General features: G+C 67.2%; 111 protein-coding genes and 1 tRNA gene (1 of these 112 cut by a window edge). 66 read left to right on the forward strand and 46 right to left on the reverse strand.

Annotated features, from left to right (window positions below):
• Window positions 1-167: 167 nt before the first annotated feature.
• The 3 genes from nusB to hisG all read right to left on the reverse strand — a co-directional run bounded on the left by nusB (window position 168) and on the right by hisG (window position 2931).
• Window positions 168-623 carry a transcription antitermination factor NusB gene (gene nusB / locus EV283_RS17830; protein WP_056419319.1) on the reverse strand — a complete coding sequence of 152 codons (456 nt, stop codon included), beginning with the start codon at window positions 621-623 and terminating at the stop codon, window positions 168-170.
• A 213-nt stretch (window positions 624-836) separates the two neighbouring features.
• On the reverse strand, window positions 837-2132 hold the full coding sequence (gene hisD / locus EV283_RS17835) for a histidinol dehydrogenase (RefSeq protein ID WP_130327753.1): 1296 nt from the start codon (window positions 2130-2132) through the stop codon (window positions 837-839).
• A 130-nt stretch (window positions 2133-2262) separates the two neighbouring features.
• Complete coding sequence (hisG, locus tag EV283_RS17840) at window positions 2263-2931, reverse strand: ATP phosphoribosyltransferase (RefSeq protein ID WP_207223200.1); 669 nt, start codon at window positions 2929-2931, stop codon at window positions 2263-2265.
• Between the two features lie 46 nt (window positions 2932-2977).
• Here hisG and EV283_RS17845 point away from each other — a divergent pair, with 46 nt between their 5' ends.
• Complete coding sequence (locus EV283_RS17845; RefSeq protein WP_130327755.1) at window positions 2978-4078, forward strand: DUF2332 domain-containing protein; 1101 nt, start codon at window positions 2978-2980, stop codon at window positions 4076-4078.
• A gap of 36 nt (window positions 4079-4114) precedes the next feature.
• Here the strand turns inward: EV283_RS17845 and EV283_RS17850 are convergent, their stop codons facing one another.
• The 6 genes from EV283_RS17850 to EV283_RS17875 all read right to left on the reverse strand — a co-directional run bounded on the left by EV283_RS17850 (window position 4115) and on the right by EV283_RS17875 (window position 8439).
• Entirely contained in the window at window positions 4115-4594 is a 480-nt protein-coding gene (locus EV283_RS17850) for an RcnB family protein (protein ID WP_130327757.1), read from the reverse strand.
• Between the two features lie 293 nt (window positions 4595-4887).
• Complete coding sequence (locus EV283_RS17855; protein WP_130327957.1) at window positions 4888-5763, reverse strand: alpha/beta hydrolase; 876 nt, start codon at window positions 5761-5763, stop codon at window positions 4888-4890.
• Window positions 5764-5941: 178 nt separating this feature from the next.
• Complete coding sequence (locus tag EV283_RS17860) at window positions 5942-6841, reverse strand: pirin family protein (protein ID WP_130327759.1); 900 nt, start codon at window positions 6839-6841, stop codon at window positions 5942-5944.
• 5 nt (window positions 6842-6846) lie between these two features.
• A complete protein-coding gene (locus EV283_RS17865; protein ID WP_130327959.1) occupies window positions 6847-7296 on the reverse strand; it encodes an NUDIX domain-containing protein in 450 nt (149 codons plus the stop codon).
• A gap of 148 nt (window positions 7297-7444) precedes the next feature.
• Window positions 7445-8152 carry a glutathione S-transferase gene (locus tag EV283_RS17870; protein ID WP_130327761.1) on the reverse strand — a complete coding sequence of 236 codons (708 nt, stop codon included), beginning with the start codon at window positions 8150-8152 and terminating at the stop codon, window positions 7445-7447.
• Window positions 8152-8439 carry a BolA family protein gene (locus EV283_RS17875; protein ID WP_130327763.1) on the reverse strand — a complete coding sequence of 96 codons (288 nt, stop codon included), beginning with the start codon at window positions 8437-8439 and terminating at the stop codon, window positions 8152-8154. Before EV283_RS17875 ends, EV283_RS17870 begins: the two co-directional genes overlap by 1 nt.
• 122 nt (window positions 8440-8561) lie before the next feature.
• On the opposite strand from EV283_RS17875, the gene EV283_RS17880 reads away from it, so the two are divergent.
• The 8 genes from EV283_RS17880 (at window position 8562) to EV283_RS17915 (ending at window position 17615) form a co-directional block, all read left to right on the forward strand.
• Window positions 8562-9086: a J domain-containing protein gene (locus EV283_RS17880; RefSeq protein WP_082445396.1), complete on the forward strand. Its 525-nt coding sequence runs from the start codon at window positions 8562-8564 to the stop codon at window positions 9084-9086.
• Window positions 9087-9351: 265 nt separating this feature from the next.
• A complete protein-coding gene (gene cobS, locus EV283_RS17885) occupies window positions 9352-10356 on the forward strand; it encodes a cobaltochelatase subunit CobS (protein ID WP_055874633.1) in 1005 nt (334 codons plus the stop codon).
• Window positions 10357-10360: 4 nt separating this feature from the next.
• Complete coding sequence (gene cobT, locus EV283_RS17890) at window positions 10361-12184, forward strand: cobaltochelatase subunit CobT (protein WP_130327765.1); 1824 nt, start codon at window positions 10361-10363, stop codon at window positions 12182-12184.
• A gap of 7 nt (window positions 12185-12191) precedes the next feature.
• Window positions 12192-12434, forward strand: coding sequence for a ribbon-helix-helix domain-containing protein (locus tag EV283_RS17895; RefSeq protein WP_130327767.1), 243 nt, complete (start codon window positions 12192-12194; stop codon window positions 12432-12434).
• A gap of 73 nt (window positions 12435-12507) precedes the next feature.
• Window positions 12508-14994 (forward strand): TonB-dependent receptor, encoded by a 2487-nt coding sequence (locus EV283_RS17900; protein WP_130327769.1) that lies wholly within the window; start codon window positions 12508-12510, stop codon window positions 14992-14994.
• 5 nt (window positions 14995-14999) lie between these two features.
• Window positions 15000-15746, forward strand: a complete 747-nt coding sequence (locus EV283_RS17905) for a tetratricopeptide repeat protein (protein WP_130327771.1) — start codon at window positions 15000-15002, stop codon at window positions 15744-15746.
• A complete protein-coding gene (locus EV283_RS17910; RefSeq protein WP_130327773.1) occupies window positions 15740-16423 on the forward strand; it encodes a Fe2+-dependent dioxygenase in 684 nt (227 codons plus the stop codon). The genes EV283_RS17905 and EV283_RS17910 overlap by 7 nt, the downstream gene beginning before the upstream one ends.
• 73 nt (window positions 16424-16496) lie before the next feature.
• Window positions 16497-17615: a PepSY-associated TM helix domain-containing protein gene (locus EV283_RS17915; protein WP_130327775.1), complete on the forward strand. Its 1119-nt coding sequence runs from the start codon at window positions 16497-16499 to the stop codon at window positions 17613-17615.
• Window positions 17616-17762: 147 nt separating this feature from the next.
• Here the strand turns inward: EV283_RS17915 and EV283_RS17920 are convergent, their stop codons facing one another.
• On the reverse strand, window positions 17763-22379 hold the full coding sequence (locus EV283_RS17920) for an NAD-glutamate dehydrogenase domain-containing protein (RefSeq protein WP_130327777.1): 4617 nt from the start codon (window positions 22377-22379) through the stop codon (window positions 17763-17765).
• Window positions 22380-22455: 76 nt separating this feature from the next.
• The gene (locus tag EV283_RS17925) at window positions 22456-23622 is read right to left on the reverse strand and encodes a hypothetical protein (RefSeq protein WP_130327779.1); all 1167 of its coding nucleotides are present in this window, start codon (window positions 23620-23622) and stop codon (window positions 22456-22458) included.
• 134 nt (window positions 23623-23756) lie between these two features.
• On the opposite strand from EV283_RS17925, the gene EV283_RS17930 reads away from it, so the two are divergent.
• The 6 genes from EV283_RS17930 to EV283_RS17955 all read left to right on the forward strand — a co-directional run bounded on the left by EV283_RS17930 (window position 23757) and on the right by EV283_RS17955 (window position 28529).
• Window positions 23757-23832: transfer RNA gene (locus tag EV283_RS17930), tRNA-Thr, on the forward strand.
• Window positions 23833-23929: 97 nt separating this feature from the next.
• Complete coding sequence (locus tag EV283_RS17935) at window positions 23930-24325, forward strand: hypothetical protein (protein WP_130327781.1); 396 nt, start codon at window positions 23930-23932, stop codon at window positions 24323-24325.
• A 418-nt stretch (window positions 24326-24743) separates the two neighbouring features.
• Window positions 24744-25124 carry a GFA family protein gene (locus EV283_RS17940; RefSeq protein ID WP_242616070.1) on the forward strand — a complete coding sequence of 127 codons (381 nt, stop codon included), beginning with the start codon at window positions 24744-24746 and terminating at the stop codon, window positions 25122-25124.
• 207 nt (window positions 25125-25331) lie between these two features.
• On the forward strand, window positions 25332-26228 hold the full coding sequence (locus tag EV283_RS17945; RefSeq protein WP_130327785.1) for a DMT family transporter: 897 nt from the start codon (window positions 25332-25334) through the stop codon (window positions 26226-26228).
• A 275-nt stretch (window positions 26229-26503) separates the two neighbouring features.
• Window positions 26504-27427 (forward strand): glutaminase A, encoded by a 924-nt coding sequence (gene glsA, locus EV283_RS17950; RefSeq protein WP_130327787.1) that lies wholly within the window; start codon window positions 26504-26506, stop codon window positions 27425-27427.
• Between the two features lie 70 nt (window positions 27428-27497).
• A complete protein-coding gene (locus EV283_RS17955) occupies window positions 27498-28529 on the forward strand; it encodes a hypothetical protein (RefSeq protein ID WP_242616062.1) in 1032 nt (343 codons plus the stop codon).
• Between the two features lie 26 nt (window positions 28530-28555).
• Here the strand turns inward: EV283_RS17955 and EV283_RS17960 are convergent, their stop codons facing one another.
• The 3 genes from EV283_RS17960 to EV283_RS17970 all read right to left on the reverse strand — a co-directional run bounded on the left by EV283_RS17960 (window position 28556) and on the right by EV283_RS17970 (window position 30031).
• Window positions 28556-29257: an HAD family hydrolase gene (locus EV283_RS17960; protein WP_130327789.1), complete on the reverse strand. Its 702-nt coding sequence runs from the start codon at window positions 29255-29257 to the stop codon at window positions 28556-28558.
• Window positions 29258-29483: 226 nt separating this feature from the next.
• Window positions 29484-29732 (reverse strand): hypothetical protein, encoded by a 249-nt coding sequence (locus tag EV283_RS17965; protein ID WP_130327791.1) that lies wholly within the window; start codon window positions 29730-29732, stop codon window positions 29484-29486.
• The gene (locus EV283_RS17970) at window positions 29729-30031 is read right to left on the reverse strand and encodes a hypothetical protein (RefSeq protein WP_130327793.1); all 303 of its coding nucleotides are present in this window, start codon (window positions 30029-30031) and stop codon (window positions 29729-29731) included. The genes EV283_RS17965 and EV283_RS17970 overlap by 4 nt, the downstream gene beginning before the upstream one ends.
• 179 nt (window positions 30032-30210) lie before the next feature.
• On the opposite strand from EV283_RS17970, the gene EV283_RS19275 reads away from it, so the two are divergent.
• Complete coding sequence (locus EV283_RS19275; RefSeq protein ID WP_156359738.1) at window positions 30211-30354, forward strand: hypothetical protein; 144 nt, start codon at window positions 30211-30213, stop codon at window positions 30352-30354.
• A 10-nt stretch (window positions 30355-30364) separates the two neighbouring features.
• On the opposite strand, the gene EV283_RS17975 is transcribed toward EV283_RS19275, so the two are convergent.
• Window positions 30365-31186 carry a Crp/Fnr family transcriptional regulator gene (locus EV283_RS17975; protein WP_165391838.1) on the reverse strand — a complete coding sequence of 274 codons (822 nt, stop codon included), beginning with the start codon at window positions 31184-31186 and terminating at the stop codon, window positions 30365-30367.
• Window positions 31187-31451: 265 nt separating this feature from the next.
• Here EV283_RS17975 and EV283_RS17980 point away from each other — a divergent pair, with 265 nt between their 5' ends.
• The 5 genes from EV283_RS17980 (at window position 31452) to EV283_RS18000 (ending at window position 36276) form a co-directional block, all read left to right on the forward strand.
• Window positions 31452-32552, forward strand: a complete 1101-nt coding sequence (locus tag EV283_RS17980) for a catalase family protein (RefSeq protein ID WP_130327797.1) — start codon at window positions 31452-31454, stop codon at window positions 32550-32552.
• The gene (locus tag EV283_RS17985; RefSeq protein WP_130327799.1) at window positions 32552-33151 is read left to right on the forward strand and encodes a 4-carboxymuconolactone decarboxylase; all 600 of its coding nucleotides are present in this window, start codon (window positions 32552-32554) and stop codon (window positions 33149-33151) included. The genes EV283_RS17980 and EV283_RS17985 overlap by 1 nt, the downstream gene beginning before the upstream one ends.
• The gene (locus EV283_RS17990; RefSeq protein ID WP_130327801.1) at window positions 33148-33609 is read left to right on the forward strand and encodes a hypothetical protein; all 462 of its coding nucleotides are present in this window, start codon (window positions 33148-33150) and stop codon (window positions 33607-33609) included. Before EV283_RS17985 ends, EV283_RS17990 begins: the two co-directional genes overlap by 4 nt.
• A gap of 87 nt (window positions 33610-33696) precedes the next feature.
• On the forward strand, window positions 33697-35748 hold the full coding sequence (locus EV283_RS17995) for an L-dopachrome tautomerase-related protein (protein ID WP_130327803.1): 2052 nt from the start codon (window positions 33697-33699) through the stop codon (window positions 35746-35748).
• A gap of 126 nt (window positions 35749-35874) precedes the next feature.
• Window positions 35875-36276, forward strand: coding sequence for a thioesterase family protein (locus tag EV283_RS18000; RefSeq protein WP_107956985.1), 402 nt, complete (start codon window positions 35875-35877; stop codon window positions 36274-36276).
• A 130-nt stretch (window positions 36277-36406) separates the two neighbouring features.
• Here EV283_RS18000 and EV283_RS18005 read toward each other — a convergent pair whose 3' ends face one another.
• Window positions 36407-37801: an XRE family transcriptional regulator gene (locus EV283_RS18005; RefSeq protein WP_130327805.1), complete on the reverse strand. Its 1395-nt coding sequence runs from the start codon at window positions 37799-37801 to the stop codon at window positions 36407-36409.
• 101 nt (window positions 37802-37902) lie between these two features.
• Between EV283_RS18005 and EV283_RS18010 the strand changes: the two genes are divergently transcribed.
• From EV283_RS18010 to EV283_RS18060, 11 genes are all read left to right on the forward strand, one after another.
• Window positions 37903-39429 (forward strand): acyl-CoA carboxylase subunit beta, encoded by a 1527-nt coding sequence (locus EV283_RS18010; RefSeq protein ID WP_130327807.1) that lies wholly within the window; start codon window positions 37903-37905, stop codon window positions 39427-39429.
• Window positions 39430-39564: 135 nt separating this feature from the next.
• A complete protein-coding gene (locus EV283_RS18015; RefSeq protein WP_130327809.1) occupies window positions 39565-40074 on the forward strand; it encodes a hypothetical protein in 510 nt (169 codons plus the stop codon).
• Window positions 40075-40128: 54 nt separating this feature from the next.
• The gene (locus EV283_RS18020; protein ID WP_130327811.1) at window positions 40129-40437 is read left to right on the forward strand and encodes a hypothetical protein; all 309 of its coding nucleotides are present in this window, start codon (window positions 40129-40131) and stop codon (window positions 40435-40437) included.
• Window positions 40434-40655, forward strand: a complete 222-nt coding sequence (locus EV283_RS18025; RefSeq protein ID WP_055882014.1) for a hypothetical protein — start codon at window positions 40434-40436, stop codon at window positions 40653-40655. The genes EV283_RS18020 and EV283_RS18025 overlap by 4 nt, the downstream gene beginning before the upstream one ends.
• On the forward strand, window positions 40652-41077 hold the full coding sequence (gene mce / locus EV283_RS18030; protein WP_130327813.1) for a methylmalonyl-CoA epimerase: 426 nt from the start codon (window positions 40652-40654) through the stop codon (window positions 41075-41077). Before EV283_RS18025 ends, mce begins: the two co-directional genes overlap by 4 nt.
• Window positions 41077-41856, forward strand: coding sequence for an enoyl-CoA hydratase-related protein (locus EV283_RS18035; RefSeq protein ID WP_207223201.1), 780 nt, complete (start codon window positions 41077-41079; stop codon window positions 41854-41856). Before mce ends, EV283_RS18035 begins: the two co-directional genes overlap by 1 nt.
• Window positions 41857-41986: 130 nt before the next feature.
• Window positions 41987-44257 carry a methylmalonyl-CoA mutase gene (gene scpA, locus EV283_RS18040; RefSeq protein ID WP_130327817.1) on the forward strand — a complete coding sequence of 757 codons (2271 nt, stop codon included), beginning with the start codon at window positions 41987-41989 and terminating at the stop codon, window positions 44255-44257.
• Window positions 44254-45381 (forward strand): biotin synthase BioB, encoded by a 1128-nt coding sequence (gene bioB, locus EV283_RS18045; protein WP_130327819.1) that lies wholly within the window; start codon window positions 44254-44256, stop codon window positions 45379-45381. The genes scpA and bioB overlap by 4 nt, the downstream gene beginning before the upstream one ends.
• On the forward strand, window positions 45372-45734 hold the full coding sequence (locus tag EV283_RS18050) for a lysozyme inhibitor LprI family protein (RefSeq protein WP_130327821.1): 363 nt from the start codon (window positions 45372-45374) through the stop codon (window positions 45732-45734). Before bioB ends, EV283_RS18050 begins: the two co-directional genes overlap by 10 nt.
• 55 nt (window positions 45735-45789) lie before the next feature.
• Complete coding sequence (locus EV283_RS18055; protein ID WP_130327823.1) at window positions 45790-47895, forward strand: acetyl/propionyl/methylcrotonyl-CoA carboxylase subunit alpha; 2106 nt, start codon at window positions 45790-45792, stop codon at window positions 47893-47895.
• 308 nt (window positions 47896-48203) lie between these two features.
• Window positions 48204-50597 (forward strand): DUF3772 domain-containing protein, encoded by a 2394-nt coding sequence (locus tag EV283_RS18060; protein WP_130327825.1) that lies wholly within the window; start codon window positions 48204-48206, stop codon window positions 50595-50597.
• On the opposite strand, the gene EV283_RS18065 is transcribed toward EV283_RS18060, so the two are convergent.
• Window positions 50594-51625: a protein CsuE gene (locus EV283_RS18065; protein ID WP_130327827.1), complete on the reverse strand. Its 1032-nt coding sequence runs from the start codon at window positions 51623-51625 to the stop codon at window positions 50594-50596. The genes EV283_RS18060 and EV283_RS18065 overlap by 4 nt on opposite strands.
• Before the next feature lie 176 nt (window positions 51626-51801).
• Here EV283_RS18065 and EV283_RS18070 point away from each other — a divergent pair, with 176 nt between their 5' ends.
• Both EV283_RS18070 and EV283_RS18075 read left to right on the forward strand, forming a co-directional pair.
• On the forward strand, window positions 51802-53124 hold the full coding sequence (locus EV283_RS18070) for a sugar porter family MFS transporter (RefSeq protein ID WP_130327829.1): 1323 nt from the start codon (window positions 51802-51804) through the stop codon (window positions 53122-53124).
• A 74-nt stretch (window positions 53125-53198) separates the two neighbouring features.
• Window positions 53199-55847, forward strand: a complete 2649-nt coding sequence (locus EV283_RS18075; RefSeq protein ID WP_130327831.1) for a TonB-dependent receptor — start codon at window positions 53199-53201, stop codon at window positions 55845-55847.
• A 3-nt stretch (window positions 55848-55850) separates the two neighbouring features.
• Here EV283_RS18075 and EV283_RS18080 read toward each other — a convergent pair whose 3' ends face one another.
• Together EV283_RS18080 and EV283_RS18085 are read right to left on the reverse strand one after the other, a co-directional pair.
• A complete protein-coding gene (locus EV283_RS18080; protein ID WP_130327833.1) occupies window positions 55851-57389 on the reverse strand; it encodes an ABC transporter permease/substrate-binding protein in 1539 nt (512 codons plus the stop codon).
• Entirely contained in the window at window positions 57386-58147 is a 762-nt protein-coding gene (locus EV283_RS18085; protein WP_130327835.1) for an ATP-binding cassette domain-containing protein, read from the reverse strand. The genes EV283_RS18080 and EV283_RS18085 overlap by 4 nt, the downstream gene beginning before the upstream one ends.
• 52 nt (window positions 58148-58199) lie before the next feature.
• Between EV283_RS18085 and EV283_RS18090 the strand changes: the two genes are divergently transcribed.
• Window positions 58200-58994, forward strand: coding sequence for an SDR family oxidoreductase (locus tag EV283_RS18090; protein ID WP_130327837.1), 795 nt, complete (start codon window positions 58200-58202; stop codon window positions 58992-58994).
• A 32-nt stretch (window positions 58995-59026) separates the two neighbouring features.
• Here the strand turns inward: EV283_RS18090 and EV283_RS18095 are convergent, their stop codons facing one another.
• Entirely contained in the window at window positions 59027-59323 is a 297-nt protein-coding gene (locus tag EV283_RS18095; RefSeq protein WP_056419483.1) for a 4a-hydroxytetrahydrobiopterin dehydratase, read from the reverse strand.
• Between the two features lie 36 nt (window positions 59324-59359).
• On the opposite strand from EV283_RS18095, the gene EV283_RS18100 reads away from it, so the two are divergent.
• The 3 genes from EV283_RS18100 to EV283_RS18110 are packed head-to-tail and all read left to right on the forward strand — an operon-like array spanning window position 59360 to window position 61013.
• Window positions 59360-59806 (forward strand): metallopeptidase family protein, encoded by a 447-nt coding sequence (locus tag EV283_RS18100; protein WP_056419486.1) that lies wholly within the window; start codon window positions 59360-59362, stop codon window positions 59804-59806.
• The gene (gene ccmA, locus EV283_RS18105; protein WP_130327839.1) at window positions 59803-60375 is read left to right on the forward strand and encodes a heme ABC exporter ATP-binding protein CcmA; all 573 of its coding nucleotides are present in this window, start codon (window positions 59803-59805) and stop codon (window positions 60373-60375) included. Before EV283_RS18100 ends, ccmA begins: the two co-directional genes overlap by 4 nt.
• The gene (locus EV283_RS18110) at window positions 60372-61013 is read left to right on the forward strand and encodes a heme exporter protein CcmB (RefSeq protein WP_130327841.1); all 642 of its coding nucleotides are present in this window, start codon (window positions 60372-60374) and stop codon (window positions 61011-61013) included. The genes ccmA and EV283_RS18110 overlap by 4 nt, the downstream gene beginning before the upstream one ends.
• Before the next feature lie 99 nt (window positions 61014-61112).
• Here the strand turns inward: EV283_RS18110 and EV283_RS19595 are convergent, their stop codons facing one another.
• Together EV283_RS19595 and EV283_RS18115 are read right to left on the reverse strand one after the other, a co-directional pair.
• Window positions 61113-61238 carry a hypothetical protein gene (locus EV283_RS19595; RefSeq protein WP_259466878.1) on the reverse strand — a complete coding sequence of 42 codons (126 nt, stop codon included), beginning with the start codon at window positions 61236-61238 and terminating at the stop codon, window positions 61113-61115.
• A gap of 66 nt (window positions 61239-61304) precedes the next feature.
• Complete coding sequence (locus EV283_RS18115; RefSeq protein ID WP_130327843.1) at window positions 61305-61718, reverse strand: DUF1810 domain-containing protein; 414 nt, start codon at window positions 61716-61718, stop codon at window positions 61305-61307.
• A gap of 80 nt (window positions 61719-61798) precedes the next feature.
• Between EV283_RS18115 and EV283_RS18120 the strand changes: the two genes are divergently transcribed.
• From EV283_RS18120 to EV283_RS19280, 3 genes are read left to right on the forward strand one after another with little or no spacing between them, the layout of a single operon-like run.
• Entirely contained in the window at window positions 61799-62308 is a 510-nt protein-coding gene (locus EV283_RS18120; protein WP_130327845.1) for a hypothetical protein, read from the forward strand.
• A 3-nt stretch (window positions 62309-62311) separates the two neighbouring features.
• On the forward strand, window positions 62312-62944 hold the full coding sequence (locus tag EV283_RS18125) for a YbhB/YbcL family Raf kinase inhibitor-like protein (RefSeq protein ID WP_130327847.1): 633 nt from the start codon (window positions 62312-62314) through the stop codon (window positions 62942-62944).
• Between the two features lie 36 nt (window positions 62945-62980).
• Complete coding sequence (locus EV283_RS19280; RefSeq protein WP_165391839.1) at window positions 62981-63328, forward strand: hypothetical protein; 348 nt, start codon at window positions 62981-62983, stop codon at window positions 63326-63328.
• A gap of 25 nt (window positions 63329-63353) precedes the next feature.
• On the opposite strand, the gene EV283_RS18130 is transcribed toward EV283_RS19280, so the two are convergent.
• Together EV283_RS18130 and EV283_RS18135 are read right to left on the reverse strand one after the other, a co-directional pair.
• Complete coding sequence (locus EV283_RS18130; protein WP_107956298.1) at window positions 63354-64409, reverse strand: GGDEF domain-containing protein; 1056 nt, start codon at window positions 64407-64409, stop codon at window positions 63354-63356.
• Between the two features lie 153 nt (window positions 64410-64562).
• A complete protein-coding gene (locus EV283_RS18135) occupies window positions 64563-65099 on the reverse strand; it encodes a peroxiredoxin (RefSeq protein ID WP_130327849.1) in 537 nt (178 codons plus the stop codon).
• A gap of 102 nt (window positions 65100-65201) precedes the next feature.
• Here EV283_RS18135 and EV283_RS18140 point away from each other — a divergent pair, with 102 nt between their 5' ends.
• Window positions 65202-66056, forward strand: coding sequence for an inositol monophosphatase family protein (locus EV283_RS18140; protein WP_130327851.1), 855 nt, complete (start codon window positions 65202-65204; stop codon window positions 66054-66056).
• Between the two features lie 182 nt (window positions 66057-66238).
• Here EV283_RS18140 and EV283_RS18145 read toward each other — a convergent pair whose 3' ends face one another.
• The gene (locus EV283_RS18145) at window positions 66239-68374 is read right to left on the reverse strand and encodes an AsmA family protein (protein ID WP_130327853.1); all 2136 of its coding nucleotides are present in this window, start codon (window positions 68372-68374) and stop codon (window positions 66239-66241) included.
• A gap of 171 nt (window positions 68375-68545) precedes the next feature.
• On the opposite strand from EV283_RS18145, the gene rpmI reads away from it, so the two are divergent.
• From rpmI to EV283_RS18180, 7 genes are all read left to right on the forward strand, one after another.
• On the forward strand, window positions 68546-68749 hold the full coding sequence (rpmI, locus tag EV283_RS18150; RefSeq protein ID WP_031395289.1) for a 50S ribosomal protein L35: 204 nt from the start codon (window positions 68546-68548) through the stop codon (window positions 68747-68749).
• Between the two features lie 19 nt (window positions 68750-68768).
• Window positions 68769-69134: a 50S ribosomal protein L20 gene (rplT, locus tag EV283_RS18155; RefSeq protein WP_031395288.1), complete on the forward strand. Its 366-nt coding sequence runs from the start codon at window positions 68769-68771 to the stop codon at window positions 69132-69134.
• 200 nt (window positions 69135-69334) lie between these two features.
• Window positions 69335-69655 carry a GIY-YIG nuclease family protein gene (locus tag EV283_RS18160; protein WP_130327855.1) on the forward strand — a complete coding sequence of 107 codons (321 nt, stop codon included), beginning with the start codon at window positions 69335-69337 and terminating at the stop codon, window positions 69653-69655.
• A 120-nt stretch (window positions 69656-69775) separates the two neighbouring features.
• A complete protein-coding gene (pheS, locus tag EV283_RS18165; protein WP_207223204.1) occupies window positions 69776-70870 on the forward strand; it encodes a phenylalanine--tRNA ligase subunit alpha in 1095 nt (364 codons plus the stop codon).
• A gap of 127 nt (window positions 70871-70997) precedes the next feature.
• A complete protein-coding gene (gene pheT / locus EV283_RS18170; RefSeq protein WP_130327859.1) occupies window positions 70998-73412 on the forward strand; it encodes a phenylalanine--tRNA ligase subunit beta in 2415 nt (804 codons plus the stop codon).
• Window positions 73413-73687: 275 nt separating this feature from the next.
• Entirely contained in the window at window positions 73688-74572 is an 885-nt protein-coding gene (locus EV283_RS18175; RefSeq protein WP_130327861.1) for an aldose 1-epimerase family protein, read from the forward strand.
• Window positions 74573-74828: 256 nt separating this feature from the next.
• Complete coding sequence (locus EV283_RS18180) at window positions 74829-76397, forward strand: peptide chain release factor 3 (RefSeq protein WP_130327863.1); 1569 nt, start codon at window positions 74829-74831, stop codon at window positions 76395-76397.
• Between the two features lie 61 nt (window positions 76398-76458).
• Here EV283_RS18180 and EV283_RS18185 read toward each other — a convergent pair whose 3' ends face one another.
• From EV283_RS18185 to rpmF, 5 genes are all read right to left on the reverse strand, one after another.
• Window positions 76459-76836, reverse strand: a complete 378-nt coding sequence (locus EV283_RS18185) for a MerR family transcriptional regulator (protein WP_130327865.1) — start codon at window positions 76834-76836, stop codon at window positions 76459-76461.
• A gap of 19 nt (window positions 76837-76855) precedes the next feature.
• Window positions 76856-77167, reverse strand: a complete 312-nt coding sequence (locus EV283_RS18190; protein WP_056419521.1) for an integration host factor subunit alpha — start codon at window positions 77165-77167, stop codon at window positions 76856-76858.
• 94 nt (window positions 77168-77261) lie between these two features.
• Window positions 77262-78230, reverse strand: a complete 969-nt coding sequence (locus EV283_RS18195; protein WP_130327867.1) for a beta-ketoacyl-ACP synthase III — start codon at window positions 78228-78230, stop codon at window positions 77262-77264.
• On the reverse strand, window positions 78227-79255 hold the full coding sequence (gene plsX / locus EV283_RS18200) for a phosphate acyltransferase PlsX (RefSeq protein ID WP_130327869.1): 1029 nt from the start codon (window positions 79253-79255) through the stop codon (window positions 78227-78229). Before plsX ends, EV283_RS18195 begins: the two co-directional genes overlap by 4 nt.
• 41 nt (window positions 79256-79296) lie before the next feature.
• Entirely contained in the window at window positions 79297-79476 is a 180-nt protein-coding gene (rpmF, locus tag EV283_RS18205; protein ID WP_056054400.1) for a 50S ribosomal protein L32, read from the reverse strand.
• 226 nt (window positions 79477-79702) lie between these two features.
• On the opposite strand from rpmF, the gene EV283_RS18210 reads away from it, so the two are divergent.
• Window positions 79703-80146 (forward strand): MAPEG family protein, encoded by a 444-nt coding sequence (locus EV283_RS18210; protein ID WP_130327871.1) that lies wholly within the window; start codon window positions 79703-79705, stop codon window positions 80144-80146.
• Window positions 80143-81768 (forward strand): M28 family metallopeptidase, encoded by a 1626-nt coding sequence (locus EV283_RS18215; protein WP_130327873.1) that lies wholly within the window; start codon window positions 80143-80145, stop codon window positions 81766-81768. Before EV283_RS18210 ends, EV283_RS18215 begins: the two co-directional genes overlap by 4 nt.
• 258 nt (window positions 81769-82026) lie before the next feature.
• Here the strand turns inward: EV283_RS18215 and EV283_RS18225 are convergent, their stop codons facing one another.
• The gene (locus tag EV283_RS18225; RefSeq protein ID WP_130327875.1) at window positions 82027-82686 is read right to left on the reverse strand and encodes an MBL fold metallo-hydrolase; all 660 of its coding nucleotides are present in this window, start codon (window positions 82684-82686) and stop codon (window positions 82027-82029) included.
• Between the two features lie 80 nt (window positions 82687-82766).
• On the opposite strand from EV283_RS18225, the gene pabB reads away from it, so the two are divergent.
• The 4 genes from pabB to msrA all read left to right on the forward strand — a co-directional run bounded on the left by pabB (window position 82767) and on the right by msrA (window position 86850).
• Window positions 82767-84527: an aminodeoxychorismate synthase component I gene (pabB, locus tag EV283_RS18230; protein ID WP_130327877.1), complete on the forward strand. Its 1761-nt coding sequence runs from the start codon at window positions 82767-82769 to the stop codon at window positions 84525-84527.
• A gap of 51 nt (window positions 84528-84578) precedes the next feature.
• Window positions 84579-85778, forward strand: a complete 1200-nt coding sequence (locus EV283_RS18235) for a pyridoxal phosphate-dependent aminotransferase (protein WP_130327879.1) — start codon at window positions 84579-84581, stop codon at window positions 85776-85778.
• A 165-nt stretch (window positions 85779-85943) separates the two neighbouring features.
• A complete protein-coding gene (locus EV283_RS18240; RefSeq protein WP_130327881.1) occupies window positions 85944-86141 on the forward strand; it encodes a hypothetical protein in 198 nt (65 codons plus the stop codon).
• A 49-nt stretch (window positions 86142-86190) separates the two neighbouring features.
• Window positions 86191-86850 (forward strand): peptide-methionine (S)-S-oxide reductase MsrA, encoded by a 660-nt coding sequence (msrA, locus tag EV283_RS18245; protein ID WP_130327883.1) that lies wholly within the window; start codon window positions 86191-86193, stop codon window positions 86848-86850.
• 105 nt (window positions 86851-86955) lie between these two features.
• Here msrA and pdeM read toward each other — a convergent pair whose 3' ends face one another.
• On the reverse strand, window positions 86956-87618 hold the full coding sequence (pdeM, locus tag EV283_RS18250) for a ligase-associated DNA damage response endonuclease PdeM (protein ID WP_130327885.1): 663 nt from the start codon (window positions 87616-87618) through the stop codon (window positions 86956-86958).
• Between the two features lie 135 nt (window positions 87619-87753).
• On the opposite strand from pdeM, the gene EV283_RS18255 reads away from it, so the two are divergent.
• Window positions 87754-89745, forward strand: coding sequence for a potassium transporter Kup (locus EV283_RS18255; RefSeq protein ID WP_130327887.1), 1992 nt, complete (start codon window positions 87754-87756; stop codon window positions 89743-89745).
• Window positions 89746-89903: 158 nt separating this feature from the next.
• Here EV283_RS18255 and EV283_RS18260 read toward each other — a convergent pair whose 3' ends face one another.
• The 3 genes from EV283_RS18260 to EV283_RS18270 form a co-directional block, all read right to left on the reverse strand.
• The gene (locus EV283_RS18260) at window positions 89904-91301 is read right to left on the reverse strand and encodes a M20/M25/M40 family metallo-hydrolase (protein WP_130327889.1); all 1398 of its coding nucleotides are present in this window, start codon (window positions 91299-91301) and stop codon (window positions 89904-89906) included.
• A 59-nt stretch (window positions 91302-91360) separates the two neighbouring features.
• Window positions 91361-92329, reverse strand: a complete 969-nt coding sequence (locus EV283_RS18265) for an aspartyl protease family protein (protein ID WP_130327891.1) — start codon at window positions 92327-92329, stop codon at window positions 91361-91363.
• A 203-nt stretch (window positions 92330-92532) separates the two neighbouring features.
• A complete protein-coding gene (locus EV283_RS18270; RefSeq protein WP_130327893.1) occupies window positions 92533-94956 on the reverse strand; it encodes a ligase-associated DNA damage response DEXH box helicase in 2424 nt (807 codons plus the stop codon).
• Between the two features lie 92 nt (window positions 94957-95048).
• On the opposite strand from EV283_RS18270, the gene EV283_RS18275 reads away from it, so the two are divergent.
• The 3 genes from EV283_RS18275 to EV283_RS18285 all read left to right on the forward strand — a co-directional run bounded on the left by EV283_RS18275 (window position 95049) and on the right by EV283_RS18285 (window position 98839).
• On the forward strand, window positions 95049-95654 hold the full coding sequence (locus EV283_RS18275) for a hypothetical protein (RefSeq protein ID WP_130327895.1): 606 nt from the start codon (window positions 95049-95051) through the stop codon (window positions 95652-95654).
• Between the two features lie 359 nt (window positions 95655-96013).
• Window positions 96014-97012 carry a ligase-associated DNA damage response exonuclease gene (locus EV283_RS18280; protein WP_130327897.1) on the forward strand — a complete coding sequence of 333 codons (999 nt, stop codon included), beginning with the start codon at window positions 96014-96016 and terminating at the stop codon, window positions 97010-97012.
• A 186-nt stretch (window positions 97013-97198) separates the two neighbouring features.
• Entirely contained in the window at window positions 97199-98839 is a 1641-nt protein-coding gene (locus tag EV283_RS18285) for a peptidase S10 (RefSeq protein ID WP_242616063.1), read from the forward strand.
• Between the two features lie 160 nt (window positions 98840-98999).
• Here the strand turns inward: EV283_RS18285 and rpoN are convergent, their stop codons facing one another.
• From rpoN to EV283_RS18310, 5 genes are all read right to left on the reverse strand, one after another.
• A complete protein-coding gene (gene rpoN / locus EV283_RS18290) occupies window positions 99000-100499 on the reverse strand; it encodes an RNA polymerase factor sigma-54 (protein ID WP_130327899.1) in 1500 nt (499 codons plus the stop codon).
• 128 nt (window positions 100500-100627) lie between these two features.
• Window positions 100628-101410, reverse strand: coding sequence for an LPS export ABC transporter ATP-binding protein (lptB, locus tag EV283_RS18295; protein WP_055881895.1), 783 nt, complete (start codon window positions 101408-101410; stop codon window positions 100628-100630).
• A gap of 132 nt (window positions 101411-101542) precedes the next feature.
• Window positions 101543-102082, reverse strand: coding sequence for an LptA/OstA family protein (locus EV283_RS18300; RefSeq protein ID WP_130327901.1), 540 nt, complete (start codon window positions 102080-102082; stop codon window positions 101543-101545).
• Window positions 102083-102087: 5 nt separating this feature from the next.
• Entirely contained in the window at window positions 102088-102744 is a 657-nt protein-coding gene (lptC, locus tag EV283_RS18305) for an LPS export ABC transporter periplasmic protein LptC (protein ID WP_234422515.1), read from the reverse strand.
• On the reverse strand, window positions 102741-103361 hold the full coding sequence (locus EV283_RS18310; protein ID WP_055881883.1) for a ribonuclease D: 621 nt from the start codon (window positions 103359-103361) through the stop codon (window positions 102741-102743). Before EV283_RS18310 ends, lptC begins: the two co-directional genes overlap by 4 nt.
• Window positions 103362-103665: 304 nt before the next feature.
• Here EV283_RS18310 and EV283_RS19600 point away from each other — a divergent pair, with 304 nt between their 5' ends.
• Together EV283_RS19600 and EV283_RS18320 are read left to right on the forward strand one after the other, a co-directional pair.
• Window positions 103666-104514 (forward strand): cold-shock protein, encoded by an 849-nt coding sequence (locus EV283_RS19600; protein WP_055881879.1) that lies wholly within the window; start codon window positions 103666-103668, stop codon window positions 104512-104514.
• A gap of 49 nt (window positions 104515-104563) precedes the next feature.
• Entirely contained in the window at window positions 104564-105373 is an 810-nt protein-coding gene (locus tag EV283_RS18320; protein ID WP_242616064.1) for a glutaminyl-peptide cyclotransferase, read from the forward strand.
• Between the two features lie 245 nt (window positions 105374-105618).
• Here the strand turns inward: EV283_RS18320 and EV283_RS18325 are convergent, their stop codons facing one another.
• The 5 genes from EV283_RS18325 to EV283_RS18345 all read right to left on the reverse strand — a co-directional run bounded on the left by EV283_RS18325 (window position 105619) and on the right by EV283_RS18345 (window position 109354).
• Window positions 105619-106392 carry an AcvB/VirJ family lysyl-phosphatidylglycerol hydrolase gene (locus EV283_RS18325; protein ID WP_130327905.1) on the reverse strand — a complete coding sequence of 258 codons (774 nt, stop codon included), beginning with the start codon at window positions 106390-106392 and terminating at the stop codon, window positions 105619-105621.
• A 71-nt stretch (window positions 106393-106463) separates the two neighbouring features.
• The gene (locus EV283_RS18330) at window positions 106464-108056 is read right to left on the reverse strand and encodes a cisplatin damage response ATP-dependent DNA ligase (RefSeq protein ID WP_130327907.1); all 1593 of its coding nucleotides are present in this window, start codon (window positions 108054-108056) and stop codon (window positions 106464-106466) included.
• Between the two features lie 101 nt (window positions 108057-108157).
• A complete protein-coding gene (locus EV283_RS18335) occupies window positions 108158-108343 on the reverse strand; it encodes a DUF1328 family protein (protein WP_055881870.1) in 186 nt (61 codons plus the stop codon).
• 108 nt (window positions 108344-108451) lie between these two features.
• Entirely contained in the window at window positions 108452-109018 is a 567-nt protein-coding gene (locus EV283_RS18340) for a TMEM165/GDT1 family protein (RefSeq protein ID WP_130327909.1), read from the reverse strand.
• A 3-nt stretch (window positions 109019-109021) separates the two neighbouring features.
• Window positions 109022-109354 carry a hypothetical protein gene (locus EV283_RS18345; protein ID WP_234422516.1) on the reverse strand — a complete coding sequence of 111 codons (333 nt, stop codon included), beginning with the start codon at window positions 109352-109354 and terminating at the stop codon, window positions 109022-109024.
• Between the two features lie 192 nt (window positions 109355-109546).
• Here EV283_RS18345 and rpmG point away from each other — a divergent pair, with 192 nt between their 5' ends.
• Entirely contained in the window at window positions 109547-109714 is a 168-nt protein-coding gene (gene rpmG, locus EV283_RS18350; RefSeq protein ID WP_055881863.1) for a 50S ribosomal protein L33, read from the forward strand.
• 437 nt (window positions 109715-110151) lie between these two features.
• Here rpmG and EV283_RS18355 read toward each other — a convergent pair whose 3' ends face one another.
• Complete coding sequence (locus EV283_RS18355) at window positions 110152-110514, reverse strand: response regulator (RefSeq protein ID WP_056419574.1); 363 nt, start codon at window positions 110512-110514, stop codon at window positions 110152-110154.
• A gap of 36 nt (window positions 110515-110550) precedes the next feature.
• Between EV283_RS18355 and EV283_RS18360 the strand changes: the two genes are divergently transcribed.
• The 4 genes from EV283_RS18360 to EV283_RS18375 form a co-directional block, all read left to right on the forward strand.
• Window positions 110551-110820, forward strand: a complete 270-nt coding sequence (locus EV283_RS18360; protein ID WP_055881855.1) for a DUF3572 domain-containing protein — start codon at window positions 110551-110553, stop codon at window positions 110818-110820.
• Window positions 110817-111443 carry an HAD family hydrolase gene (locus EV283_RS18365; RefSeq protein WP_130327911.1) on the forward strand — a complete coding sequence of 209 codons (627 nt, stop codon included), beginning with the start codon at window positions 110817-110819 and terminating at the stop codon, window positions 111441-111443. The genes EV283_RS18360 and EV283_RS18365 overlap by 4 nt, the downstream gene beginning before the upstream one ends.
• A 238-nt stretch (window positions 111444-111681) precedes the next feature.
• Entirely contained in the window at window positions 111682-112146 is a 465-nt protein-coding gene (locus tag EV283_RS18370; protein ID WP_055881847.1) for a RidA family protein, read from the forward strand.
• A gap of 78 nt (window positions 112147-112224) precedes the next feature.
• A protein-coding gene (locus EV283_RS18375; RefSeq protein ID WP_130327913.1) for a GNAT family N-acetyltransferase crosses the window boundary here: on the forward strand, window positions 112225-112495 show its start. It continues 875 nt past the right edge of the window; only the first 271 of its 1146 coding nucleotides appear in the window; it begins with the start codon at window positions 112225-112227; its stop codon lies off the right edge, out of view.

Consider the following 112495-nt stretch of genomic DNA (forward strand, 5'->3'; position numbering starts at 1 on the left):
GGGGGGGGGGGGGGGGGGGGCCCCCCGGGGGGGGGGGGGGGGCCCGCCCCCCCCCCCCCCCCCCGGGGGGGGGGGGGGGGGGGGCGCCCCCCCCCCCCCGTTCCAGGCGCCGCACTGCTTGGCAGCCCCTCACCCCGACCCTCTCCCCGGAGGGGAGAGGGAGGTCCTCAGCTACGTACTTCTTTCGCGATGCCGTCGAGCAGGCCGTTAACGAAGCCCGATTCGCGCTTGTCGTAGAAGGCATGCGCGACGTCGACATATTCGCTGATGACGGCTGCAACCGGCACGTCCTTGCGTGCGAGCAGTTCGTAGGTGCCGACGCGGATGATCGCCTTCATCGGCTTGTCGAGACGGGCGAGCGTCCAGCCCTTGGCGAGCTTGCCCTCGATCAGCACGTCGATCTCGCCCGCGCGCGCGTTGGCGCCGGTCACGAGGTCGTCGAAGAAATCGACATCGGCCTCGGCATATTCGACGTCTTCAATCGTCGCGCCGAGCCGGTGCTGGTGGAATTCGTTGAGCAGGACGGGCATCGCGGTGCCCTCCATCTCATGCTGGTAGGTCGCCTGGACGGCGGCGAGACGCGCGGCGGCACGCGCCTTTGTGCGGGGGGCGGTTCTGGACATAAGCGGTTGCCTGTACGCGCGGGGGGCTTGCGTGTCAGCCCTTAGCGTCTCGCCTGTGTCTAGGCGAAGAAGATTGGTTCACGCGGAGACGCGGAGACGCGGAGGTGGTGCGTGCGGCGCAGCCGCTCCGATCTCCTTGTTGGCCTTTGATCGGAGGGCCGCTGCGCGGCGAGGTAGACACCTCCGCGTCTCAGCGCCTCCGCGCGAACAAAATCAGTGGTTGAGGCGAAGCCGCAACGCCACTGATTTGGCATGCGCGGGCAAACCCTCGGCGTTGGCGAGCGCGACGGTCGCGGGGCCGAGTTCACGCAGCGCGGCTTCGTCGAGCGCCAGGAAGCTGGTGCGCTTCATGAAGTCGAGTACCGACAACCCGCTGGCGAAACGCGCACGGCGGCCGGTCGGCAGGACGTGGTTCGGCCCCGCGACGTAATCGCCGATCGCCTCGGGAGTATAGCGGCCAAGGAAGACCGAGCCTGCATGGCGGATGCGGTCGAAGAAACCCTGCGGATCGGGGATCGCGAGCTGGAGATGCTCGGCGGCGAGCCGGTCCACCAGCGGGATCGCGTCCGCCAGCGTATCGACGACGACGATCGCACCGTTGGTGTCCCATGCGACGCGCGCGACGGCTTCGGTGGCGAGATCGCGCAATTGGCGGTCGACCGCGTCCGCCACCTTGTCGGCGAAGGCGGCATCGTCGGTGAACAGGATCGATTGCGTGGTCACGTCATGCTCGGCCTGGCTGAGCAGGTCGGCGGCGGTCCATTCGGGGTCGTTGAGCGCATCCGCGACGACGACGATCTCGGACGGGCCCGCGACCATGTCGATGCCGACGACGCCGTAGACCTGGCGCTTGGCCTCCGCGACCCAGGCGTTGCCGGGGCCGGTGATGACGTCGACCGGTTCGATCCGACCGGCGCCATAGGCGAGCGCGGCGACGGCCTGTGCACCACCGACGCGCCAGACCTCGTCGACGCCGGCGAGATGCGCGGCGGCGAGGACGAGCGGGTTGATCTGGCCGTCCGGGGTCGGCGTGACCATCGCGAGACGGCCGACGCCTGCAACCTTGGCGGGGATCGCGTTCATCAGCAGCGACGAGGGGTAGGCGGCGCGTCCACCGGGGACGTAGATGCCGGCGGCGTCGACCGGCAACCAGCGCGCACCGAGCCGCACGCCCGCCGAGTCGACCGAGTCGCTGTCGAGCGGGCGCTGTTTCTCGTGATAGGCGCGGATGCGAGTCGCGGCGAGTTCGAGCGCGGTGCGCAGCTCGGGATCGAGCGCGTCGAATGCGGCCTTGCAGTCGGCGGCGTCGATCTGCCAGCCGGTGCTCTCGAGGTCGTGGCGATCGTGCTTGTGCGTGAGGTCGCGGATCGCGGTCTCGCCATCGCGACGGACGGCGGCAATGATCGCGACGACGTCCTGCGTAACACCGGCGTCGGATTCGCGGCGGTCCTCGACGAGCGCGGTGAAGCGCGTCGCGAAGTCCGCGTCGGTGGTGGAAAGGCGGATCACTTGCCCCCCTCCCGCATGCGGGAGGGGTTGGGGGTGGGCACGCGCTCACCGCGGGCGTTACGCTGGAGGATAGCGCGAGCCCAACCCCCAGCCCCTTCCCGCTTGCGGGAAGGGGAGCAGAATAGCGCTGTCATGCTGCGATCTCCTGCGACTCGACCGCGCGGCGGAACGCCTCGACCAAGGGCACGACCCGTGCGCGTGTCTTCATCGCGGCGCGGTTGACGACCAGGCGGCTGGTGACTTCCATGATCGTCTCGACCTCCACCAGTCCGTTCTCCAGCAGCGTACGGCCCGACGAGACGAGGTCGACGATGCGCGGCGCGAGGCCGAGCGTCGGGGCCAGCTCCATCGCGCCGTTGAGCTTCACGCATTCCGCCTGGACTCCGCGTCCTGCAAAATGCGCAGCGGTCACATGCGGGTATTTGGTCGCGACGCGGACATGGCTCCAGCCGCGCGGATCGTCCTTCGCCGCCATCGCGGTGGGCTCGGCGACCGACAGCCGGCAATGGCCGATGCCGAGATCGACCGGCGCGTAGAGTTCCGAGTAACCGAACTCCGCGATCACGTCCGAACCGACGATCCCAAGCTGCGCCGCGCCGTGCGCGACGAAGGTGGCGACGTCGAACGCGCGCACCCGGATCAGCGAGATGTCCGGATCGTTGGTCGCGAACCGGAGCGCGCGGCTGTTCTCGTCGGAGAACGACGCTTCGGGATGGATGCCCGCGCGCGCGAGCAGCGGCAGGGCCTCGGCGAGGATACGTCCCTTGGGGACGGCGATAATGATCTGGGAGTCAGGCACGCGCCGGGCTTTACGGGTGAGGCTTGGCGGGTGCAACAACCTGCACATGGCAAATGAACCGGCAAACCGCGCGTGCTTCGAGATCCAGGCGGGCTATTGCACCGCGATGGACGCGCCGGTGACTGCGCGGGTCTGCACGGCGCTGGCGCACGCGCTCGATCGCGACAGCGCGACGGGACGGCGGGCGCTCGACTGGGCGGGCGAGCCGGTCGCCGATGCTCTGGCATTGCGGCTGGTCGGCGGCTTGCACGCGCTGCACCGCGCGGGTGTGGACCCGGCGCTGTCGACGGTGTTCTCTGGCGCGGAGACCGACCCGACTCGCGTTGCGGCCACGGTGAAGGCGACGCTCGTCGCGCAGGATGCGGCCTTGCTGCCGTGGCTCGACGGGCCGCCGCAGACCAACGAGGCGGCGCGGTCCGCCGGCATGATGACCGGTATCTTGCATCTGGCCGAGCGATATGGGCCGCGGTTCGAGCTGCTCGAGATCGGATCGAGCGCAGGGCTCAACCTGCTGATCGATCGCTATCGGTTCGATCTTGGCAGCGTGGCGGTCGGGCCATCGGCATCGCCGGTGACGATCCGCCCCGAATGGCGGGGTGCGCCACCGCCAAGCGCGCCGGTCGCGATCGAGTCGACTCGCGGCGTCGACATTCAGCCGGTGGATGTCGCCGATCCCGTCGCGGCGGCTCGGCTCGAAGCGTATGTCTGGGTCGATGCGGTCGAGCGGCAGGCGCGGCTCGCGGCGGCGATCGCGATGGTGCGTGAGGGGGGCGTCGATCTGGTGCAAGGCGAGGCGGCGGACTGGGTCGAGGCGCGGTTGGCCGCGCCGCAGCGCGAGGGCGTCACGCGCGTGCTGATGCATTCGGTGGTGTGGCAGTATCTGCCCGTAGCGTCGCGCGAGCAGATCCGGATCGCGATGGACGCGGCGGGGGCACGCGCGACGGTCGAGAGACCGCTGGGCTGGGTGATGATGGAGCCCAATCGCGATCTGCACCGGCACGAGGTGCGCGTACGCGGTTGGCCGGGCGAGCGGGCGATGGACCTGGTGGCGCTGACGCATGCGCATGGCGCCTGGGTCGAAGGGCTCTCCGCCCCCTATGAGACGCGCGATTACGTCATGCGGCGCGGCGCGTACGAGAAGGGTTGAGCCGGCCGGGATCGCTCCCGGCCGGCATCGATCGGCTCAGTAGAAGAAGCCGTTGTTGACCTGCGCGACGCGGCCGTTGCGCGTGTCGACCAAGACGACGTCGCGGCCGTAGCGGACCCAACGCTGATAGCCATAGGCCGGGCGCGCGAGGCGGTACGTCTGGTAATCGTTGATCCAGTACTGACGGCCGTAATAGTTCGGCGCGAACTGGTAGCCGACGTTCACCGGACGATAGCGATAGCCGCGCGGGCCGACATAGGCGGGGCGACGATAGACGTTGCCGTGCGTGCGGCGATAGTCGCGCCAGTCCTCGCGTGCTTCGCGACGGTCTTCGCGGAGTTCCCGGCGCGCGTCGCGGACATCGCCGCGGTCGCCGTAGCGGCGCGCGTCCTGAAGATCGCGGCGGCTCTCGCGGATTTCGCGCTGGTCGCGGCGGACTTCGCCATAGCTTTGCGCACCGGCGAAGGTGGGAACGAGGGTGGCGGCGGCGACTGCCGCGAGGATCATCTTACGCATGAATGCTCTCCTGTATTCGGTGCCGAATCAACGGCATGGACACGGTTTTGCTCCCGCGTCGCTGAACGATCACCGAATGCGGTGGTCAGGATCCAGACAGGTGGTGAAGGTTTGGCATTATCTACGGGCATGCCCCTCCCGATATGCCCCCCCGGCGAAGGCCGGGGTCCAATTGGAGAGGACGCAGTAACGGAACGCCGGCCCGAGTTACGGCGGTCCCCCCAATTGGGCCCCGGCCTTCGCCGGGGGGGGGCTGGGCGACAAATTACGTTGATCGCTGACCGACGGGTTAGTCAAATCCCCCAGTGGCGCATCGCCGCGATCACCGCGTCGGGCTTCTGCCACGGCACGAAATGCCCCGCATCGACCTTTTCGATCGTCAGGTCCGGCACATAGCCGGCAATGTCGAGCTGGCTCGGCAGCAACGCGCTGTCCTGCATCCCCCAGATCACCAGCACCGGCATCGTCGTCGGCGGGAACGGCGCGTCGAGAAACGCGGGGCGGGGCGGCGTCTCGTCCATCGCGGGGACGACGATCGCGCTCGCGCGGTACCAGTTGAGCATCGCGGTGATCGCACCCGGCTGGCCCCATTCATCGAGATAGGCGGCCTTGTCCTCGGCCATCGCGGCAAGGTCTGCATGCTTGGAAAAACTGGTGTCGAAGAAGGTTTCGAGCCCGATCGCATCGACATGCCGTTCGAGATCGGGGTTGCGGAAGGCGCGGATATACTGGCTGGCGGCGCGCTGTTCCAGGTCGTCGAACATCGTCCGCTGGAAGACGAGCGGGTGCGGCGCGTTGATGATGACGAGCCTGGCGATACGCTCCGGGTGCCGCAACGCCGCCATCCATGCGACCGCGCCGCCCCAGTCGTGACCGACCAGCGTGAAGCGGTCGATCTTCAGGTGATCGGCGAGCGCGATCAGGTCGGCGACGATCTTGTCGGGGGTATAGCTCTCGACGCCCTCGGGTTTCGACGATCGCGCGAACCCGCGCTGGTCGGGCGCGACGACGTAGTGATCACGCGACAGGTCGGGGGCGACGGCGCGCCAGGTGCGGTGCGATTCGGGGAAGCCGTGGAGGAGGATGACGGGCGGGTTTGCCGGATCGCCGGTGATCGCGACATCGAGCTCTACGCCGGTGGACAGCGCGATGCGTTGCAGGTCCGTCATCATTCCCCTCCCGCTGGCGGGAGGGGTTAGGGGAGGGCCTACCCGTCGCGCTGCCCTTTGATCATGCCCTCCCCCGACCCCTCCCGCAAGCGGGAGGGGAGAAGAAGGAGCAACCCCTCTCCCAAGCGGGAGGGGAGCAGACGGCGCGATCCCCCTCCCCCTGGCGGGGGAGGATGTGTCAGGGGTAGCTCACCGTCTTGGGGACTGCGGGGATTTCGATCCATTCCTTTTCGTCGCCGGGGACCTTCGGGAAGTTGCCGGCATTCCAGTCGCGCTTGGCCTGTTCGATCCGGTCGCGGTTCGAGCTGACGAAGTTCCACCAGACGTGGCGCGGCGTCGTGAACGCATCGCCGCCGCACAGCATGGCGCGGCCGCCCGTCGCGGAGCGGAGCGTCGCCGCAATGCCAGGGCGCAGGACGTAGAGCACCTGCGGTTCCAGCTTCACGCCCTCCAGCGTCGCCTCGCCCATCGCGAGATAGATCGCGCGCTCCTCCGCCGCCGCATCGATCGGCACGCTCGCGCCGGGATCGAGCGCGATGTCGGCGTAGATCGTCCCCGAATAGGTCGTGGTCGGCGCGGTCTGGCCCCACAGGCTCCCCATGATGATCCGCGAGCGCGCGCCGTGCGCCTCGATCACCGGCAGCTGCGCCTTGGTGACATGCTCGAACGCGGGATCGATCTCCTCGACCGCCTCGGGCATCGCTAGCCAGGTCTGGATCCCCGACAGGTTGGGCCCCCCGGCGCGCTCGTCGCCGGGCGAGCGTTCGGAATGGACGATGCCGTGGCCCGCGGTCATCAGATTGACCGCGCCGGGCTCGATCCGCGCCTGCGTGCCGAGCGAATCGCGGTGGTCGATCGCGCCGTCGAACAGATAGGTGACGGTCGATAGGTTGATGTGCGGATGCGGCCGCACATCGATGCCCGAACCAACCTCGAGATGCGCGGGGCCCATCTGGTCGAAGAACAGGAACGGCCCGACCATCGTCCGTTCCTTGTTCGGCAGCGTGCGGTGGACCTTGAACCCGCCCAGATCGTGCGTCGAGGGCAGGATGGTCTGAAGGACAAAATCATCGAGCATGTGCGCTATCCCTTGGCAGGTTCCGAGACGTCGAGAAGGTCGACCAGGTCTGCTGGATAGATGATTTCGTCATGCGCGGCGATGTCGTTTCGGGAAAACCAGCGGTGACCGACGAGCAGTTGCTTCTCCTGTTCCGTGAGATTGCCCGCCTTCACCTCGCACGTGTCGACGTCGATGCGGAAATAGCGTTCGTCGGCGGTCACCTCGACGCCTTCGAAGGTCACGAAGTCGATCGTCCGTTGCGCGACCTCGGGGCCGCAGTCGATGTCGAGGCCGACCTCCTCCCAGAGTTCGCGGCGGGCGGCGGCGGCGTAGCTCTCGCCCGGATCGACCGCGCCGCCCGGCGTGCACCACAAGGGCGGGCGATCGTCGGGGGTGAAGCGGAACATCAGGACGCGGTTTTCGCCGTCGACCAGCAGGATGCGCGCGGCAGGGCGCGGGGTTCTCACAACCAGCACCGCCCCGGCGAAGGCCGGGGTCCAGTTGGAAAGGTCGCTATGGCGACGGGCCGCGCGTCGTTACTCCTGTCTCCCAACTGGACCCCGGCCTTCGCCGGGGAGGTGCTGGACGGGACAGTGCTGGTTATGAGGAGGCTGCCGAGACTCACGCGGCATCCAGTTCGGGATAATGGCGGAAGATGCCGTCGGTGTTGAACGCGATCCGGCGGTCGCTTTTCAGATACGCCTTGACCCCCGGCAGCTCGGCGACCTGATCGTGTATGCGGATAAGATTGGGATACTCCGGCTCAAGCGTCTTCATCCGCCGCGGAAACATGTAGCGCAGCCCCTCGACGATCTGGAACAGCGAGGTGTCGGCATAGCTCCATCGGTGGTCGATGAGCCAATCGCCCAGATTTGCCTGCGCCGCATCCTCGAAATGGCCGAGGAACTTCGGGAGGCGCTCCTCGCGGAACTGCTTTGCAGCGCGCGCGGCCTCGGACTTCTGGTCGTCGTAATAGTCCATCATAGCGACCGGATGGTGGACGTTGTGGACCTCCGCGACGAGGTCGGCGATCGTGAGTTGCAGCTGGTTGAGCCATAGCCGGTCGGCCATGGTCGACGGCGCGATCGAGTGCCGTTCGCCGAGATACATCAGGATGTTGGCGACCTGCGCGATCACCAGCCCGTCCAGTTCGAGATAGGGCGGCGCGAACGGCGTGCGCCCGGTGCGGTCGTTCAGGTCGGCGAGCAAACCCTCTTCGCCGACCGTCCGCGCGCAATCCTCATACGCGATCTCCGCGGCTTCGAGCGCGAGCCGGACGAACTCGCCGCGTCCTTGAATGGAGGGCCAGTACCAGAGCTTGTACGCCATCAAATCTCCCCGGGCGCGCGCGCCTTGATGGCGAGTGCATGGATCTTGGTGCTCAACAGCTCGGCGAGCGCCTGGTTCACGAGCCGCTGACGCGCGACGCGAGTAAGGCCTTCGAATGTCGGCGTTTCCACCTCGACGCGGAAATGCGTCTCGCCGGTGCCGTCGTCGCCCATGTGGCCGGCATGGAGTCCGCTCTCGTTGACGACGGTCAGGTGCGTGGGCGCGAGCGCGGTGGTGAGGCGCGCGGTGATCTGGTCCTGTACGGAGCCGGTGGCGAGGTCTGTCATGCGCCCTATATAGCCCGTTTTGGAAGCGCGGGGAGCCGGTGGCGGACGACGATCGAAAAGAGCGGAAAGAGCGACCAAGCCCGCGGTTTCACGGCCGTGTGGAAGGGACGGGGCGCGTCTGCATGTGGCGCGACTGCGAAGAGCCGGGTGAATTTCGCGCGCCGCCGCTGGAAGGGCCGAGTGACGGCGGGCCGCCGCAGTTCCGCTGGTTCTGCCTCGAGCATGTCCGCGCGTTCAACGCGGGCTATAATTTCTTCGACGGGATGACCGCCGACGAGATCCATCATGCGCAGCGACCGATGGCGGGCTGGGAACGCGAAACGCGCGCGTTTGCGCATGGCGGTGGCGACACGCCGCCCAAATGGGCGGACTTCGCCGACCCGATCGACGCGATCGGCGCGCGCTTCGGCGAACGGATGGCGGCGGCGCGCAAGGACGGCCGCGTGTTGTCCGATGGCGAACGACGGTCGTTGCGCGTCCTGGGTCTCGGCACGGATACGGACCGGACCGCGCTGCGCAAACGCTACAGCGAACTCGTGCGGCGCTATCATCCCGATCGCAACGGCGGCGACCGCGCGCATGAATCGGAGTTGCAGAAAGTGATCGCTGCATACCAGCACCTGAAAGGCGCGGCGGCGTTCGCATAGCCACGCCGTCATTTTGGGCTCGACCCAGGATCCAGAGCCAAGACGCGGCGCGATCGTGGCTGTGGATCCCAGCCTTCGCTGGGATGACGGATCGAGAATGTGATCCATACTTACTCTGATCGATATTTCACGATCCGCCTGCCGGAACCGCATCGCTGGCGAGCGGTTCGTCTAACTCATCCGGTCAATCGCCCGACCAATCGTACAGCGGCGGTTGAGTAACAGCCCGCGCTTGGCCTAGAGCTACCGGGAACACGAGGCCAACATGACCGATATCCCCAATACCCAGCCCGACAGCCGCGAGACCACGATCCTCGACGCCCCCGACCGCATGGTGAAGGTGCGCGAGATGTTCGGGATCGATTCCGACATGGAAGTGCCCGCCTTCTCCGAAGCCGACGAGCGCGTCCCCGATCTCGATCCGGCATACGTCTTCGATGCGGACACGACGCTCGCCGTCCTCGCCGGTTTCGCGCATAACCGCCGCGTGATGGTCCAGGGCTATCACGGCACCGGCAAGTCGACGCATATCGAGCAGGTTGCGGCGCGCCTGAAATGGCCGTGCATCCGCATCAACCTCGACGCGCATATCAGCCGAATCGATCTGATCGGCCGCGACGCGATCGTCCTGAAGGACGGCCAGCAGATCACCGAGTTCCGCGAAGGCCTGCTGCCTTGGGCGCTCCAGACTCCGACCGCGTTGGTGTTCGACGAATATGACGCAGGGCGCCCCGACGTGATGTTCGTGATCCAGCGCGTGCTCGAGACCGAGGGCAAGCTGACTTTGCTCGACCAGAACCGCGTGATCCGCCCGAACCCGTGGTTCCGCCTGTTCGCGACTGCCAACACGGTCGGCCTCGGCGATACGAGCGGGCTGTATCACGGCACGCAGCAGATCAACCAGGGTCAGATGGACCGCTGGAATATCGTCGTCACGCTCAACTATCTGCCCGCCAAGGTCGAGGCGCAGATCGTGCTCGCCAAGTCGGGCGAATATGACAAGCCCGACGGCAAGAAGGTCGTCGAGAACATGGTCCGCGTCGCCGACATGACCCGCAAGGGCTTCGTCAACGGCGACATCTCGACCGTGATGAGCCCGCGTACCGTCATCACCTGGGCGCAGAACGCGCTGATTTTCGGCGATGTCGGCTTCGCGTTCCGCCTGTCGTTCCTCAACAAATGCGACGAGGCCGAGCGGCCGCTGGTCGCCGAATATTACCAGCGCGTGTTCGGCAAGGATCTTCCCGAGAGCGTGGTGGGTAAGGCGTAAGCTTTTGGCGAACGAAACGCCTCTCGATCGCTTCAAGGCGGTTCTGGCCGGGACGGCGCGCGCGATCGCGGAGGAGCCCGAGGTCGAGCTCGCCTTCACCGCGGACGCGCCGACACAGTCGGGCAAGCACATCAAGGTGCCCATGCCCGCGCGCGCCTTGCCGCCCGAGCAGGTGGCGGAGGCGCGTGGGTTCGCCGACGGTTTCGCGCTGCGGCTGAAGCTGCACGACATCGCGCTGCACAACCGTGCCGCGCCCGTGGAAGCGGTCGCGCGCGCAGTGTTCGATTCGGTGGAGACCGCGCGGATCGAGGCGCTCGGGTCGCGCGGCTATGCGGGGATCGCGGACAATCTCGACCGGGCGCTCGACGTGCGGCTGCGCGCCGATCCGATCACGCGCGCGCGCAATCGCGACGAGGTGCCGCTGTCGACCGCGCTCGGCCTGATGGTGCGCGAGAAGCTGACCGGGCAGGAATCGCCCGCGATCGCCGCGCCCGGGCTCGCGCTGGTCCGTGAGTGGATCGAGAGCAAGACCGATCTCGACGCGCTGGCCTATGCGCTCGACGACCAGAAGGCGTTTCAGGGGCTTGCGCGGAAAATGCTGCAGGAGCTGGAACTCGTCGAGGGCGACCAGGTCCCCGAGGAGAGTGACGAAGGCGGCTCCGAGGACGAGGGCACCGACGAGCAGCAGCAGGACGAGGGCGACGAAGGCGACGACCAGGGCGAGGACGGCCAGGGCGAAGTCGAGGCGCGCGGCGAACAGTCCGAGCAGCAGAACGAGGAAAGCGACGGCCAGGAGCAGAGCGACGAGTCGATGGACGACATCGACGGCGAGCCCGGCGACGACGGCGAGGAGGGGATGCAGCCCGTCCGCCCGAACCGTCCGTTCGCGGACATGGGCGGCGCGTTCGACTACAAGCCGTGGACGACGCAGTTCGACGAGGTGATCGCCGCGACCGAGCTGTGCGACGCCGACGAACTGGCGCGGCTGCGCGGCTATCTCGACCAGCAGCTCGTGCATCTGCAATCGACCGTGTCGAAGCTCGCCAACCGGCTGCAGCGCCGCCTGATGGCGCAACAGTCGCGCTCCTGGGATTTCGACCAGGAGGAGGGCATCCTCGACGCGGCGCGGCTGGCGCGCGTGATCGTCAACCCGACGCTGTCGCTGAGCTACAAGGCGGAGCGCGAAACCGATTTCCGCGACACCGTGGTGACGCTGCTGATCGACAATTCGGGATCGATGCGCGGCCGCCCGATTTCGATCGCGGCGATCAGCGCGGACATCCTCGCGCGCACGCTCGAGCGCTGCGGCGTGAAGACCGAGATCCTCGGCTTCACGACGCGCGCCTGGAAGGGCGGGCAGAGCCGCGAGACGTGGCTCGCCGCCGGGCGTCCGCCGCAGCCGGGTCGGCTCAACGACATCCGCCACATCGTCTACAAGCGCGCCGACGAGCCGTGGCGGCGTGCGCGCAACTCGCTCGGGCTGATGATGCGCGAGGGGTTGCTGAAGGAGAATATCGACGGCGAGGCGCTGATGTGGGCGCATGCGCGGCTGGTTGCGCGGCCCGAGGAGCGTCGCATCCTGATGGTGATCAGCGACGGTGCCCCGGTCGACGATTCGACGTTGTCGGTGAACTCGGGCTCGTATCTGGAGCGGCATCTGCGCCAGGTGATCGGCTGGATCGAGAGCAAGTCGCCGGTCGAGCTCGTCGCGATCGGCATCGGCCACGACGTCACGCGGTATTACGCACGCGCGGTGACGATCATGGACGTCGAGCAGCTTGGCGGCACGATCATCGAGCAGCTCGCGTCGCTGTTCGACACCGAGTGATCGACCGGTGATCGAGGCGCCAGCCGGCGGCTTCCACGGCCCCGTCAAGCGCTCGATCACCATCGCCGGCCACCAGACCTCGATCAGCCTCGAACCCGTCTTCTGGCAGGCGCTCGAAGCCGCGGCCGTGCGTCTCGCGCTGCCGCTATCCGCGCTCGTCGCCGAGATTGACGCGATCCGCATTGTCGCGGACGATCCGCCCAATCTTGCTAGCGCATTGAGAACATGGCTGTTCGTTAATTTCCATTGAGAACTATTCGCATTAGCGTTGACAGTGCGAACGACTCTCAATAGCGAGCCCCCACGAACAAAGGGGTTTGTCTATGTCGCTACCGTCGCCGCGCGCATCGTTGCCGCGTTCGTCCTCCGTGCCTGCGTTTCTCGCTCTGTCGTGCGTTGGCGCCTTCACGACCGCGCCGGCCTATGCGGCGGATGCCGACAAGGCGGCGGCGCCGGTAACCGATGCGCAGCAGCGCGAGGAGATCCTCGTCAACGGCCAGCGCATTCACGACGAAGGCCCGAAGCAGGTCGCGCCGCTGGTCAACACGCCGCGGTCGGTGATCGTACTGCCCAAGGAAGTGATCGAGCAGACCGGCTCCAACAGCCTCGCCGACGCACTGCGCACGGTGCCCGGCATCACATTCGGCGCGGCGGAGGGCGGCAATCCGATCGGCGATCGCCCGTTCATTCGCGGGTTCGACAGCCAGGGCAGCATCTATGTCGACGGCGTCCGTGATCTCGCCTCGCAGACGCGCGAAGTGTTCGCAGTAGATTCCGTCCAGATCGTCCGCGGATCGGATTCGACGCTGGGCGGGCGCGGCTCGGCGGGTGGCACGATCAACATCCTGTCGCGCCTGCCGCAGCTCGACACCTTCGGATCGCTCAGTGCCAGCTACGGCGAGGCGGACTATAAGCGCATCACCGGCGACGTTAACCTCAAGGTCTCGGACACTGCCGCCTTCCGCATCGAGGGGATGTGGCACGACCAGGACGTCGCGGGCCGCGATGCGATCTGGCAAAAGCGCTGGGGAATCGCGCCGTCATTCGCGGTCGGGCTTGGCACGCCGACGCGGCTGACCGCGAGCTTCTATCACATGGAAAGCTCGGAATTGCCCGACAGCGGCATCCCGTATCTCTACACGATCGCCAACCATCCCGGCACCGGCGCCGTCACGACGCAGCCTGCGATCGGTACCGTGACGACCGCGGGGGGGCAGACCGGCTATGTCTCGCGCAAGAACTTCTACGGGGTGGCGGCGCGCGACTTCCGCGATGCGACCACCAACCAGGCGACGATCCGCGTCGAGCATGATTTCGGCGGTATCACGCTGCGCAACACCGCGCGCTACACGCACAGCGACCAGAGCTATATCTTCACGCTGCCCGACGACAGCCAAGGCAATGTCTATGGCACCACCGCGACCAACACGGGCGCGAACGTGACGACCGGCGGCTATGTCTGGACGCGCGGCAACACGCGCTACGGCTATAGCGAGAGCGTCGTCGACCAGACCGATCTCTACGGTAAGTTCGCGACCGGCGCGATCGAGCACAGCTTCTCGCTCGGTACCGAAATTTCGTGGGAGAAGACGCGGCGCGGCACGTTCGTGTCGGCCAACGGATCGACGATATCGCCACGCTGCAACACCGCGACCATCGCGCGCTCCTATTGCGTCAGCCTGTTCGATCCGAACCCGTATGCGCCGTGGGTCAACTATACGAGCGACACGTCGACGACCGCGACCCCGATCGTGAAGGGCGCGCCCTCGACCGAGACGCAAAACGACGCCAACACCAAGGCCGTCTACGCGTTCGATTCGATCACGCTGATGCCGGCGCTGATCCTGAACCTCGGTGCGCGTTACGATCGGTTCGAGTCGACGATCACGCTGCCGGGCGCTGTCCAGACCAAGGTCAATCGCGTCGACAATCTGTTCAACTGGCAGGCCGGCCTCGTCTTCAAGCCGACGTCGGAGACCAGCCTGTATGCGAGCTATGCGACCGCCGCGACGCCGCCCAACAGCCTGCTCGGCGAAGGCCGCGAGGATAACACGATCACGGTCGCGACGCTCAGCCTGCTGAAGCCGCAAAAGACCAAGTCGTACGAGGTCGGCGCCAAGGCGAGCCTGTTCGGAGAGAAGCTCCAGCTCGGCGCGGCGGTGTTCCAGACGGACATTTCCAACGCGCGCGTGCTCGACGATACCAACACCGCGTCGTTCATCGGCAAGACGCGGATCCGCGGTGTCGAGTTCAACGTCAGCGGAACGATCCTGCCCGGCTGGACCGTGTTCGGCGGCTTTACGCATCTCGATCCGAAGATCATCGACGGTGGCTCGACCATCCTGACGGCGCCGGCGATCCCGCGGACCGCCAACGGCGTCACCACGGTGATTCAGCCCGCCCGGACCATCGGTGTCGTGTCGGTCAACACCGGCAAGCAGGTCCCGCAGACCGCCAAGAACAGCTTCACCGCGACGACCAATATCAACGTGACCAAGCGGCTCCAGATCGGCGGTACGGCGCTGTACATGGACGAGCAGATCGGTGGCTATGCTGACAACCGCTCCGCGACGCAGACCGAGGCGGGCGTGGTGACGGTCAACGCCGCGACCAAGGTGCTGACGCGCAGCATCCCCGATTACTGGCGCTTCGATGCACGCGCGAGCTACAAGCTGACCGACACTATCGACCTCAGCGTCAACGCACAGAATCTGACGAACAAGACCTATTTCACGCAGACCTTCACCAACCACTATGCGTCGATTGCGGCGGGCCGGACGGTCTTTGGTACGGTGAACCTGCGCTTCTGATGGGGATGACGGCGATCGATACGCTGACGCCCGACGCCATCGCCGCGCGCCTCTCCGGAAGTCCGGCGGAGCGCGCGGCGTTCGTGCGCGAGGCGGCGGACGCGGGCGTCGCGGAGGCGCAGGCGGTCTATGGGCAGATGCTGCTCGACGGCACCGGCGTCGCCGCCGATCCGGCCGCGGCACTCGGCTGGTTCACGAAGGCGGCTGCCCAACATCATGTGATGGCGCTCAACATGGTCGGGCGCTGCTACGATCTCGGCTGGGGCACGCGTGTCGACAAGGCGCGGGCGGCGCAGTGCTACCGGATCGCGGCGGAGCGCGGGTTGGATTGGGCGATGTATAATTACGCGACCTTGCTCGCGCTGGGCGACGGCGTGGCCGAGGACAAGCCGGCCGCGCTGGCGTTGCTGGAGAAGGTGGCGGCGATGGACTCGGGGCTCGCGAGTGCGAAGGCGCTCAACTTCGTCGGGAGCTTTGCCGAAGACGGGTGGGCGTGCGATCGCGATCTGGACCGCGCGGCGGACTGTTACGCCCGGGCGGCGGAAGGCGGCGATTTCCGCGGTTGTTTCAATCACGCGCGGATGCTCGGTGCGGTGGGGGAGATCGAGATGGCGTTGGGATGGTTGCAACAGGCGGGGCGGCGCGGGAATGCGGCGTTTCTCGCCAAGGCCGAGGGGTGGCTCGCCGCCAGTGCGATCCCGGCATTCCGCACGCGTGGCGTCGCGGCGTTGCAGGAGGGGGCGCGGTGCTGATCGCCATCCCCGACGTGCTCGATCCGGCCGGCGTCGCGCGGGTCCGCGCGCTGATCGACGCGGCCGACTGGATCGACGGCAATGCGACCTCGGGCCCGCAAAGCGCGCTGGCCAAGCGCAACGAACAATTGCCCGAGGAATCGGCCGCCGCGCGCGAGGCGGGCGGCATGATCCTTGATGCGCTCGGCCAGTCGGCGCTGTTCGTCGCCGCCGCGCTGCCGCTCAAGGTCTTTCCGCCGCTGTTCAACCGCTATGCCGGCGGGCAGGATTTCGGGCTGCACGTCGACAATGCGGTGCGGATCAAGCGCGGCTCCGATTTTCGCATCCGCAGCGATCTGTCCGCGACGCTCTTCCTCGCCGATCCCGAAAGCTATGACGGCGGCGAGCTAGTGATCGAGGATCGGTTCGGGCCGCAATCGGTCAAGCTGCCCGCGGGGCACATGGTGCTCTATCCCGCCTCCAGCCTGCACCGTGTCGCGCCGGTGACGCGCGGGGTGCGTATCGCGTCGTTCTTCTGGTTGCAGTCGATGGTGCGCGACGATGGTGCGCGCGGCATCCTGTTCGATCTCGACCAGGGCGTGCAGGCGGTCGCGGCTGCGCAGGGGCAGGGCGATCCGGCGACCGTGCGGCTGACCGGCGTGTATCATAATCTGCTGCGCCGCTGGGCCGATGTCTGAGCGCGCAGGGAAAGGGGATGGATGGACTTGCGTAGGCCCGCCATGCCACGCTCGACGAACGGGGGAATAATCGATGAATAAGCTGGCGATGCGACGGGCGTGGTTCCAGGTCCACAAGTGGATCGGGCTGATCCTGGCGATCCTCATCATTCCGCTGTCGCTCAGCGGCGCGGCCTTGGTGTGGCATGATGCGCTCGACCGGATCGTCGATCCGGCTCGCTATGCGGTCTCGGGCACGACCGTGCTGGGGCCTGATGTCTATGTCGCGGCGGCGATGACCCGGTTGAAGCATGGCGAGCGGATCGCACAGCTGACCATGCCCGAGGATGGCGGTCCGGTCGTCGTCGCCGCTGCCGCTGCCGGGGTCGCGCCCAAGCGACCGGGGCCGCCGCAGCGGACGATGGTGTATCTCGATCCGCCGACCGCGCGCGTGCTGGAGGTGTCGGCGTCGAACGGCGGGCTCGTGCGGTTCCTCCACGTGCTGCACGGCAGCCTCCAGCTGCCCGGAGTCGGCAGGTCGATCGTCGGCTGGATTGGCGTGGCGATGATGGTGTCGTGTTTTACTGGGCTGTGGCTGTGGTGGCCGACGATCGGCAAATGGACGCGCGGGCTGCGGTATCGGCGCCATCGCAACGCCGATACCAACCTGCATCACCTGTTCGGTTTCTGGATCGCGCTGCCATTGTTCGTGCTGTCGTTGACCGGCGCGTGGATCTCGTTCCCGCAATTCTTCGGCAAGATCACCGGCGAGGCTTCGCGGCCGCGAGGCGGACCCGATCGCGGCGCGATGATGCGCGCGAAGCCGCTCGCGAAACCCGGGCAGCCGCTTGCCGTGGCGATCGGCAAGGCGCGCGCTCTCGCCGGCGGCGCGCCGTTGCGCAGCGTCACGTGGCCGACCGATCTCAGCGCCGACTGGACCGTGACGTTCGCGCGCGGCAACACGCCGGTCGGGGTAAAGATCGCCGACGACACCGGCGGCGCGACGGCCGCCCCCGCACGGCCGCAGACGGGCGTGGCGCGGTGGATGCGACGGATCCACGACGGCACCGACATGGGCGCGCTGTGGCAGGTGATCATCTTCCTCGGCGGGATCCTGCCCGCGGTGCTGGCGGTGACCGGGGTGATCATGTGGTGGCGCGCGCGGGGCTGGAAGGCGGAGCTGGCCGCCAAGAAGGCGGCGCGGGCTGCCTGAGACCCTCTCCCTGCAGGGGAGAGGGAAGGAGGAGCCGTAGGCGACGGGAGAGTGAGGGCACGTGTCTTGGGAAGCGTGCCCTCACCCTCCCACACGCAAGTGCGTGCGGGTCCCTCCCTCTCCCCGGAGGGGAGAGGGGTTCAGGGATTACCGGCCCAGCAGAACCCTTGCCTGGCCGGCGATCTGCGCCAGCATCGCTGCATTCGGGACCGCGGCATGACGCGCGCGGTCGATGACCGCCTTGAATTGCGCCACGCGCGTTGCGTTCGCCGTCAGCCACGCATCGACCGCACCCTGCGGATCCTGCGCGCCGCGCCGTGCGAGGAACTCCAGCCGCAACTGCTGGAAGTCGCGCGCGAGGCCCGCGATTAAGAGCCGTTCCCACGGATCGGTCGGGCTGATCCGCGCCGCATTCGCCTGCGCCCAGTCGAGCCCCAGCGCCTGCCCCAGATGCGTGAACGCGCGGGTGAGGACCGCCTCGTCGAGCGTCATCTGCTCACCGAGATCGGCCAGCCCGATGGCGCCATCCATCTCGAACAGCCGCACGACCTTGCGCACCAGGTCGCCCGGTGCGCCGACGGCCTCGAGCTGTCCGGCGATCCGGCTGCTCTGCGCATTGGCCTCTTCGAGCAGCAACGCCGCGGTCTGGCGATCGAGCTGCGTGATCCCCTTGGCGAGCCGTGCCATCACCTCGCCCGGCGCGGTGCCCGGCGCCGACACGCGCAACAGATCGGCGATCTGCGAGCGCGTCGCGACGGCCACCTCGTCGAACAACGCGATGCGCGCCGCCTCGGGCATGACCGCGGTTTCGATCTCCGCCCATAGCGTCGGCAGGTCGAACAGGCGCTCGGCGACGACGAACATCGCCGCGATATCGCCCATCGCCGCACCTTCCTCTTCCGCCAGTTCGAACGGGTAGAGGATGCCCAATCGGTTGACGATCCGGTTGGCGAGCTTGGTCGCGACGATCTCGGGCCGCAGCCGGTGCTCATCGATCGCCGTGCCGAACCGCTCGCGCATCGCGGCGGGGAAGGCGGCGTGAAGATCGGGCTTCAACGCATCGTCGACCGCGATACCGCTATGCTCGATCGCATCCTGCAAGGTGAGCTTGGCGGTCGCCAGCAGCACGGCAAGCTCGGGCCGCGTGAGCCCGAGCCCGTCCTGGCCGCGACGCAGCAGGATATCGTTCGACGCGAGCCCTTCGACCGCCCGGTCGAGCCGGCCGGCGCCCTCGAAGGTCTCGATCACGCGGACATAGCTCGGCATCGCTACCGCGCCATCCGCCTCGGCGATCGACAGCGCCAGCGTCTGGAGGCGGTTGTCCTCCAGGACGAGGTGCGCGACGTCGTCGGTCATGCTGGCGAGCAGCGTGTTGCGATCCTCGTAAGCGAGGCGGCCCTCGATCATCTCGCGGTTGAGCGCGATCTTGATGTTGACCTCGTTATCCGAGCAGTCGACGCCCGCCGAATTGTCGATGAAGTCGGTGTTGATCCGCCCGCCGCGCGCCGAAAACGCGATGCGCGCGGCCTGCGTGACGCCCAGGTTCGCGCCCTCGCCGATCGCGATGACGCGCAGGTCCTCGGCATTCACGCGCAACCGGTCATTGGCCGGATCGCCGACCGCGACATTGGCTTCCGACGAGGCCTTCACATAGGTGCCAATGCCGCCGAACCAGAGCAGGTCGGCGGGCGCCTTCAGGATCGCGGAGATCAGCGCGCCCGGCTCCATCTCGCTCGCCGTCACGCCAAGCGCGGCCTGCACCTGCTTCGACAGCTTCACGATCTTGTCGGTGCGCGCGAACACGCCGCCGCCCTTCGAGATCAGTGTCGCATCATAATCCGCCCAGCTCGACCGCGGCAGCGCGAACATGCGGTTGCGCTCGGTCCAGCTTGCCGCCGGATCGGGATCGGGATCGAGGAAGATGTGGCGGTGATCGAACGCCGCGATCACCTTCAGCGTCTTCGACAGCAGCATGCCATTGCCGAACACGTCGCCCGACATGTCGCCGCAGCCGACGACGGTGATGCTCTCGCTCTGCACGTCGAGCCCGCGCTCGGCGAAGTGCCGCTGGACGCTGAGCCATGCGCCCTTGGCGGTGATGCCCATCGCCTTGTGGTCGTAGCCGACCGAGCCGCCGCTCGCGAACGCGTCGCCCAGCCAATAGCCGCGTTCGAGCGCGAGCGCGTTCGCCACGTCGCTGAACGTCGCGGTGCCCTTGTCCGCCGCCACGACGAAATACGGGTCCTCGCCGTCGAGGATCGTCACGCCGTCCGGATGAACGACCTTGCCCTCGACGATGTTGTCGGTGATCGACAGCAAGGTGCGGATGAAGATCCGGTAGCTCTCGGTACCCTCCGCCAGCCACGCGTCGCGGTTCGTCGGGGCGGGGAGTTGCTTCGGATAGAAGCCGCCCTTCGCGCCGGTCGGCACGATGACCGCGTTCTTGACGCGCTGTGCCTTCATGAGCCCGAGGATCTCGGTGCGGAAATCGTCTCGACGATCGGACCAGCGCAGGCCGCCGCGTGCGACCGGGCCGGCACGCAGATGGATGCCCTCGACGCGCGGCGAATAGACCCACACTTCGCGCCACGGAACGGGGGCGGGGAGACCCGGAATCAGATGGCTGTCGAGCTTGAACGCGAGCGCTTCGGCCGCGGCGGGTGCAAACGCGTTGGTGCGCAACGTCGCCGCGATCAGGTTGCGATAGGCGCGCAGGATGCGGTCGTCGTCGATCGCCGACACCGCGTCGAGCCCGGTCTCGATCGCCTGGTCCGCCTCGATCGCGTTGCCCGGATGATCGGGGTGATGGACCGCCGTGAAGCGCGCGATGAGCGCCGCCGCGACCTTCGGTGCGCGCCGCAACGCGTCGACGACGGTGGTCAGCCCGTAGGGAAGCCCTGCCTGACGCAGATAGCGGAACCACGCGCGGAACAGCACGATCGCGTCAGGGCGCATGCCGAGTTCGACGATCAGCCGGTTGAACGCGTCGTTCTCGGCCGCGCCCTCCAATACCGCAGCGATCGCGCCTTCGAGAATGTTGGCATCGCTTTGCTGCGCCGCGGCATTCGCCTCGAGCACGAAATCATGCACGAACGGAATACTGTCGTCGCGCAGCCGCGTCGGCAGCTCGCCGATCACGCGGAAGCCGAAATTCTCCAGCACCGGCACGGCGTCGGACAGCGGCAGCGCGCCGCCCAGCTTGTAGATCTTGAGCTGCGGATCGGCGCCGGCCTCACCCGGGACGAGGCGCACGCCGCGTCCATCGGTATCGGTAAGCGCGGCGATCCGCTGGATATCCTCGGCGGCCTCGGCGGGCGTGCTGAGGTTGCGATAGTTTTGCGGGAATGCGGCGGCCCATTTGAGCGCCAGTCGCGCCGCACGCGGCGGCGGCAACGTCTCGACCAGCGCGGCCTCGACGTCCGACACCCAGCCGCGCACCATCCGCTGCAACCGCAGCGCCAGCGGTGCGACCTCGGGCATCCGTCCGTCGCCGCGCAGATCGAGCGTGTAGCGGATCATCGCGACCTCGCCGTCCTCCAGCGCGATCGACCAGTTCAGGATGCTGGCATTTGCCGCTTCCGCCAGCATGTCGCCGATCGCAACGCGCCGGCTGGTGGTGACGTCGTCGCGCGGCAGCCAGACGAACCCGAACAAATGACGGCCCAGCGGTGATTCGACCAGCACGAGCGCCGGCCGCGGCCGATCCGCCAGGCTCATCGCGGTCAGCGCCAGATCCTCGAGCGCGGCAGGGGCGAATGCGATCACCAGATCGTGCGGCAGTGCCGTGAACGCATGCGTCAGCGCCTTGCCGGCATGGCCACGCGGGTCGAAGCCGAACTTCGCCTTCATCGCCGCCAGTCGCGTGCGCAGCACCGGCACGTCGCGCGGCATCGCGGCCAGCGCGGCGCTGGTCCACAATCCGCTGTAGATCGACAGGCCGGCGACCGTCGTGCCCTCCATGACCGGCACGACGACGAGGTCGAGCGGCACCGCGCGGTGCACGGTCGAGATCAGGTTCGACTTGAGCAACAGCGGCGAATCATTGCCCGCCTCGAACCACTCGATCGCCAGCGCGCGCGACGCGGCGGCAAGGATCGGAACGCGGTGTTCGTTGCGCGCAATGCCCAGCGCCGCGCGACCACTGCCGTCACGATGCCAGATCTGGTGGCCGAGCAGGGTCAGGTGCCCGTTCAGGAACCACTGCAACAGCGCCGCACCCTCGCCCTCGGGGAGCATCGCGATGTCGTCGTCGAGCGCGGCCTGCATCGCGCGCCAGTCGGTTACCGCCGCGCGGACATCGGCGAGTACCGCGGTCAGATCCTCGATCAGTCCGCGACGGTCACGCGCATCGGCGCGTTCCATCTCCAGATAGATCATTGATTCGGGGCGGCCGGCACCATGGCCGTCGGCGTCGATCGCGTGCAGCGTGCCGTCGGGCGCGCGCGTCGTCCGGACGACGGGATGGATGATCCGATCGACCGCGATGTCCTGCACGCCGATCGCCGCAGCGATCGAATCGACCAGGAAAGGCATGTCGTCGTTGATGATCGCGAGGCGCATACGCCGCCGCGTGTCGTCCGCGCTGATCGGCTCGATCGCGATCGCCGGCGCACCGTCGCTGCGGTGCGCCGCGGTCGCCGCAACGAATGCCGCGGCTTGCGCGACCTCGCTCGGACCGAAGTCTTTCAGTTCGCCCGGAAGGGCCCGTTCGGTCAACCGGCCCGCAAGGGTTTCGGTGAGCGTCTTCAACGATTGGTTCGCCATAGATTGGGGCCTATGCGCTCGCCGTCCGCCTATCTCAAGGCTTGTGGCAGGTGCGAAGGGATATGCTGCAGCGCACCTAAGCTGCGGCGCGTTCGGCCGCCGCAATCGAGCCTAGGTCGCCGTCATAGCCCTGCAGAAAGCTTGGCAAGCCACCGACGGGCACCTGGTGGCGCTGCGCATGCGACAGTACCGCAGCGAACGTCGCCAGCCGCGCGGCGTCGATCGTGTGACCGAAGACCAGCGTGACGATCTGCAACGGCGTGACCGTCTCCTGCGGCAAGCACGCGGCGGCGAGCATCGCGGCATAGTCATCGCCCTCGCACATGGCCGCGACGCAGAGGTCATGCGCCCGGCCCAATGCCCGATCGAGTGCGGCGCGACTCCGCGCTTCGGCGGCACGCAGGTGTGCCGCGCTTTCGCGGGCCATCGCCAACTGCTCGGCGACCGGCCCGGTCGGCAGCGCTTCCGGCGCCAGCATTTGGGAGGGCAGGGGGGAGTCGAGCACCAGCTCCTGCACCGGCGGCCCGGCGCTTTCGAAACCGCTGCTCGGACCATCGGCCCAGACCTGCGCGATCGCGCCCAAAGGCTGCGGCGTCGCGCGGACGGCGGCGTCGAGCTCGGCCACCAGCGTCGCCTGCATGTCGGCGTCCGCCAGCTCCTTCCAGTTGATCACGCCGTAGATGAAGTCGATCGTGGTGCCGCCCGAGGCGAACGGCATCAGGATTCCGCGGTACAGAGTCGTGCGCCCCCGGCTGCTGACGAATTCCGCCTCGAAACCGATCGGCGCGCGGTTGGCGATGATCTGCAGATAATGGTCGGTCAGTCGCGACAGCAGCGAGCGGCTCGGCACGTCGGCGATCGTCGCGATCGGCCCCTCCAGCCCACATTCCTCGCGCAGCGCCCGGCCGAGATAGGCGATCTTTGGATCGCCCATGCCGTGGCTGAAATCGAGCAGCACGCTGTGCGGCCCGAAATCGGTGATCGTCTCGGGTTCGAGGTTCGCGATCGAGGGATAGGGGCGCCCATCCAGCAGCGACACCCAGTGATTATAGGCGCGCACATGCATCCGGCGCTCGTCGCCACCCAGATCGAACATCACGTCGTTGACGCCCGCATCGGTCGAATCCGCGCCGAGCGGCTCAGGCGGCACACCGTCCGCGTGGAGCGCGTTTCGGGCGCCGGCGAGCGCGAGACTGTCTGTCCCCGCGGCGTGTCCGCCATCTCCGCTGCGTGCCATCGTCATGCCCAAGGATCCCCGTACCGTCGCGCCGGTTGTGCACGACGCTTGGTAAACACCGGGTAAATTCGCAAACCGCTTGTCAGCCCGCAAAACCGCTGTTAATTGCCGCCCCCTCGACCGGATACGTCCGTCATCGGGCCGCTTTAGCTCAGCTGGTAGAGCATCGCATTCGTAATGCGGGGGTCACAGGTTCGAGTCCTGTAAGCGGCACCACCCTTAATTATCGAAAAAACGGCTTTCTCGGGCGCTCTCTTGCCTGAAGCTTCGGTGATTCTGAGTTTTGGTATCGCGCTGGCAACCGCACAGTTCCGTGTTCGGCAAGTCGGGCCGTCGCGACGGCACTTTTTCGCAAGCGGACTTCCGCTATGATTTGGGAGGCGACAGCTATGTCCGCCGTCCCCGCAACCGCTACTTCGCGCAGGGCCGCGGCGATGTCGGCCAGAACGGCTTCATCCGCTATGGCGCGCGCCAGGAGGACTGCGCCGGCTGCTACCTGCGGCACCGCTGCACGCTCAGCATGCCGGCCATTCCGCTTACGCTGGTCCTCATGATCCCCGCCCGATCTAGTGCCGAAGGCGAGGCGATGTACGAGTGTGCGGAGATCGACTTTGACACCATGTCGTCGATCGTCTTGAGATCAGATTCTATAGCACGAATGGATGCAGGCGCTGGTCGGATGGCTAGATGTATTAGGGGAAGTATTTAGAGACTATATTAATTTGATATAAGAATACGGAGAAAAAAAGATCCAACCTAGGGGTGTGAAATTATAAAAATCGCATGAATGAGATAATATTATCCCTATAGTATATCTCCGCGGCAGATGTTGACGGTCATCATACTGAAGAGGTCGCGTATCCACTCTGCGTCCTTCATGTCGATGTTCTGGCTTTGCCAAATCTCCGATCTTTTATGAAAGGCGGCGGCTTCGCAATGTCGGCTATCGACCCCCGCCCGTCCGCCCGTCCGCCCGAAAACGACCGTTCCGCTCCCGCACTATTGCGAATGTCTCGCTGATATGAAACGCTCCGGTCATGACGATCAGTACCGGAGGCTGTCAGTGCGGAGCGGTGCGGTTCCGGGTCGAGGGCGAACTGGAAGACGGCTCCATCTGCCATTGTCGGATGTGCCAAAAGGCAACGGGCGGGCTGTTCGGACCCTACGTCAGAGCGCCCTTCGCTGCAGTGACGTGGACCCGAGGCGAGCCCGGTTATTTTCGGAGCTCAAATAAGGTCCGTCGTGGATTTTGCCGGGAGTGTGGCGCCCCCCTGACGTTTGAATATGATGAGGGGAACATCAGTTTCGCGGTTGGCGCCATGGATAAACCGCACTTGGTCAAGCTGTGCGAGCAGCTTGCCTCGCCTGGGCGCATCGCGGACTTTGCTGTATTGGCAGATTTGCCCGAACACCCAATAGATGAGCCGCAAGCCGCTGCTCATCTGGCAGGAATTATATCTTTCCAGCACCCTGACTTTGATACCGTGGACTGGTCACCGAAGACATAGGCCAACGTCAACTTTGCTCGGACTCGATCCCTAACGCCGAGGGTCTGCAATCCTCCGCAACTCCGTCCTTCAATTTCGACCGCATCATTCGAGCGGGATTGTCATGTCAGTGGCGTCAGGTGCGCGGGAAGCGTAGAAATTGCGACCGTCGCGCGGCGCCCGGACGTCTCTATCGCCTTCTGGCAAAGACTCTGGCAGCGAGCCTGGATGAACCGCCTCGCCTTCCTCGCTCTCGCTGTTGCGGGCCTTTTCTGGGGTCTCGGATTCCCGCTGGGTAAGCTCGTGATCCGTGAAGTGGAGCCTGCACATATGGTGCTGCTGCGCTTTGCCGTTTCCACCATTGTTGCCTTGCCTTTCGCACTGGCAAGCGCCGAAGCGCGTGCCTTGTTCAGATCGCCACCGGTGGTGTTGGCGGGGGCGTTCTACGGCCTTGCCTTCATCGTCCAGTTCGAGGGCTTGGCGGGTGTCACCGTGACGCTGGCCGCTTTGCTGGTCGGGGCAATGCCGGCGTTGATCGCGGTAGCGGCGCATCTGATGGGCGAACGCGTAACCCGGGCGTCCTGGATGGGAGTGGCTGCGGTCACGATCGGGGCTGCGCTGATCGCGGGGAAGCCGGGCGGCGCGGGCACCGCGATCGGCATTGCCCTGTCATTGCTGTCGCTGCTGATCTTTCTCGCCTGGCTGCTGGTGCTGAAGCGCGTGCCGGTCACGCGGTCGGCGATGGCCGTGCCCGCAGTGACGCTGGTGGTCGCGACCGCCACGATATTGCCGATCGCGTTGTTCCTACATGGGGCCCCGCCGCTCGCCTTAAGTACGTCGGCATGGGCGGGGATCCTGGGGCAGGGGTTGCTCTCGACCTTTCTGGCAACCGCGGCGTGGCAGTACGGCGCGACGCGCGTCGACAGCGCGAGTGCCGGCGTTTTCATCAACATCGAGCCCTTGGTCGGCGCCACGCTCGGCATCGGCGTGTTCGGCGATCCGGCGGGGTGGCCGCTCCTGCTTGGCGGGGTGTTGATCGTCCTGGGCAGTATCGTCGTTGTCAGGGGTGAACGCGTTGATGCCAGCCATGTCGCCGATGCGACGCATGGTCTGTCGGTGGACTAGGCCCTTGAAGCTTTTCCGAGCCTAAGTGAGACCGGGTGCGCAATGCATTGTGCACGCTGCACCGGCTGCGGAGGCGGTTCTGACTGCCCACGAACAGGATTCTCGTCACACTACCGCACCTCAAGGCCGACTCATGTTCGATCGTGGCCGCGTATCGGTCCGCATCGACGTGAAAGCTGTCCTACGTCCATGGCGACCCATCGCCGCGCGAGAGGACAAGAGGGAGACCGAACGCCGCGGGATCGTTGAGGGGACTTACAGGGAGCCACGCAGCAATGAATCTCGACCAGATCGCCTCCGAAATCGCCGCTAAGATCCAGGCCGAGGCGCACGAGATCGAGAACGCGGCGGACGCAAAGACGCCGGGTCTCACACCCGGACCGTTCGGGATGGCGATCGCAATGGTCGATGGCCCGCTGATCCGGGCAGGATCAGCCGAAACCTTCCCGATCCAGAGCATCTCGAAGGTCTTTGCGCTCAGTCTGGCGCTCGAGAAGCTTGGCGATACGGTGTTCGAACGGGTCGGGCGCGAGCCCTCGGGCGATCCGTTCAACTCGGTGATTGATCTTGAGCGAACCCAGGGCATTCCGCGCAATCCGTTCATCAACGCCGGCGCATTGGTCATCGTCGACATGCTGGTCGAGCAGTTCGGCGATGGTGCCCGCGATGCCGTGATCGATCTCGTGAAGGGCGGGATCAGGGAGGCCACGTCGAAAGCGGCGGTGGCACTTGACCAAGACGTGCTGAATGAGGGCGGCGATCTCAACCGTGCCATGCTCCATTTCATGGCGCATCACGACAACGCCCGCTCGCCGATCGACGTGGTCATGGACACTTATGCGCGGCAGTGCGCCGTCAGCGTGGATTGCGTCGGCCTTGCACAGGCCGGATGCTACCTGGCGGATACGGGCATGGCTGCCGATGCCACGGACGACCGCGCCAAGCGGATGCGGACGACGCTCGCGCTGATGATGACGTGCGGCCATTACGACGGTTCGGGCGACTTCGCCGTCCGCGTCGGGCTTCCGGCCAAGAGCGGCGTCGGCGGCGGCATCCTCGCGATCGCGCCCGGCATCGCCTCGATCGCGGTGTGGTCGCCCAATCTGGATCAGCACGGCAATTCGATGCTCGGCGTGCGTGCGCTCGAGATGCTCAACGCGCGCACCGGCTGGTCCGTCTTCGGTCCTCCGATCGCCTGAGGGGAGCGTTTCCGCACAAGCTTGTCACCAAGGCGAAGCCGGCACATGATCCCGCAAAAGGGGAACGCGCGTGAACAGGTGGATGCTGGTGTTGGCGTTGATAGTCGCAACGCCGGTCGCGGCGCGGGATCTGGGGGTGCCGGCCGACAAGGGTTGGAAACATGCCGAGACAGGCCTGATCCTCATGCCGCAACTGGCCGGTCTTGCGCGCACCGCGCTCACCGATGCGACCGAGACCGAGCATGACGTGGCTGCGCAATATGACGCGGCGGACAAGAGCGTGTTCGCGACGATCTATCTCTTCCACCCGGCGATTCCCGATGTGGGGTTGTGGTTCGATCGGTCGCAGACCGCGCTCGAAACGCGCGACATCTTCCGCCATGCCGCTCCGGCGAGCGCCGACCCGATCGCCTTCGCCGCAGCGAACAGCGGGACGGCAACGTCCCTGCGCCAAGTCTATGCCGCACCCGGCGGCGCGTATCGGAGCACCGCGCTCGCGGTCGTACCGGTCGGCGAATGGATCGTCAGCCTTCGCATGAGTGCGAAGACGCTGACCTCGGACCAGCTCGATGCCCGCCTGCAACAGGCGATCAAGGCCGTCCGTTGGCCGCCCTCTGCCACTACGGCGACTATTGCGACCGTTCCGATCGCAACTTGCGCCACGCCGCTGACGTTCACGAAGGCCAAACAGGCCAAGCCAAACGGTTCTGATCTGCTGATGTCGCTGATGGCCAGCACCATGGCCGCCAAGGCAAAAACGGACCAGAAGTCTGCGCCGCCCGTGCCGCGTCCAACCTGGTGCCGTGACGGCACCGCGAGCACCGAATACGGCGTCTATCGGTCAAGCACGAGCACGGGTGGCTATGTCATGGCGCTCTACGATGCCGGCCGTGTCGTCAGCGTCTATCCTTCGCTGATGGGCCAGGTCGACAAGAGCGGGACCTATGCAGTGTCGCTGGAGGATGTCGAAGGTACGACGTCGGTCTTTCCGTCGTTCACGGCCCTGCCTTCGCCCAAGCAGGTGTGGGATCTGGTCGGAAGCGGCAAACGCAGCGGTACGATGAAGGGCAAGCAGATGACGATCGACCCGAAAGCGCTCTGACCAGGGCGCCTGCCTGAACCGAAGAGTCAACCGCGATTGATACGATCGATCAGCGCGGGCAGTTCGGCCAGGCTCTCGAGCGTGGCGAAGCGGTCCGAATCCTCGGGCGGCAATGCATGCTCATGCGCCCAGGCACCTTCCTGCGGGACATAGGCGGCCCAGGCACCCGCCTCCAGCGCCGGACGGACATCGGAGCGCATCGAGTCCCCCGCCATCACCGCCTCGGCGGGCTGCACCGCATATCGTTCGAACAGTCGCGTGAAGGTATCGGCGGTCTTGTCGCTGACGATCTCGACACCGGCAAAGCGATCACCGAGGCCAGACGCGGCGAGCTTCGCTTCCTGATGCAACAGGTCGCCCTTGGTGACGAGGACCAGCCGACCGCGATCCGCCAGATCCTCCAGCGTCTGCGCGATCCCGTCGAACAACTCGACGGGGTGTGCGAGCAGAGACCGGCCTGCCGCCAGGATGTCCGCGACCATGGTGGGCTTCAGGTCGGTACCGCAAAGCTCGACCGCGGTCTCTATCATCGACAGCGTAAAACCCTTCGCGCCGTACCCGTAGAGCGGCAGGTTGCGCGCCTCGCACGCTTCCAGCGCCGGGCGAGCAACGTGCGCGTCGGCGAACGGGCGCAGCATCTCGAGCAGCGCAGCCTCGGCCGCATTGAAATGCCGCATATTGTGCCAGAGCGTGTCGTCGGCATCGAGGCAGATGAGGCGGATCGTCATGGTCACGTTTTACACACCGGTTTCTGCCGAGCGATGCCTATCTACCGGCAGCGTGCGCCGTACACCATCAAGCCAGATCGTCTAGGCAACGCGACTATCATTCGATCCCACCAGTCGGACTGACCGGACCGACACGTCGTCTGCTCTTCAGCGCATCCCGGATCGCCGCCCGCTCGATCTCCTGGCCTTCGCCGGCGGATCTCAAGCGTGACGGCGATGCAATGGGTCAGCGTACGCCTTGCTTGCGTGCGCCCGCGATCATCTTGCGGGCGATCAGGCGGACCGCGTCGTCGTCCTTGGTCGCGTCGGTCGCCGGATCGCCGAGGTGATCGAGGCTGTTCTCCATGAAATCGAGCAGGCCGCTGTGACGGTCCTCGACATATTCCATCAGCTTGAACAGCAGATGCTCGGTCGCGATTTCGCGCTGGCGGGCCAGTGTCGCGGTATCCGGCGTCGGGGTATCCGGCGTCGTCACTTTGCCGCCTGCTCCGACGCGTCGAACTCGGCGAACGCGGCACGAACCTCATCGGCGGTGGCATCGTCGGCGACGTCAACAGTCACCACGACCTTGCCGTTCAGCTCGGCATCGTCGCGCGGCTCGGGGCTCGGCGCGCCTGCGGCGTTGTCGGAGCCCGCTTCCTCGATGCCCGCCGAGTTTGCGGCGCCATCGGGTGCGACGACGACCTTGGCCCGGTCGATGTCGAATTGCTGGACCAGCCGCTCGACGGTCATCTCGGCTTCGCGCCGCGTATCGAATTTTCCGATCAATTTCATCTTGGTCTCTCCCAGCCGGGGTGGCGTGGAGCATCAACACGCGAGACCGCCCGCGGTGCCATGCGCGCGGCGTCGCGCAGGACCGGTCCGCCGCAATTGACGCATTCGGGGGTGGACCATAAACATTCGTGCCAGAGCAAAGGCTTTCGAGGCCGAGGTCCTCCGGATGGGAATGGTGTATGCCGCAACGCGCGCTGAAACCCGAACAACGGCTGTGCGAACATCTGGAAGATGCGCTGGCCGAGGCCGAGGCGCTCGGCTGGATCGTGGTCGCGGCGCTGATCTCCGAAGCACTCGAGGCGATGGCTCGGCCAGAGGTCTGACCGGGCGGCGCTAGCCCAAAGACGTCGCCACAGCCACGTCCTGACCTTGACTTGCCGGCCGTGGCGACAGGCCGCGATCATCCCCCAGCAGGCGACGATATTCCGCCTCAGCATGGCCATAGGTGTCCGCGGCGAGCAGCATCAGCTTGGCACGGTCGCGCACGGTGATGCGGCCGCGACCCGCGCGGATCGCCCGTTCCTCCTCGAGCCGGTGGAGCGCATCGGTGACGCTGCTGCGACGGACGCCGAGCATCAGGCTGAATTCCTCGTGCGTCATGCAGATATCGTCGTCGCGGACCCGGTCATGGTAGAGCAGGATCCAGCGCGCCATCCGCCGCTCGATCGAATGCGCGAGCGACGAGACGATCGTCCGCCCCATCTGGATCATGAAGACGTTGACGAACCGCAACAGCGACAGGCGCAGCGTCACGCTCTGCTCGGCGGCGGCGGCGAAGTGCTCCGCCGCGATGCGCAGCGCCTCGCCGCGCTCGGCGCGCATCACCACGTCATAGGGCGATCGGCTATTGCCGAGGAGGAGCGGCCAGCCGACAAAGCCTTCCGCCCCGATCAGTCCGACGGCGTAGCGATGATCGCCGTCGAGCGCATCGAGCACGCCAGCGATGCCCTCTTCCGGAAAGCACAGGCTGTCGATCGCATCGCCCGCATGCGACAGCGGATCGCCGATCGAAAACGGCACGCGGGTCAAATGCGGGGCGAGCAGCGCGAAATCCTGCGCGCTCAGGCTCCGCAGCAACAGGTTCTTCGTATCGCACTGTCGAAACGGCTCGGTCAGGACATCGGGCTCGGCTGTTCCGAACATCTTCCACGTCATCGTCATTTCCTGAAAAAGGTCTGGACCTCAAAGGGATCAGGGCTCTGTCCGGTTCCGTACCGCAACCATTGTATCAAGATCGGGGTTGCTGCCTGTGAGACTATAGGAGTCCCCATGACCGTTTCCCTCGAACAGGCGCTCGACGGGCGCGCGGTCATATCGCGCGGGGGCCTCCAGGGCGCTGGCGGTTGCGCGGGTTAGGGACGCGTTCGCCTCCACCTCGCGCAACCGCCGACCTCATGACGATCACTGGAAAGGCAAACACATGGCAAACGAACCGATCCGCTACAGCCCCGACGTCGAGCAGGTGCAGCCCGACGAGCAGGATACCGTCGTCGAACTCAACGAGGCGTTCGATGTCATCCTCGAGCGCACGGCCGAGGATTACGGTCATGCGGTTCGCTCGGTCCATGCCAAGTCGCACGGGCTGCTCGAAGGCGAGTTGACGATCGATGCGGGCCTGCCCGCCGAGTTGGCGCAGGGGCTGTTTGCGACGCCCGGCGCGCACAAGGTGCTGATCCGCCTGTCCACCAACGCGGGCGACATCCTGCCCGACGTCATCAGCCTGCCGCGCGGCCTGGCGATGAAGGTGTTCGATGTCGAAGGCGAGCGTCTGCCGGGCTCTGAGGGCAATGCGCAGGATTTCATCATGGTCAACGGCCCGGTATTCCAGGCCAAGACCTCGGCAAAGTTCCTCGGCAACCTGAAGCTTCTCGCCAAGACGACCGACCGGATCGAGGGGACCAAGACCGTCGCGTCGGCGGTGATGCGCGGCGTCCGGCATGTGTTCGAGGCGGTCGGTGCCGAACCGCCGACGGCGCTCAATTCGCTCGGCGGCGCGCCCAATTCGGAGCCGCTCGGCGATACCTATTACAGCGCAACCGCGTTCCGGTACGGCAATCATGTCGCCAAGTTCAGCCTGGCACCGGTCACGCCGGGCATGACGGTGCTCACCGGCAAGGAGATCGACGTCGACGGTCGCGAGAACGCGATCCGCGAGGACGTCCGCGACGAGGTCCGCGGCATGGATCTCGAATGGGAATTCCGCGTCCAGCTGTGCCGTGATCTGGACGCGCAGCCGGTCGAGGATTCGACCGTGCAATGGGACGAGCAGGCGGCGCCGTTCATCCGCGTCGGCACCGTTCGCGCCCCGGCGCAGGACAGCTGGAGCGACGAGCACGTCCGTCGGATCAACGAGGAAAGCCGCTTCAGCGTGTGGACCGGGATCGCCGCGCATCGCCCGCTCGGCAACATCAACCGCGCCCGCAAGGACACGTATCGCCATTCGGCGGACTTCCGCGCACGCACCAACGGCTGCCCCTATCACGAGCCGACCGCGCAGGACGCCGGATCGGAGCGCATCTGATGCGCGCCGCGCCGTTTCCACCCGAAGAAATGCCCGCCGAGCTTCGTCCGCTGCACGACGAGATGGGCGCGTACATCGCCGAGCATCTCAAGGGCTTCGTCTCGCGACGCGACGACGGCGCGCTGATCGGTCCGTTCGCGCCGATGCTGCGTTTCCCGGCCTTTGGTCGCGCCGCCTGGACCTATACCAAGGCGCTGATCGACAATGCCAGCTTGCCCAAGCCGGCGCATGAAGTCGCGATCCTCGCCACAGGTGCGGCGTTCAACTCGCGCTACGAACTTTACGCGCATGAGCGGGTAGGGGCGGCCGTTGGCCTCAGCGACGCGAAGGTCGCGACGATCGCGGCGGGACAGCGTCCCGCCGACCTGACCGAGGAAGAGGCCGCCGCCTATGACGTCGCGGTCACGCTGGCGGGCGGCCGCCAGCTGCCCTCGACGACCTATCGTCGCGCGGTCGACGCGTTCGGCGAGGACCGTACCGCCGAGCTGATCTACCTCGTCGGCGGCTATTGCCTCGTGTCGGTGCTGCTCAATGCCTATGACATGTCGGTACCCGGTCGGGAGGAAAGCCTTCCCGCGGATCGGGGGGAAGCCGCATGAGCACCAGGCGCACCACGGGCGCGGTGGCGGGGGGGATCGTCGCCGGGCTGGCGATCACTGCGCTGCTGATGCGGGGGGAGAAGACCAGCGGCACGCCGTCGGAGCTGGTCGATCTGGAACGTACGAGCGCGCGCAAGCTCGGCATGGCGACACCGCCCGCCGACCGGCTTGCGGCGCCCGGCGAACAGGCGATCGTCCAGGGCGGCCATCTGCTGCTCTCGGCGGGCGCGGCATTGGTTTATGCCGCGGCCACCGACGAGGACAGCGACGTGTTCGTCTCGGGTATCGGGTTCGGCCTGGCCTTTTATGCGGCAATGCACTGGCTGACGGGGCCGTTGCTCGGCGTGAAGCCGCCCGAATGGAAGGCGGATGCCGGGACGATCGGCATGCATACGCTCAACCATGTCGGCTTCGGTCTGGCGACCGCTGCGGGCGCCAGGCTGGCGGCGCGCGCATGAGCGCGATGCGGCGCGTCGCGCAGCCGGACGGTGCAGTGCCCGTCATGCCGGAACCCTATGCACCTACGCCTGTTTGGGAGCGCTGACATGCCGATCATCACCACCGATACGCTGGCCATCGCCTATACCGACACGGGGCCGCGCGACGGGCAGCCCGTGCTGCTGATCCATGGCTGGCCCGACGACGCCTCGACCTGGGACTCGGTCCTGCCCGCGCTCCATGCCGCGGGACTGCGGACTATCGTGCCGACGCTCCGCGGGTTCGGCGAGACCCGGTTCGTCGATGCGGACAGCCCGCGCACCGGCAACAGCGCGGTGCTGGCGATGGATATGATCGCGCTGATGGATGCGCTCGACATCGATCGATTCATGATCGCGGGGCATGACTGGGGCTCGAACACTGCCGAGGCACTGGCGGTCGGCTGGCCCGACCGGGTCGAGCGGCTGGCGATGCTCGCCACCCCGCCGCGCCTGGGGGGCATGCCGACTCCGCCGTTCGCGCAGGCACAGCGGCAATGGTATCACTGGTTCATGGCGACCGCGCGCGGTGCGCAGGCGGTCCGCGACGATCGCACCGGGTTTGCGCATATCCATTGGGAGAATTGGGCGCCGCCGGGCTGGTTCGACGAAGCGACGTTCCAGAACGTTGCGCGCGCGTTCGACAACCCCGACTGGGTCGACGTCACGCTGCACAGCTACCGTGCGCGCTGGGACGAGGCGGAGCCCGACCCGCGCAGCCAGTGGCTCGAGGACAAGGTCAAGGCGACCGCCACGCTCTCGTTGCCCGCGATCTATATCCAGGGCGCGGTCGACGGCGTGAACCCACCGTCCGCGAGCAAGGCCGTGCCGCACAAGTTCGCGGGACCCTTCGCGTTCGTCGAACTCGCCGGCGTGGGTCATTTCCCGCAGCGCGAGAACCCGAACGCGGTCGCGCGCCACCTCATCCAGCTTTTCACCGGCAATCCTGCCGACCTGTCCGACACTATCGACCGGAGCCTGTTAATGTCCAAGACCAAGCCCTTCCTCGCGGGCGCCGCCGCCATCGCCGTCATCGCCGCCGCCGCGATCGGCGTCGCGCAGGCCCAGCCCCGCGGTGCCCAGCCCCGCGGGGCCACGTCGCTGACTCAGGTTGCGCAGTTCGATCACCAGGCGACCGGCGTCGCGGTCACCGCCGACGGCCGCCGCTTCGTCAATTTCCCGCGCTGGACCGACGACGCGCCGATCTCGGTCGCCGAAGTGATGAAGGACGGGTCGCTCAAGGCCTATCCGGATGCCAAGTGGAACAGCTGGCGCAACGCGCGTGCGAGCGAATTGCCGGTCGGCGACTATTTCGTCTGCGTCCAGTCGATCGTGCCCGACGGCCACGGCAATCTCTGGGTCCTCGATCCCGGCGCGCCGGGTAACGAAAAGATCCTCGAAGGCGCACCCAAGCTCGTCAAGGTCGACCTCGCGACGAACCGCGTGACGAAGGTCATCAAGGTGCCGCTCGACGTCGCGTTGCAGGGCACCTACCTCAACGACATCCGCTTCTCGCCCGACGGCAAGACCGGGTACATCACCGATTCCGGGACGCGCGGCGCGATCATCGTGATCGACCTGGAGACCGGCAAGGGCTTCCGCGCGCTCGACGGGCATGGATCGACGCAGATCGACAAGTCCGTGAAGGTAATGACCGATGGCAAGCCGCTCGTTCGCCCCGACAACCGCCAGCCCGCCTTCGCCGCCGACGGCATCGCTATCTCCAACGACGGCAAGACGCTCTATTACCAGGCGCTGACGGGAAAGACGCTTTACTCGATCGACACCGCGCTGCTCCGCGACGGCGTCAGCGAGCAGGATCGCGCCGCGGGCGTGAAGACGGTGGCGCAGACTCACGTCGCCGATGGCCTGTGGATGAGCAAGGCAGGCGTGCTCTACATCACCTCGCCGACCGACAACGGCATCACGCGGCTGGTGGGCGATCATGTCGAGCCGGTGCTGACCGATCCTCGACTGCGCTGGCCTGACACCTTCGCCGAAGGCCCCGATGGCCGCATCTACGTGACCGCCAGCCACATCCAGGACACCAGCTGGTTCAAGCCGGGCGCACCCGCCTCGCTGCGTACCGAGCTGTTCTCGTTCGCACCAGCCAAGCGGTGATCGGCTGACCGGGACGTTTCCGCCCCGTCGATGCCCGGCGGGGGGGCTGCCAACACGCATATTTAATATTGGCAGCCTGCCTCGCCCGTCATCGCTATGTTCATGTTCGCATGTTATATATGGCGCGTGACAACAGCCATTCCCCATAACTACGCCATCGGCATCGAGCCGGCTGACATCGACTTCATGGGTCACGTCAACAACGCGAACTATCTGAAGTGGGTACAGGCGGCAGTGATCGACCATTGGCAGCGGCTTGCGCCCGCCGATGCGGTCGCCGGGCACCTGTGGGTCGCGCTCAAGCACGAGATCACCTACCGAAAGCCGGCCTTCCTGAACGACGACGTGATCGCGACGGTGCTGCTCGAAAAGGTGCAGGGCGCGCGCGCGTTCTACGAGACGATCATCAAGCGCGGCGAGGATGTGCTGGCCGAGGTGAAGTCGAGCTGGTGCTGCCTCGATGCGGAAACGCTGCGGCCCTCGCGACTCGCGAGCAACGTGGTCGAGCGGTTCTTCCCGAAGGATTGAGGCCGCCACCACCCCGGCGAAGGCCGGGGTCCAATTGGTGAGGTGGCGGTAAGGGCGCGCAGTTCCTTGTTATTGCCGCCCCCCAATTGGGCCCCGGCCTTCGCCGGGGTGGTGCGTTGGTGATAGCGCATCACACCACCTCGTACGGCACAGCGCCGCGCCGATCCGGATCGACGCGGATATCGCTGGCCGCCGGCGGAAACGCGCGCTGGTCGCAGTCGGTGCGCAGGCAGATTCGGCACGAAGACCCGATCGGCGTCGCGATCCCCCCGGTCCCCAGCGCGTCCGCATAGATGAACTCCGACGCATTCGCCTCCTCGCAGCCCAGCGCCACCGCATAGCGCCGCGCCGGCCGCGTATAGGTCTCGGACGGCTTTACCAGCCCCTTCGCCATCGAGACGTAGCGGATCCCGTCGGTCGTCTCGATCAGCTGAGTCAGGATCCGGTCCGGAATCGCGACCGCCTCGTGGACGATCCAGAGCGGACACGCCCCCCCGAACCGCGCGAACTGCAACCGCGTGGCCGAATGCCGCTTGGTGATATTCCCCGCCATGTCGACCCGGCAAAAGAAGAACGGAATGCCGAGCGCACCGGGGCGCTGCAACGTCGAGAGCCGGTGGCAGGTCTGCTCGAAGCTCGTCCCGAAGATCCGCCGCAGCCGGTCGATATCATGGCGTACGCTGCGCGCCTCGGCGCGGAAGCGGGTGTAAGGCATCACGATCGCGCCCGCCGCGTAGTTGGTGAGCCCCGCGGTCAGCAGCGCGCGCGCGGTTTCCGACACCATCTCCGACGCGGCGACGATCCCGCCGATCACGTCGCCGAACTCGTGCCGCGCGACCTGATGCGCGAGCGAGAACAGGATCGTCTCGCCCGGCTGCGATCCGTCGAGCCGGAGGGTGGCCCCGTCATACTCGCGCAAGGGTGCTGCGAGCGCGCCCGAGATCGCCACCGATACGCCGCGCGCCACGAGCCTTGCCTCGAGCGCGGCGATCCGGTCGCTGCCCAGCGTCTCGCCAATCTCCTCCGCACGGCGGTCGAGCGTGTCGACATAATTGCCCGCCGCGTGAAACCAGTCGCGGACATCCTCCCATGGCAGCAGCCCGGGTGCGCCCGACCCCGCGACCAGTCGGTCGTCGAGCGCGCGCAACTGCTCCTGCGCACGGCGATACGCGTCGTGCATCGCGACGAGCCGCTGCGCGAGCAACGGCTGGTGCTTCACCGCACGGCGGATCGCGCGCTCGTCGAGCGTAGGCGCCGCGACGCTGGTGTCCGTGACCGCCTCGAGCGTCGCAACGAGCAGCGCGGTGTCGTCCGCCGCATCGATGCTGCCCCAATCGGCGGGAAATTCGCGCGCGAGCGTCACGAGCACGGCTTCGCTGACCGGGCGATCGCCATTCTCGATCTGCGACAGATAGCTGACAGAGATGCCGATCCGCACCGCCATTGCCGCCTGGCTGATCCCGAGCGTCCCGCGCAAGGTCCGCAGCCGGTGTCCGACGAAGAGGCGACGAGGGGGCGTGGTCATTCCTCAAGCCTAGTTTGCAAACATGTGTGCTACAAGTTTGCAACATTGCATTTGCACGAAGCGTCCCGCTCTGTGAAGGCAACCAGCAGGACGGAGAGACGATGTCATCGACGATCGAAGAGCTTGAACGACGCCGCGAAGCCGCAAGAGTGGGCGGGGGTATCAAGCGGATCGGAGCGCAGCACGCCAAGGGAAAGCTCACCGCGAGAGAGCGCCTTGACGTGCTGCTGGACGAGGGATCGTTCGAGGAGCTCGATATGTATGTCGAGCATAACTGCGTCGATTTCGGCATGCAGGATCAGGTGATCCCCGGCGACGGCGTGGTCACGGGATCGGGCACGATCAACGGCCGCCTCGTCTTCGTCTTCAGCCAGGATTTCACCGTCTTCGGCGGGTCGCTCAGCGAGCGTCATGCGCAGAAGATCTGCAAGGTGATGGACAGCGCGATGAAGGTCGGCGCGCCGATCATCGGGCTGAACGACAGCGGTGGCGCGCGAATCCAGGAGGGCGTGGCCTCGCTGGGCGGCTATGCCGAGGTGTTCCAGCGCAATGCGCTCGCGAGCGGCGTCGTGCCGCAGCTTTCGCTGATCATGGGGCCCTGCGCGGGCGGCGCGGTCTACAGCCCGGCGATGACCGACTTCATCTTCATGGTGAAGGATTCGAGCTACATGTTCGTGACCGGCCCCGATGTGGTCAAGACGGTGACGAACGAGGTGGTCACGCAGGAGGCGCTGGGCGGCGCGGTGACGCACACGACCAAGACGTCGGTCGCGGACAATGCGTTCGAGAATGATATCGAGGCACTGCTCGCGGCGCGCGACTTCTTCGATTTCCTGCCCGAATCGAACCGTGCGGGCGTGCCCGAGCGCCCGACCGCGGACGAGTGGGACCGGATCGAGAACAGCCTCGACACGCTGGTGCCGGCCTCGGCGAACCAGCCCTACGACATGCACGAGCTGATCCGGAAGGTCGTCGACGAGGGCGATTTCTTCGAGACGCAGCCGGCGCATGCGGCCAACATCATCACCGGTTTCGGCCGGATCGAGGGGCGCACGGTCGGCTTCGTCGCGAACCAGCCGATGGTGCTGGCGGGTGTGCTCGACATCAATTCGTCGAAGAAGGCGGCGCGGTTCGTGCGCTTCTGCGACGCGTTCGAGATCCCGATCGTGACGTTCGTCGACGTCCCCGGCTTCCTGCCCGGCACCGCGCAGGAGCATAACGGCATCATCAAGCACGGCGCGAAGCTGCTGTTCGCCTATGCCGAGGCGACCGTGCCGAAGATCACCGTCATCACGCGCAAGGCTTACGGCGGCGCGTACGACGTGATGGCGTCGAAGCACCTGCGCGGCGACCTCAACTATGCGTGGCCGACCGCGGAAATCGCGGTGATGGGCGCGAAGGGCGCGGTCGAGATCATCTTCCGTGGCAAGACGCCCGAGGAGATCGCCGAGCGTACCGCAGAATATGAGGCGCGCTTCGCCAACCCGTTCGTCGCGGCGTCTAAGGGCTTTATCGACGAGGTAATCCAGCCGCACTCGACCCGCCGCCGGATCGCGCTCGGCCTACGGAAACTCCGCGGCAAGAGCCTGGAGAATCCGTGGAAGAAGCATGACAACATCCCGCTGTGACCCCGCGTGTCATGCGGTCCGGCCCAGCCTCCGTCACCCCAGCGACCGCTGGGATCTGACGCGGCCGGGCGGCGGTTCGCGTGCTGAAACTTCGGCATCCGCTGGAGTGATGACGTGCCGGGGGACGGAGGTATCATGCTAGCGTTTCTCCTGCTTCTCCAAGCCGCCGCGCCAGCCGGCCCCGCCTGGAAACTCGCCGATCGCACCAGTCCCGCGGGCGTGCGCAGTATCTCCGCGTCGGTTACCGGCAATGACGGGCTCTCGCGGTTCGTCGTGAAGTGCGACGTCGCGTCAGAACCGATCGTGTCGATCCAGTTCATCCAGCCGCAGCCGCTCGGGTCCGGTGCGGACAAGCCCGTCGCAGTACGGTTCGATGGCGGGCCGGCCTTCACCTATAACTGGCAGTTTCCGGGGACGGGGACCTATATCACCGATCCCGAGGCGATCACCCGGCTGACCAGTTTCCTGGTCAAGTCGAAGACGGTGCGCGTCGAGACGACCAATGGCGCGAGCTTCGCGGTGCAGGCGAACTTCGCCGCGCCGGCCAGCGATGCGATGGTGCGGCAGGTGCTCGGCGTCTGTGGCTACACGCTCGGAGTTGTTCCCCCGGTACCGGTCAGGCCCGCCGCGGAGCCGGCCGAATGACGCGTTGTATCGCCGCCAGCCGCACATTATCATGTCATGATAAGGAGTCGTGACATGCAGACCGAACGCGTGACGTTTCTGACTTCGCCCGATCACAAGGCGGCACTCGATGCCTTTGCCGCCAGCAATGGTAAATCCGTCGGCCACGTCCTGCGCGAGGCCTCCACGCGGTATCTCGCGGCGGAGGACCGTGCCGACGGGGACGATGACAAGGCGCTGGCGCTGATCCTGCCTGAGATCGAGGCGATGTTGCCGCACTGGCATGCGAAAATCGATTCGATGGAGCAGTCGATCGACCGCGCGCTCGAGGCGATCGAGCGTGCGCTGGCGGGCGACCCGGTCCCGATGAGCCACGCCGCATGAGCGCGACCGAGAAGGCATTCGGCGTCATCAAGGCGTTGCTGACGTACCAGGAGCGGCTCGATGGGCTCGACGCGAAGCTCACCGGGCTGAGCGCAGGGCTCGCGCGCCTCGCCGACAGCCATGTCGCGTTGCGCGAACGCGTCAGCCGCATCGAGGGACTGATCGAGGGCGCCGCGATGGCGCGCCGGACGCCCGACAGCCCGAGGATCGAGGGATGACCGCTACGCTGGGCCGCCTCAACCATGTCGGCGTCGCGACGCCGTCGATCGCGAAATCGATCGAGACGTATCGCACGCTGCTTGGCGCGACCGCGATCGGCGAACCGTTCGATCTGCCCGCGCAGGGGGTGAAGGTGTGCTTCATCGACGCGCCCAACACGCAGATCGAGCTGATCGAGCCCTATGACGACAGCTCGCCGATCGCGGGGTTCCTGCGCAAGAACCCCGCGGGCGGGCAGCATCATGTCTGCTTCGAGGTCGCGGATATCGACGCGGCGGTCGCCGATCTGAAGGCGAAGGGCGCGACCGTGCTCGGCGAACCGCGGATCGGCGCGCATGGCACGCCGATCGTGTTCGTCCACCCGAAGGACTTTGGCGGGATGCTCGTCGAACTCATGGAAACACCGAAGGGCGCACACTGATGGCCGAGCATATCCTGAGCGAACGGCGCGGCGACGTGCTGGTTTTGACGCTGAACCGCCCCGACCGGCTGAATGCCGCGCCGCCTGCGATGTTCGAGGAACTGGCGGCGGCGCTCGCCGATCTCGACGGTGCGCGCGCGGTGCTGATCGCGGGCGCGGGGCGGGCGTTTTGCTCAGGCGCCGATGTCGGCGGCGGGGCGCTCGGCTCGGACAATCCGGGCGAGGCGACCTATGCGGCGCTGACCCGGAGCTATAATCCGACGATGGTGGCGATCGCCGACCTGTCGGTGCCAGTGGTCAGCGCGGTGCGCGGGCCGGCGGCGGGGATCGGTTGCAGCCTCGCGCTCGCCGCCGATTTCTGCGTCGCGAGCGAGAGCGCGTATTTCCTCCAGGCGTTCGTCAATATCGGGCTGGTGCCCGATGGCGGCGCGTCGTGGATGTTGCCGCGGCTGATCGGCCGCGCGCGCGCGACCGAGATGATGATGCTGGGCGAGCGCGTGCCCGCCGCCAAGGCGCTCGACTGGGGGATGGTGCACAAGGTCGTCGCGGACGACGCGCTCGACGCCGAGGCGTTCGCGCTGGCCGAGCGGCTGGCGGCGATGCCGACGATCGCGCTCGGGCTGATGCGGCGCGCGATCACCGCGGCGTATGCGAGCGACTATGCGGGCGCGATGGAGGCCGAGGCGGTCAACCAGCGCGCGGCGCGCGGGTCGGCGGATTCGATGGAGGGCGGCATTGCCTTCCTGACGAAGCGCAAGCCGGTGTTCACGGGCAAGTGACGCTCCTCAACGCCACCGCCCCGGCGAAGGCCGGGGCCCAATTGGGCAAGCGTCCTTTGGCCGGTGCTGCGCTGCGTTACCTCGATCTTTCCAATTGGACTCCGGCCTCCGCCGGGGTGGTGTTTTAAGCATGACTGACAAGACGAACCCCACCCTCGCCGACTGGCAGGCCGCCGCCGCCAAGGAAGTCAAAGGCGCCGACCTCACTTGGGCGACCCCCGAAGGGATCGACGTCAAGCCGCTCTACACCGCGGATGACGTCACCGCCGACCCCGGCCTCCCAGGGTTCGCCCCCTTCACCCGCGGTGTCCGCGCATCGATGTACGCCGGCCGGCCGTGGACGATCCGCCAGTACGCGGGCTTCTCCACCGCCGAGGCCTCCAACGCCTTCTACCGGCGTAACCTCGCCGCGGGGCAGAAAGGCCTCTCGGTCGCGTTCGATCTCGCCACGCACCGCGGCTACGACTCCGACCATCCGCGCGTCACCGGCGACGTCGGCAAGGCAGGCGTGGCGATCGACAGCGTCGAGGACATGAAGATCCTGTTCGACGGCATCCCGCTCGACAAGATGTCGGTCAGCATGACGATGAACGGCGCGGTGATCCCGATCCTCGCCTTCTTCATCGTCGCGGGCGAGGAGCAGGGCGTGCCACGCCATCTGCTCGACGGGACCATCCAGAACGACATCCTCAAGGAGTTCATGGTCCGCAACACGTACATCTACCCGCCCGAGCCGAGCATGCGGATCATCTCGGACATCTTCGGCTACACGAGCCGCGAGATGCCCAAGTTCAACAGCATCTCGATCAGCGGCTATCACATGCAGGAGGCGGGGGCGACGCAGCTCCACGAGCTCGCCTTCACGATCGCCGACGGGATGGAATATGTGAAATACGGCGTCGCAAGCGGGCTCGACATCGACAAGTTCGCCGGGCGCCTCTCGTTCTTCTTCGCGATCGGCATGAACTTCTTTATGGAGATCGCCAAGCTGCGCGCCGCCCGCGTCCTCTGGCACCGCGCGATGACGCAGCTGGGCGCGCAGGACGAGCGGTCGAAGATGCTGCGCACGCATTGCCAGACGAGCGGAGTCTCGCTCACCGAGCAGGACCCGTACAACAACGTCATGCGCACGACGATCGAGGCGATGGCGGCGATGCTGGGGGGCACGCAGTCGCTCCACACCAACGCGCTCGACGAGGCGATCGCGCTGCCGACCGACTTCTCCGCCCGGATCGCGCGCAACACGCAGATCGTGCTCCAGGAAGAGACGGGGATGACCAAGGTCGTCGATCCGCTCGGCGGCAGTTACTATGTCGAGAGCCTGACGCAGAGCCTGGTCGACGGCGCGTGGACGCTGATCGAGCGGATCCAGGCCGAAGGCGGGATGGCGAAGGCGGTCGCGGCGGGCTGGCCCAAGGCGATGATCGAGGAAGCCGCCGCGGGGCGCCAGGCGCGCGTCGATCGCGGCGAGGACGTCATCGTCGGCGTGAACAAGTACAAGCTCGCCGAACAGGACGCGATCGAGATCCTCGACGTGGACAATGTCGCGGTGCGCGCAGGCCAGGTCGAACGGATCGCGCGCGTAAAGGCGACGCGCGACGAGGACGCGTGCCGCGCCGCGCTCGATGCGCTGCGCGAGGGCGCGCGAATTCCTCCCCGGAACGGGGAGGGGGACCAGCCAACGGCTGGTGGAGGGGGAGCTCCACACACGGATACGCCCGTGGAGACCCCCCTCCGTCAGCCTTCGGCTGCCACCTCCCCGGATCGGGGAGGATTTGAGAATAACCTGCTCGCGCTCGCCGTCGACTGCGCGCGCGCGCGCGCGACGCTCGGCGAAATCTCGTCGGCGATGGAGGACGTGTTCGGCCGCTACGGCACGCAGCCGACCCCCGTGTCGGGCGTCTATGGCGGCGCCTATGAGGACGACGCACGCTGGACCCGCCTGACCGACGGTGTCGCGGCGACCGAGCGTCGCATGGGCCGCAAGCCCCGCATGCTCGTCGCCAAGATGGGCCAGGACGGGCATGACCGCGGCGCCAACCTCGTCTCGTCGATGTTCGGCGATCTGGGGTTCGAGATCGTGCCGGGCGCGCTGTTCCAGACCCCGGCGGAGGTCGCCACGCTGGCGCTCGCCAAGGACGTCGACATCGTGGGCGCCTCTAGCTTGGCGGCGGGACACAAGACGCTGATCCCCGAACTGATCGATCACCTGCGCGAGGCGGGGCGCGCGGATATCAAGGTGATCGCGGGTGGCGTTATTCCCGCACAGGACTATCAGGCGCTGCGTGATGCCGGGGTCCAGGCGATCTTCGGACCCGGCACCAACCTGATCCAGGCCGCCGAGGACGTCTTGAAGCTCCTCGGCCATAATATGGGCCCGCAAGAGGAAGCCGCAGAATGACGACCGAAATTCTAGACCTTCTCCCCTCCCGCCTGCGGGAGGGGTCGGGGGAGGGCAGTGCCGCAAACACTGCCGCCACCGCCGTATCGGGCCAGCCCCTCCCCCGACCCCTCCCGCAAGCGGAAGGGGAGTCCAGGACCGACTGGACCCGCCCGGAAATCGCCGCGCTGTTCGACCTGCCGTTCGACGAACTCATGTACCGCGCGCAGACCGTTCACCGCGCGCATCACGCGGTCAGCGAAGTGCAGCTGTGCACGCTCTTGTCGATCAAGACCGGCGGCTGCCCCGAGGATTGCGGCTATTGCTCGCAGTCCGCGAGCGCGGACACGCAGCTGAAGGCGGAAAAGCTGATGGACGTCGACGCCGTCCTCGCCGACGCCGCGCAGGCCAAGGCGGCCGGCTCGCAGCGCTTCTGCATGGGCGCCGCGTGGCGCAACCCTAAAGCCCGCGACATGCCGAAGGTCGTCGCGATGGTCGAGGGCGTCCGCGCGATGGGGCTGGAGACGTGCATGACGCTCGGCATGCTCGACGCCGATCAGGCGAAGCAGCTCGCCGACGCCGGTCTCGATTACTACAACCACAATATCGACACCTCGCCGGAGAATTACGGCAACGTCATCACCACGCGCACTTTCGGCGACCGCCTCGAGACGCTGGCCAACGTCCGCGACGCCGGGATCTCGGTGTGCTGCGGCGGGATCGTCGGAATGGGCGAGACGCGCAGCGACCGCGTCGGCTTCGTCCATGCGCTCGCCACGCTGCCGCGCCACCCGGAGAGCGTTCCCGTCAACGCGCTGGTCCCGGTCAAGGGGACGGTGCTCGGCAACATGCTCGCCGACACGCCGCTTGCACAGATCGACGACATCGAATTCGTCCGCACCGTGGCGGTCGCGCGCATCACGATGCCGCTCAGCATGGTTCGCCTGTCCGCCGGTCGCGAGAGCATGTCCGAAGCGACGCAGGCGTTGTGCTTCATGGCGGGCGCGAACTCTATCTTCACCGGCGACAAGCTGCTCACCACGGGCAACGCTGGCGACAGCGCCGATGCGACATTGCTAGCCAAGCTCGGGATGACACCGATGGTCGGCCCCGAACCGATGCGCGAGGCCAAGACATGCTGCTGATCGCGCTGCTGCTGAGCGCCGCCGCGCCGATCCAGACGCAGGCCGACATGAACCGGTCCGCGGGCACCAGCTATGCGCAGGCGGATGCGGCGATGACCGCGCAGTGGAAGCGCACCTATGCCTATATGAAGCAGCGCGACGGGCAGGACGGGTCGCGCGGCGGCGGGTTCGGTTATGCCGCGGCGTTGCTCGAGAGCCAGCGCGCCTGGCTCAAGTTCCGCGATACGCAATGCGTGATCGAGGGCGGGCAATATGCCGGCGGTTCGGCACAGGGCCCGACGACAGCCGGGTGCCGCACCGATCTGACCAAGGCCCGGACGGCGCAGCTCAAATCGATGATTTGGTACCAGTAACCCCAAGCCCGCACCCGGGCCATGTCCGGGGAGACGGCACAGAGTAGGGCGAGAGATGTTCAAGAAAATCCTGGTCGCCAATCGCGGCGAGATCGCGTGTCGGGTCATGCGGACCGCCAAGGCGATGGGCATCAAGACCGTCGCGGTCTACTCCGATGCCGATTCGCGCAGCCCGCACGTGCTGATGGCCGACGAGGCGGTCCGGCTCGGGCCGGCACCCGCGGCGGAGAGCTATCTCAATGCCGAGCTGATCCTGCTCGCGGCCAAGGAGACGGGCGCGGACTGTATTCATCCGGGGTACGGCTTCCTGTCCGAGCGCGAGAGTTTCGCGCGCGCGTGCGCCGAGGCGGGCATCGCGTTCGTCGGGCCACCGCCGGCCGCGATCGCTGCGATGGGCGACAAGATCGAATCGAAGAAGCTCGCCAAGGCGGCGGTCGTCAACGTTGTGCCGGGCTATCTCGGCGAGATCGACAGCACCGATCACGCGGTCGAGATCGCGGGCGGCATCGGTTACCCGGTGATGATGAAGGCGTCGGCCGGCGGCGGCGGCAAGGGCATGCGACTCGCCTATAGCGAGCAGGACGTCCGCGAAGGCTTCGAGGCGACCAAGCGCGAGGGGCTGGCGTCGTTCGGCGACGACCGCGTGTTCATCGAGAAGTTCATCGAAAGCCCGCGCCATATCGAGATCCAGCTGATCGGCGACCAGCACGGCAACATCGTCTACCTCAACGAACGCGAATGCTCGATCCAGCGCCGCCACCAGAAGGTCGTCGAGGAGGCGCCGTCGCCGTTCGTGACGCCCGAGATGCGCAAGGCGATGGGCGAACAGGCGGTCGCACTAGCGCGCGCGGTGGGCTATTATTCCGCCGGAACGGTCGAGCTGATCGTGTCGGGTGCGGACACGACGGGGGAGGGGTTCTATTTCCTCGAGATGAACACCCGGCTCCAGGTCGAGCATCCGGTGACCGAGGAGATTACCGGGCTCGATCTGGTCGAACTGATGATCCGCGTCGCCGCCGGCGAGCCGCTCGGCTTTTCGCAGGACGACGTGAAGCTCAACGGCTGGTCGATCGAGAACCGGGTTTATGCGGAGGACCCGTATCGTGGCTTCCTGCCGAGCATCGGCCGGCTGGTCCGGTACAACCCGCCCGAGACAAGCATTCCCCTCCCGCTTGCGGGAGGGGTTAGGGGAGGGCGTGACATACACGCCGACCACGACGCCGCCGGGTCGGCCCCTCCCCCGACCCCTCCCGCAAGCGGAAGGGGAGATGCGTATGTCCGCGTAGACGACGGCGTCCGCGAGGGCGGCGAGGTCAGCATGTTCTACGACCCGATGATCGCCAAGCTCATCACCTGGGCGCCCACCCGCGACGCCGCGATCGCCGCGCAGATCGCCGCGCTCGACGCGTTCGAGCTCGAGGGGCCGGGCAACAACATCGATTTCCTCTCGGCGATCATGCAGCATCCGCGCTTCCAGTCGGGCGCGCTCACCACCGGGTTCATCGCCGAGGAATATCCCGACGGCTTCCACGGCGCGCCCGCCGATGCCGGGCTGCTCAAGACGCTCGCGGCGGTCGCCGCGTTCGCCGCCACTGCGGAGGCCGACCGCGCGCGCCGCGTCGACGGCCAACTCGGCAAGCGCCTGCGCCCGCCCGCCGACTGGTCGGTGACGATCGATAAAATCGACCACACGGTGACCGTCTCGACCGACGGCATCGCGGTCGATGGCGAGGAGCTCGATCTGGCGCTCGAATACACGCCGGGCGACCGGATGGTTGTCGCTGACGGCCACGGCGTCGATGGCGACGAGCATCTGACGATCCGCATCGCCAAGGTGCGCGCGGGCTTCAAGCTCACCACCCGCGGCGCGAGCCACGTCGCGCGCGTGCTGCCGGCGCGCTTCGCCCCCTATACCGCGCACATGATCGAGAAGGTCGCGCCCGATCTGTCGAAGTTCCTGATCTGCCCGATGCCGGGTCTGCTCGTCCGGCTCGACGTCGCGGCGGGCGACAGGGTCGAGGCGGGGCAGCCGCTCGCGGTGGTCGAAGCGATGAAGATGGAGAACATCCTGCGCGCCGAGAAGACCGGCACGGTGAAGTCGGTCGCGGCGAAGACCGGCGACAGCCTCGCGGTCGACCAAGTGATCCTCGAACTCGACTAAAGCGTGCGACCGTGCCGGTCGGCCTGGCCTCGGCCGGGGTGACGGGGGCGGCAAACTGTTTCCCCGCGAAGGCGGGGACCCAGTTTGGGCTCCCGCCTTCGCGGGAGAACAACGGGGGGCGTTTGTGTTTTGCGAACACCACCCCACTGGTACACCACCCCGGCGAAGGCCGGGGCCCAAATGGCAAGGTCGTCGTAATCGCACGCGAACCTCGATCATTATTGGCCCCAATTGGGCCCCGGCCTTCGCCGGGGTGGTGGAGGCGAAGACCCTCCCGTTTACCCGCCCATCGCTGTACAGCGCCGCGGATGACACTCCTCCGTTACCTCGCCGCGCTGCTCCTCGCGGTGACCGCGATCACCGCGCTCCCCGCCGCCGCACAGGACGAGGCGAAGGTCGCGACCGTTGCCGCCGGCCTCACCCAGGCGTCGGCCGAGCTCCAGGCGATCGACGACGCCACCCCGGCGGCGCGCGACGACAAGGCGCGGCAGGCGTTGCGCGACCGCGCGCAGGCGGTGCAGACCACCGCCGCCGACGCGGTGCGCACGCTGACGCCCGAGATGGCGCTGGTCCAGGCGCGCGTCACCGAGCTCGGCACCGCGACTCCCGGCGTCGTCGAGGCCCCCGAGATCCGCGCGCAACGCAAGCTCCTAGCGCAAAGCCAGTCGGCGATCGACTCGGCGATCAAGCGCGCGCGGCTGATCGGGATCGAAGCCAAGCAGCAGATCGACGATATCGGCGCCGCCGAGGCGGAGGAGCTCGGCCAGCAATTGTCCGAGAACACCGGTTCGCCGCTGTCGCCGACGCTATGGGCGGCGATCATCGATCACCTGCCCCGCGATAGCGCGCGGCTCAAGCGGTTCGCCACGACCGAGTTTCGCCAGTTTGCGGCGCGGTTCGATACGCGCGCGGGCACCGGCCTGCTGGTCGGGCTGCTCGCCGCGCTCGTCCTGCTCATTCCGCTGCGGCGCTGGCTGCACGGCGTCGGGCGTCGCTATGCGGCCAATCATACGCCGGGCGGTAGGCTGCGACGCTCGGCCTATGCGCTGTGGCTGGTGGTGATCGGCACCGCGCTGCCGGGGCTCGCCGCCTGGGCACTCGTCGCGTCGTTGCGCTGGGGCGGGCTCGTCTCGCCCGCGTTTAGCCGGTTCGGCGCGATCTTCGTCGGCATTTCGTGGTTTGCCGCCTTCGTCTCGTCACTCGGCGGTGCGCTGCTGCTGCGGACCCAGCCGACGTGGCGGTTGCTGCCGATCGGCGATGCCGCGGCATACGCGCTCCGGCCGTATAGCTGGATGGCGGCGGCGCTGATCTTCGTCGGCCAGCTGCTGATCGCGACCAACCTGCTCATCGGCGTCAGCGCGCCCGCATCGAGCGCGGCCAACGCGGTCGTCGCGCTGTTGCACATCGTCCTGCTTGGCGCGATCCTGGTGACGCTCGGCCGGTTGCGCGCCGCCGCGCTGCCCGATCCGGCCAAGCCCGCGCGCAACACGCTGCTCGCGATCGTAGCGACCCTGGTCTGGCTGGTGCTGATCGCGGCGCTCGTCGCGGGGCTGATCGGCTATGTGAACTTCGCACTCAAGGTTGCGACGTGGCTGGTCTGGGGCGCGATCGTCGGGGCGAGCCTGTACCTGATGATGACCTTCACCGACGACGCGTGCCGGACGCTGTTGTCGAGCGGCAACCGCCTCGGCCGCTCGGCAAACAGCGGTTTCGGCGTCGACAACAAGACGGTCGACCAGATCGGCGTGCTGCTGTCGGCCGTATTGCGGCTGTTGCTGATCATGCTGGCGGTCGGTGCCGTCATGGCGCCATTCGGGGCGGGCGTCGGGTCAGCGTTCGAACTGTTCGGGACGGTCGCGAACGGAGTCACGATCGGCCAGATCACCATCTCGCCAGGCGCGGTGCTGCGCTCGATCGCGGTGCTGTTCGTCGCGCTGGCGATCATGCGCGGGCTGCAGCATTGGCTGGTCAACAGCTATCTGCCGACCACGTCGATGGATGCCGGCGCGCAGAATTCGGTGACGATGGTCGCGCGCTATGCGGGGATCATCGCCGCGGTGCTGTGGGCGCTGGGGGCGCTCGGCATCGGCATGGAGAAGCTCGCTGTCGTGCTCGGCGCGCTGTCGGTCGGGATCGGCTTCGGCCTCCAGGCGATCACGCAGAACTTCGTCTCAGGCCTGATCCTGCTCGCCGAACGCCCGGTCAAGATCGGCGACCTCGTCCGGATCGGCAACATGGAGGGCGACGTGAAGCGGATCAACGTCCGCTCGACCGAGATCCAGGTCGCCGATCGATCGACGCTGATCGTGCCCAATTCGGAGCTGATCACCAAGACGATCCAGAACATGACGCTCGCGGCCCCCCTCGGCCGGATCCAGCTGCAATTCTCGGTCCCGCTCGAGGAGGATCTCGATGCCGTGCGCACGATGTTGTTCGCCGCGTTCGCCGAGAAGCACGAGGTGCTCGACGACCCGGAGGCGAAGGTGTTCATCGATTCGATCGACGCCGGCCGCGCCAAGTTCAACTGCTTCGCCTATGTGGCGAGCCCGCGCGATGCCTATCCGATCCGCAGCGAATTGCTGTTCACGCTGCTCCGCCAGTTTCGCGAGGCGGGGATCGAGGTCGGATCGACCGCGACCAAGATGGAGCTGGTCGGCTCGTTCGCCCCGACCCCGCAGCCCGGGGACGATAATTCCGGCTAGAACAGCGCATAGGGCAACGACACGCTGAAGCTCGATCCCGCCGCCATCGTGCCACGCGGGCGGATGCGGACATTGGTGACCGCCTTCGGCGCGGTGGTCGGATCGTAGGTCCAGGTGGCGCCGTTGTCCGACGAGAAATCGACGTCGTCGGTCGTGCTCCCCGGCGCGGTGTAGGTGGCGCCGAGCGACGACGCGGGCGATCCCTCCGTGGGGACGAGATACGCGGTCGAGACGGTCCCGTCGCCGTCCAGCGCAACCGTGGCGCGAGCCGGTGTCGGCAGTACGACGGCGACCGAATTGGCGTCGACTGCGACGATATCGGTGTTGGTGAGCGTGATCGTCGTCCGCTGTCTGCTGCCGGGAATCGCGCGCGGATTATTGGTGGTCGAGATCGGATCATAGGTCGTGCGGGTGGTGATCACGACTCCGACCGGCCTCGCCGAGACGACCATCGTCACGTCGACCCTTGCCGGGGTAACGCCGCTGCTCTGGTCGAGCGTACCGGCGCAGACGCCCAGCGCGCCGAGCAACGAGCAGAATCGCCACTCCCAACCGATCGTGAAGCTGCCTGTATAGGTCCCCGGCTTGACCGCCGTCAGCGACGACGGGCGGACATAGACCTGGACGTTGCGCGCCGCTCCGCCCAGCAATCCGAGCAGGTTGATGACCCCGCCGTTCATGTAGACGAACGGTGTGCCGGGCGTGAACGGATACGCGCCCGCATTATCCGCGGCGATCACATAGCGTGCGGTGACGGTATCCGCCGCGTTGGTCGAGGTCAGCTTGAACCCGTCCGCGCTGGTGACCGTGGCGCGCAGGAAATTGCCCGACAGCACCGATATCACGGTTCCCGGGCAGTCGAAGCCGCCCGGCACCGCACCGTATGGCGGTGCACCATTGACCAGTGCCGGGGGCGAATAGGTGCCGAGCGCGGTCGGGCCGGTATTGGTGACCGCGCAGGCCGCCCATGCCGAGGACGGCGCGCAGGCAAGGAGGGCGAGGAACAGTTTCGGCAGTCCGGTCGTCAACGCTTCGCCCTCTCGATTTAGGTCTGCGCGAGCTTGGCTGGCATTCGTTAATGCGTTTTGAAGAACCGGATTCGGGTGTTTGCACACGCCGAAATGGTCTGCGATGGCCTTGTCCGCCGCGTCGAACTGTTCAAAACAGCCCGGATGACGATCCCCCACTCCGAAATCTGCCGCGCATGAGTGCGCACGCCGAAACGCCACGCGCCAGCAATGTCCTGATCGCCAGCGTCGTCACCGCGGCACTTGCCGGGCTGTTGTTCGGCTTCGACACCGCGGTGATCGCGGGCGTCACGGGTGCGCTGAAGGCGAAGTTCGCGCTCAGCGAGGCGTGGCTCGGCTTCACCGTGTCCTCCGCGCTCTGGGGGACGCTGATCGGCGCGCTGTTCGTCGGCATGCCCGGCGATCGCTATGGCAGCCGCAACGTCCTGCGGATGCTCGCCTTCCTGTATGTCGTTACCGCGCTGGGCTGTGCGCTGGCGTGGAACTGGCACAGCTTCATCGGCTTCCGCTTCATCAACGGCATCGCGATCGGCGGTTCGTCGGTGCTGGCGCCAGCCTATATCGCCGAGCTCGCGCCGCCGGCGCAGCGCGGCAAGATGGTCGGCGGGTTCCAGTTCGCGGTCATCCTCGGCATCCTGCTCGCCTATGTCTCGAACGCGATCATCGGGTCGCTCGGGCTCGGCGATGTCGAGTGGCGGTGGAAGCTGGGGATCGTCGCGCTGCCGTCGCTGGTCTTCTTCGCACTGCTGTTCCGCATCCCCAATTCGCCGCGCTGGCTGCTCGCCAAGCGGCGCGATGCGGAGGCGCGGGACGTGCTGGCGATGGTCGGGATGAGCGCCGACATCGCGCGCCGCGAACTCGACGCGCCGAAGGGCGACGCCACGCTCTCCTGGACGCGGCACCGCAAGCCGATCACGCTCGCCTTCCTGGTCGCGATGTTCAACCAGTTCAGCGGCATCAACGCGTTCCTCTATTACCTCAACGACATCTTCAAGGCGTCGGGGGGCAGCTTGTCCCCCGACCTGCAGGCCGTCATGATCGGTGTCGCCAACATGGTGTTCACTCTGCTCGGCATGCTGCTGATCGACCGGATCGGGCGGCGGACGCTGTTGCTGTGGGGATCGGCGCGCATGACCGCGGCGCTCACCGTCGGCGGGCTCGCGCTGCTGGGCGTGCTACCGAGCTGGCTGCTGCTGCCGTCGCTGATCGTGTTCATCATGTTCTTCGCCCCCGGCTCGGGCGCGGTGATCTGGGTGTATATCTCGGAGGTGTTCCCGCAGAGCGTCCGCGCGCGCGGATCGAGCATCGGGTCGTCGAGCCATTGGGGCTGGAACGCGGTGATCGCGCAGGCCTTCCCGATCGCGGCGGCGTGGTCGGCGGGGGTGCCGTTCCTGGTCTTCGCCGCGATGATGGCGGTGCAGTTCGTGACGGTGCTGTTCTACTTCCCCGAGACCAAGGGCGTGCCGCTGGAGGAGATGGACGCGCATCTGGCACGGTGAACCGGCATAATCCTGCGACAATTGCCCCGTAGTCGAGCGGCTTGGTCGACGGCGATCATCGGGAATTGACGGTTATGCGTACACTGGGTCTGGTTCTGGCGGCAAGCGTGCCCGCAATGGCGGCGGCGCAACAGGCGCCCTCGACGCCTGCCACGGCAGCGCCCGCGGCGCAGGCTGCGGAGCCGGACGAGGCCGCCGAGTCCGAGGACATCGTCGTCACCGGATCGCGTAAGCTGCCGGGGTCGGTGATCGGCGACATTCCGCCCGACCAGAGCCTGGGCCAGGCCGAGATCCGCTCCTACGGCGTCAGCTCGATCTCCGACCTGCTAAGCGAACTTAGCCCGCAGACCACCAGCGGACGCGGCAGCGGCGGCGCGCCGGTGGTGCTGCTCAACGGGCGCCGGATCTCGAGCTTCAGCGAAATCCGCGATATCCCGACCGAGGCGATCCAGCGCGTCGAGATCCTGCCCGAGGAGGTCGCGCTCAAATACGGCTATCGCGCCGATCAGAAGGTCGTGAACTTCGTCCTGCGCCGCCGCTTCCGCGCGGTCACCGCCGAGGCGGTTGACACGGTACCGACCGAGGGGGGCACCAACGCGCCGAACGCCAAGCTCGACCTGCTCACCATCGCCCGCGATCGCCGCGTGAACCTGCACGTCGAATATAGCGCGGCGTCGGCGCTGACCGAGGCCGAGCGCGACATCGATGCAACGACGCCGACCGCGCAGAGCCCGCGCGGCGCGGACAATGCGATCGTCGACCAGCGCCCGTTCCGCAGCCTCCAGGGGACGACCAGCACCTTCACCGCGAACAGCGTGTATGCGCGCAACATCTTCGGCAACATCGGCGCGACGATCAACGGGCGGATCGAATCGACCGACAGCCGCAGCCTCAACGGCCTGCCCAGCGCCACGCTGACGCTGGCGGACGGCAGCACCGTGAACCGCGCGCTCAACGACGACGGCTTCCTGCCGCTCGCGCAGCGCGTGTCGTCGATCGCCGCGCATCTCGGCACCACGCTGAACGGCGATATCGGCACGTGGCGCTGGAACGTCACCGGCAATTACGACCGCAGCGACACGCAGACCTTCACCGATACCGGCGTCGACGCGACCGCCTTCCAGGCGCGGCTGACCGCGGGCGATCCGACCGCCAGCCCGTTCAACCGCCTCACCGCCAGCGATATCGGCGCCGCCCCCGGCAACCGCGCCTATGCTTCGCAGAGCACCGGCGGGCTCGACGCGGTGGCGAACGGCAACCTGTTCAACCTGCCTGCGGGCGCGATCTCGACGACGCTGAAGCTGGGGGCGGAAACCGCCGATTTCAGCAGCCGCTCGTACAGCTCCAGCCTGTTGCAGAACGGGCAGACTCAGGTCGGGCAGACCGAACGGCGCGGCGCGGTGTCGCGCGATACGCTCAGCGGCCAGGTCAATGTCGACGTGCCGCTGACCAGCCGGTCGAAGGACGTGCTCCCGTTCCTCGGCACGCTGTCGGCCAACTTCAACCTGGCGCAGGATCATCTGTCGGATTTCGGCACGCTGACCACGCTCGGCTATGGCGCGAACTGGTCGCCGATCGAGGGCGTGCGCGTGATCGCCTCGGTGACCGACACCGACGAGGCGCCGACCGCGCAACAGCTCGGCAACCCGTCGATCACCACGCCCAACGTCCGCGTCTTCGATTATGTTCGCGGCACGACGGCGACCGTCACGACGATCAGCGGCGGCAATGCCGGGCTCGTCGCGGACAACAACCACGTCAAGAAGGTCGGGGTGACGCTCAAGCCATGGACCTCCAGGGACCTTTCGATCACCGCCAACTATGTCGAGAGTCGCGTCGATAACCCGATCGCCGCCTTCCCGGCGGCGACCGCCGCGATCGAATCCGCGTTTCCCGATCGCTTCGTCCGCGATGGCGCGGGCACGCTGGTGCAGGTCGACCGTCGCCCGATCAATTTCGCGCGCAGCGACCGCTCCGAGCTGCGCTGGGGGATCAACTTCTCCGCACCGCTCAAGTCGAAGATCCAGCGCGAATTGGAGGCGTATCGCGCGGGCACCGGCCCAAATCCGTTCGAGGGGATGCAGCCCCCCGGCGGCTTCCGCCGTCCCGACGGCGCGGGCGGCGATGGTCCGCGTGGTGGCCGAGATGGTGGTCCGGGCGGCGGCGGCGGCGGCGGCGGCGGTCGTGGCGGCGGCGGTGGCGGCCGCGGCTTCGGCGGTCGTGGCGGGCAGGCCGGCGGGCGCGTCCAGTTCGCGGTCTATCACACCTGGCATTTCACCGATCGCGTGCTCGTCGCGAACGGCGGTCCGAGCCTCAACCTGCTCGACGGCGACGCGATCGGCAGCAGTGGCGGCCAGTCGCGGCACGAACTGGAGGCGCAGGCGGGCTACACCAACAACGGTCTCGGCGCGCGCATCTCCGCCAATTATGCGACCGGCACGCGCGTCAACGGTGGCACCATCGCCGCACCCGAAACGCTCAACTTTGGCGGCCTCGCGACCGCCAATGCGCGCCTGTTCGCCGATCTCGGCCAACGGCTCGAATGGGTGAAGGCGCATCCGTGGCTGCGCGGGATGCGGATCAGCCTGTCGGTCGACAACGTCTTCAACACGCGGCAGCGCGTGACCGACGCGACGGGCGCGACGCCGAACAATTATCAGCCGGACTATCTCGACCCGCTGGGCCGCACCGTCCGGCTCAGCGTCCGCAAGCTGTTCTTCTAGCGCCTAGAGCCCGACCTTCGCCGCCAGCCACCGCGCCGCGGCCTCGGGCGTCTGCTTGTCCGCGTCGCGGTCGACCTGATAGTTCGCCGCGCGCATCGCCTCGATGGGAATCCGCCCGACCAGCGGCGTCAGCGCGGCGCGGAACTTTGCGTCCTTCGCGCGCGACGGCGCCACCATCAGGATCGCGTCATAGCCCGGGATCGCGTGGCGCGGGTCGGTCAGCACGGTCAGCGAATCCGCCGCGATCCGTCCGTCCGACGAGAAGGCCGAGATCACGTCGACATTGCCGCTTTCCAGCGCGCGATACATGAAGGTCGGGCTGTACGGCGTGGTCTTGGCGAACCGCAACGGATAGGCGCGCTTCACCGCCGCCCATTCGGGGCGTTCGAGAAACTCCAGATCGCTGCCGAGCGTCATCTGCGGTGCTGCCCTGACCAGATCGTCGAGGCTCGCGATCCGCTTGGCGCGCGCGTCGGCGCCCTTCATCGCGAACGCATACGCATTCTCGAAGCCGAGCGAGCCGACCAGCCCGACACCGTGTTCGCGCGCCGCCCAGTCGGCGATCGCCGCGACCATCGCGCGATGCTCGGGCACGTCGCGCCGCTTCATCTCGTTGGCCCAGATCGTCCCGGCATAATCGACATACACGTCGATATCGCCGCCCGAGAGCGCCCCGAACACCACCGCCGAGCCCAGCCCGTCGCGATACTCGACGGTGTAGCCCGCGCGTTCGAGTCGTTTGCCGATCAGCCGCGCGAGGATATATTGCTCGGAAAAGTTCTTCGCGCCGACCACCACCGTCCGATCGCCGCCGCTCTTCGGCCACAGCGGCAGCGTCGCTATCGCCGTGCCCGCGACCAGCACCACTGCGCTCGCGATCCACAGCCAGCGGCGTCGCGCGCGGATGCCATATTCGATCCCGCCGATCAGCGCATCGACTGCCAGCGCGAGCGCCGCCGCCGAAAGGCAGCCGGCCAGCACCAGCGCCCAGTTCTGCGTCTGCAGCCCGGCGAAGATCATGTCGCCCAGGCTCGGCTGGCCGACCGTCGTCGACAGCGTCGCCGCGCCGATCGTCCACACCGCGGCGGTGCGGATGCCGGCGATCAGCACGGGGGCGACCAGCGGTGCCTCGACCAGCCGCAGCTTCTGCGCGGGCGTCATCCCGACCGCATCGGCCGCCTGGATCACCGCCGGGTCGATGCCGTGCAGCCCGGCCACCGCATTTCGGATGATCGGCAGCAGCGCATACAGCGTCAGCGCGATCAGCGACGGCAGGAAGCCGAGCGCGGGTATCCCGCCACCGACCAGCGCGGACAGGCTGAGCAGCACGGGGTAGAACAATGCGAGCAGCGCGAGGCTCGGGATCGTCTGGACGAGGCTGGCAAAGCCGAGCGAGACGCGCGCCACGGTCGCGTTGCGCGCCGACCAGATGCCGAGCGGCAGGCTGATCGCGATGCCCAGCAGCAACGCCGATGCCGAGAGCAGGACATGCGCGGCGAGCAACGGCGGTACGCGGCCGAGCGCGTCGACGAACGCGCTCATGCGACCAGCGCCTGCAGGCGTTCGGCCTGCGCGCGGGGGACCTGCACCAGCGCCTGCGCATCGTCGCCGCCCTTGCCCGCGACCAGATCCGCCGGGGTCGCATCGGCGACGATCCGCCCCGTCTTCATCACCAGTACGCGGTCCGCGAGCAACAGCGCCTCCGCCATGTCGTGCGTGACGAGGATCGTGGTCAGCCCGAGCCGGTCGTGCAGCGCGCGGATCCGCGTGCCGAGCGCATCGCGCGTCACCGGATCGAGCGCGCCGAACGCCTCGTCGAGCAGCAGCAGCTTGGCGCCGGGCGCGAGCGCGCGCGCGATGCCGACGCGCTGGCGCTGGCCGCCCGAGAGCGCGTCGGGCATCCGGTCGGCGATCTCGCGTGGCAGGTCGACGAGCTCCAGCAGCTCGGCGACCTTCGCCTCGTCGCTGCGTCCCGCGATCTTCAGGCCGATCGCGATGTTCTGCGCGATCGTCATGTGCGGGAACAGCCCAATATTCTGGAAGACATAGCCGATCCGGCGACGCAGCATCGGCGCGGGTTCGGCGGCGACGTCGCTACCGTCGATCGTGACGTGCCCCTCGCTCGGCTCGACGAGCCGGTTGAGCGTCTTCAGCAGCGTCGACTTGCCCGATCCCGACGTCCCGACCAGCGCGACGAAGCTGCCGCGGGCGATCTCGAGCGAGACCGAATCGACCGCAATCGTCGTCCCGTATCGCTTGGTGACGCGGTCGAAGGCGAGCGCTGGCAAATTGTCTGGCATGTTGCGGTAGGATGCGGGAAACATACCGGAAAATCAAATCGGGAGAGGCGCCATGACGCAGCAGAGCATTTTCATCACCGGCGGCGGGTCGGGGATCGGCCGCGCCACCGCGATCCTGTTCGCGCGCAAGGGCTGGCGGGTCGGGCTGGCCGACGTCAACGCGTGCGGGCTTGCGGAAACCGCGGCGCTGCTGCCGTCGGGCATGGCGAGCGTCTACCAGATGGACGTCCGCGACCGCGAGGCCTGGGTGGCGACGCTCGATGCGTTCGTCGCCACCACCGGGGGGCGGCTCGACGTGCTGTTCAACAATGCGGGAATCGGTTCGGGCGGGCCGCTCGCGGAGACCGACTTCGCCGAGATCGACCGGGTGATCGCGATCAACCTGGTCGGCGTGCTCAACGGTGCGCGGATCGGCCATGCCTATCTCAAGCGGACGCCCGGATCATGCCTGCTCAACACCGCCTCCGCCTCGGCGATCTACGGGTCGTCCGGCCTCGCGCCCTATTCGGCGACCAAGTTCGGCGTGCGCGCGCTGACCGAGGCGCTCGACGGCGAATGGGCGGCGGACCGCATCAAGGTGCGCTCGATCGTGCCGAGCTTCATCGACACGCCCTTGCTCGACACGGGGGCCGGCGGCAGCAACCACTCGATCCGCGAAACGGTGACGGGGGCAGGGCTGGAGCTGACCGGGGTTGACAAGGTCGCCGAGGCGGCCTGGGCCGCGGTGCACGGCGACAAGGTCCATACGCTGGTCGGCAAGACCGCGCACCGCATGGCGTTTGCCGCGCGGTGGATGCCCGGCAGCCTGCGCAAGCGGATGCGGCGCACCCTGCGCGAGCCGCAGTAACGCCGCGCTGACGCTTCAGGGTGCCGCGCGCGTCACGCGTCGCCGACGATCGCGTCGATCGCTTCGGCCATCTCGATGTCGCGCGGCGAGAGGCCGCCGGCGTCGTGCGTGGTCAGCAGGATTTCCACCCGGTTCCACACGTTCTTCCATTCGGGATGATGGTTCGCACGCTCGGCGATCAGCGCGACCTGAGTCATGAAACCGAATGCCTCGACGAAATCGGCGAACACGATCGTCCGCGTGATCGCGTCGCGCGCATCGTCATAATCCCACTCGTCGAGGCCATCGAGGGCCTCGGCCCGGTCCGTATCGTTCAGCGCTTCGATCATCGGGCTCTCCCTTGCCGCCTTGGTTCGCCAACGACTATGGCTGGCGGGATGAGCGGGCAAGCACCATTCCGGGGAGAAGCCCCCGATGCCGACGCGATCGAGGCCATCGCGCGCGCGACGATCGCCCGGCTGCCGGCGCAGTTTGCGCAGCATCTCGGCGACATCGTCTTCGCGGTCGAGGAGTATGCCGATGACGAGACGCTCGCCGCGCTCGGGCTCGAGCACCCGCTGGACCTGTCGGGCCTCTATCACGGCCGCCCGCTCGGCGAGAAATCGTCGATGGATTCAGGCGCGATGCCCGATCGCATCGTCCTGTACCGCCGCGCAATCCTGGAGGAATGGATCGACACCGGCGTCCGCCTCGACGATCTCGTCGCGCATGTCACGATCCATGAGATCGGCCATCATTTCGGCCTTAGCGACGACGACATGCACGCGCTGGAGGACGATGTGGAGGACGGCGCCGAAGATCCCGCGGCGTGAGCCTCGGCTTTCGCGACGTCGCGTGCGTGCGGGGCGGACGGTTGCTGTTCTCGCATGTGTCGTTCGATCTTGGCGCGGGGGATGCCGCGATCGTCACCGGCCCGAACGGGGTCGGCAAATCCAGCCTGATCCGGATCGCCGCCGGCCTGCTCGCGCCGTTCGAGGGGCATGTCGCGTGCGACGGGGACAAGGCGCTGCTCACCGAAGCGGCGGCGCTCGACACCGAACGCCCGCTGGTCGCCGCGCTCCGCTTCTGGGCCAGCCTTGACCGCGCACCCGATCCGGACGCGCGTGTCGCCCGCGCGGTACGCGCGCTCGATCTCGATGCGCTGGCGGGCGTCCCCGTCCGCCTGCTCTCGACCGGTCAGCGCCGGCGCGCGTCGATCGCGCGTATCGTGGCGAGCGAGGCGCGCGTCTGGCTGCTCGACGAACCTGCCAACGGGCTCGACACCGTTTCCGTTGCCGCGCTGGAGGCGGTGATCGCGCGGCATCGGGCAAGCGGCGGCATCGCGCTGGTCGCCACCCACCTCCCGCTCGCGCTGCCGGGCGCGCACGAGATCGGGCTGTGATCGCGCTCATCCGCCGCGATCTGCGACGCAGCGTGTCGAGCGGGGGTGCCACGCTGGTCGTCGCGTTCTTCCTGCTCGTGGCGACGCTGTTCCCGTTCGCGATCGGCCCCGATGCGGCGCTGCTCGCACGGATCGGCGGCGGCGTGATCTGGACCGCGGCTTTGCTCGCTGCGCTGCTGCCGGTCGAGCGGCTGATCGGGCCGGACCTGGAGGCGGGGATCTTCGACCAGTTCGCGGTGCGGGGGCTGTCGATGGTGTCCGTCGCGATGGCCAAGACGATCGCGCATTGGCTCAGTTTCGGGCCGCCGCTGATGCTGGCTGCGATCCTCGCGGCGGGGCTGCTCAACCTGTCGGCGGAGACACTGCTCCGGGTCGAGATCGGGTTGGCGATCGGCACGCCGGGATTGGCGGCGCTCGCGGTCGTCACCAGCGCGCTCGTTGCTGGCGTGCGGGGCGGCGGTGCGGTGACCGGGTTGGTGATGCTGCCGCTCGCGGTGCCGCTGCTGATCTTTGGCGCGGGGACGCTCGATGCGGCGGGCGGGGCCGGTGCGATCAAGCTGCTCGCGGCGGTCAGCCTCGTGCTGGTTGCAGGCGCGCCGTTCATCGCCGCGGCGGCGATCCGGGCAGCGCTGGACTAGTTGGGGGCGGCCCGCCCATTACCGTTCCCGCCCATTACCGTTCCCGCCCATCGCCTCTCCCAGCCTTGGACGGGGGCAGGCGATGGGCGCGACGGACGCTCAGTTGAGCGTCGTCATCTCCACGGCCTTGCCCTTGGAGGTCGGGTTCGACGCGTTTGCCTTGGGCGCCTTTTCGGCCTTGGGCTTGCGGACTTCCTTGTTCGATTTCTTCTGGCTCTTGGCCATGACGACACCTCGTGAGGCGGGAGGCCTCGGCATCGTGTTACACCCTTATCGGTCGAGACGCGCCTGTTATCGCAGCAGGCGCAATGTCGCCGAATCCTCGACCCCGTCGAAGAACCGCGCGAGCGCCGCGCGGAACGGTGCAGGCGCCTCGGCGACCGCTGCGAACAGCGTCATCGACGACCGCAGCTTCACCGCATCGATGCCCCCGAGGATCGCCTCCGCCGAGCCCTGCGCCGCGGTCACCGCTTCCGTTGCCTCTATCAGCCGTGGCCCGAGCACGGGGTGCGCCAGATAGGCCCGCGCCTCGTCCGCGTCGGCGATCGCATAGGTCCGCGCCATCGCGCTCTGGCCAAGCCCCGCGATCTGCGGAAAGATGAACCACATCCAGTGGCTGCGTTTGGCGCCGGCGCGCAGTTCGGCGATCGCCTGGCGGTACACGCCGTCCTGCGCGGCGACGAAGCGGGTCAGGTCCTGCGACATGCCCGCGAGATGGTCGCGATCGCGCTCGACGCAACCCCTGGAAGCGCCGATGCGTTGATCGACCGAGAAGAGGATGGCGCATGAAGACGATGATGATGGTCGCGATGCTCGCCCTCCCGCTGCTGGGCGGTTGCGGGCAGAAGGACGATCCGACCGACACGCTGGCCGCGGGCAATTTCACGCCGCCGCAGACGCGCGCGCCGACGCCGCTCCCGGGCCAGGCGCAGACCACGCCGATCACCGCCTATGTCGGCAAATACCCGCATGACGCGGTCGGCGGGGTCGCGTTTTACGACCGCACCGATGTCGCCTCGGGGCTCGTGACGGCGGTGGGCGATGCCAAGCTGCGCGAGACGATCCGGGGTCGGTCGGGACCCGCCACACCGGTGTTCAAGATGGGCGAGCGAGTCGCCGCCTGGGGCTGCGAGGAGCATAATTGCGGCGATCAAAACTGGACGGTGATCGTCGACAGCAAGGCGGCCAAGACCCAGGTCTGCTACCATGATGCGGCGACGATGGGCACGCGCAGCGACTGGTACGACGGCGCGGCCCCCGTACGCCGTGCCGAAACCTGCCCTTCGGAAGGATAGAAGATGCTCGAACATATCCCGGCCTGGCTCGGCCATGCGATGAGCGGTCTGCGCGCAGGCGCCGACAAGCTCGCGATCGCCCAGCTCGGTACCAGCTTCGAGACGCTCGACCTGACCAGCCCGGCGTTCGCACACGAAGCCCGGATGCCGCCGCGCTTCACCGCCGATGGCGAAGGCGTCTCGCCGCCGCTCGTCTGGAACGCACCGCCGGCCGGGACCGTGCATATGGTGCTGATTGTCGAGGATGCCGACGCGCCGACTCCGCAGCCGCTCGTCCACGCGATCGTTTGGGGGCTCGACGCCGATGCGGGGCGCCTGCCCGAAGGCGCGATCGTCGCCGATGGCGCTGGTGACGCGGCGAGCGCAGAGTCCGCCGGGAGCGACGTCGGTCGTAATTCCTATCTGCGCGAGGGCTGGCTGCCGCCCGATCCGCCCAGTGGGCATGGCGAGCACCGCTACGCGTTTCAGCTGTTCGCGGTCGACGCGGGCGCCGGCGCGGTCGGTGAAACTCCCGGTCGCTCGGCGGTGATCGACGCCATAAGCGGGCATGTCCTGGCGGCGGGATTGTTGATCGGGACCTATTCGCGTGAGACCGAGGCGCCGGTCGGTCCGGTAGGCGTGGCTGCGTCGGCGTAACGCAGCGCGCTGGGCTCAGACCAGCGTCGCGCCGCTATGCGTGGCGATCAGCAGGATGGTGGTCGAGAAGGCGGCAAGCCCGATAAGGATGCTGCGACCCATGATGGCTCTCCTTTGGGATCGGATCAGGCGATCGGGATGATCGGCGTGGCGGAGGTGACAGCGATCGCGGCGAAGATGACGGCGCCGACGAACGAGACGGCGATGCGCTGGGCGGCTTCGAAACGGAACGACATGGTGATTATCCTCGATTTTCAGCCTCCGGACCATCCGGTTGCCGATATCGAGGGATTTGCATGCGCCGTGCCAATTTCAGAACGCGCTGATTTACTTGGATTTTCCGTTATGCTCGACCGCCAACTGGTGAAATCCACCAGTAAATGATCGTAGATTCCACCAACTACCGGGATCAGCCTGCGCAGATCTGGTCGCGGCCATGCTCCTTGGCGGCATAGAGCAGGCGGTCTGCGCGCAGGAACGCGGCTTCGGCGGGTTCGGCGGCGTGGATCGCGGTGACGCCGGCCGAAAAGGTGATGGTCCCGAGCGGGGTATCGGTCTCGCGGTTGCGGAACCGCTTGGCCGCGACGACCGCACGTACCGAATCGAGCAGCGCCGCCGCGTCGGACAGGCTCAGCCCGGCGAGCAGGACGGCGAATTCCTCGCCGCCGTGGCGCACAACCAGGTGCGGCGCGCATTCGGCCGCCATCGCCTGGCCGATCGCGGTCAGCACGCGGTCGCCGACGCTGTGGCCATGGATGTCGTTGACCCGCTTGAACCGGTCGATGTCGCAGACCGCGAGGCAATAGGGCCCCGCCTTCGCATCGCGCGCGGCATAGGCCTCCTCGAACGCGCGCCTATTGGGCAGGCCCGTCAGCACGTCGCGCCGCGCCGTGTCGCGCGCTTCGGCCAGTTTCGAGCGCAGCGCATCGGTTTCGGCGGTGGCCAGCGCCAGCCGGACCTCGCTGTCGTGGATCCTGGCGATCATCGAGCTCGTGATTCGCGTGATCTCGTCCAGCTCGGCGAGCTGCGTGAGAGCCGCCGCGCTCTTTGCCAGGTCATGCCCGAAATCCTCGGTCTCGGCCTGGATCGTCCGGACGATCTGCGCGAACCCGTCGACCTGTTGCTGAGTCTCGATCACCAGCGCGATCGCCGAATCGGTCCGGTCGGCAAGGCTGGGTCCGGCGGTATCCGCAGCCGACCGCGCAAGGGCAGGGGGCGGCCCCTCGACCACCCGGCCGCCGAGCCGTTCGATATCCTGCCTGGTCAATCGCAGGTCGAGATCGGTGTGCTCCCGTACCGCCTTTGCAAGCTCGCTATCGGGTGCCGACAGGACGGCGAAGGCGAACGCATAATGCGCCGGATCGGGGCTCAGTTTCTGCTCGTCGAGAAACCGGCCGATCCGTTGGAACAGCGAGGCGTCCTGCAATGACCCGGCCATCGGTCTGGCCGCCTGTACGTCGCGCATTACGTCCCCCGCCTTTCCAGATCGCCCGATACACCCGAAAGCGTTAGGATTACGTCACCAAACCGGCAAGTATTTGCCGGTTTGGTTGTAATTGCCCGGTCATTACCAGCACATGCCGGACAGGCGGGCATTCCGAACGAGCGACGCTGCCGCTTACTTGCCCGTCAGTTTCTCGACCGCGGCGAGCGTCGACGACACGTGCGCGGCGGGGTTCATTTCGTCGTGCACGAACGCGATGCGGCCGGTCTTGGCGATGACGTAGCTGGTGCGCTTGGTCACGTCGCGACCCGCAATCTGCTGGCCGAGCGCGACGTCGTAGCCCTTGACGACATTGGGGCCTGCGCTGGCGACGGCGAACTTGCCCGCGCACTTCTCCGCCGAGAACTTGCTGAGCGTCTCGACATTGTCCGCCGACATGCCGATCACCGTCGCGCCAGCCTTGGTGAAGGCGGGGATCGCCTCGGCAAACGCGTGCGCCTCGGCGTTGCAGCCGCCAGTATAGGCCGCGGGGAAGAAGTAGAGCACGACCGGGCCCTTCTTCAGCTGCTCGGCGAGGTGGACCGTGAACACCTTGCCGGCGATCGCGCCGCGCGTGGTGAAGTCGGGCGCCTTGGCGCCGGGGGCGAGCGCCGCGAACGCCGGCGTTGCGGCGAGAAGAGCGGCGGTGGCGAGGGTCGAGACGAGGCGCATGGACGATACTCCGGTTGGATTGCAACGGCCTACGCCGCCGCGGACGATCCGTCCATTGCTCGCGCCATTGCTCCTGATGCCGGTCGCCGATAGGCAGGGACAATGCCAGTGACCCAAGCCGATATCGATCTCGCGCACCGCCTCGCGGATGCCGCGGGCCACGTCATCCGACCCTATTTCCGCCACGAGCACGGCGTCGAGATCAAGGACGACCAGTCCCCCGTCACGCGCGCCGACCGCGAGGCGGAGGCGGCGATGCGCCGGTTGCTCGATGCCGAGCGTTCCGGCGACGGCATCATCGGCGAGGAATATGGCGAGAAGGCCGGCGTCACCAACCGCAAATGGGTGCTCGACCCGATCGACGGCACGCGCAGCTTCACCGTCGGCCGCGCGATCTTCGGAACGCTGATCGCACTCGTCGAGGATGGCTGGCCGGTGCTCGGGATCATCGATCAGCCGATCCAGCGCGAACGCTGGGTCGGAGTCGCAGGCCGCCCGACGACGCTCAACGGCGTGGCCGTGCGGACGCGGATGTGCCGCGAACTGACGGGCGCGACGATCGCCACCACCAGCCCGCATCTGTTCGACGAGGTCGACGTCGCGCCGTACCTCGCGCTGGTCGCGGCGATCTCGGGCGGCAACCCGCGCCAGGGCCCGGTCTATGGCGGCGACTGCTATAATTACGGCCTGCTCGCGAGCGGGCATCTCGACGTCGTCTGCGAGTCGGGGCTCAAGATCTATGACTTCGCTGCTTTGGTGCCGGTGGTCGAGGGCGCCGGCGGCATGATGTGCGACTGGAACGGCGACCCGCTGACCGCCGACAGCGAAGGCCATGTGCTCGCGATCGGCGACCCCGCGCGGCTGGACGATGTGCTCGAGGCGATGCACCGGCAGCAGGACGGGCATGACCACGAGGACGACCACGAAGGACACGGGCACGAAGGACACGGGCACTAACTCCCCCCCTCCGTCATCCCGGCGAACGCCGGGACCCACGGACACGCAGCGCCCGCTAACGGTCCAAACCGCAACCATGGGCCCCGGCGTCCGCCGGGGTGACGCGAATGATAGAGTGGGGATGATAGAGTGGGGATGATGGAGTAACCCGTCGGCGGCCGCCCCTCACGCTGCCCTCAAGATCAGAAGATCCCCAAAAACTTCTTCTTCTGCGCCTTGCCCTCGGCACTGTTCGGTTTGCCGTCCTCGGCCTTCGCCGTCGTTCCCCGCCCGACGTCATCGCGGCCTTCGCCCTTCGTCGTCCGCTGCGCCTGCGCGGTCGCCCCCGCCAGCACCGGGCCGCACGCAGTCGACTTCGCATCGCCGACATCGACGAACGCCAGGATCCCCGCGACCGGCGTCGCCACCAGCGCGAGCCCCAGCCCGGTCCCGACCCGCGCCAGCAGGTCCTTCGAAATCACGTTGAGCTGCGGCGCGGCGAACATGCCCCCGACACCCACCGGCGACTGGCCCGCGAACAGGCTGAACTTTTTCGAATCCGCGCGGAAGGCCAGATCGACCGCCTCGTTGCGGAAGCTGAACCCGCCGCGCCCGACGATCACGTTCTTGCGCGTGTCGATCAGGATCGGATCCGCCGCCGCGACGCCGCCGCGCACGGTAAAGCCGATCAGCCCGCAATTCACCTGCACCGGTTCCTTGAGCTTCCCCTGGAACATCCGTTGCGCAAACGTGCCGATGTCGAGCTCGGCGAGCTGGACGTTGCGCACCGACAGCGCGCCCGACGGCATCACGAACGCGATCCGCCCGCGTGACGACGCCAGCGACTCGTGGATCGAATCGCCGCGTCCCTTCAGCTCGATCCGCCCCTTGATCGTTCCCGTCGTCCCCGCCTCGGCAAGGCCATAGCCCTTCAGCAACCGCCCCAGCGGCGTCGGCGCGAGGCGGATGTCATAGGACACCGCGCTCGGCCGCGACCGCGTGTCGAAGACCACGTCGGAGGCGACGTTGCCGCGCGCCATCGCGAACGTCAGCGGCGACAGCGCAAGCCGCCCGCGCTCGAGATCGAGAGTCAGGTCGACGTTCGAGATCGGGATGTTCTTCGACCGGACCACGCCGATCGTCCATTTCAGGTCGGCATCGAAGATCCGCATCGTCTCGATCGGGAGATTCGCATTGGGCAGCAGGCGCTGGACGCCCGCACCCGTCGCCGCGGCGGCGGCCACCGCGCCCTTCGATTCGACGATGTCCGGATTATAGCCGATGAACGGCGCGGCATCGACGATGTCGAGGCTCTTGGTCGCCAGCACCGAATCGAGATGGATTCGCTCGCCATTGGTGATGGTCAGCTTGCCCGCCAGATCGGTCTTGCCTGCGATCCCGGTGATCCGCGTGAACCGGTATTCGTCACCCTGCTTCACGAGTTGCCCGCGCAGACGATAGGTCCGCGTGTTCGGGATCGCGACGTCGATCACGCCGAGCAGCGTCGACAGATTGGCGCCGCGCGCGGTTACCGCGAGCGGGACGTTCTCGATATCGGCGATGCTGGGCAGCGTGCCCGCGACGTCGATCACGTTGCCTGCCGCGCGCATCCGCGCGACCAGCTTGTTCTGCCCCCGATTGGCGGTCGCGTCGGGCGACAGCAGCTGCGCCGTCACCGTGAACGGCGTCTCGCGTAGCCGGCCGGTGCCCTTTAGCCCGACCGCACGGCCGATCGTTGCATCGACCGAGCGGATGTCCGCGACGTTCAGGTTGGCCAGCACGCGCATCCGCGGATCGAGATAGCGCACTGTCGTGCCCGTCACCGTCGCCACGTCGATCCGCGGGAATTCGAGCGGCTTGCCGCCCTTCTTCTCGCTGAACGTCCACGTATTAGCGGTATGCGCGGCGTTCCACTCCAGATCGACCGCGCCGTTGACGAGATCGAGCCAGTAGAGTCGACGCTTGCCGAAGATCAGCGACAGTGGCGCGATCCGCGTGTCGAGCTTGTCCGCCTTGAACAGGTTGGGGCGGCTCGCCCAGTCGGGATTCGAGAGCGTGAAGCGCTCGGCGTAGAATTTGATTCGGAACGGCGCGAAATACAGCTGGAAGTCGCCGCCGACCGTCACCGTGCGGTGCGTCATCGACCCGACGATCCGCTCGAACGGATGCTTCAGGAAGCGACCCTTGGTAATGTAGAGCACCAGCCAGATCGCGGCGATCACTGCGACGATCCCGATCAGAATGTTCCGCAGGATCCGCCGCTTGCGACGCGCTGGCGTGTCCGCGGGTCCTGGGGCCGGGGAGGGGGCGTCGATCGGCTGCGTCGGGCTGGCGTCCATGGAAAGCCTATCGCACGGGGAAGACGCCAGTTCCACACGCGGTTGCGTCTTGTCGCACATCGGTCTATGCGCCCCGCTTCCTCGAAGGGATACGCGTTCGACGAATCGCCCGGCCAGTGTGGGCTGCCGCGGCGATTTCAGCGTCTTCCTTCGTCAACCGAAAGGATAAAAATGCCCAAGCTGAAGACCAAGAGCGGCGTCAAGAAGCGCTTCAAGCTCACCGCCACCGGCCTGCTCAAGCACGGCGTCGCCGGCAAGCGTCACCGTCTGGCGCATCACAACGGCAAGTACATCCGTCAGAACCGCGGCACCAAGCTGCTGTCCAAGGCCGATACCGCAGCAGTGAAGGCCTGGGCGCCTTACGGCCTGCGTTGAGCTGAGAAGGAATTAGACAATGGCACGCGTAAAACGGGGTGTTACCACCCGCGCCAAGCACAAGCGTATTTTGGTTCAGGCGAAGGGCTATTATGGCCGTCGCAAGAACACCATCCGCATCGCCCGTCAGGCCGTCGAAAAGGCCGGACAGTACGCATATCGCGACCGCAAGGTTAAGAAGCGCACCTTCCGTGGCCTGTGGATCCAGCGCATCAACGCCGGCGTCCGCGCCGAGGGTCTGACCTATTCGCAGTTCATGCACGGCGTGAAGCTTGCGGGTATCGAACTCGACCGCAAGGTCCTGGCCGACATCGCGATGCACGAGGGCGCAGCCTTCAGCGCGATCGTCGCTCAGGCCAAGGCGGCACTGCCCCAGGCCGCGTAATCCGCGACTGAGATGAGGTTCGAAAAGGGCGCCGGTGGGAAACCACCGGCGCCCTTTTTCGTGTTTGGGGCCGATGCTTTCCCTCGCCCCCACCTTCGTCATTCCCGCGAAGGCGGGAATCCATATTGGCAAGTCGTTGTGATCATCCGCAAGGTCCGCCACGATGGATTTCCGCCTTCGCGGGAATGACGGGAGAAGTGATGGACCGGCAACCCTGCGTCTACATCCTCGCGAGCGGCAAGCACGGTACGCTCTATATCGGCGTGACGTCGAACCTGCTCGGAAGGCTGCAACAGCATCGCGAAGGGTTGATCAAGGGGTTCACGTCCCGCTACGACGTAGTGCGGCTGGTGCATTATGAGATGGCCGACACGATGGACGCTGCTATCGCGCGCGAGAAGCGGCTCAAGAAATGGAACCGCGACTGGAAGGTGATTCTGATCGAGCGTGACAATCCGGACTGGGACGATCTGGCGATCGGCCTGGGATTGGACCCCGTTTCAGGTCGTCATTCCCGCTAGGCGGGCGCGTTCGTCTCAAGGGCCAGGTATAGAGGCGCTACGGCAGCCAGTATGGATCCCCGCCTCCGCGGGGATGACGGAAGTTAGGATTTCGAAACAGTGACGCAAGACCTGAACCAGATGCGCGAACACATGTTGACGGCGATCGCCGCGGCATCCGGCCTCGACGCGCTGGAGGCGTGCCGGGTCGAGGCGCTCGGCAAGCAGGGCACGATCACCGCGCTGCTGAAGACGCTCGGCAAGATGACCCCCGACGAGCGCCTCGTGCAGGGCCCGATCATCCAGGGCCTGCGCGAAGCCGTCGCGAACGGCATCGCCGAGCGCAAGGCAACGCTCGAACGCGCGGCGCTCGACGCGCGGCTCGCCAGCGAAACGCTCGACATGACGCTGCCCGCCGACGCCGCGCCCGCCGGCACGATCCACCCGGTCAGCCAGGTCATGGACGAACTCGCCGAGATCTTCGCCGACTTGGGCTTCGCGGTCGCGACCGGTCCCGAGATCGAGACCGACTGGCATAATTTCTCCGCGCTCAACATCCCCGAGACGCATCCCGCGCGCGCGATGCACGACACCTTCTATCTCCAGCAGGGGATCGACGCGAAGGCCGCGGGTACCGCTGACGAGAAGACGACCTTCTCGCTGCTCCGCACGCACACCTCGCCCGTCCAGATCCGCACGATGCTGTCGCAGAAGCCGCCCATCCGCATTATCGCGCCGGGCCGCACCTACCGCTCGGACTCGGACGCCACGCACACGCCGATGTTCCACCAGGTCGAGGGCCTCGTGATCGACAAGGGCATCACGCTCGGCCACCTGAAATGGACGCTCGAGACGTTCGTGAAGGCGTTCTTCGAGCGCGACGACATCGTGCTCAGGATGCGCCCGAGCTATTTCCCGTTCACCGAGCCCTCGGTCGAGATCGACGTCGGCTACACGCTGGTGAAGGGCAAGCGCGTCGTCGGCGGCGCGGAGCCGGACGGCTGGCTCGAGATTTTGGGCAGCGGCATGGTCCATCGGAAAGTGATCGAGGCGTGCGGGCTCGATCCCGACGAGTGGCAGGGCTTTGCGTTCGGCTGCGGGATCGATCGGCTTGCGATGCTCAAATACGGCATGGACGACCTCCGCCCGTTCTTCGACGGCGATATCCGCTGGCTGAAACATTATGGTTTCTCGAGCCTCGACGTCCCGACGTTGAGCGGCGGGGTGGGCGCATGAGGACCATCATTCTTCGTCACCCCAGCGCACGCTGGGGTCTCCCGGTTGGCGACCGCAGCAACAGCCCCACAAAGATCCCAGCTTCCGCTGGGATGACGGCAGTGATCGATATGATGGACGCCTTGGCATGAAATTCACGCTCAGCTGGCTCAAGCAGCACCTCGAAACCACCGCCACGCTCGATCAGATCGTCGATGCGCTGACGCGTATCGGCCTCGAGGTCGAGGGCGTCGAGAACCCCGGCGAGAAGCTCGCCGCGTTCCGCATCGCCAAAGTCCTCACTGCCGAACGCCATCCGCAGGCCGACAAGCTCCAGATCCTCTCGGTCGACGCTGGTGACGGCCCGCTCCAGGTCGTCTGCGGCGCGCCCAACGCGCGCGCGGGGCTGGTCGGCGTGTTCGGTGCGCCCGGCGCCTACGTCCCCGGGCTCGACGTGACTCTCAAGCTCGCGAGCATCCGTGGCGTCGAATCGAACGGCATGATGTGCTCGACGCGCGAACTCGAACTCGGCGAGGATCACGACGGCATCATCGAGCTGCCCGCGGACGCGCCGATCGGCACGCCGTACCCCGATTATGCCGGACTTACCGATCCCGTCATCGACGTCGCGATCACCCCCAACCGGCAGGACTGCATGGGCGTCCGCGGCATCGCGCGCGACCTCGCCGCAGCGGGGATGGGCACGCTCACGCCGCTGATCTTCGATCCCATCGTCACCGACGGGGCAGGGCCATCGGTCCGCACCGAGGACACCGCCGGCTGCCCCGCCTTCTTCGCACAGACCGTCACCGGCGTGACCAACGGCGACTCCCCCGACTGGATGCGCCGCAGCCTGCTCGCGATCGGCCAGAAGCCGATCTCCGCACTGGTCGACATCACCAACTATCTGATGATCGACCTCGGTCGCCCCTTGCACGTCTACGACCGCGCCAAGCTGTCGGGCGGCCTCGTCGCGCGGAAAGCGAAGGACGGCGAACAGGTCGTCGCGCTCAACGGCAAGACCTATACGCTCGACGCCAGCATGACCGTCATCGCGGACGATGTGGCGGTGCACGACATCGGCGGCATCATGGGCGGCGAGCATTCGGGCGTCTCGGCAGAGACCACTGATGTGCTGATCGAATGCGCCTATTTCGATCCCGACCATATCGCGCGCACCGGCCAGAAGCTCACGCTCACCTCCGACGCGCGCAGCCGCTTCGAGCGCGGCGTCGATCCGGCGTTCCTCGAAGACGGCCTCGCGATCGCCACCGCGCTCGTGCTCCACGTCTGCGGCGGTACCGCGAGTGAGGTCACGCGCTCGGGCGAGCCACCGCTCGAACCTCGCGTCGTGCACTACGATCCGCGCCTCAGCGCAGACCTCGGCGGCCTCCACGTCGCCCCCGAACGCCAGGCGCGCACGCTGCTGTCGCTCGGCTTCACGATCGGTGCGATCAAGAGCGCGGACGCGTTCAGCGACGCGCTGTTCTCGACGATCGAGGGCAAATGGCCGGTCACGGTCCCGACTTGGCGCCGCGACGTCGACGGCCCCGCCGATCTCGTCGAGGAAGTCGTCCGGATCGAAGGCATCGACAGCATCCCCTCGACGCCGCTGCCGCGCATGCCCGGCGTCGCCAAGCCGACCGCCACGCCCGAGCAGAAGCTCGAACGCCGCGCACGCCGCGCCGCCGCAGCCCGAGGGCTCGACGAAGCGGTGACGTGGAGCTTCCTCTCGGAGGCGGAAGCCGCACCGTTCGGCGGCGGCGCGTGGACGCTCGCCAACCCGATCAGCGAAGACCTGAAGGTCATGCGCCCGTCGCTGCTCCCCGGCCTGCTCGCGGCAACCGGTCGCAACCTCAAGCGCGGCCAGCAGAGCGTCCGCCTGTTCGAGATCGGCCGCCGCTATCTCGCCAAGGCCGAACGCGCGACATTGGGCGTGGTGCTGGCCGGCGACCGCCGCCCACGCGGCTGGCGCGACGGCAAGGCCGCGAGCTTCGATGCGTATGACGCCAAGGCCGAGGCGATCGCGCTCCTCGCCGCCTCGGGCGCGCCCGTCGACAATCTGCAGGTGATGGGGGAGGCGGGCGATGCCTGGCACCCAGGCCAGTCGGGCACGCTCCGCCTTGGGCCGAAGACGGTGCTGGCAAGCTTCGGCATGCTCCACCCGTCGGTGCTGAAGGCGTTCGACCTCGACGGCGCGGTCGCCGCAGTCGAAGTCTATCTCGACGCGATCCCGCCCAAGCGTGCCTCCGGTTTCGCCCGCCCGGCCTACACGCCGCCCGCGCTCCAGGCGGTCCGCCGCGACTTCGCGTTCCTCGTGCCGGCGGCGCTCGCCACCGACACGCTGGTCCGCGCGGTCAAGGGGGCCGACAAGGCCGCGATCGTCTCGGCGCGCGTGTTCGACGTGTTCACCGGGCAGGGCGTCGAGGACGGCCACAAGTCGGTCGCGGTCGAGATCGTCCTGCAACCCACCGCCAAGAGCTTCACCGACGAGGAGATCAAGGCGGTAGCCGACAAGGTCGTCGCCGCGGCCGCCAAGCAGGGCGCGACCTTGCGCGTCTGACGTGCCCTCACCCTTCCCACGGCCAAGCGGCCGCGGGCCCCTTCCCTCTCCCCTCAGGGGAGAGGGAGAGACGCCGAAGGCGGCGAGGGTGAGGGCACGCGATCGACGGCCCCAACACCACCCCGGCGAAAGCCGGGGCCCAAGTGGGGGACGTCGCCAACTGCGCGCGGCGTTCCGCTACGCTGGCTTTCCCAATTGGGCCCCGGCCTCCGCCGGGGTGGTATGAGGTGAGCCTTATCGCGCCTCACGCGTTCGAGCCCAACGGAAGGAACCCCATGACCGACCTGATCACGATCGCCAACGACCACCTGACCGCCCGGATCAATCCCCACGGCGCCGAACTCACGCATCTGCTCGACGCCGACGGCCACGAGCTGATGACCAACGCCGACCCGGCATTCTGGACCGGCCACGCGCCGATCCTCTTCCCCGTCGTGGGCGTCGTCAACGAAGGCGTCATCCGCCTCGATGGCACATCCTACCCAATGCAGAAGCACGGCTTCGCCCGCCATTCGACGTTCGACGTCATCGCACACACCGAAACGTCCGCCACCTTCCGCCTCACCGACACCGAGGAAACCCGAAAAGCCTACCCGTTCGCCTTCGCGCTCGACATCGTCTTCACGCTCGACGGCGCGACGCTCGGGATCGAGGCGCACATCCACAACCGCACCGACGCGGCGATGCCGGCGAGCTTCGGCTTCCACCCCGCCTTCGCCTGGCCGCTCCCTTACGGCGAGCCCCGCGCCGACCACCGCATCACGTTCGACGCCGATGAACCCGGCCTGCTGAAGGCGATCAGCCCCGACGGCCAGATTGCCGTCGACGAGCGCCCCTCGCCGGTAGAGGACCGCGTGATCGCCCTGCGCGACGAGCTGTTCGCCAAAGACGCGCTGGTCTGGGACCCGATCCACTCCGACTCGGTCACCTACGGTGCGAAGACCGGCCCGCAGTTGCAGATCGCCTTCCCCGACACGCCCAAGCTCGGCATCTGGACCAAGCCCGGCGCGGCCTATGTCTGCGTCGAGCCTTGGCACGGCATCGCCGACCCCGAAGGCTATACCGGCGACTATCACGCCAAGCCCGGCGTGTTCGAGATCGCTGCGGGCGACACGAAGACCATCACCATGAGCGTGACGCTGGTCCCACCCGAACGCTGACCCCAACGATCCTCCCCCGCCAGGGGGAGGTGGCTGACGCTAGCCAGACGGAGGGGGAGGTAATGGAAGCCTCTGTCCCGTGTCCTCCCCCTCCGTCACCTTCGGCGCCACCTCCCCCTGGCGGGGGAGGATAAGGGTATGGTCACGGACACCCCTGTCCTCCGCGCGCTGCATCTGCCAAGAGCGGCAGCATGACAGCCGGCCCCCCGGCCCAACCTTCTTTGCGAGCCCAGACTCGGCTCCCCGGATCCACGCCATGACCCAATTTCCCCGCCGCACCTTCGCGATCATCTCGCATCCCGACGCCGGCAAGACGACGCTGACCGAGAAGCTCCTGTATTTCGGCGGCGCGATCCATCTCGCCGGCGAGGTGAAGGCGCGCGGCCAGAACCGCCGCGCCCGCTCGGACTGGATGAAGATCGAGCAGCAGCGCGGCATCTCGGTCACGTCGTCGGTGATGACGTTCGAACGCCAGGGGATCACCTTCAACTTGCTCGACACGCCGGGCCATGAAGACTTCTCCGAAGACACCTATCGCACGCTGACCGCGGTCGACTCGGCGGTCATGGTGATCGATGCCGCCAAGGGTATCGAGCCGCAGACGCGCAAATTGTTCGAGGTCTGTCGCCTGCGCAACGTGCCGATCATCACCTTCGTCAACAAGGTCGACCGCGAGGGCCGCGATCCGTTCTCGCTGCTCGACGAGGTGGCGGAGATGCTTCAGCTCGACGTCTGCCCGATGAGCTGGCCGGTCGGCATGGGCGGCGAGTTCGAGGGCGTGTACGATCTCTACGCGAACACGCTCAGCCGCCCCGAAGGCGACAGCCGCGAGTTCATGGGCAAGGCGATCCCGTTCGCGGGCATCGACGATCCTGAGCTGGCCAAGATCTTGAGCCCCGAAGCCATGATCCGCCTGAACGACGAGGCCGAACTCGCACAGGGCGGCTATTCGAGCTTCGATCCCGAGGCCTATCGCCGAGGCGACCTTACGCCGGTCTATTTCGGCTCGGCGCTCAAGGATTTCGGCGTCGCCGAACTGATCGCAGCACTCGCCGACTACGCCCCGCCACCGCGCGCCCAGCCGGCCGAGCCCGCCCCTATCTCGCCCGACGAGCCCGAAGTCACCGGCTTCGTGTTCAAGGTTCAGGCGAACATGGACCCCAACCACCGCGATCGCATCGCGTTCATGCGGCTGTGCTCGGGCGTGTTCAAGCGCGGCATGAAGCTGACCCCCACAGGCCACGGCAAGCCGATCGCGGTCCATTCGCCGATCCTGTTCTTCGCGCAGAACCGCGAGCTGGCGGACGAGGCGTTCCCCGGCGACATCATCGGCATCCCCAACCACGGCACGCTGCGCGTCGGCGATACGCTGAGCGAACGCGCGACGACCCGCTTCACCGGGTTGCCGAACTTCGCGCCCGAAATCCTGCGCCGGGTCGTGCTCAAGGACTTCACCAAGACCAAGCAGTTGCGCAAGGCGCTCGACGACATGGCCGAGGAGGGGGTGACGCAGGTCTTCTATCCCGACATCGGCTCGAACTGGATCATCGGCGTCGTCGGGCAGCTGCAGCTCGAAGTGCTGCTCTCGCGCCTCGACGCGGAATATAAGGTCGCCGCCGGGCTCGAACCCGCGCCGTACGAGACCGCGCGCTGGATCTCGGCGGAAGACGCGCAGGAGTTGAAGACCTTTGCGGAGATCAACCGCGGCGCAATGGCCAAGGACCGCGACGGCAACCCCGTCTTCCTCGCGAAAAGCGCGTGGGAAGTGAACTACATCGCCGAGCGTTATTCGAAGATCCGCTTCGCCGCCACGCGGGAACGGTAAAGGACCGGCATCCATCGTCATCCCCGCCTGCGCGGGGATGACGAACCCGGCGGTCTGAAGCTCAGTCCGCCGCCAAGGCCTCGGCGAGCATGTCGCGGATCGCGCGCAGCGCGGGCATCGGCGACTCGGCCTGCGCAACGATCTCGGCGGGGCCGGGGATTGCAGGCGGCGCGATCTTCTCGCCCGCCAGCAATTGCTGGACACCGCGGACGGTATAGCCCTCGCGGTTCAGATACTGGTCGATCCGCCGCACCAGCGCGACGTCCTCGGGCCGGTAATAGCGCCGGTTGCCCGCGCGTTGCAGCGGTTTGAGCTGGGGAAAGCGCGTTTCCCAATAGCGCAGGATATGCTGTGGCAGACCGGTATCGCGCGACAATTCGCCGATCGTCCGGAACGCTGCCCCCGCCTTGTTCGCCGACGGCGGGGTATCGTCGTTCATCGAGACGGCATCGGCGTCGTCAGGCACGCGGATCGGTGGCGCCGACAATGCGCTCGCGCATCATCTGGCTCGCCCGGAACGTCAGCACGCGACGCGGTGCGATCGGCACCTCGATGCCGGTCTTGGGGTTGCGCCCCACGCGCTCGCCCTTGTCGCGCAGCACGAACGTGCCGAACCCCGAAATCTTGACGTTCTCGCCGCCGGACAGTGCACCGCACATCTCGGCAAGAATCTGTTCAACGATCTTGGAGGAATCAGCACGCGACAGCCCCACCTCGCGGTGGAGGGATTCGGCCAGATCGGCCCGCGTCAAAGTACCGGTCATCGTCATTGCAAGCTCCCACACCCGGCGCTTCTCCTACACATGCGCGAAGGCGAGCGGAAGAACTTTTGTTCTACAAGCGGCCCGGCATGTTTGGAAACGATTAGAAGCGGATAACCGCAGCGCCCCAGGTGAAGCCGCCACCCATCGCTTCGAGGATGACGATCTGTCCCTGCTGGATGCGCCCGTCGCGGACCGCGACGTCGAGCGCGAGCGGCACCGACGCCGCGGACGTGTTGGCATGCTGGTCGACGGTGACGACGACCTTGGCCGGTGCGAGGCCCAGTTTGCGCGCGGTCGCATCGAGAATCCGCGCGTTCGCCTGATGCGGCACGACCCAGTCGACCTGGTCCGCGCCGAGCCCCGCCATCGCCAGCGACTCGGTCATCACCGACGCCAGGTTGGTCACCGCATGGCGGAAGACCTCGCGGCCCTTCATGCGCAGCTTGCCGACCGTGCCGGTCGTCGAGACGCCGCCATCGACGTACAGAAGCTCGTTATGCCGGCCGTCGGCGTGCAGCTTGGTCGTCAGGATCCCGCGCCCGTCCGCTTCGGCGGTGTCCTGCGCCTCGAGCACGATCGCGCCGGCGCCATCGCCGAACAGCACGCAGGTCGTCCGGTCTTCCCAGTCGAGGATGCGGCTGAACGTCTCCGCGCCGATCACCAGCGCGCGCTTGGCGACGCCGCTGCGGATCATGCTGTCGACGACCTGAACCGCATACAGAAAACCCGAGCACACCGCGGCGACGTCGAACGCGACGCAATCGTCGATCCCGAGCATCGCCTGCACCTTGGTGGCGCTCGACGGAAACGTCTGGTCGGGGGTCGCGGTGGCGAGCACGATCAGGTCGATGCTCTGCGCATCGATCCCGGCTGCGGCCAGCGCGGCCTTGCACGCATCGGCCGCCAGCGTCGCGGTCGTCTCGCCTTCGCCGGCGATGTGGCGGAAGCGGATGCCGGTGCGCTCGACGATCCACTCGTCGCTGGTATCGACGGTCTCCGCGAGCTCGGCGTTCGAAACACGACGGGCGGGCAGAGCGGAGCCCGTGCCGATGACGACCGAACGGATCATGCCGCCTTCTCCACATTGCCGAGATCGTCGGCGATCCGCCGTACCAGGTCGTTGCGGACCATCTTGGCGGCATTGCCGATCGCGGTCGCGACACCGCGCTCGTTGGCGCCGCCATGGCTCTTCACGACGATGCCGTTGAGCCCGAGAAAGACCGCGCCGTTGTGATTATTGGGATCGAGGTGATCGCGCAGCAATTCGGTCGCCGGCTTCGAGATCAGGAAGCCGAGCTTGGAGCGGACCGAGCTGCGGAACGCGCGCTTGAGCAGGTCGGCGACGAATCGCGCGGTGCCCTCGGCGGTCTTGAGCGCGATGTTGCCCGAAAAGCCGTCGCACACGACGACGTCGACCTCGCCGCGCGACAGCCGGTCGCCCTCGATGAAGCCGTTGAACTGCATGTCGACGGACGGCGTCGCGCGCAGCTGGGCTGCGGCGTCGCGAATCTCGTCGGTGCCCTTCATGTCCTCGCTGCCGATGTTCAGCAGCGCGACCCGGGGGTGCGGTATGTCGAGCGCAGTGCGGGCATAGGCGGCGCCCATGATCGCGAACTGGACGAGGTTGCGCGCATCGCACTCGGTGTTCGCACCGAGGTCGAGCATCACCATGTCGGTATCGCCCAGGGTCGGCAGACGCGCCGCGAGTGCCGGCCGGTCGATCCCGGGCAGCATCCGCAGCGACAGCTTCGCCATCGCCATCAGCGCGCCGGTGTTACCCGACGACACTGCGGCGGCGGCGCGACCCTGTTTCACCAGGTCGATCGCGATGCCCATCGACGTCTTCTTCGCCCGCCGGATCGCCTGGCTCGGCTTTTCGCTCGAGCCGACGACCTCGGGGGCGTGGACGATCTCGGAATTCTGCGACAGGTTCGGATGAGCCTTGAGCTCTTCGCGAATCGCAGTTTCGTCACCGACCAGTATGAAGCGCATGCCCTCGAATCGATGACGCGCGCGCGCGACGCCGGCGAGCATTACTGCCAGCCCGTCGTCGCCACCCATCGCATCGACCGCGATCCAGCCGCTGTCGGGCATCGTCAATCCTTCGTTCAAGTTAGAGGTTCCGGACGGAAGCCTCAGCCCTCGATCGAGAGGATTTCACGACCGTTATAGTGACCGCACGACCCGCACAGGTTGTGCGGACGCTTCAGTTCGCCACAGTTGGGGCATTCCTGGAACGACGCGATCGTGAGCGAGTCGTGGCCACGGCGCATGCCGCGCTTGGAGGGCGAGGTTTTTCTTTTGGGGACGGCCATTTCGGCACCTTGTTCAATCTAAAGGTCGGGGCTCCGAGTACGCCTGGACACGGAACTCGGCAACCGACATGAATGCCGGCCGCCTGAAGCAACCCATGCGGCCTGACGCTCGCGAAGCGTGGCGCTATAGCGATTTCGTCCCGCGTTGCAAGCATTGGCCCCCCGCGTTGCAACCATTGGTCCGGGGTGGCAGGACCCGATCCGACATCCAACGAGGGGCAACGCCGTGATATTACCCGTGACGCTGACGATCGCAGCGGCTGCTGCCGTCGTCAATCTATGGCTCGCGTTCCGAATCGTGCCGATGCGCGTAAAGGGCAACGTCCTGATCGGCGACAACGGCGATGCGCTGTTGCAGGGCCGGATGCGCGCGCATGCGAACTTCACCGAATATGCGCCGTTCATCCTGATCCTGATCGGCCTTATCGAATTGGCGGGCGGGTCGACGCTGTGGTTGTGGATCGCCGGCGCGGTGTTCGTGATCGCCCGAGTCGCGCACGCGGTCGGGATGGACCGGCCGACATCCAGCGTACCGCGCGCAGGCGGGGCGCTGGCGACCTGGGCGCTGATGGCGCTGCTCGCCGGCTGGGCGCTGACGATCGCCTATCAGGCCAACACGGTCCCGGCTGCCAAGACCTTCCAGGTCGTGCCGTCGGGAGGCCGCGCATGAGCGCGCTTCGCCTGTTCGGGGCGGCGGCGCTGGTCGCCGGATCGCCTGCCGTCGCGCAGATATCGCCCGAGCGCCTGTCCGCCGACGTGAAGACGCTCGCGTCCGACTCGTTCGAGGGGCGCGCGCCCGGCACGCCGGGCGAGACCAAGACGATCGACTGGCTGATCGCACAGTTCAAGGCGATGAAGGCACAGCCCGGCGGCCCGAACGGCAGCTGGACTCAGCCCGTACCGCTCGTCCACACGCGGATGGGCGCGGGCACCGTGCGCGCCGGCACCACGGCGCTGGTGCAGGGCCGCGACGTCTATCTCAGCACCGTCCGCGGCGTCGACCGCGTCGCGATCGCGAACGCGCCGATGGTGTTCGTCGGCTACGGCGTCAGCGCGCCCGAACGCGGCTGGGACGACTTCAAGGGGCTCGACCTGAAGGGCAAGGTCGCGGTCTTCCTCGTAAACGACCCCGATTTCGAGGCGATGGCCGGCGACGATTCGAAGGGCAAGTTCGGCGATCGCCGGATGACCTATTACGGCCGCTGGACGTACAAGTACGAGGAGGCGGCAAGGCGGGGTGCCGTCGCCGCGCTGATCGTCCACGACACGCCGGGGGCCGGCTATGGCTGGAACACGGTGACGGCGCCCGCCGGCGAGAATTACGACATCGTGCGGAAGGATCCCGAATCGCGAGTGATGCTCCAAGGCTGGCTCGAAGGCGGCGCCGCGACTCGGCTGTTCGCCGCCTCCGGCCTCGATCTCGCAGGCTTGCGCAAGGCCGCACGCCGCAGCGATTTCCGCCCGGTGCCGCTGAAACAGGCGTTCACCACCGACCTGCCGGTCAAGCACGACACCGCCGAGAGCCGCAACGTGCTCGCGAAGTTGCCGGGGAAGACCCACCCCGACGAGGTCGTGATGTTCGGCGCGCACTGGGATGCCTATGGGGTCGGCGCGCCCGACGCGCAGGGCCGCACGATTCGGCCCGGCGCCAACGACGATGGGCTCGGCGTTGCAGGCGTGCTCGAACTCGCGCGCACCTTTGCGAAGGCACCGCGGACCGACCGCAGTCTCGTCTTCGCGCTGTGGAGCGGCGAGGAGCGCGGGTTGCTCGGCTCGGAAACCTATGCGGTGAACCCGGTCTATCCGGCCGCGAAGACGGTCGCCAACCTGACGCTCGACATCCTCCAGACCGCGGGCCCGGCAAAGGACGTCATGCTCGTCGGCGCAGGCCAGAACAGCCTCGAGGACATGCTGGGCGACGCCGCCAAGGCGCAGGGCCGCGTCGTGACGCCCGAAGCGCTCCCCGAACGCGGGCTGTTCTACCGCGCCGATCATTTCTCGGTCGCGCGCCGCGGCGTGCCGACTCTGCTGCTGATGGCGATCAGCGGTGCGCCCGATCTCGTGACGGGCGGACGGACGGCGGGGCAGGCGTGGCTCGACGGCTATATGAAATGCTACCACCAGACGTGCGACGCGTGGGGTACGGACTGGGATCTGCGCGGCGCCGCGCAGGATGTCGGGCTGTTCCAGACGATCGGCACGAAGCTGGCGAACAGCCGGTTATGGCCGGAATGGCGCGATGGCTCCGAGTTCAAGTCGGTGCGGGCCGAGACGGTAGGCGAGCGGAAGTAGGACCCAACCCACACTCACCCCCACCCCGGCGAAGGCCGGGGCCCAATTGGAAAGGTCGCTGTAACGGAGCGCCACCCCCGCCAATCGTCGCTCTCCAATTGGGCCCCGGCCTCCGCCGGGGTGGGGCGGCGTTGCGATGTCACTTCCGCAACTTTCTTTGTTCTCCCGCGAAGGCGGGAGCCCAGGATCACGAACGCTACCGCCCGGTACCCTGGCCCCCCGCCTCCGCGGGGGAACAGCTAGGGTTGCGGACGGCGGTTACGCCGCCAACGCCCGATCGCTCACGAACATGTTCGTCGCCCGCTCATGCGCAAACGTGCTCGCCGGCCCGTGCCCCGGGATGAAGCTCGTATCGCTTCCCAGCGGCCACAATTTCTCGACGATCGACTTCACCAGCACCTGGTGATTCCCACCCGGCATGTCCGACCGCCCGACCGACCCCTGGAACAGCACGTCGCCAACCTGCGCGAACTTCGAGGGCGCATGATGGAAGATCACATGCCCCTCGGTATGCCCCGGCGTCTCGTACACATCGAGCACGAGATCCCCGACCGACACCGTGTCGCCCTCGACCAGCCACCGGTCGGGCTCGAAATTGACGCCGGAAATCCCGTATTTCGGCCCATCCTGATCGAGCCGCTGCAACCAGAACCGATCCGCCTCGTGCGGGCCCTCGATCGGCACGCCCAGATCGTTCGACAGCCGCTTGGCACCACCCGCATGATCGATATGGCCATGCGTCAGCAGGATCTTCTCGACCGTCACGCCCGCCTGTTCGACCGCCGCCATGATCCGCGGCAGGTCGCCGCCCGGATCGATCACCGCCGCCTTCATCGTCGTGGTGCACCATAGGATGGTGCAGTTCTGCTGGATCGGCGTGACGGGGACGATCGCGGCGCGGAGGGGAGGATTTGTCATGGCCTCGAAATAGGATAGCGCATCGGTTGGAGCAATCGCCGCTTGCGATTTGCCCCGCGGCCCGTGCAACAGTCGCAACGATGTGGACTGCGCCCTTCGTTTTGCTCGACGACGCCCGCGAGGGCGGGGCTCCAGCCCGGCTGTACCGCGATCCTATCCGGATCGTCCGCGCCGACACGCTAGCCGAGGTCCGCCCCGCGCTCGACGCGCTGCGCGCCGCCCGTGCGGATGGTCTCCACCCCGCCGGCTACCTGACCTACGAAGCCGGCGCCGCCCTCGCATCGAAGCCGCTCGACGTCCGCAGCGAGGGGCCGCTGCTCTGGTTCGGCCTGTTCGCCGGCTACGAGACGTTCGCCGCGCACGACGTCGCCGCTTCACTCCCCGATCCCGCCGGCGCATGGACGGGCGCGCCACGCCCGCTGATCGACCGCGACACCTACGACGCCAGCCTGAAACGCGTGCTCGACCTGATCGCGGCGGGCGACATCTACCAGGCGAACCTGACCTTCGCCGCGACCGTGCCGTTCGTCGGCGACCCGCTCGCACTCTACGCCCGGCTCCGCCGCCAGGCCGGCGCGGGCTATGGCGCGCTGATCGATACCGGCGAGACGCGCGTCCTGTCGCTCTCCCCCGAACTGTTCTTCGCGCTCGACGGCGACACGCTCACCTGCCGCCCGATGAAGGGAACGGCATCACGAGGTGAAACGCCCGATACCGACCGCATGGCTGCCGAGGCGCTCGCGGCCGATCCGAAGCAGCGTGCCGAAAACCTGATGATCGTTGACCTGATGCGCAACGACCTGTCGCGAGTCGCGGCCCGCGTCGCGGTCCCCGACCTGTTCACCGTCGAGACCTATCCGACCGTCCACCAGATGACCTCGACCGTCACCGCCACGCTCAAGCCCGGCTGCGACGCGGTCGACGTGCTCGCCGCGCTGTTCCCGTGCGGCTCGATCACCGGCGCGCCCAAGCAACGCGCGATGGAGGTCATCGCCGAGGTCGAACACGCGCGCACCCGCGGCATCTACACCGGCGCGATCGGTCGCTTCGATCCGAGTGGCGATGCGATCTTCAACGTCGCGATCCGCACGATCGCGATCGCGGACGGTGCCGCGACGATGAGTCTGGGCTCGGGGATCGTCGCCGACAGCGTGGCCGACGCCGAGTGGGCGGAATGCCACGCCAAGGGCGCGTTCGTCACCGCCGGCCAGCGCCCGTTCGACCTGATCGAGACGATGGCGTTCGATCCCGACGACGGGCTCACCCGCCTCGAAGCGCATCTCGCGCGGATGAAGGCGAGTGCGGAACGGCTCGGCTTCACCTTCGATCGCCATACCGCGCGCAACGAGTTGCAGGCCGCGACCTTCCGGTTGCGCGGGCCCCGCCGGATCCGCCTGCTGCTCAGCCCCTCGGGTGCGATCGCGATCGAGGCGGCACCGCTGCCGCACTCGCCGTCCGAGGCGCACGTTGCGATCGTCCCGCTGCCGGTCGCGCCCGCCGACTTCCGCCTGCGCCACAAGACGAGCGCGCGCGGCTTCTACGACGCGGCGCGCAAGGCTGCCGGCACGTTCGAGGTGCTGTTCGAGGATGCCGACGGCTTCCTGACCGAGGGCAGCTTCACCTCGTTGTTCGTGCCGCGCGGCGAAGTGCTCGTGACGCCGCCGCTACGGCACGGCCTGCTTCCCGGTATCCTTCGTGCCGAGCTGCTCGAATCGGGGCGCGCGATCGAGGCGCCGCTCACGCGCGCGGACCTTGCCGGCGGATTCTTCATCGGAAATGCGGTTCGTGGCCTCATTCCGGCGATTGTTGCGGTTGCGAAATCGGTGACGCGGGGCGTATAGCCCGCGCGAATTCCGCAGGCGAAATCTGCGGACAACCGCAAAGGTTCCAGCATGCACGCATCTGCCGCGCTCGGTCGCATCAGCCCTTCGCCGACGCTCGCGATCACCAGCCGCGTCCTCGAACTGAAGCGCGCGGGCGTCGATGTGATCGGGCTGGGCGCGGGCGAACCCGATTTCGACACGCCCGACTTCGTCAAAGAGGCCGCGATCCAGGCGATCCGCGACGGCAAGACGAAATACACCAATGTCGACGGCACGATCGAGCTGAAGCAGGCGATCGTCGCAAAGTTCGCGCGCGACAACGGCCTGGCATACACCACCGACCAGATCAGCGTGAACGTCGGCGGCAAGCACACCCTGTTCAACGCGATGGTCGCGACGATCGATCCGGGCGACGAGGTCGTCATCCCCGCGCCCTACTGGGTCAGCTATCCCGACGTCGTACAGTTCGCCGGCGGCGTCCCCGTCATCGTCAAGGCAGGCCCCGAGGCCGGCTACAAGCTCGATCCCGCCGCACTCGACGCGGCGATCACGCCCAGGACCAAGTGGGTGATCCTCAACTCGCCGTCGAACCCCACCGGCGCCGGCTACACGATCGATGAACTGAAGGCGCTCGGCGCGGTGCTCGCCAAGCACCCGCACGTCTGGATCTTCGCCGACGATATGTACGAGCATATCGTCTATGACGGCTTCAAGTTCGCGACGATCGCCGAGGCCTGCCCCGAGCTGTTCGAGCGCACGCTGACCGTCAATGGCTGCTCGAAGGCCTATGCGATGACCGGCTGGCGGATCGGCTATGCCGGCGGTGCGGCGTGGCTGATCAAGGCGATGGCCAAGCTCCAGTCGCAGTCGACCTCGAACCCATGCTCGATCGCGCAGGCCGCGGCGGTTGCCGCGCTCAACGGCGACCAGTCGTTCCTCGCCGAGCGCAACACCGCGTTCCAGGGCCGCCGCGACTTGGTCGTGTCGATGCTCAACGAGATCCCCGGCATGCACTGCCCGACGCCGGAGGGCGCGTTCTACGTCTACCCGTCGTTCGCCGAACTGATCGGCAAGACGACGCCGAACGGTCGCCTGATCGACACCGACGAGGCGATGGTCGGCTATCTGCTCGACGACGCGAAGGTCGCCGTCGTGCAGGGCGCGGCGTTCGGCCTCTCGCCGGCGTTCCGGATCAGCTATGCGACCTCGGACGCGCTGCTGCGCGAGGCGTGCACACGCATCCAGACGGCCTGCGCCGCGCTGCGGTAAAGCACTGCCGAGCAACATTCCGGAAACGCGGCGACATCGCCCGGCAATCCTGCCGGCAGATGCCTGCTGCACGATGAACGCATCGGCCACGCCGCGTTAATCGAGAGTTTCTAAAAACGACATTGTGGTTGGCCGGCATCTCCACGACATGCCGGTACGTAGCTGGTGCTGACCTATCCGGTTGGCATCGTCATTGGGTTTCATTGGGATCGCATCATGCGCAGCATCGTAAAGTCGAGTTTCTTCTGGCAGTTCAGCGGCGGTTTCGTCCTCGGCGCCATCGGCTTGCTCGCGCTGCAGCCCGCCGAGGCCCGCCAGACCTTTGCGAGCCACTTCGAACACAGCGCGTCCACCACGCGATAAACAGCCGGACGGCTTGGCGAAGCGGAGCGGCAACCCCATGTATCTAAACATGAAAAAGCAGCTCATCGCCACGCTCGCCGCCGTCGGTATCGCCGGTGCGATTCTTGCCACCGGTGCCGCGCAAGGCGCCCGCGCCGTCGTCATCCCCGCCGTCAAGACAGACCTGCCGCCAGCGCCTGGTATCCAGACCGCGGTGCTCGCTGGCGGCTGCTTCTGGACGATGGAGGCGGTGTTCGAGCATGTGAAGGGCGTGAAGACGGTCACGACCGGCTATGCCGGTGGCACCAAGGCGACCGCGACCTATGATCAGGTCTCGGCCGAGACGACCAAACATGCCGAGGCGATCCGGATCGCCTATGATCCCCGAGTCGTGAGCTATGGCACGCTGCTCCGCGTCTATTTTTCGATCGCGCATAACCCGACGACGCTGAACCGGCAGGGCCCCGACAGCGGCACCAGCTATCGCTCGGCGATCTTCCCGCAGTCGCCCGCGCAGGCGCAGGTCGCCCGCGCGTACATCGCGCAACTGGGCGCGACGCGCGCGTTCTCCGGCCCGATCGTGACCAAGCTCGAGACCGGCGCCTTCTACCCGGCCGAGGCGTATCACCAGAATTTCTACGACCGGAACCCGACGCATCCCTATGTCGTCACGTGGGACAAGCCGAAGGTCGCCGCATTCCGCGCGGCGTTCCCGACGATTTCGAACTGAGGGGCTACCTTAGAGCCCCGTCATCCTGACGAAAGTCAGGATCCAGAGCCAATTGGTGCAACGTTCGTGATCCTGGATCCTGACTTTCGTCAGGATGACGGAAGTTCAGGCCGCAACCGGAAACCGCAGCATCCGGTCCGCCACCGGCACCATCGCCTCCGCACCTGCCCCGACCGCGCGGACGATCTCCGGATGGTCGACATCCAGCCCGCCAGTCAGCGATCCGAACGCCGGCAGGATCAGCTTCGTCGCGGTCGCCACGAAACACCGCCGCGCCACCGATTTGCCGCGAACGCGCAACCGCAGCTTCGGGTGGAAATGCCCCGACAGCTCGGGCCGGGTCTCCGCGCGGTCCGCTTCGTGGCGCAGCATCAGCCCGTCGACGATGACCTCGTCCACCACGGTCCCGCCGCACCGGTCCAGAATCGCCGGATCGTGGTTGCCCGTAATCCAGGTCCAGCGCGTGGTATCGGTCATCGCCCGGAGCATGTCTTGCGCCCGCTGCGGCAACCGTGCGCACCCGTCGCTGTCGTGGAAGCTGTCACCCAGGCACCAGACTTCGCGCGCGCCGGTCGCGGCGACCAGCGCGGTCAGATCGGCCAGCGTCGCGATCGAATCATAGGGGGGCAGCATCTGGCCGGACCGCGCGAACCAGCTCGCCTTCTCGAAATGCAGGTCGGCGACCAGCAGCGCGCGCCGCTCCGGCCAGAACAGCGCGCCTTGCGCCAACGCCAGAAGCGCATGTCCGCCGAACGAAAAGGGAACCATTTGCCTGCCATGCCGCTGCGCGCGCAGTGAATCAACCCGCCTTCGCCGCAAAGTCACCAGAGGTCGGCAGGACTTGCGCCTGCCCCCAATCGGCGTAAAGCGCGCCGTCCCATCAGGAGGAGCGCTCTTCGCGCCATGACGTCCGTAGCCGGAACACCCCAGACCGCAGTTGTGACCGAACCGACCGCCGAGCAATCGGCGCCGGCCGATCTGTCCGCGGCGCATCTGCATCCCCATCCGGCGCTGGCCGCGCTGACTGTCGGCGCGATCGGCGTCGTGTTCGGCGATATCGGCACCAGCCCGCTCTACGCGTTCCGCGAGGCGCTGGGCCAGACGTCGGCGGGCGGCATCGACCCGAGCGAGATCCTCGGCGTGCTGAGCCTCGCGCTCTGGTCGCTGTTCCTCGTCGTCACCGTCAAATACGTCATCTTCCTGATGCGCGCGGACAACCAGGGCGAGGGCGGCGTACTGGCGCTCGCCGCGCTGGCCCGCCGCGCGCTCGGCATGCGGTCGCGGATCGCGATCGTGCTCGGCGCGGCCGGGGCGTCGCTGTTCTACGGCGATGCGATCATTACGCCAGCGCTGTCGGTGCTGTCGGCGATGGAGGGTCTGCGGACGATCCCGAGCGCGGCGCACATCTTCAACGAAGGCGTCGTGCGCGCGTTGACGATCGGCATCCTGATAGCGCTCTTCATGATCCAGGCGCGCGGCACCGCCCAGGTGTCCAAGCTGTTCGGCCCGGTCTGCATCGTCTGGTTCGTCGCGATCGGTGCGCTCGGCGTGTGGCACATCGCCGACGAACCCTCGATCGTCCGCGTGTTCCTGCCGACCTATGGCGTGTCGTTCCTGCTCACGCACGGCGTCACTGGGCTGTTCGTGCTCGGCGCTGTGTTCCTGACCGTCACCGGTGCGGAAGCACTGACCGCGGACATGGGCCATTTCGGCAAGCTGCCGATCCGCATCGGCTGGTTCTTCCTCGTCTTCCCCGCGCTCGCGCTCAACTATCTGGGGCAGGGCGCGTTCGCGCTCGCCAAGCTAGAAGATGCGGCGCGGCAGGGCATCCCCTTCGTCAATCAGGACTGGTTCTTCCTGATGGCCCCCGAATCGCTGCGCCCCGCGCTGATCATTCTCGCAGGCTTTGCGACCGTGATCGCCAGCCAGGCGGTCATCACCGGCGCGTTCAGCCTGACTCAGCAGGCGATCCAGCTCGGCCTGCTCCCGCGCCTGCGCATCCGCCAGACCTCGGCGGTGTTCGCCGGCCAGATCTACCTGCCCGCGATCAACTGGCTGTTGCTGATCGGCGTGCTGGTGCTGGTGATCCAGTTCAAGACCTCGTCGGCGATGGCCGCGGCGTACGGCATCGCGGTGACCGGCACGATGGTCGTCACCACGCTGCTCGCCTACATCGTCGTGCGCCATCGCTGGAACTGGTCGCGCCCGCTGGCACTCGCGGCGATCCTGCCGTTCCTGACGCTCGACCTGATCTTCTTCGGCGCGAACATCCTCCGCGTGATCGAGGGCGGCTGGGTGCCGCTTGTCATCGCCGCGTCGATCGGCCTCATCATCTACACCTGGGTCCGCGGCAAGAAGATCGTCAGCGCGTTCGAGAAGCGCCAGAGCATCCCGCTCAGCGACCTCGCCGCCGCGCTCGAGAAGCGCCCGCCCGAGCGCGTCTCGGGGACCGCGGTGTTCCTGACCGCGAACCCGCATGCGACGCCGGGCGCGCTGCTGCATAACCTCAAGCACAACAAGGTGCTGCACGAGCGCAACCTGATCGTCAGCATCCGCACCGCCGACCGCCCGTTCGTCGACGAGGCAAGCCGCGCCAAGGTCGAGCGAGTCGACGAGAATTTCTCGATGGTCGTGCTGACGTATGGCTTCATGGAATCGCCCGACGTGCCGCGCGATCTCGGGGTGGGCAACAAGACCGAGCAGCTCGGGCTCGACCCGATGCGCACCTCGTTCTTCATCGGCCGCAACACGCTGAAGCCCGATGCGGAGAAGGGCATGCCGCCTTGGCAGGACCGGATCTTCCTGTTCCTGCAACGCAACGCCAGCGACCCGACCGACTTCCTGAAGATCCCCCCCGGCAAGGTGCTCGAGCTAGGCGAACAGGTCACCGTCTAACCTCCCTCGCCCCTCCGGGGAGAGGGAAGGGGCCCGCGGCCCTTGCCGTGGGAAGGGTGAGGGGCGTGAGGCTAGGGACGCTGATCCCAACTCCCCCTCACCCTTCCGCCGCCTACGGCGCCTCCCTCCCTCTCCCCCAAGGGGAGAGGGACCAGAAGTCAGCCAGCGAACGCCTTCACCAGATCGAACAAGTAATCCCGGCCATCGTACAGCGACGCCACGCGGATCCGCTCGTTCAGCCCGTGGATCCCGCCCATATCCTTGTCGATGAACACGCCGGGCGCGCCATAAACCGGGATCCCGATCGCCTCGAAGAAGATCCCGTCGGTCGCGCCGGTCGACATCAGCGGCAGGATCGGCAGCCCGGGGAAGTGCTTGGCCGCGACCTTCGTCACCGGCCCCATGATCTTCGGGTCGAGCGTCGGCGGGATCGCGGTAGGCCGCACCGGCTGGTTGGCCGTTACCGTCACCTTCGCGCCAGCCAGCGCCTTCAGCTTGGCGAGCGTGCCGTCGACCGTCTCCCCCGGAAAGATCCGGCAGTTGATGTTCGCGGTTGCTCGCTGCGGCAGCGCATTCTCCGCATGCCCTGCGTTCAGCAGCGTCGCCACGCAGGTCGTGCGCAACGTCGAATGCATCGCCTTGTCACGGCTGACGATCGCGTCCGCGGTCTTGTCCTCCGGATTGGCGAGCAGCTGCGTGATCGCGGTCCCCATCTCGCCCGGCATCGCCTTTGCGCTCGCCGCGAAGAACGCCCTGGTCGTGTCGGTGAACTTCACCGGGAATTCATAGCCCTGCACCGCCTTCACCGCATCGGCGAGTTCGTAGATCGCGTTCTCCGGCGTCGGTTGCGAGCTGTGCCCGCCGGGGTTGGTGGCAAGGAACGTGTAGTTCTGCGCGGCCTTCTCGCCCACCTGGATTGCGAGCAACTGGCGCTTGCCATTGTCGTCGAGCCGCCCGCCGCCGCCTTCGTTCAGCGCGAACTCCGCCGCGATCAGGTCGGGCTTCGATTTCGCCAGATACTGCGCGCCGTTCCACGCAAACGTGGTCTCCTCGCCGCAGGTCAGCGCCAGCTTGATCGTGCGCTTGGGCGTGTAGCCGGACGTCTTGAAGCGGATCATCGCGTCGGACCAGATCGCCGCCTGCGCCTTGTCGTCGACGGTGCCGCGCGCGTAATAATAGCCGCCCTCCTCGATCAGCTTGAACGGATCGCGCACCCAGTCCTCGCGCTTGGCCTCGACCACGTCGAGATGCGCGAGCAGCAGCATCGGCTTGACGCTCGCATCCGATCCTTTGAGCACCGCGACCAGCCCGCCGTCCTTGGGATGCTCGGGCACCGAGAAATAGGTGATGTCGGCATCGGCATAGCCCGCGCCCTTCAGCCGCGCGCCGATCTGCGCCGCGGCCTGCGTGCAGCTGCCCGCCGACAACGTCGTGTTGGTCTCGACCAGTTCCTTGTAGAGCCCGAAAAACGCCTTCTGGTCGGGCCGCGATTGCGCCTGCGCGGAGATCGGCGTGGTCAGTATCGCCGCCGTAAGTAGCCAGCCCGTCGCGCGCATTATCGTCCCCTTTATCGTGTCATGCAGGAGAGTTGCAGCGAATGCGCGGTTACGCAACCTCAGCGGCGTCGGGTGTCGCGCGGCAACGCCAGCCGCACCTCGCGGTTGGCGAAATCGATGTCGACGCGGCGAAACAGTTGCAGCACGTCCATCCCCAGCAGCATCGCGGGCCGCTCGGCCAGGCCGAACACCGCGAACGGCGGCGCGTCGACCGCGGTGAACGCGACGGGAAGGTCGCCCAGCGACAGGCTGCCGATCGAGACGCGGTCCATCGTGGTATAGTCGGCCACCACCGTCTCGCCGGTGACCCCGGTCAGCGAGACCGTCTGAGTTCGATCCGCGCCCCCCAGTGCCTTGCGAGTCACCTTCCGGCGCAGCGCGCCATTGGCCATGCTGACCGAGGTGCCGGTATCGAGGATCACGCGGATGCGGATGCCGTTGCAATAGGCGTCGGTGACGACGAGTTGCCCGAACAGGCTGCGCGCGCGGATGACGATCTCGTCGGGTGCGGCACGCTCGCGGATACGGCGTTTGCGCGACGGGGTGACCGTCATCACGTTGGTGTCGAAGTCGATCGTCAAAGCGTGATTTTGCAACGTGTCGATCCCGAGCAGCCCACGCGCGCCCAGGTTGATCGCACCGATCGCCGGGGCCTCGATCGGTGCGCTGCCGATCACGCTGACCTTGAGCGAGGGGATGACGGCAGTGGCGACCCGTTCCGATCCGGTCATTCCCGTCACGCGTACCGTTCGGCCCGGGGCTAGACCAAGCGTGGCGGCCAGCTCGCGTGCGATGACGGTCCGCTGCGCGCCGGTATCGACGATGAACGGAAAGGGCCCTGCGCCGGCGATCGTCACCGGCACCGTCATCCGCGTTTGGTCGTCGCCGAACAACAGCGTCGCGGCATCGGGGTCTGCTGCGGATGCTGCAGCCGTTGGTGGTGCAGCATTCTGGCGCGGGGGCACGGCGTCCTGGGCGCTCGCCTGGGCGGTGATCACGAACAGCAACGGGCCCAGCCACCTGCGCATGCTGCAAATGCTGCGCCCGATTTCATGCGCGCGCAACTATGGTTATTCGGGCAGAACGACGCTTCAAAAGCCACCACCCCGGCGGAGGCCGGGGCCCAATTGGAAAGGTGGTCGTAACAGAGCATTGACCCTGATTAGCAGCGTCCCCCAATTGGGCCCCGGCCTTCGCCGGGGTAGTGGAACTTACGGAGTGTCCGCCCCCCTCAATCCGGCCGCATCGCGTCGGCGATCATCGCCTCCGCCTCGATCAGCAGCGCGTCGTCCGAACTGCTTGTCGTCACCTTCTCGCGCCCGATCAGCGTCAGCACCGGCACCGCCAGCGGCGTCACGCGCTCGAGGTCGACATGCACCATCGTTGCCGCCGCCCGGTCGAGCAGTGACGCCAGCCGCCCGACATCGGTCATCCGTGCGCGCGCATCCGCCCATGCCGCCTCCAGCAACAGATGCGTCGGCTCGTACTTACGCAGCACGTCGTAGATCAGGTCGGTCGAGAACGTCACCTGCTTGCCGGTCTTGCGCTTGCCCGGATGTTGCCGCTCGACCAGCCCGCCGATCACCGCCACCTCGCGGAACGCGCGCTTGAGCAAATGCGATTGCTGCACCCATTCGACGAATTCATGCTCGAGGATATCCGCCGAGAACAAAGCCGCGGGATCGGTGATCTTCTCCAGCCCAAACACCGCCAGCGCATAGTCGTTGGCGACGAAACCCAGCGGTTTCAGCCCCTGCGTCTCCATCCGCCGCGTGATCAGCATCCCCAGCGACTGGTGCGCGTTCCACCCTTCGAAGCTGTACGCGACCATGTAATGCCGCCCCTCGCGCGGGAACGTCTCGACCAGCAGCTGGCCGGGCTCGGGCATCACCGATCGATACGCCTGCATCTCCAGCCATTCGCGCACGTCGTCGGGGAAGCGCGCCCACTCGCCTGGATGCGCGAGGAACCCGCGGACCCGGTCGGCCAGGTTGGTCGACAGCGGCATCCGGCTGCCGCCATAGGTCGGGATCCGCGCGGGCTTCGACGTCGCGCGCACCACCAGATCCTCGAGGTCGATCTTCATCACCTCGAGGCTGAGCCCCGCGAAGAAGAACGTATCGCCGTGGCTCAGCTGCGCCGCGAACGCCTCCTCGACGCGCCCGAGCACGCGGCCATTGCCGAACCGCACGTTCAGCATCGTCGCCTCGACGATAATCCCGGCGTTCAGCCTGTGCTGGCCGATGAACTTGGGATGGCTGACCCGCCACGTGCCATCCGCGTCCTTGGTCAGCCGCTTGAACCGGTCATACGCCTTCAGCGAATAGCCGCCGTCGCTGATGAAGTGCAGCACGCGCTCGAACGTCTCGGTCGGCAGCGCGGAATAAGGCAGCGCGGATCGGATCTCGTCGAGCAGATCCGCCTCGCGGAACGGCGCCGCACACGCGCACGCCATCACATGCTGCGCGAGCACGTCGAGCGCACCGACGCGGAAGATGTCCGAATCGAGCTCGCCCGCCTCGACCGCGTCGAGCGCCGCGCGCGCCTCCAGATATTCGAACCGGTTGCCGGGCACGACGATCGCCTGGCTCGATTCGTCGAGCCGGTGATTGGCGCGGCCGATCCGCTGCAACAGCCGCGACGATCCCTTGGGCGCGCCCATCTGGATCACGCAATCGACATTGCCCCAGTCGACCCCCAGGTCGAGGCTCGACGTCGCGACCAGCGCGCGCAGCTTGCCCTCGGCCATCGCGTTCTCGACCTTGCGCCGCGCCTCCTTGGCCAGACTCCCGTGATGGACGCCGATCGGCAGATTGCCCGCATTCACCTTCCACAGATCCTGGAAAATCAGCTCGGCGAGGCTGCGCGTGTTGCAGAACACGATCGAGGTCTCGTGCGCCTCGATCTCCGCCATCACCTGCGCGGCGGCATAGCGGCCCGAATGCCCCGACCACGGCACGCGGCCCTCGGGCAGCAGGATCGCGATGTTCGGATCGGCACCCGCCTCGCCACGCACCATCGCGACTTGGTCGATATCGCCGTCAGGCGCCAGCCATGCGCGATAGCCGTCGGCATCCGCGACCGTCGCCGACAGCGCAACCCGGCGCATCCCCGGCGAGATCATCTGCAACCGCGCCATGCACAGCGACAGCAGGTCGCCGCGCTTGCCGGTCGCGAACGCATGCACCTCGTCGACGACGATCGTGCGGAGGTTCTCGAACATCGTGATGCTGTCCGGATAGCTCAGCAGCAGCGACAACGATTCAGGCGTCGTCAGCAGGATCTGCGGCGGCTTGATCCGTTGCCGTGCCTTGCGATCCGAGGGGGTGTCGCCGGTGCGCGTCTCGACGCGGATATCCACGCCCATCTCGTCGATCGGCGTCAGCAGGTTGCGCTGGACGTCGACCGCCAGCGCCTTCAGCGGCGAGACGTAGAGCGTGTGCAGCCCCGCGGTGGGCGCCTCGATCAGCTCGGCGAGCGTCGGCAGGAACCCCGCGAGCGTCTTGCCAGCGCCCGTCGCCGCCACCAGCAGCGCGTGATGGCCCGCACGGCCTTCCGCCAGCATCTCGCGCTGATGCCGCCGCGGACGCCATCCCCGCGTCGCGAACCAGTTTTCCAAGGGGAGGGGAAGGTCGCTCACGGCCTGTTCACGCATCGTCGTCATATGGGGGCATCGCGCCGCACCGCTATGGACCGCACGCGTAACGACCGGCATTTCAGCCAAAGCTCTGTTGTGAAAGACAATCGGTGTCGCTTTTTCGCTATCTTCTGCCGCTGCCGTTGCTCGCACTCCTGCCCTTCGCCAATGCCACCGCCGCCAACAAGTCGTTCGTCGGCGCAGGCGGCAATATCCGCCTGTCTCATGCCTCCAGCCTCACGCCGACGCGCAATTTCGCCGGCCGCCCGCTCATGAACCGTGGCTGGCGGCAGATGTGGGACGGCGCGCCGATCGGGCGCGGCGTCGGCATCGTCCGCTTCTGGGAACTCGCCAAGCCGACCGACGGCCAGGGCCAGGTGACCGAGCTGCTCCAGGTCGGCTTCAGCCGCAGCGCGGCGGTGGTCGCGACCTGCGGCACCGCGGGAATGGTCTCCGGCAATGTCCGACGCCTGCCCAACCGGATGCTCGGCGGCCACCGCTGGACCGTCTACGCCAGCGGCGACGCGGGCATGAGCCAGCAGGTGAGCGCGACCAACCTGCGCAGCGTCATCAACGGCGCCTGCTACGCGATCGACCGCGTCACCTACGCGGTAAAGGCCGCCCCACCCGCAGGCCGCAACGCACCGACCCAGGCCGTTGCGGCGGCGCGGATGGACGCGATCCTGGCGACGATCAAGGTCGGCACGCGCCGCTGACTCCCGTCATCCTGACGAAAGTCAGGACCCAGGGTAACAGGCACCGGCGTTCTTGGCTCTGGATCCTGACTTTCGTCAGGATGACGAGACTTGGGGGTGCACGCCATCGTGGACCCCGACCCCTGCTCACCCCGGTACGGCTACGGCACCGCGCCCTCCACCACCCCTTTCTTCCGTCATCCTGACGAAAGTCAGGATCCAGGGTAACAGGCGCTGACGTGTCCGGCTCTGGATCCTGACTTTCGTCAGGATGACGGGACTTGGGTGAGCCGCGGTCTCCGAATCGGACACCGTCTCTCCGTCTCACCCCACCGCAACGCGATCACGGCACCGCACCCCGGTCCACGCGTTACCCCCGCATGGCAAAACTCGGCGACTGGCTCGAACCGCATCCGCACGGCATCCTCGTCAAGCCGATCGACGCGTGGATCGATCCCTCGATCCCGACCGCGAAAGCGCTCGTCACGCACGGCCACGCCGATCACGCGCGCGGCGGTCACGAGGCGGTGTGGGCAACCCCCGAGACGCTCGCGATCATGGATGCGCGCTACGGCCCGCAAGCCGGCAACCCGGTCGCGTACGGCGAGACGATCCGGATGGGCGAGGTCGATATCGGCTTCGTCCCCGCCGGCCACGTGCTCGGCTCGGCGCAGATCGTGCTCGATTACCGCGGCGAGCGGATCGTCGTCTCGGGCGATTACAAGCGCCGCGCGGACCCGACCTGCACGCCGTTCGAACCCGTCAAATGCGACGTCTTCATCACCGAGGCGACGTTCGGCCTGCCGGTGTTCCGCCATCCCGACACCGGCGACGAGATCGACAAGCTGATCGCCGCGCTCCACGCCAACCCCGATCGCTGCGTCGTCGTCGGCGCCTATGCGCTCGGCAAGGCGCAGCGCGTGATCGCCGAACTGCGCGAGCGCGGCCATCACGCGCCGATCTACATCCACGGCGCGCTGCAACGCCTGTGCGATCTCTATGCGGATCACGGCGTCCGGCTCGGCGAACTCTTGCCCGTCGCGGACACCAAGAAGGCGGACATGGCCGGGCATGTCGTGATGTGCCCGCCCGGCGCGCTCAACGATCGCTGGTCGCGGCGGCTGCCCGATCCGATCACCGCGATGGCGAGCGGCTGGATGCGCGTGCGCGGCCGCGCGCGACAGAAGAATGTCGAGCTTCCGTTGATCCTCAGCGACCACGCCGACTGGGACGAACTGATCGCCACGCTGACCGAGATCGCACCGCGCGAAGTCTGGGTGACGCACGGCCGCGAGGATGCGCTGGTTCACTGGTGCATGACCCGCCAGATCAAGGCCCGCGCGCTCGCACTGGTCGGCTTCGAAGACGAGGACGACTGACCCGCGCGCGCCGCCGGCCCCGCCGCCCGTCATCCTGACGAACGTCAGGACCCAGAGCCACGGAGCGGATCGTTTGTAACCCTGGGTCCTGACATTCGTCAGGACGACGGCGATACCCAGCGTGAGGCTTGCGCTTTGCGGCCCGTACGGCAGGATAGGGCATTACCCCTGTCACAAGGATCACCCGTGGCCCGTTCGACCAAGTTCGCCGCCGTATTGCTGCTCGCGCTCTCCACGACTGCCCCCGCGCAGGACTCCCCCAAGAAGGACAAGACCGAGAGCAATGCCGACCGGATGAAGGCCGAGGCGGAGGCCGACTATGCCAACGCCCCCGTCGCCGAGCAGGAGGTCAAGACGAAGGGCCGCGTCACCGTAGGCGGCAAGTCGCTCGCCTATACCGCGACGGTCGGCACGCTCACCTTGCGCGATACCGAGGGCAAGCCGACCGCCAGCCTGTTCTACACCGGCTACACGCTCGACGGCACCAAGCCCGGCACGCGGCGCCCCGTGACGTTCTTCTACAATGGCGGCCCGGGCTCGCCCAGTTTCTGGCTGCACATGGGGTCGTTCGCCCCTGTCCGCCTGCGGACCGCGAACCCCGAATATATCAAGCCCGCGCCCTATGACTTCGGCCCCAATCCCGACACGCTGCTCGACAAGACCGACATGGTGTTCATCGACGCGGTCGGCACCGGCTATTCGCGGCCGCTTGGCGATACCAAGCCGTCCGCCTTCTACGGCGTCGACGAGGATGCCGACGCATTTGCCAAGGGTATCCTGCGCTACGCGACCAAATATGGCCGCTGGAACAGCCCCAAATTCCTGTTCGGCGAAAGCTATGGCACCACCCGGTCGGGCGCGCTCGCCTATCAGCTGCAGGATCGCGGGATGGCGCTCAACGGCATCGTGCTGCTGTCGTCGATCATGAACTACGGCTATCGCCAGCCCGGGCTCGACGAGATTTACCTCAACTACCTGCCGAGCTATGCGGCCAGCGCCTGGTATCACAACCGCCTGCAGAACCGCCCCGCCGACGTCGCGACGACGGTGGCCGAGGCGCGCGCGTTCGCGACCGGCCCCTATGCGGCGGCACTGTCGAAGGGGCAGACGATCTCCGATGCGGAGCGCGATTCGGTCGCGACGCGGATGAGCCAGCTGATCGGCATCTCTCCTGACTTCATCAAGCGCGCCAACCTCCGCATCGACCTCGCGCGCTTCCAGAAGGAGCTGCTGCGCGACCAGCGGCTGACGCTCGGCCGGTTCGATTCGCGCTATACCGGCGTCGACAGCGACGCGGCGGGCGAGCGGCCCGAGACCGACGCGTCGGACACCGCGATCGCGGGCGCATTCATCGCCACCTTCAACGATTATGTGACGCACACGCTCGGCTACAAGACCGAGATGCCCTACCGCCTCAGCGCGCGCGATGCGCCCGGCTGGACATGGAACTGGAAGCACGACGCCCCCGGCCGCGGCGGCCAGTCGCAGAACAACCCCAACACCGCGGTCGACCTCGCCGCCGCGATGCGCGAAAATCCGTATCTCAACGTGCTGTCCATGAACGGCTATTACGACATGGCGACGCCGTTCTTCGGGACGGAGAACGACCTCGGCCACATGATGCTCGATCCCTCGCGCCAGCGGAACCTGGCGTTCCGCTATTATCCCGCGGGGCACATGACGTATCTGAACCCCGAGGCGCTGCACCAGATGAAGGCCGACCTGTCGCGCTGGTACGACACCGCGGTCGGCGAAGCGCGCAGTGCGACGCCACCGGGCGGCGCGAGCGTTTCCGGGGCGGATGGGGCAGGCGACGTCCCGAACTGAGCCCCCCGCCAATACACTTCCCCGGCGAAGGCCGGGGTCCAATTGGGCAACGTAGCTGATGGGCGCTGCGCCCCGTTACGCCAACCTACCCAATTGGGCCCCGGCCTCCGCCGGGGAGGTGTTCCTCTGAGAACGGACTAGCGTCCGACCACCCCCGACCCTAACGCGCGCCTTCCAGCGCCTTAGCCCGGCGGCGCTGGACCGAACTCCCGATCCCCAGCGCCTCCCGGTATTTCGCCACCGTCCGCCGCGCGATGTCGAAGCCTTTCGCGTTGAGCAGCTCGACCAGCGTATCGTCCGACAGGATCTTTGCGCCCTCGGTATCGATCAGCGCGCGGATCGCCGATTTCACCGCCTGCGCCGACACCGCCTCGCCGCCATCCGCCGACTGGATCGCGCTCGTGAAGAAGTATTTCAGCTCGTACAGCCCGCGCGCGCACGACACGTATTTGTTGCTCGTTACCCGGCTGACGGTCGATTCGTGCATCTCGATCGCGTCCGCCACCTGCCGCAGCGTCAGCGGGCGGAGATGCGCGACGCCCTTCAGGAAGAACGCCTCCTGCTGCTTCACGATCTCGGTCGCGACCTTGATGATCGTCCGCTGGCGCTGGTCGAGCGCCTTGACCAGCCAGTTCGCGCTGGCGAGGCAATCGCTCAGCCACGCCTTCGACGCCTTGTCCTGCTGCCCGCCCGACAGCTCGGTATAATAGCTCCGGTTGACCAGCACGCGCGGCAGCGTCGCGGCGTTGATCTCGATCGCCCAGCCCGCCTTGGTGCGCGCGACGAACAGGTCCGGCGTCACCGACTGCGCGGGCTCGCCACCGTAGCGGCAGCCGGGTTTCGGATCATAGCCGCGCAGCTCGCGGATCATGTCCGCCATGTCCTCGTCGTCGACGTCGCACATGCGCTTGAGCCGGGTCAGCTCGCCGCGCGCGAGCAGGTCGAGATTGTCAATCAGCCGCGCCATGCACGGGTCGTAGCGATCCGCCTCCTTCGCCTGCAACGCGAGGCACTCGCCGAGATCGCGCGCGCCGACGCCGGTCGGATCGAACGTCTGGATCGTCGCGAGCACGCGCTCGACGCGCACCAGCGGCACGCCAAGACGGTTCGCGACGTCGAGCAGCGACGCGGTGAGATAGCCCGCCTCGTCGATCTGGTCGATCAGATGCGCCGCGATGAACGCGTCCTCGTGGGGGATTGCGGGGCCCGCCTGTGCGAGCAGATGGTCCGCCAGGCTCAGGCTGGTATCCGCGAACGCCTCGAGATCGGGGCCGTCCTCGCCGCCGACCCCGCCGGTGCTCGCGCCGGTCATCGACAGCGCGCCGTCCATCCCGCTGCCGCCATCGGCGACGCTGTCCTGCTGGTGGCTTTCGGTTGCGTAGTCGACGTCGAGCGCCGGTTCGCCGCCGTCTCCGGTGCCTGCAACCAGTTCGTCGGCGGCCACGCGTTCGTCGCGAACCTCGGGCACGGGCTCGCGGTCCGGCGCGTCGCTATCCTCGGCGGCGCTCGATTCGAGCAGCGGGTTGCGCTCGACCTCCTCGGCGATGAACCCCTCGATCTCCAGGTTCGACAGCGCCAGCAGCTTGATCGCTTGCTGGAGCTGCGGGGTCATCACCAGCGACTGCGACTGGCGGATGTCCAGGCGAGGGGCGAGGCTCACTGGGGCACGCCCCCAATCCCGTCACCCCAGCGAACGCTGGGGTCTCCCGCGGCTAGCACGCGCGCCCTCACCGGGAGATCCCAGCGTTCGCTGGGATGACGGATGGAGGGCAGGGCGGCGTGCATAGGCTAAAGCGAGAAGCCTTCGCCCAGATACAGGCGGCGGACGTTCGCATCGGCGACCAGCTCGGCAGGCGACCCCGAGAACAGCACGCGCCCGTCATAGATGATGTACGCCCGATCGACGATTTCCAGCGTCTCGCGGACATTATGGTCGGTGATCAGCACGCCGATGTCGCGGCGCTTGAGGTCCTTCACCAGATCGCGGATGTCGGCGATCGAGATCGGGTCGATCCCGGCGAACGGCTCGTCGAGCAGCATGATCGACGGATCGGCCGCAAGCGCGCGGGCGATTTCCGCACGCCGCCGCTCGCCACCCGACAGCGCCATCGCCGGTGCCGCGCGCAGGCGGGTGAGGCCGAACTCCTCGAGCAGCGTGTCGAGTTTCCGCTGGCGTGCCGCCTTGTCGGGCTCGGACAGCTCGAGCACGGTCAGGATGTTCTTCTCGATCGTCAGCCCGCGAAAGATCGACGTCTCCTGCGGCAGATAGCCGAGGCCAAGGATCGCGCGCCGGTACATGGGCAGCTTCGTGATATCCTCGCCGTCGAGCATGATGCGGCCCGAATCGGGCTTCACCAGCCCCATCACCGAATAGAAGCACGTCGTCTTGCCCGCGCCGTTCGGCCCGAGCAGCCCGACGACCTCGCCGCGCCCGACCGACACCGACACGTCGGTCAGTACGACCCGCTTGTCATAGGATTTGGCGATCGAGACGACCTGCAGCCCGTTGCTGACGGGCGGCTCCGAGATCGGCTCTACCGCTTCGATCGGGGGCAGCGTGGTGGCGTCCATGGGATCAGGCCCTCGCAAAATTCAGCTGCCGGACGTCCGGCATGGGGTGTCGCCGCGAAAGTCCGGCGGGGATTGGCAGGAAACATGCATGACCGCGCCGCCGGAGGGAAGCCCCCGCGACGTGCCGATGCGTCAGTTGCGCTTGGGGACCGAGAAGGTGCCGGTCACGCGTCCACCCGACTGAGTCACGGTGCCGCCGCCGGTGGTCGCCCCGGTGCTGCCGCCGACCGACGAGCCGTCGATGACCGCGCGACCCGTGTCGAGGTTCATCGTCAGCCGGCCGCCATTCACGACGTTGCCGCCCTGGTTCAGCGTCACCGCACCGAGCATCGTGATCACGCGCTTGTTGAGGTCGTAGATCGCATACTGGCTCTTGGCGGTCTGGTCGGGGCGCCGCACCGTCACGCCGCCCGACGCGTCGAGCCGCGAGACCTGCGGGTTTCCGCCGATCACCTGGCCCGTATAGGCCACCGTCATCCGCGCCGAGTTGAGCGTCATCTCGGCCTGCTTGACCGCGACGTTGCCCGCCAGAACGGCGCGATTCGCCTTGTCCTGCAACTCGATATGATCAGCACCGAAGTTGATCGGGGCGTTGGAGTTGTGCGGCTGCTGCGCGACCGCGGTCGTGGAGAGCAGAACGAACAGGCCGGCAAGGATATGGGGGACGCGCATGGTTGTTATTTCGGCCCTCTGGGGATTATCCGCAAGCGGGCATTGCCATCGAGCGTCACGGTGCGCTCTTCCAGGTTCGCGCGCAGCTTGTTCGCGCTGAACGTCCCCTGCTGCACGGTGCCGGTCGCCGCCCCGCCGCTTTCGAGCGTGCGCGCCTTCATGTCGATCGTCGCGTTGGTGGTCTTGAGGTCATAGCCGCCCGCGGCCGTCGCGTTGAGCGGACCGAACAGCTGCACTTTCTCGGTATCCATGTCGTAGCGGCCGGTGTTCGCCTTGATGTTGGCGGGGCCGTCGGTCAGCTGGATCTGCGCGGCGAGCTGGTTGAGCTGGACGATCGGCTCGGCCGAGCTCTTCTGGATCGCGGAGGCGGCGTCGAGCGTGAACGCCTGGCCCTTGGCATCCTCGCCGCGATAGCGTGCCGCCTGGATCTTCATCCGCTCCTGCGCGACGTCGACCTTGTTCTTGTCGAGCAGGAACGACACGTCGCCGCCCGCGGTCAGCGGCGCCATCACCAGGAACGCCGCCAGCACGCCGATCGCGGTCGGCAGCGCGACGCGCGCGATCGCCACGAAGCGATCATGGCTGCCGCCGGGCGCGGCCCAGTCCTGCCGCGCAGTACGCGCGCGCCGGGCTACCGGAGAGGGCGGCGGCATCTGCGTCATGCGTGCGCGAAGATGTCGATTTCGGGCCAGCCGGCGAGATCGAGCGCGGCGCGGGTCGGCAGGAAGTCGAAGCACGCCTGGGCGAGCTCCATCCGGCCTTCGCGGATCAGCCGCTTGTCGAGCTCGGTCCGCAACCGGTGGAGGAAGCGAACGTCGGACGCGGCATAATCCTTCTGCGCGTCCGACAGTTCGGGGCTGCCCCAGTCGGACGATTGCTGCTGCTTCGAGATGTCCTGGCCGAGCAGTTCGCGGACCAGTTCCTTCAGGCCGTGGCGATCGGTATAGGTCCGCACCAGCCGCGAGGCGATCTTGGTGCAATAGACCGGCGCCGCGACGACGCCGAGATAATGCTGGACCGCGGCGATATCGAATCGTCCGAAATGGTACAGCTTCACGCGGGCCGGGTCGGCCAGCAGCGCCTTCAGATTGGGCGCGTCGTAACCTGCACCCGCGGCAAAGCGGACGAGATGCTCGTCGGGGCCGCCATCGGACAGCTGGACCAGGCACAGCCGGTCGCGCGGAGTGATGAGACCCATCGTCTCGGTATCGACGGCGATCGCGGCACCGGCCGCGAACAGATCGGCGGGGATGTCGCCTTCGTGGAGATAAACTGTCATGACCGTGGCCGTAGCGGCCCGCGGCTGAACGCTCAATGGCTCTATCATCCGCTGCCGTACGGAATCGGGCAATAAGATGGCTCGCCCGGCGCGGGTGCGACGAGCCGTGGCGCACAAGCGACACTTGCGTCAGTATCGGTCCAATTCGCTGGCCGTCGCATCAGATTCTATTCGCGACCGCTTGTATTTTGCGCTAAGGGTCCCCTCAAGGCGCAAAAGGTTTCGCGCTGGAAAACCCGCGTTCGTCGTCCGGCACAAGGGTTTTGAGAAATTTGCGGGCGAACCGGGAAGACGAACAGAGCTTATGGGTTTCGATAAAGGTGGCCGCGGGAACCGTGGCGGGCGTGGCCGCGATAAGCGCGACAGCTTCGGCGGCGGCGACAACGAGTTCGGCGGCGGCAGCAGCTTTGGTGGCGGCGGCGACCGGTTCGGCGGCGGCAACAGCTATGGCGGCGGCGGCGGTTCGAGCTACGGTGGCGGCGGTGGCAGCAGCTACGGCGGCGGCAGCAGCTTCGGCGGCGGCGGCGGTGGCGGCGGTGGTTACCGCGGCGGCGGCGGTGGCGGCGGCTTCTCGGGCGGTGGCGGCGGCGGCGGTGGTCGCGGCATGCCTCCCCAGGTCGTCGGCGAAGGCACCGGTGTCGTAAAGTTCTTCAACGCGCAGAAGGGCTTTGGCTTCGTCGTTCGCGATGACGGCGGCGAGGACGTGTTCGTTCACATCAGCGCTGTCGAGCAGGCCGGCATGGTCGCGCTCGCAGAGGGTCAGCCGCTCGGCTTCACGCTCGTCGATCGCGGTGGCCGTATCTCGGCAACCGACCTCAAGATCGACGGCGAGCCGATGGCCGTCACCGATCGCGGCCCGCCGCGTGACCGTGATGCCGGCCCGGGTGCACCCCGTGGTGGCGACCGTGACGGTGGTGGCGCGCAGCGTCAGCTCACCGGCGAGAAGGCGACTGGTACGGTCAAGTTCTTCAACGCGATGAAGGGCTTCGGCTTCATCCAGCGCGACGATGGGCAGCCTGACGCATTCGTCCACATCTCGGCCGTCGAGCGCGCCGGCATGGCGACGCTCAACGAGGGCGACAAGCTCGAGTTCGAGCTCGAGGTCGATCGTCGCGGCAAGTACGCAGCGGTGAACCTGAGCGCAGGCGGCTGATCCAGCTGACTGAAGCAGAACGCTGATCCATACCATGTTTGGTAGGATAATGATCGCGGCCGGCCTCGCTTTTGCGGGGCCGGCCGTTCTCGTTTCATCGTCGTTGCTGTCGTCGGCAGCACCCGCCCGTGTGCAGGCGGCGGCCGCGCCGGACGTGCGCGTGCCGATGCTGTCTGCGACGATCGTCGCCCGCTATCCGCACGATCGTACCGCGTTCACCGAAGGCCTGCTCTGGCACGATGGCGCGCTGTACGAGAGCACGGGGCAGGAGCGGCAATCCGACGTCCGCCGCGTCTCGCTCGCCGATGGCAAGATCCTCGCCAGGGCGCGAATCGATCCCGCGCAGTTCGGCGAAGGTCTCGCTTTGTGGAAGGACCAGCTCGTCAGCCTCACCTGGCATGACGGCATCGCGCATCGCTGGGACGTCCGCACGCTCAAGCAGAAGGGCCGGAACCGCTACACCGGCGAGGGCTGGGGGCTGACCAGCGATGCGCGCGGCTTCATCCAGTCCGACGGCAGCGACAGCCTGATCCTGCGCGACCCGCTGACGCTGGCGGAACGCAGCCGGGTCGCCGTGGCGATCGACGGCCGTCCCTTACGCGACATCAACGAGCTCGAATATGTCCACGGCGCGGTGCTCGCCAACGTCTGGCACACCGGCTTCCTGGTCCGCATCGATCCCGCCACGGGCAAGGTGACCGCGATCATCGACCTCCGCCCGCTCGTCGCCGAAATCGCCGCGACCGACCCCGAGGCGGTCCTCAACGGCATCGCCTGGGACGCCAAGGCCGACCGTCTGTTCGTGACGGGCAAATACTGGCCCACGCTGTTCGAGATAAAGATCAACACCCCGCGCTAAGCCGCCGCTGGCGCGCTCCGCTACCGTCTTGTTTTCCCGCGAAGGCGGGAGCCCAGACTGGACTCCCGCCTTCGCGGGAGAACAAGGAGGGGATCCGAGACGTGCCAACCTGCCACATCCTAATCCCGTCCCCGCACCTCGTCCGTCACTCCGCCTTTCCCGTCACCCCAGCGAAAGCTGGGGTATCCCCGTGTGGGGTGATACCGCTGCCAGCGTCGGGGACCGAGACCCAAGCCGGCACCCCCTCAAAACCCATGCCCCGCCCCCGGCGCCACCGCCGCGATCGCCGCCAGCACATGCCGGAGCAGCCCATCCGCATCATGATGGATATTGTGCCCTCCAGGCATCGCCACCTTCCGCACGCCAGCCACGCTCAGCAACGGGCACAAGCTGTCGGTCTCCTCGACCCCGTAAATGCACGTAAGCGGCGCCCAATCGAGTCGGTTGCCCGTCGACACCCCCATGCTGTCGGGCGTACCATGATCGTAGAGCAGCCCCGACGGATCCGCGCGGTAGAACACGGTGTCCCCCGGCAGGATCAACACGATCCCCGCAACGCGCGGCCGCAGCGACGCCGGCAGGTCCGCCAGCCCGGTCTGGACGATGTCCGCGCCGTAGGACTGGCCCATCACCACCACCCGCCTCGCCCCGGTCCGTGCCAGCGCCGCGCGAACCCCGTCCGCGACGATCGCATCGAGTTCCTCCCGCGACCGATGGCGCGCGAACAGGGCAGGGGTGGTGATCCCGACGACCGGGATCCCATGCTCGGTCAACCCGCGCGAGGTCGACGCGCCAAGCAGGAACCGCAATCCCATGTCGCCTGAAAAATTGACCACCGCGATCGGCGGGGCGCCCGACGCGCGGACGCCGATCGCCGGATACACATGCACCGGATCGCGGTCGAAATAGCCCGCGAGATAGACGAACAGCACGACGATCGCGGACAGGAAACCGCTTACCCATGCGCCGCGCCGCCACCGTCGTGCCGCCGCCGTGCGGGGATGTTTCGTCTTGCTCACCGGACCGTCCTTACGCTCGCCACGATCGGCGGCGATACCCCGCTATTCCACCCGATTCGATGACGCGCGGATTACGTAATCATCCGCTTGAGCGTCTCGATCCGGTCGGCTTCTGCCGCGGGCTTGTCCGTCCGAATCCGCGCAATCCGTGGAAAGCGCATCGCCACGCCCGATTTGTGCCGCTTCGAATCATGCAGCGAATCGAACGCGATCTCGAGCACCAGCGTCTTCTCCACCTCGCGCACCGGCCCGAACCGGTTCTGCGTATGGTTGCGCACGAAGCTGTCGAGCATCTTCAGCTCCTCGTCGGTGATCCCCGAATAGGCCTTGCCCACCGGCAGCAGCTCGCCCTCCTCGGTCCAGCAGCCGAACGTATAGTCCGAATAATAGGACGATCGCCGCCCCGAGCCACGCTGTGCATACATCATCACGCAATCGGCGGTCAGCGGATCGCGCTTCCATTTGTACCAGAGTCCCGCGCGACGCCCGCCGACATAAGGCGAGTCGCGCCGCTTGAGCATCACACCCTCGATCGCCGCGTCGCGTGCGGTCGCGCGGATCGCCTCGAGCGCGGTGAAGTCGTCCGCCTCGATCACCAGGCTCAGATCGAACCGCTCGGGATCGAGCTGCGGCATGAACGCTTCCAGCCGTTCGCGCCGGTCGGTCCAGGGCAGGGCGCGCAGATCCTCCTCGCCATCGATCAGCAGGTCGTAGAGCCGCACGAACGCGGGATATTCGGCCAGCATCTTCGCCGACACGGTCTTGCGCCCCAGCCGCTGCTGGAGCGCATTGAAGCTGGCCGCGCCGCCGCCATCCTCCAGCGTTCCGCCCTGATGCTCGCCCTTCACCAGCAGCTCGCCATCGACCGTCCCCGGCGTCCGGAACGCAGCGGCGATCTCGGGGAAACTGGCAGTCACGTCGTCGCCGGTGCGGCTGTAGAGCCGCGTCTCGCCCGCGACATGGACGATCTGCACGCGGATCCCGTCCCATTTCCACTCGGCGGCATAGTCGGCGAGATCGACCCGCAGGTCCTCCAGGCCGTGCGCGAGCATGAACGGCCGGAACACGGGCACGTCGGCGGGCGTCGGCTGTTCGCCCGTCCCCTCGGCCCAGGCGAACAGGCTCGGATAGGGCGCATCGAGCCCGTGCCAGACCTCCTCGACCGCATCGACATCGAGCCCGAACGCATCGGCGAGCGCGGTCTTCGCCAGCCGCGCGGACACGCCGATCCGCAGCGCGCCCGTCGCCATCTTGAGCAGCGCGAACCGCTCCTCGGCATCCGACCGGTCGAGCATGTCGGCCAGCGCGGCGGGGGCATCCGCGCGCGACAACGCCGCCAGTCGCTCGACCACGTCAGTGATCGACAGGGGAGCGGGATCGACCGGAATCGTGGGCTCCGGCCAGAGCAGCGCCACCGTTTCCGCGGTATCGCCGACATAATCGCGGCTCATCCGGAACAGCACCGGATCGACGCGTTCCTCGATCAGCCCGCGGATCACCGCCGACTTCACGCCCTTGAGATCGAGATCACCCGTCAGCGCCGCCATCGCCCAGCCACGATCGGGATCGGGCGTCGCGCGCAGGTAATCCGCGATCAGCTTCAGCTTCGCGTTGCGCGACCGGGTATAGGTGAGCGAGTCGAGCAGGGCGGCAAAGGCATGCATCGTCGTTGAACGCGCATGCCACCCGAAGGGATGCAGACATGAAACGACCGCCGCCGGAGGGTCCGGCGACGGTCGTTGTCAGACGATACGGATAGGCCGCGTCAGTCGATCGCGTTCTTGATCCCCTTGCCCGCGAGCAGGCCGAGCACGAGGAAGATCACGAACAGCGCGATCGCGATGAAGAACAGGATCTTGGCGATGCCGATGAACGCCCCGCCGATGCCGCCGAAGCCGAGCAGCGCGAGCACGGCGCCGATGACGAGAAAGGTGATTGCGAGCTTCAGCATGACGGCTTCCAATGTGGTAAGGGTCACTCAACCGGTGTCGCAACCACTTGGTTCCTGATCCGTAACGATCTGACCGGGACTGTGCAGGTTCCGAGCACCTGGCTCGGGTCAGACGAGCCGCAATGCCCCGAGCGCGAGGACGAGGCCGAAGAGCACGAACACCACGCCGATCGCGATCCGCAGCGGCTTGAGCGGCAGTTTAAGCCACGCGGCCTCGCCCATCAGTACGGCGGGGACGATCACGACCAGCGAGCCGATCGTCGCGCCGACCGCAGCCAGCGCGGGGACCGGCGTGCGCGCGGCCAGCGTCAGGACGATGAACTGCACCCCGTCGCCGAACGCGAGGATGAACAGCCCGAGCACCGCGGTCGCGAACGCGCCGATTCGCCAGCGGTCGAGCCGGTCGGGCGTCTTGGCCGGGAAAAACGCGCCGCCGCCCTGCAGCAGCAGCGCAAGCGCCAGCATCAGCTGTTGCGCATTGGGCGCGAGCTTCGGGCCGATCACGGTGCCAAGCGCGGCGGCGAGCCCGCTGGCGGCGAGCAGGGCGAGCCCGGCCATCGCAATGACCAGCGTAGGCCTTCCATACCGGTCCGACAGGATCGCGGCGAGCCATGCGGTGCGATCGCCGACCTGCGCGAGCGCCGCCGCGACGAAGGCCGCCATCAATGCGTCCATGGATTATCCAGCGAGTCGCACCGAGCAGGCGGCGGCGAACGCATGGCATGCCTGGACGTCCTGCCGCTCGCAGCCGACCGCATCGCGCAGGATCGCCAGCCAGCCATGCACCAGCGCGCCATGCTCGCCGCGTGACAGCGCCGAATCGACGAAGTGCGCGACGGTGACCGCCGGGTTCAGGCCGTTGCTGTGCGCGATCACGCGGATCGCGTCGATCTCGGTGGCGATGTCGCAGGGGCGCGAATAGGGGGCTCGGACGTCGATCGCCGCGATTCGTGCCGCCAGATCAGCCTTCACCGCGGTCATGTCGTCGATTCGAACCAGCGCCTGCCCCACGATCCCGCTCCTGTCTTTATTGGACGCTACAGTGTGCGGATGGTCGTGAATAGCAGGTTAAATACGTATGATTCCCCCGCAATGACGGGGTAAAGCTTGACTTCGCCGCAGCCGTCCGCCATGCGCCGCCCCTGATGGAGCGGCGGCGCGAGTTCGCCGCTTTCGCATTTTCAAGCCATAGGAATTGGGCTCATGGCCAAGCCGACCACCGTAAAGATCAAGCTGCTCAGCACCGCTGACACCGGCTTCTTCTACGTCACCAAGAAGAATCCCCGTACCAAGACGGAGAAGCTCTCCTTCTCGAAGTACGATCCCGTCGTGCGCAAGCATGTCGAGTTCAAGGAAGCCAAGATCAAGTAATCCGGCCGGCGGTGCAAGCCGCCGACCGATTGCGACGATCCGAAAAGCCGCGGGCATCCCCCGCGGCTTTTGGCTTTTGTGCGTCCAAAAATCCGTCATCCCAGCGAAAGCTGGGATCTCCTGCCGCAAGCGCGCGTCCGTAACGGGAGACCCCAGCGTTCGCTGGGGTGACGGCGTGGGCGCGCGGTCCCCCACCCGTTCGTCCCCTCTGCCGTTCGTCCTGAGTAGCCGTCGAGTAGTCGCCGCAGGCGGCGTATCGAGACGGCGTATCGAAGGACAGGTTGGCGCACGGAACCCATGCTTCGATACGAGCCCTCGATACGCTCCTTGCGGAGCTACTCGGTCTCTACTCAGCACGAACGGGAGTGGGGGCAAGGCACAGGACGGGGGTGGACGCGGCATGCCGGGTCGAAGTCAATGGACCCGCCCCTCCTGCCTCAGACCAGCGCGCCGACCGCATCCATGAACCGCGCCAGGCTGATCGGCTTCGACACATACGCATCCGCCCCCGCCGCGCGGATCCGCTCCTCGTCGTCGCGGCCGGCATAGGCGGTCACCGCCATCACGGGAATCGCGCGCAAACCCTCGTCCGCCTTCAGTTCGAGGATGATCTCATAGCCGGTGACGTGCGGCATCTGGATGTCCATGATGATCAGGTCGGGCGTGAAGTCGCGCGCGCGCGCCACCGCGTCGCGGCCGTCGCGCACGGGTTCGACCGAGAACTGGTGCGCACGCAGCAGATCGCAGAATAGTTTGAGGTTAAGTTCGTTGTCCTCGACAACGAGCACCTTCTTTGTCACCGCCGCACCTTATCCGGAAAGAGGGCACGATAGGCAATGCGCGACCGCGATTCAAACGAAGACGCCGAGGCGCTCGCCCTGCGCGCGCTGGTATGGACTCTGGTCGAGCCCGACCGCGCGATGCGGCTGCTGTCGGTCACCGGCCTCGAGCCGCACGACCTGCGCGCGCGCGCCAGCGACCCCAGCGTGCTGTCCGCCGCGCTCGGCTTCCTCGAAAACCACGAGCCCGACCTGATCGCCTGCGCCGAATCGCTCGGGGTAAAGCCCGAAGCGCTGGTCCGCGCCCGGATGGAGCTCGACGCATGAGGCCATTGCTCATCAGCGATTGCGACGAAGTGCTGCTGCACATGGTCAAGCATTTCGGCGTCTGGCTCGACGAGCGCCACGATATCGACTTCGCGATCCAGCATGGCGATTTCTCGACCGCGATGACCCGCCGCGACGGCGGCCCGCCGCCCTCGCGCGAGGACATGTGGGCGATGCTCAGCGAGTTCTTCCCCGCCGAGATGCACCGCCAGACGCTGGTCCCGCACGCGGTCGAGGCGCTCGAGCGGCTGGCGCAGGTGGCGGACATCGTCATCCTCACCAACCTCCAGGACGAATGCCGCCAGCCGCGGATCGAGCAGCTCGCCAAGTTCGGCATCGCGCACCGGGTCGAGTGCAACCAGGGCGGCAAGGGCACGCCCGTCTCGCGGCTCGTCGCGGAATATGGCAACCCGGTCACGGTGTTCGTCGACGATCTGGCGGTGCACCACGAATCGGTCGCCAAGCACGCGCCGGGGGTACACCGGCTGCACATGGTGTCCGAGCCGACGCTGGCCGTGAACGTCCCCAAAGCGCCCGAAGCGCACGCACGGATCGACGACTGGCGCGAAGCGGCCGACTGGATCGCGACCCGGTTCGAAGCAGGTTTGCCCGCAGACGCCTGACGCGCCCGGAATAATCCTCCCCCGCCAGGGGGAGGTGGCAGGCGCAGCCTGACGGAGGGGGCGGTAAGTGAAACATCTGCTCCGTGTCCGCCCCCTCCGTCGCCTCCGGCGCCACCTATCCCTGGCGGGGGAGGATTGATCGGGGTGGCCGGGTCTCGCCATGGCGTCATGCCTCCGCGAAACTGACGGTGGCAGAGTCCCTTGACCCATCCCCCACCGCTGTGGTGATACCGACCCCATGACCGATCGTATCGACCGCAAGCTCGAAGAGCTGGGCCTCACCCTCCCGCAGGCTGCCGCACCCGTGGCGTCCTACGTCCCCACCGTGCTGGCGAACGGCATGCTCCACATCTCGGGCCAGTTGCCGTTCAAGGACGGCCAGCTCGTCACCGGCCGGGTCGGAGACGGCGTCTCGCTCGACGACGCGCAGGACGCGGCAAAGCTCTGCGCGCTGATGCTCGTAGCGCAAATGAAGGCGGCGCTCGGCACGCTCGCGCGCGTCGAGCGGATCGTGAAGCTCGGCGTGTTCGTCAACTCGACCGGCGACTTCACCGACCAGCCCAAGGTCGCCAACGGCGCCTCGGACCTGATGGTCGCTCTGTTCGGCGATGCCGGCAAGCATGCACGCTCGGCGGTCGGCGTTCCCGTCCTCCCGCTCGGCGCCGCGGTCGAGATCGACGCGATCGTCCAGGTTTCCGCCTGACCTTCCGGAGGCGCGCCCGCGCGTCTCCACTCACGGCCCTCTTGGAGCCGCGCCCCCGCGTATCTACCTAAGGCGGCAATGAACGCCGTCACAGCCCGCATCGCCCAAGGCGTCACCTCGATCGCGGCCGAGGACTGGGAGGCCTGCTCCGGCACCGCCAACCCGTTTATCGGCCACGCTTTCCTCTCCGCACTCGAAGCCTCGAAAAGCGTCGGCGGCCGCTCCGGCTGGCAGGCGCTGCCGGTGGTAGTCGACGGCCCCGACGGCAAGCCCGCAGGCATCGCACCCGCCTACGCCAAGAGCCACAGCCAGGGCGAATATGTCTTCGACCAGGGCTGGGCCGACGCAT

The organism is Sphingomonas sp. BK036 (assembly GCF_004216825.1).
GTDB lineage: Bacteria > Pseudomonadota > Alphaproteobacteria > Sphingomonadales > Sphingomonadaceae > Sphingomonas.

Bases quoted from the DNA above. Each gene is read 5' to 3' on its own strand.
- nusB (WP_056419319.1), bottom strand. From the start codon at position 623: ATGTCCAGAACCGCCCCCCGCACAAAGGCGCGTGCCGCCGCGCGTCTC.
- EV283_RS17845 (WP_130327755.1), top strand. From the start codon at position 2,978: ATGGCAAATGAACCGGCAAACCGCGCGTGCTTCGAGATCCAGGCGGGC.
- EV283_RS17850 (WP_130327757.1), bottom strand. From the start codon at position 4,594: ATGCGTAAGATGATCCTCGCGGCAGTCGCCGCCGCCACCCTCGTTCCC.
- EV283_RS17855 (WP_130327957.1), bottom strand. From the start codon at position 5,763: ATGACGGACCTGCAACGCATCGCGCTGTCCACCGGCGTAGAGCTCGAT.
- EV283_RS17860 (WP_130327759.1), bottom strand. From the start codon at position 6,841: ATGCTCGATGATTTTGTCCTTCAGACCATCCTGCCCTCGACGCACGAT.
- EV283_RS17870 (WP_130327761.1), bottom strand. From the start codon at position 8,152: ATGGCGTACAAGCTCTGGTACTGGCCCTCCATTCAAGGACGCGGCGAG.
- EV283_RS17875 (WP_130327763.1), bottom strand. From the start codon at position 8,439: ATGACAGACCTCGCCACCGGCTCCGTACAGGACCAGATCACCGCGCGC.
- EV283_RS17880 (WP_082445396.1), top strand. From the start codon at position 8,562: ATGTGGCGCGACTGCGAAGAGCCGGGTGAATTTCGCGCGCCGCCGCTG.
- cobS (WP_055874633.1), top strand. From the start codon at position 9,352: ATGACCGATATCCCCAATACCCAGCCCGACAGCCGCGAGACCACGATC.
- EV283_RS17900 (WP_130327769.1), top strand. From the start codon at position 12,508: ATGTCGCTACCGTCGCCGCGCGCATCGTTGCCGCGTTCGTCCTCCGTG.
- EV283_RS17905 (WP_130327771.1), top strand. From the start codon at position 15,000: ATGACGGCGATCGATACGCTGACGCCCGACGCCATCGCCGCGCGCCTC.
- EV283_RS17915 (WP_130327775.1), top strand. From the start codon at position 16,497: ATGAATAAGCTGGCGATGCGACGGGCGTGGTTCCAGGTCCACAAGTGG.
- EV283_RS17920 (WP_130327777.1), bottom strand. From the start codon at position 22,379: ATGGCGAACCAATCGTTGAAGACGCTCACCGAAACCCTTGCGGGCCGG.
- EV283_RS17925 (WP_130327779.1), bottom strand. From the start codon at position 23,622: ATGACGATGGCACGCAGCGGAGATGGCGGACACGCCGCGGGGACAGAC.
- EV283_RS17940 (WP_242616070.1), top strand. From the start codon at position 24,744: ATGTGCCAAAAGGCAACGGGCGGGCTGTTCGGACCCTACGTCAGAGCG.
- EV283_RS17945 (WP_130327785.1), top strand. From the start codon at position 25,332: ATGAACCGCCTCGCCTTCCTCGCTCTCGCTGTTGCGGGCCTTTTCTGG.
- glsA (WP_130327787.1), top strand. From the start codon at position 26,504: ATGAATCTCGACCAGATCGCCTCCGAAATCGCCGCTAAGATCCAGGCC.
- EV283_RS17960 (WP_130327789.1), bottom strand. From the start codon at position 29,257: ATGACGATCCGCCTCATCTGCCTCGATGCCGACGACACGCTCTGGCAC.
- EV283_RS17970 (WP_130327793.1), bottom strand. From the start codon at position 30,031: ATGAAATTGATCGGAAAATTCGATACGCGGCGCGAAGCCGAGATGACC.
- EV283_RS19275 (WP_156359738.1), top strand. From the start codon at position 30,211: ATGCCGCAACGCGCGCTGAAACCCGAACAACGGCTGTGCGAACATCTG.
- EV283_RS17975 (WP_165391838.1), bottom strand. From the start codon at position 31,186: ATGACGTGGAAGATGTTCGGAACAGCCGAGCCCGATGTCCTGACCGAG.
- EV283_RS17980 (WP_130327797.1), top strand. From the start codon at position 31,452: ATGGCAAACGAACCGATCCGCTACAGCCCCGACGTCGAGCAGGTGCAG.
- EV283_RS17985 (WP_130327799.1), top strand. From the start codon at position 32,552: ATGCGCGCCGCGCCGTTTCCACCCGAAGAAATGCCCGCCGAGCTTCGT.
- EV283_RS17990 (WP_130327801.1), top strand. From the start codon at position 33,148: ATGAGCACCAGGCGCACCACGGGCGCGGTGGCGGGGGGGATCGTCGCC.
- EV283_RS17995 (WP_130327803.1), top strand. From the start codon at position 33,697: ATGCCGATCATCACCACCGATACGCTGGCCATCGCCTATACCGACACG.
- EV283_RS18005 (WP_130327805.1), bottom strand. From the start codon at position 37,801: ATGACCACGCCCCCTCGTCGCCTCTTCGTCGGACACCGGCTGCGGACC.
- EV283_RS18010 (WP_130327807.1), top strand. From the start codon at position 37,903: ATGTCATCGACGATCGAAGAGCTTGAACGACGCCGCGAAGCCGCAAGA.
- EV283_RS18015 (WP_130327809.1), top strand. From the start codon at position 39,565: ATGCTAGCGTTTCTCCTGCTTCTCCAAGCCGCCGCGCCAGCCGGCCCC.
- EV283_RS18020 (WP_130327811.1), top strand. From the start codon at position 40,129: ATGCAGACCGAACGCGTGACGTTTCTGACTTCGCCCGATCACAAGGCG.
- EV283_RS18025 (WP_055882014.1), top strand. From the start codon at position 40,434: ATGAGCGCGACCGAGAAGGCATTCGGCGTCATCAAGGCGTTGCTGACG.
- mce (WP_130327813.1), top strand. From the start codon at position 40,652: ATGACCGCTACGCTGGGCCGCCTCAACCATGTCGGCGTCGCGACGCCG.
- EV283_RS18035 (WP_207223201.1), top strand. From the start codon at position 41,077: ATGGCCGAGCATATCCTGAGCGAACGGCGCGGCGACGTGCTGGTTTTG.
- scpA (WP_130327817.1), top strand. From the start codon at position 41,987: ATGACTGACAAGACGAACCCCACCCTCGCCGACTGGCAGGCCGCCGCC.
- bioB (WP_130327819.1), top strand. From the start codon at position 44,254: ATGACGACCGAAATTCTAGACCTTCTCCCCTCCCGCCTGCGGGAGGGG.
- EV283_RS18050 (WP_130327821.1), top strand. From the start codon at position 45,372: ATGCTGCTGATCGCGCTGCTGCTGAGCGCCGCCGCGCCGATCCAGACG.
- EV283_RS18055 (WP_130327823.1), top strand. From the start codon at position 45,790: ATGTTCAAGAAAATCCTGGTCGCCAATCGCGGCGAGATCGCGTGTCGG.
- EV283_RS18060 (WP_130327825.1), top strand. From the start codon at position 48,204: ATGACACTCCTCCGTTACCTCGCCGCGCTGCTCCTCGCGGTGACCGCG.
- EV283_RS18070 (WP_130327829.1), top strand. From the start codon at position 51,802: ATGAGTGCGCACGCCGAAACGCCACGCGCCAGCAATGTCCTGATCGCC.
- EV283_RS18075 (WP_130327831.1), top strand. From the start codon at position 53,199: ATGCGTACACTGGGTCTGGTTCTGGCGGCAAGCGTGCCCGCAATGGCG.
- EV283_RS18080 (WP_130327833.1), bottom strand. From the start codon at position 57,389: ATGAGCGCGTTCGTCGACGCGCTCGGCCGCGTACCGCCGTTGCTCGCC.
- EV283_RS18085 (WP_130327835.1), bottom strand. From the start codon at position 58,147: ATGCCAGACAATTTGCCAGCGCTCGCCTTCGACCGCGTCACCAAGCGA.
- EV283_RS18090 (WP_130327837.1), top strand. From the start codon at position 58,200: ATGACGCAGCAGAGCATTTTCATCACCGGCGGCGGGTCGGGGATCGGC.
- EV283_RS18095 (WP_056419483.1), bottom strand. From the start codon at position 59,323: ATGATCGAAGCGCTGAACGATACGGACCGGGCCGAGGCCCTCGATGGC.
- EV283_RS18100 (WP_056419486.1), top strand. From the start codon at position 59,360: ATGGCTGGCGGGATGAGCGGGCAAGCACCATTCCGGGGAGAAGCCCCC.
- EV283_RS19595 (WP_259466878.1), bottom strand. From the start codon at position 61,238: ATGGCCAAGAGCCAGAAGAAATCGAACAAGGAAGTCCGCAAGCCCAAG.
- EV283_RS18115 (WP_130327843.1), bottom strand. From the start codon at position 61,718: ATGTCGCAGGACCTGACCCGCTTCGTCGCCGCGCAGGACGGCGTGTAC.
- EV283_RS18120 (WP_130327845.1), top strand. From the start codon at position 61,799: ATGAAGACGATGATGATGGTCGCGATGCTCGCCCTCCCGCTGCTGGGC.
- EV283_RS18125 (WP_130327847.1), top strand. From the start codon at position 62,312: ATGCTCGAACATATCCCGGCCTGGCTCGGCCATGCGATGAGCGGTCTG.
- EV283_RS19280 (WP_165391839.1), top strand. From the start codon at position 62,981: ATGCGTGGCGATCAGCAGGATGGTGGTCGAGAAGGCGGCAAGCCCGAT.
- EV283_RS18130 (WP_107956298.1), bottom strand. From the start codon at position 64,409: ATGCGCGACGTACAGGCGGCCAGACCGATGGCCGGGTCATTGCAGGAC.
- EV283_RS18135 (WP_130327849.1), bottom strand. From the start codon at position 65,099: ATGCGCCTCGTCTCGACCCTCGCCACCGCCGCTCTTCTCGCCGCAACG.
- EV283_RS18140 (WP_130327851.1), top strand. From the start codon at position 65,202: ATGCCAGTGACCCAAGCCGATATCGATCTCGCGCACCGCCTCGCGGAT.
- EV283_RS18145 (WP_130327853.1), bottom strand. From the start codon at position 68,374: ATGGACGCCAGCCCGACGCAGCCGATCGACGCCCCCTCCCCGGCCCCA.
- rpmI (WP_031395289.1), top strand. From the start codon at position 68,546: ATGCCCAAGCTGAAGACCAAGAGCGGCGTCAAGAAGCGCTTCAAGCTC.
- rplT (WP_031395288.1), top strand. From the start codon at position 68,769: ATGGCACGCGTAAAACGGGGTGTTACCACCCGCGCCAAGCACAAGCGT.
- EV283_RS18160 (WP_130327855.1), top strand. From the start codon at position 69,335: ATGGACCGGCAACCCTGCGTCTACATCCTCGCGAGCGGCAAGCACGGT.
- pheS (WP_207223204.1), top strand. From the start codon at position 69,776: ATGCGCGAACACATGTTGACGGCGATCGCCGCGGCATCCGGCCTCGAC.
- pheT (WP_130327859.1), top strand. From the start codon at position 70,998: ATGAAATTCACGCTCAGCTGGCTCAAGCAGCACCTCGAAACCACCGCC.
- EV283_RS18175 (WP_130327861.1), top strand. From the start codon at position 73,688: ATGACCGACCTGATCACGATCGCCAACGACCACCTGACCGCCCGGATC.
- EV283_RS18180 (WP_130327863.1), top strand. From the start codon at position 74,829: ATGACCCAATTTCCCCGCCGCACCTTCGCGATCATCTCGCATCCCGAC.
- EV283_RS18185 (WP_130327865.1), bottom strand. From the start codon at position 76,836: ATGAACGACGATACCCCGCCGTCGGCGAACAAGGCGGGGGCAGCGTTC.
- EV283_RS18190 (WP_056419521.1), bottom strand. From the start codon at position 77,167: ATGACGATGACCGGTACTTTGACGCGGGCCGATCTGGCCGAATCCCTC.
- EV283_RS18195 (WP_130327867.1), bottom strand. From the start codon at position 78,230: ATGATCCGTTCGGTCGTCATCGGCACGGGCTCCGCTCTGCCCGCCCGT.
- plsX (WP_130327869.1), bottom strand. From the start codon at position 79,255: ATGCCCGACAGCGGCTGGATCGCGGTCGATGCGATGGGTGGCGACGAC.
- rpmF (WP_056054400.1), bottom strand. From the start codon at position 79,476: ATGGCCGTCCCCAAAAGAAAAACCTCGCCCTCCAAGCGCGGCATGCGC.
- EV283_RS18215 (WP_130327873.1), top strand. From the start codon at position 80,143: ATGAGCGCGCTTCGCCTGTTCGGGGCGGCGGCGCTGGTCGCCGGATCG.
- EV283_RS18225 (WP_130327875.1), bottom strand. From the start codon at position 82,686: ATGACAAATCCTCCCCTCCGCGCCGCGATCGTCCCCGTCACGCCGATC.
- pabB (WP_130327877.1), top strand. From the start codon at position 82,767: ATGTGGACTGCGCCCTTCGTTTTGCTCGACGACGCCCGCGAGGGCGGG.
- EV283_RS18235 (WP_130327879.1), top strand. From the start codon at position 84,579: ATGCACGCATCTGCCGCGCTCGGTCGCATCAGCCCTTCGCCGACGCTC.
- msrA (WP_130327883.1), top strand. From the start codon at position 86,191: ATGAAAAAGCAGCTCATCGCCACGCTCGCCGCCGTCGGTATCGCCGGT.
- pdeM (WP_130327885.1), bottom strand. From the start codon at position 87,618: ATGGTTCCCTTTTCGTTCGGCGGACATGCGCTTCTGGCGTTGGCGCAA.
- EV283_RS18255 (WP_130327887.1), top strand. From the start codon at position 87,754: ATGACGTCCGTAGCCGGAACACCCCAGACCGCAGTTGTGACCGAACCG.
- EV283_RS18260 (WP_130327889.1), bottom strand. From the start codon at position 91,301: ATGCGCGCGACGGGCTGGCTACTTACGGCGGCGATACTGACCACGCCG.
- EV283_RS18265 (WP_130327891.1), bottom strand. From the start codon at position 92,329: ATGCGCAGGTGGCTGGGCCCGTTGCTGTTCGTGATCACCGCCCAGGCG.
- EV283_RS18270 (WP_130327893.1), bottom strand. From the start codon at position 94,956: ATGCGTGAACAGGCCGTGAGCGACCTTCCCCTCCCCTTGGAAAACTGG.
- EV283_RS18280 (WP_130327897.1), top strand. From the start codon at position 96,014: ATGGCAAAACTCGGCGACTGGCTCGAACCGCATCCGCACGGCATCCTC.
- lptB (WP_055881895.1), bottom strand. From the start codon at position 101,410: ATGGACGCCACCACGCTGCCCCCGATCGAAGCGGTAGAGCCGATCTCG.
- EV283_RS18300 (WP_130327901.1), bottom strand. From the start codon at position 102,082: ATGCGCGTCCCCCATATCCTTGCCGGCCTGTTCGTTCTGCTCTCCACG.
- lptC (WP_234422515.1), bottom strand. From the start codon at position 102,744: ATGACGCAGATGCCGCCGCCCTCTCCGGTAGCCCGGCGCGCGCGTACT.
- EV283_RS18310 (WP_055881883.1), bottom strand. From the start codon at position 103,361: ATGACAGTTTATCTCCACGAAGGCGACATCCCCGCCGATCTGTTCGCG.
- EV283_RS19600 (WP_055881879.1), top strand. From the start codon at position 103,666: ATGGGTTTCGATAAAGGTGGCCGCGGGAACCGTGGCGGGCGTGGCCGC.
- EV283_RS18320 (WP_242616064.1), top strand. From the start codon at position 104,564: ATGATCGCGGCCGGCCTCGCTTTTGCGGGGCCGGCCGTTCTCGTTTCA.
- EV283_RS18330 (WP_130327907.1), bottom strand. From the start codon at position 108,056: ATGCATGCCTTTGCCGCCCTGCTCGACTCGCTCACCTATACCCGGTCG.
- EV283_RS18335 (WP_055881870.1), bottom strand. From the start codon at position 108,343: ATGCTGAAGCTCGCAATCACCTTTCTCGTCATCGGCGCCGTGCTCGCG.
- EV283_RS18340 (WP_130327909.1), bottom strand. From the start codon at position 109,018: ATGGACGCATTGATGGCGGCCTTCGTCGCGGCGGCGCTCGCGCAGGTC.
- rpmG (WP_055881863.1), top strand. From the start codon at position 109,547: ATGGCCAAGCCGACCACCGTAAAGATCAAGCTGCTCAGCACCGCTGAC.
- EV283_RS18360 (WP_055881855.1), top strand. From the start codon at position 110,551: ATGCGCGACCGCGATTCAAACGAAGACGCCGAGGCGCTCGCCCTGCGC.
- EV283_RS18365 (WP_130327911.1), top strand. From the start codon at position 110,817: ATGAGGCCATTGCTCATCAGCGATTGCGACGAAGTGCTGCTGCACATG.
- EV283_RS18370 (WP_055881847.1), top strand. From the start codon at position 111,682: ATGACCGATCGTATCGACCGCAAGCTCGAAGAGCTGGGCCTCACCCTC.